Origin of the sequence: Nocardioides sp. WS12 (assembly GCF_014108865.1) — a bacterium.
In the GTDB taxonomy this organism is placed as follows: domain Bacteria; phylum Actinomycetota; class Actinomycetes; order Propionibacteriales; family Nocardioidaceae; genus Nocardioides.
Genome location: NZ_CP053928.1, coordinates 1,870,136 through 1,979,980, shown reverse-complemented (window position 1 = coordinate 1,979,980; position 109,845 = coordinate 1,870,136). Strand labels below are relative to the sequence as shown.

Genomic DNA, 109,845 nt, shown 5'->3' with positions numbered 1-109,845 from the left:
CCCAGTGCCGCCGTACCGAAACCGGCGAGGAGCAACGCGACCGCGACGCCGGCGTACGGCATCGGACGCGGCAGGAACCAGAGCACCAGCAGGCCGGCGGCGAGGATGACGAGTCCGCCGACGAGCACGTTGCGCGCACCCACGCGCGCAGCCAGGGCCGGCGCCAGCGGCGGACCGATCAGCCCACCGATGGCCATGGGGAGCAGTGCGACGCCGGCGAAGAGCGGCGTCCAGCCCTGCACGAGTTGCAGCCACTGCGCACCCACGAACAGCAGCGAGATCATCACGGTGCTGGTCACCAGCGCGACGAGCACGCCCGAACGGAAGACCGGGTTCGCGAACAGGCCGACGGCGAGCATGGGGTCGGGCTGGTGCAGGCAACGGCGAACGAACACGGCCACCAGCCCCACCCCGGCCAGCAGTACGACGACCGTGACCGGGTCGAGCCCGGACTTGCCGACGTGCTTGATGGCGTAGACCGTTGCGGCCATGCCACCGACGGACAGCAGGACTCCGGTGGCGTCGATCCGTCCCGGGCGATCCGAGCGGCTCTCGGGCAGCAGGACCCGGCCCGCGAGGAACGCGACGACCATCAGCGGGACGTTGACCAGGAACGCGGCCTGCCAGCTGTAGGCGTTGAGCAGCGCGCCCCCGATGATCGGACCAACCGCACTGCCGACGGCCGCCATCGACGCCCACAGGCCGAGCGCGAACGCGCGTTCGCGGGCGTCCGGGAACAGCGCACGGATCAGCGACAGCGTCGCGGGCATGATCATCGCGCCGCCGATACCGAGCAGCGCCCGCACTGCGATCACGTCACCCGGCGAGCGGGCAGCGAGGGCGGCCAGCGATGCCACGGCGAACACGACGAAGCCGGCCAGCAGCATCCGGCGGCGGCCCCAGCGGTCCGCGAGGGCGGCGACGGGGACGAGCAGACCGGCGAGCACGAGGGCGTAGACGTCGACGATCCAGAGCTGCGCGACGGCGCCGGCCTGGAGGTCGGCAGTCAGGTCCGGGAGGGCCACGTTGAGGACGGTCATGTCCATGACGACGACGAGGAGGCTTGCGGCGAGCACGGCCAGGCCGGCCCAGCGACGCGGGTCGGCGGTTGCCCGAACCTCGGGAAGGACGGCGGTCATCGCGCCACCCCGCCGTCGAGGAAGGTCGAGCGCACGAGCTCGATCGCGTCGCGGCGGGCGATGTCGCCGGCCACGAGCGCGTCGCGGACCGCGATCAGCAGGCCGTAGACGCTGTGCCCGAGCCAGCGCGCAGGCACGTCGGCGCGCAGGAGGCCCGCGCTCTGGGCCGCGGCGTAGACCGCGACCTCACGGGTGAAGAGAGCGTCGGCGCGCGCCTTGAGCGCCGGGTCGTTGACGACCGTGGAGTCGGTCAACGCGATGCCGAACTCCTCGCTGTCCGCGACGAACCGGCCGATCATGTCCTCCATGGCCGTGCGGATCCGGGCGGCGTCTCGGGATGCAACGGCGCCCTCGATGCCGACCTCGCCCAGGATCTCCTCCCATGCGTCGAGCGACCTGCTACCGATCTCGCGGAGCAGGTCCTCGCGGGTGGCGAAGTGCCGGTGGACGGTCGCGCGGCCGACGCCGGCTGCGGCGGCGATCTGGGCCATGGAGGCGGCGGGTTCGGTGGTGAGCAGGCGCTGGGCGGCAGCCAGCACGGTGTCGCGGGTCGACATGAGATCTCCTTGGGTGAGACATCACTGTCTCACATGAGACATCAATGTCTCAACTCGGAGAACCTCAGTTCAGCTCCGGGTCGATCGGACGCGTCGCGTGGAATGCCAGGTCGCCGGGCTGGCGGCGCAGGACCTGCCGCCACAGGTTCCGGGTCTCCTCGCCGAACACGTCGTCGACCTCGCCGGGGACGACGTACCAGGTGCCCTCGGCCACCTCCGCCTCGAGTTGGCCCACTCCCCAGCCGGAGTAGCCGGCGAAGATCCGGAGCCGGTCGACGGTGCCCGCGACGAGTTCGCGCGGGGTGTCGAGGTCGAGCAACCCGATCCGTCCGAAGCAAGGGCGGAAACCGGCGGCGCCCTCGCCACCGGGCACGGCAAGGGCCACGGCGATGGCGCCGTCCGTCGAGACGGGGCCGCCCTGGAAGAGCACCTCGGGCTCCTCGACGACGTCACCCCAGTCCCCCAGCACCTCGGAGACCGGCAGGGCCGTCGGGCGATTGAGGACGACACCGAGGGCGCCCTCCTCGTTCACGTCGAGCAACAGGACGACCGTGTCGACGAAGTTCGGATCCAGCAGGCCGGGAGTCGCGAGCAGCAGCCGACCCGCCGCCAGATCACTGGTGGGGGTGGGGTGTGACTCGCTCGCCATGTCCCCATCATTGCCCACCGGATTACCCACCGGGAACGATTCAGCCCCAGACCCGACGCGGCTGGGAGGGAGGGTGCGTCAGGTCCGGGGCCGAACTCAGGGGGTCGCGATCAGGCAGCGACCACGGCGCGCAGGCGCGCAATGAGCGTGCCGCGCGGCTCTTCGGGCTCCGCGTACTGAACGTCCGCGGAGATCATCGGGATACCGCGGTGCAGCAGGCGGGCCCGCTCCTCGATCTCCGAACCGACGCGACGGGCGGTCTCGTCCGCAATGGACGTCCGGCCCGCGTTGACGGCCAGGAGCTGCTGCTCCTTGAAGGCGGCCGAAGCCATGGCCGTGGCCATCGCGTCGTCGCTCGGGTTCGCGGAGTAGTGGTCGATGATCAACCGGACGCCGGCGAGCTCGTGGGCAGTGTTGCTCCACGCGATCGCGACGGCCTCGTCGAGGTCCATCGGCTGGTGGGCAAGCATCCGGTCGATCTGACCCGAGAGACGCGTGTGCCACTTGAGAGTGAGGGCGCCGAGCAGGTCGAGCTCGTCGCGGAAGCCCGTGGCGACGCCTTCGACGTCCATGGGCAACAGGCCGTCACGACGGACGGCCGAAGTCGCGATCACGGAGCGGAGGGTTTCGCCCCGTGAGTGAAAGGCCTTCCAGGTCATGGTCAGCTCCTTTGTCTTCTGTGCGGTTTCGAACACCGGAGGTACCCGACATACCGCTGGTACGTACTACGAGTATGGCCCAGACCGACGGTATGCCCAACGGCATGACACCGTGATCCCGAACACCCAGCCACGTGACCGCTGTCACCCCTGACCTGCGGTAATGCCTATGCTGGGCCCGTGGCGAAGTCGGTTTCCAAGTTGGTCCCCAAGGTCCCGGGCGGGTCCCTGCGGGCGTCGTACTCCGCCTCGACGAAGCGTGCGCTGGTCGACGTCGCCGAGAACCTCTTCGCCGAGAAGGGGTACGCCGGCACCTCGCTGGACGCCATCGTCAGCGGCGCGCGGGTGACCAAGGGCGCGCTCTACCACCACTTCTCCGGCAAGCAGGCGCTGTTCGAGTCGGTCTTCGAGCGCGTCGAGCAGGAGTCCGCCAAGCGGATCCAGAAGGCGCTGCGCAGTGAGCGCGACCCGTGGCTCAAGGCGCTGCTCGGCCTGCGTTCGTTCCTCGAGGTCGTGCAGGAGGGCACCTACCGCCGCATCGTGATCCAGGACGGTCCGGCCGTGCTGGGCTACGAGCGCTACCGCGAGCAGGAAGAACGCTCGACGTTCGCCAACATCGTGGAGATCCTGCGCGCCACCCTCGACGCCGGCAAGTGGGAGCTCGACGAGGAGATGGTGCAGACGTTCGCGCGGATCTTCTTCGGCGCGATGTCCTCGGCCGGGGAGACCGTCGCCACGGCCACCGACCCGGAGGCCGCCGCGGCGCGCGTGGAGACCGCGATCGGGTTCCTGCTGGCCGGCGTCCAGAGCCTCGTCGACCAGGGCATCGACATGCCCAGCGCGTTCTCCGGCGAGGACGAGCCCGAAAAATGACCAACGGCTGACCGGCAGTGCCGGCCAGCCGTCAGAGGGTCACTTGCCGAAGACGACCGATCCGCCGTTGGCGTCGGCCGGAACCAGCTCGATCCAGACCTTGCCCGCGGGCACGGTCAGCGGGCCGGCCGCCGTCTTGAGGGTGAGGGGCGCCCCGAGCTTGGCCTTGGCCCACTCGCCCTCGATCAGGTTGCCGCCGTGGAAGAGCTGCGCCGTGCCGCCGCCCTTGAACCTGCTCTCCGGCACGAAGTTGCCGGCCGGGTCGGTGTAGCCGGCGTCGACGACGTCGACCCGCAGCACCAGGACGGATGCGGGCTGGAACCGGTCGCCCTTCGCCGCGTTGGAGTTCTTGTTGACGTAGCGACCGTCGCGGAACACCCAGTTGGTGGTGTGGCTGCCGAAGTGAGCCGACAGCGTGCGGGCCGGGACGCCCACGGGCAGGTCCGCAGCCGTGCCCCACGGGAGGTAGTCGGCCGGACGCTCGTCCTTGCCGTCCTCCACCGCCTTGGCGACCTTCTTCAGGTTGGTGAAGAGGTTGTACGGCGCCGAGCGGCTGTTGTTCCGGTAGAAGCCGGGGCCGCCCTCCTGGAAGTACTTGATCTTGGCCTTGTTGATCCGGTCGATCGTGATCTGGGCCGCGCCGCTGGTGGTGATGACGCCGTCCACCGGGGACACGATGCCGATGTCGCTGGCGCGCATCGAGCGCACCGGACCGATGTCGGCAGGAAGCTGCGAGTAGTAGAACGCCGCCAGGCGGGTGATGCCGCCCTCGACCAGTTCCTCGACCACCAGGTCAGCCTTGCCGAGCCCGACCTGGGGCGCGCTGCTCGATGAGTTGTCGATCTTGGTGACGATGACCGGGTGGTCCAGCGCGACGCTCTCACCGGCCGGTGCCTCGATGCCGGTCAGCGGCCACGTCTCCGGGACCACGGGCTCCGGAGCGGCCGACGTCTCCTCATCGGGCGTCGACTCCTTCTTGGGGTCGTCACCGCCGCCACAGCCGGCAAGAACCAGGCTCAGGGCAATGAGGGAAGCGGGCAGGGCAGAACGAACCTTCGAGAAGCGCACGCTGCAAGTCTGGACCACGCCCCTCACGTACGACGGAGCCGCCCCCGCGTGTCGCGGGGACGGCTTCGTGATAGCTCGGACCCTCGGTGCCTGACGTGTCCGGTGCGTGCGATGGCAAGGCGGAGCCGCGCAGGCGACCTTCAAGCGGAGCGGGTCGTCAAGCGGCGACAACGCCGCCAGCGTGCGTGCCGGGCGCGTCAGGTGCCGAGGGAGATGCCGCCATCGACGTAAATGGTCTGGCCGGTGATGTACGACGACTCGTCGGCCGAGAGGAACGTGACGGCCGCGGCGATGTCCTCGGGGAAGCCGACGCGGCGGACCGGGTTGGCTTCGGCGTTGAGGCGGCGGAACTCGTCGACGTCCAGCTTCAGGCGGGCGGCGGTGGCGTCGGTCATCTCGGTGGCGATGAAGCCGGGAGCCACGGCGTTGGCGTTGATGCCAAACGGGCCGAGCTCGATGCCGAGGGTCCGGGTGAAGCCCTGGATGCCCATCTTCGCGGCGGAGTAGTTGGCCTGGCCGCGGTTGCCCAGCGCGGAGATGCTGGAGACGTTGACGACCTTGCCGTACTTCTGCGCGACGAAGTGCTTCTGGGCGGCCTTGGTCATCAGGAATGCGCCCTTGAGGTGCACACCCATGACGAGGTCCCAGTCCTCTTCGGTCATCTTGAAGAGCAGGTTGTCGCGGGTGATGCCCGCGTTGTTCACGAGGATGTGGATGCCACCGAGCTCGGTGACGATCCGCTCGACGCCGGCCTCGACGGATGCACCGTCGGAGACGTTGGCGCCGACGCCGATGGCCTTGGCGCCCTCGACGAGCGGCAACTTCGCGGCGGCCTCCGCAGCGGCGGCCTCGTCGAGGTCGACGATCGCAACTGAAGCGCCCTCCTCGGCGAACCGGGTGGCGGTGCCGAAGCCGATGCCGCGTGCTGCTCCGGTGATGACGGCTACGCGCCCGTCGAAACGACCCATGTGCTTACCTTTCAGCGGTTCCAGAAGACGATCGGCCGCAGCCTACGCGTCCAGTACGGCGCGCAGGCGTGCGGCCAGAGATGCGACGGGTTGACAGCGGTCGCGTGAACTTTGCGCAACGGTTCGCGGAGCCGGGCCGATGGCGCCCGTGGTGGTGGCAGCATGCGGAGGGCAGCCCACCCACCGTGCCCTCGGAGGCCCGCCATGAAGAAGCTCGCTCTTGCCCTGGTCGGAACCGTCGCCGCGGTCACCCTCGCCACCGGACCCGCGCCGGCCGCGCAGGCCGCCGGCGAGAGCTACTCCGCACCGTTGACGACGGCGATCGGGTCGCTCCCGGTCGCGACCGAGGTCCGCACCGGCTACGACCGGGCGAAGTTCGTCCATTGGATCGACGCCGACGGCGACGGATGCAGCACGCGCAACGAGGTGCTCGACGTCGAGTCCGAGAACAGCGTGACGTGCGGCAACCTCAGCGGCGGCCGCTGGTACTCCTACTACGACCGGGTGTCGTGGACGAACCCCTCCGATGTCGACATCGACCACATGGTGCCTCTCGCCGAAGCCTGGGACTCGGGCGCGCGAAGCTGGACCGCCGCGCAGCGCCAGGCCTATGCCAACGACCTCGGCGACAGCCGCTCCCTGGTCGGGGTGACCGACAACGTCAACCAGGCCAAGGGAGACCAGGACATCGCCGAGTGGTTGCCGACCTACGACAAGTGCCGCTACCTGCGCGAGTTCGTCGCCGTGAAGATTCGGTGGCGGCTCACGGTGAACTCGACCGAGAAGACCGCGATGCAGAACCTTGCTGCGGGATGCACCAACACCACCATCACGGTCACCCGCGCCATCTGACGTCAGCTCGAGGTCAGCGACGCCGCGATGCGCGCCGCGTAGTCACGCGGCTCCCCGTCGGCGTACTTGCGGCGGGGCCAGAAGAACCCGCGCAGCCCGTCGCCCTTGGTCCGCGGCACCACGTGCAGGTGCAGGTGCGGGACCGACTGGCTGACGGTGTTGTTGATGGCGACGAAGCTGCCCTGCGCGCCGAGGCCTTCGACCATGGCGGTCGCCAACCGTTGCGCGGCCGAAAGGAACCCGTCGCGTTGATCGGCCGGGAGGTCGGGCAACGTGACGACGTGTTCGCGGGGCACCAGCAGGACGTGCCCCTTGAAGACAGGCCGCCGGTCGAGGAACGCCAGGAAGTCGGGCTCCTCGAGCACGACGTCCGCCGGCAACTCCCTCGCGACGATGGAACAGAAGACGCAATCGGCCACTGCCCGAGACTAGTGCCGAACCCTAGTGACACACGGCGACACCGCAGCCGGGCACGACGATGACCCGGCCGTTGCGGGTGACGGCGTCGAAGTGCTGGCTGTCGGACGTGGCGTAGCTCCAGCGCAGTCCGTGGTTGGCCATGATGCGGACGACCGGATGGGTCCGCGAGCGCCATGCGACGCGGGGGTGGGAGCGGCTCGGCCACCACGCGTTCGGCACCCACCCGAGCCGGGACCGATAGGGGTTCTCCCAGGTGTTGAGGTCCAGGGAGCGTCCGTAGCTGTGCGGACTGCGGACGCCGGGGCGCCCGACCACCCAGCGGCAGTTGAAGGCCGACGTGTTGCCGGCAGCCATCGACTTGTAGTCGTCGGCGCCGTTGACCCGCTTGGACCAGCCGAAGCGGTCGACGCGGTACATCGCGCGGATGGGGAGCTTTGCCCGGTACATGTCCGACAGCGCCGCCGCCATCTGCCGGATCGCGGAAGCAGCGGCGACGATCTCCCCCCGGCGGCGGTAGCCCTGGTAGTCCCAGTAGTTGATGCGGAGGATCCGGAGGCCCGATCGGCCGACCGGGCACCCGCGGTGCCAACTCCGCCCGACCATGCTGCGCCAGACGGCGTCGGAGATCGTGGAGATGACCGGGTACGCCCCTGCGCCGGTGGCCCGGGGTTGGGCCGGAAGGACGATGCGGGGGCGCGGCGCGGACGCCGGCAGTGCGACCGGTACGCCCGACGGCAGGTTGTCGATCCGGTGCGACACGCTGGCCGACGGCGCCGCCCAGGGCAGTCCCAGGGTCACGGCACGCCACCGGGTGTCGACGCGCGGCGTCACGCGGACGTCGACGTACCCCGCGGCATTGGTGCCCACGGTGGTCACCCAGCGCCAGACGCCGCTGACGTACTGCTGCAGGTAGACGCGGCCCAGGACACCCGTGCCCTCCACCGTCTTCCAGGTGAGGCGCAGGGAGACGGTCTGTTCGTCGATCACGCTGGCCGGACCGGTGAGGGTGGTCGACGTCGGCAACGCGGTCAGGAGCAGCACGTACTCCACCGAGGTGGGTGCGTTCGCCTCGTCCCCCGCGTACGACGCCCGCAGCCGGTTGCGCTCCGGCGACCGGTCGACGGGGACGGCGAGGGTGGCGGTGCCCGTGACGTCGGTGGTCACCGGGCCCGAACCGACGGGCTGCCAGGCGGCGCCGTCCCATCTCTCGACGACGACCGGAGCGGCAGCCACGGGCACCCCCGAGGCGTCGAGCGAGATCGTCAGCGTGGTGTCGCGGTCGGCGTACGACGCCGGTGCGGACAGGCTCAACGCCGTGGGCGTCGCGGCTGCTGCCGAGCCCGCGACGGCAAGCGGCAGCAGTGCCGCGACCAGCAGCGCTGTCAGCAAGGTGACAAGAGCGGCACGATCGAAGGACGGGGGTGTGATGGCGCGGGATCCCGGACGCACCACTCCATCTTGACCCCCGTCCCCCAATCTCGCGGTTACCTCCCCCGCAAGTCGGCGATCAGTTCGCGACGACCGCCTGCTCGCTCACCCACGCGTCGCGAGCCGCGACCGCGATGTCGGGCTGGTCGGTGAACAGGGCGTCGACGTCGGCGTCGAAGAATGCACCGATCTCCCCCGTCAGGTTGCCGTGGGCGTTCGGGTCGGTGCCGATGCGGTAGTTCGTCGGCAGGAACTGGTTCTCCGCCCGCATCGTCCACGTGACCACCTTGAGGCCCGCAGCGTGCGCATCGGCAACGACCGGGCTGGGCGCACCGATGGCGCCGGCGGAGTCGCGCGGCAGGATCAGGTTCTTCGTCGGCGAGACCCAGTCGGCGTACGTCGCGATGTCGGCGAGCCCGGCGGGCGTCACCAGATCGCGGTACGTCGTCGGCAGGCCTGCGGCCTTGAGGTCGTACGGCGCCCCGCTGCCGTCGACGAGTTGGGCGATCGGCGCAGCGGAGAGTCGGTTGAGGTCGCGCAGGTTGCCGGTCTCGAAGGACTGGAGCACCACCTTGGCGTTGCGCCGGTCCAGGCCGTGGCGGCGCAGGCTCTTCACCAGCGGCTCCTCCATCGAGAGTCCGATCGTGTCGAAGTACGTCGGGTGCTTGGTCTCCGGTGCGATGCCGACGGTGCGGCCGAGGCGGCGCGACTCGGCCTGGACGAGCTTGATGACCTCGTCGAGCGTGGGGACCTCGAACTTGCCGTCGTACACGGTGTTGCCGGGGCGGACCGCGGGCAGCCGTTCCTTGGCGCGCAGCGTCTTGAGCTCCGCGAGGGTGAAGTCCTCGGTGAACCAGCCGGTGATCGAGGCGCCGTCGATCATCTTGGTCGTCTTGCGGGCCGCGAACTCGGGGTGCGTGGAGACGTCGGTGGTGCCGCCGATCTCGTTCTCGTGGCGGGCAACGAGGACGCCGTCCTTCGTGGAGACGAGGTCGGGCTCGACGTAGTCCGCGCCCATCTGGATCGCCAGGCGGTACGCCGCCAGGGTGTGCTCGGGGCGGTAACCGGAGGCGCCGCGGTGCGCGATGACCAGCGGCGCAGCGGTGCTCTGGCCGGGCCGGGCGTTGTCAGCGGCGCCGGAACCGCTGTCGGGATCCGCGTGAGCAGGAAGGGTCGTGGCGCCGACGGCAACGAGCGCGAGGGTGGTGGCTGCGAAGAAGGCACTTCCGAGCCGGGGCATGGTCCGAGTTCTCATGGCTGCAGCCGACCAGTCGGAGGTGGCGTGCGGCCGATGCGCAGGTGAAGGACCGGCGACCGGCGTGCGTAGGTTGGTGTCATGCGCATCGCCATCGTCGGAGGAAACGGCCAGATCTCGCGACTCCTTCACCCTCTCCTCGTGCAGGCGGGCCATCAGCCCATGGCGCTGGTGCGGAACCAGGATCATCGCGCGGGACTCGAAGCCCTCGGCGCCGAAGTGCGCCTGCTCGACATCGAGGGCCAGGACGTCGACGGCTTCGCGGACGCCTTCGAGGGTTGCGACGCCGTGGTGTTCAGCGCCGGCGGCGGGCCCGACGGCAACATCGAACGCAAGCGCACCGTCGACCTCGAAGGGGCGCTGAAGTCGGTGACGGCAGCCGAACAGGTCGGAATCCGCCGGTTCGTCCAGGTGTCGGCCATCAACGTCGACGAACCCGTGGCCGCGGACGCGGGCGAGGTCTGGACGGCGTACGTCGCCGCGAAGCGGGACGCCGACATCGCGCTCCGCGCCAGCGACCTCGACTGGACCATCCTCCGGCCGGGACTGCTGACCGACGAACCGCCAACCGGCCTGGTCGCGCTCGGCCCGGACATCCCCCGCGGATCCGTGACCCGCGCGGACGTGGCGGCGGTGCTCGCCGCCGTCATCGACCGCGACGACGCGATCGGGCACCAGTGGAACCTCGTCGGCGGCGACCTGTCCGTCAGCGCCGCGATCGACGAGGCGCTCGGCGCCTGATCAGTCCACGGAGCACGGGCGGCCACCAACCACCGGTCAGCTCGGGTCGAGCGACTCCATCGACCCCACCCGCAGCACCCTGACCTCGAGCTCGTCGATGACGAGCTTCTTGATCCGGCCCTCCCCCACACCGAGTTTTCCGATCGCCACGGCACCAATGGCGACGGCACCCAACGCGACCGCACCGAGCGCGAAGGCGCCGAGTGCGGCCGCCCCCACTGCGGAGGCGCCGTACGTCGACGCGCCCGTGGTGACGGCGCCACGCACCTGGTGGTTCAGGTCGACCTCGTGCTGCATGCCGAGATCGTGCCACAACGACGACAAGGCCCGCGCTGGGCGCGGGCCTTGTCTGCCTCAAAGAGGGCTGTGGAGCTGCGGGGAATCGAACCCCGGTCCTCGAGCGTCGAGCCAGGTCTTCTCCGGGTGCAGTCTGTGCTGGCGTTTTCTCGGTCCCGGCGCTCGCACAGACACGTCGCCGACAGACCCAGTCCGGTTTGAGTCCCGCGTCACCCTCCGGACTGGAGTGACGCAGCAAGTCTTCTAGATGACGTCTGGGTCCGGGACGAAGACGGGTGCCCGGTCAGACGCTTCGATCACTGCTCAGGCAGCGAGAGCGAAGGAACTGCGGTTTGAGTTGGCAGTTATAGGTTTCCAGCGATCGTTTACGAGATGACGCTGGCTTCTCGACCCGCTTCCCCTGGAACAAACGTCCCAAGTCGAAACCGATCAGCCCCTCTTGAGTTGTACTACAACACACAGTCTACGGGTGGGACCGACAAAGGGCGCATCGGTTGTCCGATGCGCCCCTCGTCGTCTGCGCAGAGGTCAGAGGCCGAAGCCGGCCAGCCACTCGGCAACCACCGGGATGTCGACGCGCTGGTAGCCGTCGATGTAGCGGCAGTTGGCGGTGTAGCCGTACGACGTGACGCCGACGACCTTGCCGTCGAGCCACAGCGAACCGCCGGAGTCACCGAAGCACGTACCACCGGTGCCGAAGATGTCCTTGTCGTTGCCGTTGGTCTGGATGATCTGGTGCGTGATCTTCTGACCGGGCATCTCGACGTAGCGACGGATCAGCGGGTAGCTCTGCGGCGTCGGCTTCTGCGGGCCGGTCGGCGCCTGGCGCACCTCGGTGCCGTAACCGACGGCGGTGAAGAGCGTCTTGCGCGGCTGCTTGATCGCGTCCGCAGCACCGAGGTCGGCGAGCGGCGCCGGGGTGATGCCCTCGACCGGCTCGTCGAGCACGATGACACCGACGTCGTTCCAGTTGTTGATGTCGGTGAAGTCGCTGTAGTCGGGGTGCGTGTTCGCCGTACCGGACAGGTAGCCGGCCGCGGCGAGCTCGGTCGACGTGTAACCGGCGGTGACGTCACCGGCCACGGGCAGCGGCGAGGGCGGGGCCTCGGCGACAACGCTGTCGAACGTCACCAGGGTCTTGCCGAGGGTGCCGTCGGTGCAGTGCGCAGCGGTGAGCAGGACGGTCGGGCTGACGAGTGTGGCCGAACAGCGGAACCGGCCGCCGGCGTCGTAGAACGCGATCATCGCGACATTGGGGTGGAGCTCGCCGTCAGCGGTGCCACCGGTGCTGGCGGTCGCGGGGGCGAGGAAACCGAGGCCGACAATGGTGGCGGCGGCCAGGGTCAGAAGACGTGCACGCATGGTTCTCCTCCGAGCGGGGTCAGGAGGGGTCAGTCCAGCACCCCCAACCCTCCCGAGGGAAGGGCGCGAAGGTCAAGAATTTGCGGCGGTCCGGCCGAGCAGCCGCAAGGAGTTGTGCCAACAGACGTCGCGAAGCCATTCGTCGCCGAGGTCGAGCTCGGCCAGCCAGCCCAGTTGCTCGGCATAGGCGAAGGGCAGGGTCGGGAAGTCCGACCCCCACACCACCCGCCCCTGGAGGTCCCGCAGACGCGGCACGAGGTCCGCGGGGAAACGGCCGTCGTGCGGCCCCTCGGCGAAGAAGTCGGTGAAGGCCATCGACGTGTCGAGGTGGACGCCGTCGTACTCCTCGGCGAGGGCCAGGAAGTCCGAACACTCCGGGGACCCCATGTGGGCGATCACCAGGCGCAGGCGCGGGAAGCGGGCCAGCACGCGGGCCGTCGAGGCCGGTCCCGTGTACGACGTCCCGACCGGCCCGGAGCCGGCATGCACCATGACTGGGGTACCGGCATCGGCCAGCGTCGCCCAGACGGGATCGAGCAACGGGTCGTCGAGATGGAACGAGCCGACCTGCAGGTGCAACTTGAAGATCTCCACCCCGTCGGCGACGAGTGCGGGGACGTAGCCAGCCGCCTCCGGCTCGGGGTAGAACGTCGCCGACCGGAGTGCCTCGGGCACCTCGGCCGCGAAGTCGCGGGACCAGTCGTTGAGGAAGCCCGCGACCCCGGGCTTGTGTGCATAGGGCAGCGTCGAGAAGCCGCGGATGCCGCACTCCTGCAGGAACGCGACCCGCTCGGCCGCCGTACCTCGATAGAGGATCGGCCACTCACGACCGATCAGCTCACCACCCTCGTCGAACACCTTCCACACCGCGCGCTCGATGGACGGCGGCAGGAAGTGGACGTGGAGGTCCATCAGGCCGGGCAGGCCGAGGTCCTTCCAGAAGGAGCGGACGTCAGCGACGTCAGTCACGCATGCCCTTGGCGCGGCGACCGATCTCGGCGACCTTCTCGCGGTCGGCCTCGCGTTCGGCGATGGCCTGCCGCTTGTCCCACGACTTCTTGCCCTTGGCGAGGCCGATCTCGACCTTGGCCCGACCCTTGACGAAGTAGATGGACAGCGGGATCACCGTCTGGCCCTTCTCACTGACCTTGCGCTCGATCTTGTCGATCTCGATGCGGTTCAGGAGGAGCTTCCGCTTGCGCTTGGCGGCGTGGTTGGTCCACGTGCCCTGGGCGTACTCGGGGATGTGCACGTTGTGCAACCAGGCCTCGCCACCGTCGATGTCGACGAAGCCGTCGACCAGGCTGGCACGGCCCAACCGCAGCGACTTCACCTCAGTGCCGACGAGCACCAGGCCGGCCTCGAAGGTCGACTCGATGTGATAGTCGTGGCGCGCCTTCTTGTTGGACGCGACGATCTTGTGATCGACAGCGCCTTCCTTCTTCGCACCCTGCTTGGCCATGGGTTGATTCTCTCAGGAGGGTGCAACGGAATTGACGGGGCGTCTCGATACGCCGCTCGTACCTCGCGGCTACTCGACGAGCCTGTGCGTCAGAGGTAACGCGCCGGGTCGACCGTTTCGCCGTTGCGGAGCACCGTGAAGTGCAGGTGGCAGCCGGTCGACCAGCCCGTGGAACCGGAGTAGCCGACGACCTGGCCGCGACCGACCTTGGCTCCCTGGCGAACGGCGTAGCTGCTCAGGTGGTTGTAGATCAACGTCATGGAGGCGCCGTTGACCCGTCCGATGGCCAGGTAGAGGCGGTTGCCGTAGACCTCGTCGTAGTACGTGTCGATCACGGTGCCCGACTCGCCGGCGACCAGCCGTGCGCCGCACCCGGTGCCGAAGTCGATGCCGTTGTGCAGGCCGTAGTACCCGTAGATCGGGTGGATCCGGTAGCCGTAGGCCGAGGTGACCGGGCCGGGGCCCGGCTTGGCGAGGAAGCCGCCGGTGTCGCCGTCGTAGCTGCCACCCTGCTGGCGGGACAGCCGGATGATCTTCGCCTTGATCGCCGCTTCGCGCTTCCTCAGTCGCGCCAGCGCGGCCTGGTCGGCAGCGCGAGCCCGGATCACGGCCTGGCGGGCACCGTTGGTCTTGCTGACCAGGGCAGCGACCTGCGACTCCGTCGTCTCGGCCTGTGCCACCAGGACACCGATGGTGACGACATTCGCGTCAGCGGACTTCTTGGCGGTGGCGACCCCGTTGCGTGCGGCCGCCACCTCGATCTTGCGTTGCTCCATCGCGGCCTCGGCCGCCTCCAGCGCGACCAGCGCTTGGTTCTGCCGGCCGGTGACCAGGTCGTACGCCGTCTGGCTGACCAGCACGTCCTCGATCGAACCGCTGTTCATGTAGGAGTTCAGCAGGGCCATCCGGGCGTCGTCGCCGGTCCCCATCACGATGATGGCGTCGCGGCTGGCGAGCCGCTGCACGGCCACTTCCGCCTGGGCCTGCTTGAGGTCGGCCTTGGCGAGGCGCAGCTTCTCCTCGGCCACCACGAGCTTGGCGGCCAGGTCGGCGGCCGCGGCACGCGCGGTCTGGAGGTCGGTACGGACCGCGCTCAGGCGCGACTGCGCCGCATCGAGCTGCTTCTGGGCTGCCTTGAGTTCCTTCGCGATCTTCGCGACCTTCTGGCTGGCCTCGTGGATGTCGCCCTTGACGTCCGAGATCTGGCCCCGGACCTGGTCCTGTTTGTCCTCGAGGTCGTCCCGGTCGTCGGCATGGGCAATCGGTACGGCGAGGCCAGCGACTGCCACGACGACGGCGAGCGCCGTCACCAGCCACTGGGGATGGGCCCACGCGGGAAGCCGATCGGTCACACGGCGAAACCCTGGGGCGCTGGGGAAGGAGCGCACAGGTAAACCTTTGGTTGTTCGGGGAAGTGAACGCTTCGACCGTAACCGCCCTGAATCAGACTTTTACGTATTTCCGGGTCAACAGGAGTGTCGGGATCAAGGTGAGCGCCGGACCGAGGAAGACGATGCCGAGCGGGAAACCACCGATCAGCGTCTGGGTGTAGTCGCCCCAATCGACCCAGGGCAGGAACTGGACGTGTTCGGCCAGGCCCTTCTCGATGCCCCAGTACTGGAAGGCGGCCAGCGCCCCTGCCGCGAGTCCGACACCGATGATGGCGGTGACCAGTGACTCGAGCAGGAAGGGCAAGGCGATGTAGAGGGTCGATGCGCCCACCAGGCGCATGATGCCGATCTCACGCCGTCGCGCGAGCGCGGCCAGACGGATGGTGTTGGTGACCTGGAGCAACGCAGCGAGGAGCAGGAAGCCCGAGCCGATCCACGATCCGTACTTGAGAACCTTCATGATCCCGAAGATCTGACCGAGCGCCTCGCGCTCGTCCTTGATCACCGAGACGCCATCGAGACCCTCGAGGGCGCTGATGATGCCGTCGGCCTTCTCCGGGTTCTTCAGGGTCACCCAGTAACCGGCCGGCCAACTCTCGACCGTCACGACCGGGTTCGGCCCGGTGTAGGCGGTCTCGGGGATCGCGCCGGACTCCTTGGCGTTCTCGAACCCCTCCTCCTTGGAGATGAACCGGAACGACCTGACCTCGTCGTTGGCCTTGACCTCGGTCTCGATCCGTTGCTGCTGCTCGGCGGTCACTTCGCCGCCGGCACAGTTCGGGTTGTTCGAGGGGTCGTCGTCGATGCAGAGGTTGACCAGGATCTTCAGTTCGTTGCCCAGGGACTTGTTCGCCAGGTCGGCCTCACGCTGGATGAGGATGCCGACGCCGGCGAGGGACAGCGAGACGAAGAGGGTCAGGATGACGGCCAAGTGCATCGAGAGGTTGCGCCGCAGGCCGGTACGGAGCTCGGTGAAGACATAGCGAAGCTGCATGTGGGGTGTGCTCCTTGACTCAGTGCTGGAAGCCGTAGCTACCGGCCGCCTCGTCGCGGATGACCTTTCCGTGCTCGAGTTCGATGACTCGCTTGGTGAACTGGTCGACGATGCCGTGGTCGTGGGTGGCCATGACCACCGTCGTACCGGTCTGGTTGATGTCGCCGAGCAGGTTCATGATGCCGACCGAGGTCTGCGGGTCCAGGTTGCCGGTGGGCTCGTCGGCGATGAGGATCATCGGCCGGTTCACGAACGCGCGGGCGATGGCCACCCGCTGCTGCTCGCCACCGGAGAGCTCGTCGGGCATCCGGTCGCCCTTGTCCTTGAGGCCGACCAGTTCGAGGGTCTCGGGCACGACCTTGTTGATCTCGCGCTGGGACTTGCCGATCACCTGCTGGGCGAACGCGACGTTCTCGGAGACCGTCTTGTTGGGGAGCAACCGGAAGTCCTGGAAGACGGTGCCGATCTGGCGGCGCAGACGGGGCACCTTCCAGCCGGCCATCCGGTTGATCTCCTTGCCAGCGACGTGGACGCGGCCCGTGGTCGGCCGCAGCTCGCGCAGGACGAGCCGCAGCGCGGTCGACTTGCCCGAACCGGAGGTGCCGACGAGGTAGACGAACTCGCCCTTGTCGATGTCAATACTGACCTGGTCCAGCGCAGGCTTGCCGGGGCCGGCGTAGCGCTTGGTGACCTTTTCGAAGCGAATCACTGACCTGACGGTACGCGACGGGCAAGGCGAGGCAGCGCCCACTAGTCTGGCGGGCGTGTCGACGGTCCTGCGCGCGCTGCTTCTCTCCGCGCTCCTCACCCTGGTGCCCGTCGGCATCGGTGTGGTCGTCGCCGACGACACGACGAACACTCCACTGCCACCTGCCTACAAGGGCACCGACCTCGCCGACTTCGACAGCAGCGCCGCGGTCGTCCAGCGGACGCCCTTCTGCGAATTACTGCCCGCCGAGGCCGTGAAGGCAGCCCTCGGCGCGGCAGGCGAGCTGACGTCGTACGGCAACGGTGAGGAGTCCGCTGCGCTCCCCGGCAGCGACGTGGCCCACGAGTACGGCTGCCTCTTCGCGCCAGCGGAGACAGCAGGCACCGAAGCCCGGGGCTGGGTCTTCGCTCCGCCGGTCAGCGCGGAGCGGGCATCGGGCCTGATCAGCGCCGCGACGACCAAGGTGTGCGTGCCACAGCCCACCGCCGCCGCGTACGGCACCCCCTCGGTGGCCGTGGTGTGCACCAACGGCGACACCCGTACGGCGTCCTTCCGTGGCCTGTTCGGCGATGCGTGGCTGGCCTGCAGCCTGACCCTCCCGGTCGGCGTCGCCGAGGCCGACCTGGTTGCCCGCACCGGACGCTGGTGCGTCGCGGTTGCCCAGGCGGCGTCCTTCACCACGACCTGACCTGACCTGGCCTGGCCGATCGGTTGGATCCTGCGGGACCTTCGTCCCGTTCCGTTGTACGACGCTCAGGCGGTCCCCGCGTCGGACGATGCGTCGCACATGGTTCAGGTTCTGCGCACGCTCGCCCTCGTGCTCGCCGCGCTCGCGTGTGCCGTGACCGGATGGGCGGTTCCCGCAGCGGCGGACGACACCGACCCGGCCGGAACTCCCCCCGCCGTCGAAGTGGTCGATGACCCGACCGTCGTCACCAGTCCCGACGGCGTGACCTTCGCCCGTGACGAGTGGGGCACCCCGCCACCGGTGCCCTCGGCGCGCGTCTCCACGGACGGCACCGCGCTGGCTGCGGCCGAGCCCGCTTCGTCGTACACGCTGGCGGAGACGTTCGCGCTCCACAGCCGGCCCGGCGCCACCCGCACGATCTACCTCGACTTCGACGGCGGCAGCCTGCTCAGCACCAACTCATGGCTGCTCAACGGGCTCACCTCGCTGCTCTTCCCCGGCTGGACCACGGACACATCGGCCGCGTTCTCGGACGCCGAGCGCACCCTGATCCAGGAGGTCTGGGCCCGGGTGGCAGAGGACTACGCGCCCTTCGACGTCGACGTGACGACCCAGGAGCCGGCGTTCGGTGGCCTGTTCCGCACCGCGCTGAGCGACCTGGCCTACGGTGCCCGGGTCGTGTTCACGTCCGGCAGCAGCGTCCAGAGCGTCCTCTGCGGCGGATGCGGCGGTCTGGGCTGGATCGGCACCTTCGACATCGTCACGCCCGCCGAGACGCGCAGCCCCGCGTGGGTGTTCCCCTCGTCCCTCGGCAACCGGGCCAAGAGCATGGCCGAGGCGGCCTCCCACGAAGTGGGGCACTCGTTGGGGCTCGCCCACGACGGCACGGCGACGAGCGGCTACTACGGCGGCTCCTCCCTGTGGGGCCCGCTGATGGGCAGCCCGTACTCCTCCGGCGTCACCCAGTGGTCGAAGGGCGACTACACGGCAGCGAGCAACCACCAGGACGACTTCGTCGTCGCGGCCACCAACGGCATCACGCTGCGACCCGACGAGGCCGGAAGTACGCCGACCACGGCGCTCCCCCTGTCCGCCCTCACCGGCGGCGCCGGCGTGATCAGCACCCCGAGCGACAGCGACTGGATCGGCGTCGCCCAGTGCTCCGGCACCGTCACCGCACGCGCCGATCCGGCGGCCGTCGGCCCCAACCTCGATCTCCTGGTCGAAGTCCGCAACGCGGCCGGCACCGTGCTCGCGTCCGCCGCACCGGCCACCACCCGTACCACCAGCGCCGTCACCGGACTGGGCGCTTCGGTCTCCCTGCCCCTGACGGGCGGTCCGTTCTATGTCGCGGTCTCCGGTGTGGGTTCCGGCGCGGGCGGCACGTCCGGCTGGACCACCGGTGGGTACGACGACTACGGCAGTCTCGGGACCTACCGACTCACGGTGACGGGTTGCTCGAGCACGCTCCCCGACCCGCCCACTGACCCGCCGACCGATCCGCCGACCGATCCGCCGACCGATCCCCCGGTGGACGAGCCGGTCGTGGTCGTCCCGCCCGTCGTACCGACGGTGACGCGGCCGGGCACGATGGCCGCACCGCGGGTGAACCCGGGTCCTCGCGGAGGCCGCCGCACGATCGGCGTCCGCTGGGTCGCACCGACCCGCACCGGTGGCGCGCCGATCACGGGCTACGTCGTGGCGGCGTACCGGCTGAACGCGTCGGGACGGGTGGTGGACAGCGTGACGTCGCGGGTCCAGAGCGCAGGCGCCCGGAGGGTCGAGATGCGGTTGCCGCGCGGCCGCTGGGTGGTCAAGGTGAAGGCGCGCAACCGCGTCGGCTGGGGTGCGCTGAGCAAGCGCTCGACGGTCGTCCGCCCGCGCTGATCAGTCAGGTCAGTTCGCTTCGGCGTTCTCGCCGCCGCGACGCCAGCGGATGCCGGCCTCGAGGAAGCCGTCGAGGTCGCCGTCGAACACCGAGGACGGGTTGCCGCTCTCGAAGCCCGTCCGCAGGTCCTTGACGATCTGGTACGGGTTCAGCACGTAGTTGCGCATCTGGTCGCCCCAGCTCGCCTGCACGTCGCCACGCAGTCCGTCGAGGTGCGCCTTCTCCTCGGCCTTCTTCAGGGCGAGGAGCTTGGCCTTGAGCACCACCATGGCGCTGGCCTTGTTCTGCAACTGCGACTTCTCGTTCTGGCAGCTGACGACGGTGCCGGTCGGGATGTGCGTCAGCCGGACCGCGGAGTCGGTCGTGTTGACCGACTGACCGCCCGGACCGCCGGAGCGGTAGACGTCGACGCGGATCTCCTCGTCGGGGACGTCGATCTCGTCGGTCTGCTCCAGGACGGGGACGACCTCGACGGCGGCGAACGACGTCTGGCGGCGGCCCTGGTTGTCGAACGGGCTGATCCGTACGAGGCGGTGCGTGCCGGCCTCGACGCTGAGCGTGCCGTAGGCGTAGGGAGCGTGGATGGCGAAGGTGGCGGACTTGAGGCCCGCCTCTTCGGCGTAGGAGGTCTCGTAGACCTCCACGGGGTACCCGTGCTGCTCGGCCCAGCGGGTGTACATCCGCATCAGGGTCTCGGTGAAGTCGGCCGCGTCGACGCCACCGGCGCCGGCCCGGAGGCTGACCAGGGCTTCGCGGGCGTCGTACTCACCGTTGAGCAGGGTGCGGACCTCGAGCCCCTCGACGGCCTTCTTGACCTTCTCGAGCTCGGCGTCGGCCTCGGCCAGCGTCTCGGCGTCGGCCTCCTCGGCAGCCAGCTCAGCGAGGACGGCGAGGTCGTCGATCCGGTCATGGAGCGCGCGGAACCGGTCGACCTGGCCCTGCAGTCCGGAGAGCTTGCCGGTGACCCGGGTCGCGTTGGCCTGGTCGTCCCACAGGTCCGGCGCAGCCACCTGCTCGCCGAGGTCGGCGATGTCGCGCTGCATCTGGTCGATGTCGAGCACCTGCTCGATGGTGCGCATCGTTGCCGTCAGCTGCTTGATCTCGGAGTCGTAATCGGTGCCTGCCACAACAGGCAAGGCTACGACCCCGCCGGGCAAGGCGGGTAAATGCCACCTCGCGTAAAGACTAGAACCGGTTTCACCAAAGTTGGTGTGGCCTCGATCACAACCTGCTTGACTCCCCGTGCTCCCTCCACCAGCAGGCTCCCCTGTCCCGCACGTCTCGGGTGGTGTCCCCCCAACACATGGGATGGATGACGCATGCCCCTTGCGCCGATGAACACCCGATTCCAGCACCGAGGCCGCCGCGCCGCCGACGCCTTCCGCAGGCGAATGGCCCGGCTGATCGTGCTCGCCACCCTGTCCGCCGGGCTCGTCGCCCTGGCCGGGACACCCGTCGCCACCGCCGTCCAGGCGACCGGTGACGACGTGGCCGCATGGAACACCGGCTGGTCGTGGACCTACCAGACCACGTTCCGCTACGTCGCGACCGGGACGGACGTGACGCTCAACGAGACCGTCACCTACACCGTCGGCGCGGTCGAGACGTTCCAGGGACAGAGCGCGTACCGGCTCGACATCACGGGCACCATCACCGGCGGCAGCGGAACAGCGGTGGTCGACGGTGTCGGCACCGCCAACCTGAGCAACTTCGCCGGCTCGGTGAGCGGCACCAAGTACGTGCGCCGCTCCGACCTGGCGCTGCTGCGGGAGACCCAGCAGCAGAACCTCACCGGCAAGGCGCAGGTCAGCATCATCACCCAGAACATCACGGCGGCGATCAACCTGGAGATGACGCCCCAGCGCGGCTGGCGCGCACTCGCCTTCCCGCTCGAGGCGGGCCAGTCCTGGAGCAACGACGTCGACGTCGACTACGACGGCGGGTTCAGCTACGCCGCCGGCTCCCTCGCGAGCGGCAACGACACCTTCGAAGGCGTCTTCTCCTTCGACGACCCGTCCGCGGTCACCAACGCGACCGTCGCGGTCCCCGCCGGCAGCATCAACGCCCGGCGCGTCCACGCCCAGAGCGCCGACGGCCAGACGATCAACACCCACTGGTGGTCCCCGACGCACCGCAACGACGCCCAGGAGATCCTGCGCCTGCCCGTCGACGACGGTTCGCTGTCGATCGACCGCAAACTGGCGTCCGCGTCGACCCCCACCGCTGCCACCACGCTCACCGGCACCGTCACCCCGTCCCTGAGCTGTGCAGGCGGTGACGTCACCGTCGCCGGCAAGCTGAGCTCGGGCGCTGTCGGCGTCCCGGTCTCGATCTCGCTCGACAAGTCGCCGGTCACGCCCGGCCAGACACAGAACGCGTCGACCACCACGACCAGCGGTGGCAACTACACCGCGACGCTCACCGCGCCCGCAGAGTCCGACGGGCTCGCCAAGGGCAACGCCCGGGCCAGCTGGGGTGTCCTCGTCAGCGCCGGCGGCGCCACCACGGCGGCCACCCTCGTCGTCACCACCACCAACTGCAGCACGCTCACCTACACCGGTGCGACGTCCGCAGCCCAGGGCAGCAACGCCACCGTCAAGGCCGTTCTCGTCGACCTGGCCGGCGGCCCCGTCGCCGGGCGCACGGTGACCTTCGCCCTCACGGGTGGCGCCACGGCCACCGCCACCACCTCGGCAGCGGGCATCGCCGAGACCGACATCGCCGTCGCCGGTCCGCCGCGCACGACGACCATCACGGCGTCGTACGCCGGTGGCAGTGGGCTGGCACCCGCGTCCGCCTCGTCGCCCTTCACCGTCGGCACGATCCCGACCAGCACCGTGGTGTCGGCCGACCCGTCGGTCGTCACGGTGGGCGACCCCGTTCGCTTCACCGCCACGGTGACGCCCGACCACGGCAGCACTCCCGGCGGCGCGGTCCAGTTCCGCGTGGACGGATCGGACTTCGGTGCAGCCATCCCGCTGACCGACGGCACCGCGACCAGCCCGGCACTCTCGACGCTCGGCCTCGGCAACCACACCGTGATCGCGGTGTACGCCGGCACCACCGACCACAGCAGCAGCACCTCCGCAGCCGTCACGTTCCGGGTGCGCGAGCCATTGCTGGCCACCACCACGACGTCCTCCGTCGACCCGAGCACGGCCGTCTACGGCCAGCCGGTGACGCTGGGCGCCACGGTCACCCCCGGTTCGGGCACCCCGACCGGTGAGGTGATCTTCACCGTCAGCGGCGACGAGGTCGGCCGCGACAGCATCGATGCCAACGGCGATGCCGAGGTGACCGTGAGCAACCTCGCGGTCGGCAGCAACCAGGTGGTTGCGACCTACACCGGCGACGACGTGTACGACGCCAGTTCGGCCTCGCCGCGCAACGTCACCGTCAACAAGGCAGCGGTCACCGTGACGCTGTCCGCGACGGACACCACGACCGTGACCGGCGAGGCCGTCGGCCACACCGCGACCGTCGCCGTGCAGGCACCGGGCGGCGGCAGCCCCAACGGCACCGTCCAGCTGCTCGTCGACGGCAACGCCGTCGGCGCCCCGGTTGACCTCACCAACGGGTCGGCGACGTTCCCGCCGCTCACCTCGCTGACGGCGGGCGAGCACACGGTCTCCGCGGCCTACTCCGGAAGCGGGCGCTACCTGGCCGGATCCGACCAGGTCGACCACGAGGTCGCCGCGGCGGACACCACCGTGTCGCTGCTGGCGAACCCCTCGCCCTCGGTGCAGGACCAGCCGGTCCTGCTGACGGCCAGCGTCGTTGCGGTCAGCCCCGGATCGGGCTCCCCCAGCGGCACCGTCACCTTCCTCGCCGATGGCGAGCCCGTGGGCTCGGCACCGGTGACGACCGACTCGTCGGGCAGTCGCGCGACGCTCGACCTCACCGACCTGGCCCCCGGCTCCTACCAGTTGACGGCGCGCTACGCCGGCAACGCCGACTACAACGCCAGCGAATCGGCCCCGGTCAGCCACACGGTGATCGAGGGCACGGCGGTCATCGAGACCACGACCGTCCTGACGTCGAGCGCCAACCCGTCGACGTACGGCGAACTGATCACGTTCCGTGCGCAGGTCACGGCCGCTGATGACAGCAGCCCCGCCGGCACCGTCCAGTTCTCGGTCGACGGCCAGAACATCGGTGGTCCGATCCTGGTCGGAAGCGACGGCGTGGCGGAGAGCCCGACGCTCGGTTCCCCGGACCCGGGCGACCACACGGTGATCGCCGCCTTCACCCCGGAGCCCGGCTTCTCGGGCAGCGGCGACATCCTGACCCAGACGGTCGCTGCGGCCGGAGTGGAGATCGACCTGCAGTCCTCCGCGGCTGAGGCAGAGGTCGGCGAAGAGGTCCGGTTCACTGCCGAGGTCTCCTCGCCCACGCCCGGCACGGGTACGCCGACCGGGTACGTCCAGTTCGCGATCGACGGTCGTCCGTTCGGTGACGCGGTCGAGCTCGAGGACGGCGCGGCCACCAGCCCCGCCATCGACGACCTGGCCCCCGGCAACCACACGGTGACGGCGCTCTACTCGGGCGACGTGCACTTCCGTTCCGACCTGGTCGACCTCACCCAGTCGGTCGCCCGCGTGGCGACCACGACCGGCCTGACGGTCTCGCCCGGCACCGCGACGTACGGCGACACCCTCACCCTGACGGCGCTGGTCACACCGGTGCACGGAGGCCAGGGCGTCCCGGCAGGCTCGGTGACGTTCTTCGCCGACGACGTCGAGATCGGCGCCGTGCCCGTCGGACCGACGACCGGAAACGCAGGCAGCGCGCAGCTGGCAACGGCCGCACTTCCTGCTGGGACCCACCACCTGAAGGCGGTGTACGGCGGCACGGACCTCCACGAGGCGAGTGACTCCGCAGTCGTCGATGTCACCGTCGCCAAGCGGGCCACGGTGGTCCAGGCGGCAGCAGCAGCGGTCTCGCTGACGCCGCTCGGCCTGCCGCTCGGGCAGCTGCGCGCAACGGTGACGGCGGGCGGACAGCCGCTCGCCGGAGTGCCGGTGCAGTTCAAGGTCGGGACCAAGTTGGTCTGCACGACCACGACCAACGGATCCGGCGTCGCCACCTGCAACGCCGCTGCCCAGCTCGTCGCGCTCGTCCTGAACGGCGGCTACACGGCCACCTTCGGCGGCGACGCGAACCACCTCTCCTCCACGGCGCGCGGCGCCATCATCAAGTGAGGTCGGCCATGTTGAAAGGAACCTCAGCTGTGCGCAGACTGATCGCGGCCCTCGCGGCCATCTCCCTGGCCATCGGCCTCTCCGTCCTGCTGGTGTCGTCGGCCTCGGCCGACATCACCGGTCCGGCCAACAACGCCGTCCTGCGCGGCAACGCCACCCTGTCGGCGAGCGGTGCCACGGACGGCACCCTCTGTGCCAACGCCAGTGGTCCGCAGACCACGCTGCAACTGGTCAACAGCGGCGGCGGTGTCGTGTTCGAGAGCGTGCAGGGCGGCACCGGTGCCAAGAGCGCCGGGTTCGACTCGCACTCCTACGCGAATGGCGCCTACACCGCCCGGGCGATCGAGCGGAACCGCTCGGGCTTCGTCTTCTGCTCCAACAACACCAAGACGACGAACCGCGCGGTGACGATCGACAACATCACCCAGATCGCCTACTCCGGGGCCACGGAGGGACCGCAGAACACGTCGGTCACCGCCCGGGCCACGCTCACCGACCCGAACCTGTCGTCCTCGGTGCTGCCGAACCGGACAGTCACCTTCTCCCTGTCGGGTGGCACATCGGTCAACGCCACGACCAATGCGAGCGGTGTGGCCACCGCGCTTCTGCCCGTCTCGGGCCCGCCGCGCAACGCAACCGTGACGGCGGCCTTCGCCCAGACCACGTTCTACAAGGGGTCTTCCGTCTCCACCCCGTTCACCGTGGAGAAGAACCCGTCGACGACGACGCTGGTCCAGCCCGCGCCCTCCGTGCACGGCGAAGCCGTCTCGTTCACCGCCCAGGTGGCGATCGTCAACGGCACCAGCGTCCCCTCGGGAACGGTGCAGTTCACCGTCGACGGTGACGACCTCGGCGCTCCGGCTCCCGTCGTCGGCGGCTCGGCCAGTTCACCGTCCGTCGACACCCTGACCACGGGCACGCACACCATCGGTGCCCGCTACAGCGGCGACAGCAACCTGGTCACCAGCACGGCGGATCCCCGGACCCTGACCGTCGGCAAGGCGCCCACCAGCACCGTGCTGACGAGCACCGGATCCCCCACCGTGTCCGGCGAAGCCGTCACGTTCAGCGCCACGGTCGACGTCGTCGCTCCGGGCGTCGGGAACCCCGGCGGCGGTGTGCAGTTCAACGTCGACGGGGACCCGTACGGCACCGCCGTACCGCTCTCTGGGGACACGGCCGAGCTGACCATCAGCAACCTGACGCCCGGCAACCACCTGGTGCAGGCGACGTACAACGGCAACGGTGACTTCGCGACCAGCACCTCGGCCGAGCTCAGCCACGGCGTGAACCGTGCTGACACGACCGTCACGCTGGCGACCTCCAACGCCGACGCCGTGGCCGGCGAACCGCTCACCTTCACCGCCGACGTCGATGTCGTGGCGCCCGGTGTCGGCGAGCCGACCGGCCTCGTGCAGTTCTCTGCCGACGGAGAACCGATCGGAGACCCGGTGGCCCTCAACGGCGGCACCGCGGTGTCCCCCGCGACCAGCCTCGATGCCGGTGACCACGTGATCACCGCCAACTACGAAGGCGACAGCCGGTTCGCCGGTGGTTCGACCAACCTCGACCAGGAGGTCGCGCCGGCCCACACCACGACGGTCGTCTCGTCCTCGCCGAACCCGTCAGTCGTCGGCCAGTCGGTGACGATCCGGGCGACGGTCACCCCCGTCAGCCCCGCGACCGGCACCCCCGAAGGCGTCGTCCAGTTCACCATCGACGGCACCCCGGGACCCTTCGCGGACCTGGTGGATGGCGCAGCGGAGATCAGCACGAGCACACTGACCCGCGGCAGCCACGACATCAAGGCCCGCTACCTCAGCTCCGACCCGAACTTCATCACCAGCACGTCGCCGGTCGGCACGCACACGGTCAACAAGGCGGCCACCAGGACCGTCGTGGAGAGCTCGGCTCCGGTTTCGGTCTTCGGCCAGCCGGTGACGTTCACGGCGACCGTCACCGTCACGGCTCCGGGTGCCGGATCGCCGTCGGGCACCGTCACCTTCACCAACGGCAGCACGGTCCTCGGCACCGCGCCCGTCAACTCCGGAACGGGCGGCGTCGCCTCCATCACCACCGACGAACTGTCGGTCGGGCAGCACGCCGTGGTGGCGACGTACGACGGCGATGACAGCTTCACGGGCAGCAATGGGTCGACGGCGCAGAAGGTGCAACGCGCCCAGACCTCGACGCTGCTGACGTCCTCGGCCAACCCGGCGCAGTCCGGCGAGAGCGTCCGGTTCACTGCGACGATCAGCCCGGTGGCGCCCGGCGCCGGAACGCCGTCGGGAACGGTCCGCTTCACGATCAACGGAGCCAACCTCGGCGGCCCGGTGACCCTCGTGAACGGTGTCGCGCTCAGCAACGCCTTCAGCTCGCTCTCCCCCGGTAGCTACCGGGTCGAAGCGGTCTACAGCGGTGACGGGCGATTCATCGCCAGCAACGGTGTGCTCGACCAGGGCACCGGCCAGGGCGTCGTCAAGGGCGCCACGTCGATGGGCCTCGTGTCCGACGACGCGGCGGCCGACCACGGCCAGACGGTCACCTTCACCGCGACGGTGCAGGCCGTGGCTCCCGCCACGGGCAAGCCGACCGGTGTGGTCCGGTTCTGGAACGGCAACACGCTGATCGGTGCGACCAGCCTGGTCCCCGGCACGACCGGATCCAGCACGGCCTCGTTCGCGACGTCGACCCTGACGCCGGGGGTGCACCAGATCCGCGCGGAGTACGTCGGCAACTTCAACTTCGAGGGCCAGAACGCCACGACCTCGCAGTCGATCGGTCGGGTCGCCACCGTCACCGGCGTCGAGTCGGACAACAACCCGGCCGGGTACGGCGACGCGGTCACCTTCACCGCGTTCGTCACCGACGCACTGCCCACGCCGGGCGCACCGACCGGCACCGTGACCTTCCGGTCCGCTGACGACGTGCTCGGCACGGCCGACCTGGAACTGGTCGACGGCCGCGTCCAGGCCACGCTGGAGGTCGAGGGCCTGGCCGCCGGCAACCACGAGGTGACCGCCACCTACTCCGGTGACGGGAGCCGTGCGGCGAGCACGTCGCCGTCGTACACGCAGGTGGTGGCGCGGGCGGCGAGCACGCTCGTGGCCGAGCCGGTCCTCACGCAGGTGATGGACAACTACTCACGGGTGGAGGCAAAACTGACCGGGCTCGGCGGCGCACCTCTCGCCGGCCAGCTGGTCGTCTTCTCGCTGCCCTCGGCGGTCTACCCCGGCGTGGTGCACACCTGCGAGGTCGTCACCGACTCTGCCGGCTACGCGCGGTGTGACGCGCCGTTCAAGGGACCGGAGTTGATCCTCAACAACGGGTTCGACGTGCGGTTCGACGGCAACGACAGCTACCTGCCGTCGTACGGCCACGGGGCGTACGAGGGCAACTGACCCCCACAAGCGAACAGCGGGCCCGGAGTCATCGACCCCGAGCCCGCTGTTCGTGTTTTGTCCGCGGGCGACCTGGCCGGACGTCAGGCGCTCTGGTCGCTCGAGCAGCCAATTCGCATGACGTCCCGGGGTTCCTCACTCCTCCGGATCGACCACCGCCGAGCCCGTGGAGCGGATGGTCGGGTTCTCCGGGCCGCCGGGAAGGCTGAGCGGCAAGTCGATCGGGGCTTCGAGCTCGACGACGATCCGGTCGTCCTGGACCCGCACCACCGCGCGGATACCGGGGTGGTCGGCCGCCGCGCCGACGTCGCGCAGGTAGGCCCGCACCGCTTGCTCGGCTTCCCGGCGCGCGATGGTCAGGTCGCCGGCGGCCAGCCCGTCGTCGTACGCATCGGAGCCCTGGGCGCCCTGGTCAGCGCCCTGGAGTGCGGCGCCGTCCGCGAGCGCATCGAGGCGCTGACGCGCGAGGTAGGCGGCGCTGGCATCGACCACGACGGCCACGAGCAACAGGATGATCGCGGTGAAGGCGAGGATCAGCGGGGTCGAACTCCCACGCTGGTCACGGGTGCGGGTCAACGGCTCTGCTCCTGGATCTCCTGGTACTGCCCGATCGGCACGGTGTGGTCCGCGCTCAGCCGGAAGGTCGGGGTACCGCTGCCGAGGACATCGGGCAGCAGCGGCAGGGTCACCGCCGACTCGATCCGCACGGTGATCACCGAGGTGCCGCTGTGGCAGTTCTTGGGGTACGGCCTGCACGTCACCGAGACGCTGACGGGGACGTCGTTCAGCCCTTGGTCGGCCAGCGCCTGGCGCGCGACCGCCACCGCACGCTTCTCGCCGACCACGTCGTTGGGCGCCAGCGCATAGGCACGGGCAGCGGCCCGGGCCGCGCCGCTCACGCCGAACGATCCCCGCTGGACCTCGAACACCGACAGCACGATCCACAGCAGCGGGAGCAGCAGGATGATGCTCATCCACACCATCTCGACCAGTCCACTCCCCCGCTGGTCGAGCCGCAGGCCGGCCCAGCGCCGCCTCATCGCTGACCTCACCGCGGGCTCTCCTCGACCGCCCGGCCGGACACCGAGAACTCCACGGCCGGCCCGCCGAGCCCGAGAGCCGGAACCTCCGCATGGACCGTGATCTCGACACCGGGCGCACCGTCGACCATGACCCGGCGCACCTCGACGTCCCGGGCGAACGAACCGGCCAGCGCATCATCGATCTGGGCGCGGGTGAGCTCGACGCCGTCGCCGGGACCACGGTCGGCGGTGGCCGCCAGCCGGGCACCTTCCGACGCCGCGGCAGCGAGCGTCGCGCGCACGTGCAGCACGAGGGCGACCTGGATCAGCCCGACCACGATCGGCAACAGGACCACCGTGACGAGAGTGAAGTCGACCAGCGCCGAACCTCGCTGGTCCCGACGCCGCTGCGGGCCGCTCACTTCACGGAGTTGAGCGCTGACTGGAGGATGCCCACCAACTGCGGCTGGGCCAGGCTCCACAGTGCGACGCCGATCGAGATCGTCATCACCGTGACGAGGACCCAGCCGGGTACGTCACCGCGTTCGTCGCGCTGATGCCAGCGGCGTCGCAGGAGGTTGAGGATTGGGGAGGTGCGCACGGTGGTTCCTTCCGAGAGTGCAGCGTGGATCAGCGCGAATCAGTACGTCAGGGAGAGGCCGATGAAGCCGGGCCAGAACGCGAACAGGACGGTCACCGGCAGGACCAGGAAGACGACCGGGACCATCATGAAGATCTCCTTGCGGGACGCCTGCTCGATGAGCGCACGGCGACCGGCCTCGCGAACGTCGGCCGCTTGCGCATGGAGTACGTCGGCCAGCGGGGTGCCGCGCTCGACGGCCACCGCGATGCCGTGCGCGAATCGCGCCACGACGCTCACACCGGTCGTGCCGGCCAGTCGGTCGAAGGCATCCGCGACCGGCTCGCCGGTACGGATGTGGGCCAGCACCTCGCCGAGTTCTCTCGAGAGCTCACCACCGCTTCGTCGTACGACGCGAGCCAGCGCAGCGACCGGGCCTTCACCGGCTGCCACTGCCAGGGCGAGGAGTTCGGCAATCGTGGGGAACTCGGCGACCATCGCGACTTCCCGTTGCTTGACCTGGGTGCTCAACCGGTTGTCGCGCAGGAGCACCCCGATGACGAACGCGCCGACGCACAACAGCAACAGGGGCAGCGGATTCGTGGGACGGGTCCAGGTGCGCAGGACGCCGTAGACCGCGGCGATGCCGAAGCCGGCCAGCCCCCACAGCACCTGCTGGACCCGGAAATCGTGCACGCTGATCTCGAGACCGGCCCGCGACAGGCGACGTCGCACGGACGGCGTGCCGCCGACGACGCGCTCGATGCCCTCGGCGGCCCGGCGCAGGAGCGGTCCGAAGACCGCGGCCACGGCGTTGCTCGGCTCGAGAGGAGCGACCGGTCGATCGGCCGACGCCAGATCCCGCACGTACGGCAGCACCCGGCTCTCCAGACGGGGTCGGCGCATGGCGATGACCCGGGTAGCTACGAGGGCAAGTCCGGTCGTCGTACCGAGGCCGAGGAGACTGCCCCACACCGTTGGATTCATTGGAGAATCCGCCTCTCGGTGGGGAGCCGCCCCATCCGCATCATCAGCCGGTACGCGACCACGCAGAGGCAGGCGCCCACGGCGAGGACGACCGCGCCGGCTGCTGACTGGTAGCGCTCGATCACGGTGCGCTGGGTCGACATCACCAGCAGGACGACCCACGGCGCCGCGACAGCGACGCGGGCGCCGTTGATGGCCCAGGCCTGTCGGGCCTCGAGTTCGGACCGGGTGCGGAGGTCGTCGCGAAGGAAGCCGGACAGGCTGCGCAGCAGGCGCCCGAGTTCACCGCCGCCGACCTCGCGGGCGATCCGCAGGCCCTCGACGACGCGATCACCGACCGGGTCCGCCAGCCGCTCCTTGAGCCGATCGAGGCAGTCACCGAACCGGCCGGACACCTGGTAGTCCAGGGCAAAGGCATGGAAGGCCGCCCGCAACGGCTCGGGCCCGCGGACAGCGAGAGCCGCCACGGCATCGGGCAACGACATGCCCGCACGTACGGCGGAGGCCAGGTCGTCCACGGCCTCGGGCCAGACTTCGGCGAACTCACGCTGCCGTCGTCGAGCGCGCCCCGCGACGATCGCCATCGGCAGGTAGCCCGCGAGCGCACCGAAGACCACCGCGATCGGAGCCGTCCGGGTGATTCCGAGGACGACGACGGCTCCCACGACGGCAGACCCCACGCAGAGCGCGATCAGCGAGCGCGGTGCCACCTCCCGCAGACCGGCCTCGGCGAGCCGTTGCTCGATCCGGCTCGACCCGCTCGCCGCTACCGGACGGACCTCACGGGGTCGGAAGGCAGCCCAGACCAACAGACAGCCGAGCCCGAAGGCGAAGCCGACCAGTGCACCCACCGCAGGTCACCCCGCCCCGTGGAGCAGCCGGGCGACGTCGATGCCGACCCGCTCGAACTGGTCGAGCCGTGGTGGCAGGCCGATCCCGCGCCGCAACTGGCCGTCGCGCCACTCGAAGACCGACTCGGTCTCGATGACGTCGCCCTCCATCCGCCCCGGGACCGCGACGATCTCCCGCACCTGACGGGCGCCGCGCGGGTCGAGCGCGAGGTGGACGACGAGGTCGATGGACGCCGCCACCGTGGGTACGACGAAGCGCGCCGAGATGTTCTCGCCTGCCAGCAACGGCAGGGTGCAGGCCTTGGTCAACGCTTCCCGCGCGCTGTTGGCGTGCAGGGTGCACATCCCGGGCAGCCCGGCGTTGAGCGCGAGCAACAGGTCAAGGCACTCCTCGGCCCGCACCTCGCCCACGATCAACCGGCTCGGCCGCATTCGGAGGGACTCCTTGACGAGCTCACGCAGCCGGATCTCGCCGGTCCCCTCGAGGCCTTCCTGCCGGGTCTGCATCGCGACCCAGTCGGGGTGCGGGAAGCGGATCTCGAAGACCTCCTCGGCCGAGATCACCCGCTCCCCGCCGGGGATTGCGGCAGCCAGGCAGTTGAGCATCGTGGTCTTGCCGGCCTGGGTTCCGCCCACCACGAGAATGTTCAGGCCCGCCCGCACGGATGCCTCGAGGAACTGGGCCGAGGCGGGCGTGAGCGTGCCGAGTTCGACGAGGTCCGCCAGACGGCTGGCCCGCACCACGAACTTGCGGATGTTGACCGCGGAGAAGCCCCGCGAGATGCCCTGGAGCACGACGTGGAGCCGGTGGCCGGCAGGGAGCATCGCATCCACGAACGGCGGGTTACGGGAAGATCAATCGCTTTCCGGATCAATTTCCGAGAACTCCATATCGCGCCTGACCTGCGAGAACGCGGGAAAGGTAGCACCGGCCCTCGCTGTTGTTCAGCGGGGGTCGTGCTGTTATCGGGGAATGAAATGTCATGACTGCGGCGAGGACATCGCCTTCATCGTTTACAGCAACAGCGTGCCCGTCTGCCGATTTTGCGTGCTGCGCTATCTGGGCTTCTGGGCGTTCCCCGACTCCCTGCCCCTTTGACCTGGAAGCATTCCAAAGCATTTTAGAAACCGCGCTGCACGCGTGTGGGGAACCGCAAACGCCCGTGCAGCGCGGTTCTTTCATTTCTCGTGCAGTAACGTAGTTCCTGTTCGGAGCGCCCCGGCTCTCCGGCGAAATGACGCAAGTGACTTGGTCACAAATCCCATTTCGCCAGAGAAAGATCCCATGAACACCGAACACGAAATCCTGACCGTCGCTGAGGCGGCGGACTACCTCCGGGTGAATCCCCGCACGGTCCTCACGCTGATCAGCACCGGCAAGATCCCGGCCTTGAAGGTCGGACGCCAGTACCGGATTCGCCTGAGCGACCTCCAGGCGGCGCTCTCATGACCGAGAAGATCACCGACGTACGAATCCGCGACGGCCACCCTTCCGTGCCCGTGAAGAAGGCTCCGGACAAGATCGCCAAGCGTCTCCAGAACAAGCACTCGGACAAGATCCTGTTCCGCATTACCCCCGAACGCGGGTGGTGGGAACTCGACGATCTGGCACGAGCTGTTCTCGACGGCGATTACCTGTCGTATCACGACTGGTGGCTGATCTCGAACGAGAACGCCGAGCGCCTTGTTGCCGCTTTCGATGCGGTGCAGAAGACCCATCGCATCGAGTTCATGCGCATCGCCGAAAAGGAGAACCCCTCAGGTGGAGAGGCCTGAGGGGTTTCACCAGCATGACAGATCACGACAAACACTAATGAGTAACAGCGATAACTATATCGCAGAAAGTTTCGACCAAATGAACGAGAACGTGCCCACCGATCCACCAATCGACCTTGGTGTCATCAACTGGGACAACATTCAGGCAATCCCGCTGCGGGAAGAACTAGAGCGCCTTCCGGTCGAGGTATTCGGTCCCCTCGGTCCGTGGCTGGACGAGGTCTCGTCATCGCTGCAATCACCGGCGGAACTGACCGCGCTGCCTCTGCTGTCGGCCATCGGCACAGTGGTGGGGAAGCGGGTCCGCATCTCGCTCGGAATGGGCTACTGGACCGAACCCCTCAACCTCTACACCTGCGTCGTGGCGGAACCCGGAGAGCGCAAGTCGCCAGCGATGGGTCCGGTGGCCAAGGGCATCAAGAGCCTGGAGGCATCACGGCAAGAAGGTTCACGTGAGGACATTCGTGCCGCGCGGATCAATCTGGAGATCCTCCGATCAAAGCTGAAAGGCGCAAAGGGGCGTCTCGAACGCGCCGTCACGGCGGACAAGCAGGCGGACGCAACCAGCGAGGTTGTCGATCTGATGAACCGGATCGCGGACTTGGAGCAGATCACCACTCCGCGCCTGCTCGTCGATGACGTAACGCCTGAGGCATTGGGTCAGGTCATGGCGCAGAACAAGGGCATGATCTCGATCCTGTCGTCGGAGGGTGGCCTCTTCGACACGTTGATGGGGCGCTACTCCCGTGGCGTGCCGAACCTCGACCTCGTGCTGAAAGCGTGGGACGGCGAGCGCGTCACGATTGACCGCGTGGGTCGTGAACTCCCACTCGTCATCGATAGCCCGTGGTTGTCCATGGCGCTCTCCGTGCAGCCGGAGGTGCTGCGTGCTCTCGGTGAATCGCCTGAGGCGAAGGGACGTGGCCTGACAGGTCGCTTCATCATGGCGATGCCGCGTTCCGAGGTCGGGTACCGGGCGTTCTCAACGCTGAGCCCTGACACTGCGGGGCAGTTCGCAGGTCTCGTCCACACCCTCGACCAACGGCTTGCACCCATCGGGGAATCCACGGCGACGGTCCCCATGACGCCTGGGGCAAGCGAGATGTTCGAACACGCCTCAGTGGACTGGGAGATCCGTCGCAGGAAGGGCGGAGACCTGTCCAGCATCCCCGAGTGGGCGAACAAGATCGAATCCCACGTGGTCAGGGTGGCGGGCGTCTTACACATGATCCGCGTCGGCATGTACGCCTCCAACGAGTTCACGCCGGATGAGCAGGACATGGCGAACGCCATTCGCTTCATCGAGTGGGTGATCCCTCACGTCGAGCGCTGCCACATCTTGATGGGCGCGAACCGCGTTCAGTCCGGCATGGAGGCGCTGCACGTCTACCTACGTGACGAGGGCATCACGGAGTTCACGGTGCGCGACCTTCACCAGAAGCTGCGCAAGCGGAAGTTGTTCGCCAAGGCGGAGGACGTTCGGAAGGCCGCTGAAGCCCTGAAGGAACGCGGCTGGCTAGTACTAAGCGGAATCTATGGCGGCGAGAGTAGTGCGTTCGTAGTAAATCCGCTTTTGGCCGCCTCTAGATAGAAAGTTGAGTCCATTGAGTCCACATCCCCTATATAGGGATTTTCTAAAGAAGTTTTGGCTCTTGAATTTACATCTATAGAGATCGTGGACTCAACGGACTCAACTTTGCAACACAAACAAACAACCAAGGAGAACAGCAGCAAATGGCACGACAAATCATTACAGCCCCAACAGGGCTTGTAGCACCATATGAAATCACCGACGAGAAGACAGGACGCGCGCATGTGTCCTGTCACCCAGTGCTCGCCATTTCGATTGACGTTGATGAGGACGGATCATGGTGGCATGCAAGCGCAATTATCGAAGGTGAGTTCGATGATTCTTCTGACATCGGCGCGATTCACCCAAAGCGAGAAGACTGCACTACCCACGGAAACTCTGATTGCCCACCATCCGACGACCATCGTGAATTTCTCGCATGGCGCAAGGCATACCACGCACGGAAGTTGGCAGCCAAGTGAAGATTCACGAATTAATCAGCGCTACAGGCGACTACAAGATCGAAGCGTTGGAACGGTTCGATGCGTGCGCGGATGAAGTGGTCCAGGGCATGTGGGAGTTCGACTGCTACGCCTTCAGCGAAGGTGAATGGATGTTGACAGACCGCAACCACTGGCGTGACCTCAGCAGGATCGATGCCTTGGAGAACTTCGCCAAGTATCTCGACTACCTCGATTCGGATGAGGACGACGAATGAAGGTCTGGCTCGTCGTCTGCGAAGTGTGCGGGAAGGAATTCCCCGCAGAGGGCATCGAGGACCTGAAGCACGCGAAGGAAACAGGCCATAAGGGTCAAAGATGAAAGAACGAAAGGGAGTCAATGCAACCAAAGAATGAGAAGAACAAGCTAATGCTGACCGTCACCATGAAGGACGGCCGCCAGTTGGAGTTCGACGTCAAGGGCATCACAGGCGAGCGAACCGCCGAGGGACACCTCAAGGTGACGGCGACTGACGCTGGCAGTAAGACCGTTCGCGTTGACGGTGAGTCGTTGCCATGGGACGAGTTAGTGGCCGGTAAGCAAACCACCGTTGCCACGGCGGCACATGAGCTCGCCGAGGCCTACCGCAAGTTCCAGCAACTTGAGGCGCTGCGTAACCGTGCCGACGACGACCTGCAGATGATCGGTTCGAAGTTGGACGAAGCCAGCGGGGAAGTACGGCGCGCCGAGAAGGCGCTTCGTCAGGCAGCACTGGATGCGGACAGTGATTGAGGCAGTGGTGTTCGCTGGTCTCAGCATCGGCGCATGGGCAGTGGGGTTCGACCTGCACGTATGGATCAGAGAGGCATTGGACAAGTGAGTGGCATGACTGAGGACGACGAGTCCATCTGCATGGACTGCGGAGTCAACACCGCACCGCTCGACGGCGACAACTGGGAGTACTACATGGTCCACGACGACCTGTGGCTCTCAGCCGTACCGGGCGACGAGGGCCAGCTCTGCATTGGCTGTATCGAAAGGCGCATCGGCCGGAGGTTGGTACCGGCCGACTTCACCGATGCACCAGTGAACGACCCTCACGATCCATGGGACTCGGAACGCATGCGGTCGCGCAAATGCGACCACTGCCCCGATCCGAACGGCGAAGGGTGAACGCCCCTGGCATTCGAATGACGTACGACAACGAAGTAGCCGCGCTGCTGCGCGATGGGTGGCAGCACGGGGAGCGCCCGGTAGGACTGCTCGTCGCGGTGGGCGCATGGGTAGGGGCACCAGAAAGGTCGGTTGGAGGCCGGTTCAAGCCGGGGTCGAGGTTGCCTTGGTCTGGTGAGGCGACGGGCTTCAGGATCGAGTTTGAACGCGACGTGCGGAGGTGGCACGCCGAGGCTTGCGATGAGGTGTTCGGGCATCCGGTCCGAGCTGGTGGCATCGCCCAGATGTTGGCCCACCTTGGGACGATCATCGAGAAGGTCGATCCGGCGTTGTGCAACGAAGTGCTGAAGCATTTGAAGAACTACCACCGCCGAGCGTTGGTGCTGCTGCAGGAGGCGCGCCCGCTGTGGCGCTTGCCTCTGTCATGTCCGGACTGTCACGCGGCAGACCGCCTGCACATGGTGATGGCGGAGCGATCAGACGTGGGCATCAAGCGGATCTGGTGCACCGGCTGTGAGGCCGAGTGGACCGTCAGTGACCTGAGGTACCTCGATATGTCGGCGTAACGTTTGACCCCACGGCTACAGCCGTTCGTAGATGTAGAACACCCCCTGACTCTCGCTCTCAGGGGGTGTTCGCATGTCCGGGGGTATCGATGCCAAGCGCAGCGTATGGGTACCAGTGGCAACGCCTCGTTGCTCAGGCCAAGGCGTACTACCCACCGACCTGCCACCTGTGTCACCAGCCCATCGACCTCAGCCTCTCGGGTAGGTCGAAGTGGGGCTGGTCCCTCGACCACCTGAACCCCGTGGCTGAGGCAGGCACCGTGGTACCTGACCTTTCACAGGTACGCCCCGCCCACCTGCGCTGCAACAGCAGCCGTGGTCGACGGAGTGAACACGTTGTGCGGCCTCAGTCACGGCTCTGGTGATCCCCAAACTGCTTCGGGTTTTTTAGGGACGCGTCGGTAGACCCCAGCCTCCGTCAACTTTTCTATCTACAGCAAGCACTCTGGGCGGCCTCATGATCACCGGCGCACCCGGCTCCGTCCTTGCAAAGGTGCAGGAATCCCTCGCGAACCTGCCCGAAACCGAGCGCAACTCCGTCGATGCGCTGCTGATCGAACGCCTCGCTGTGTTGGTCGACACCGACCCCACTGTGGCAGCGATCAAGGAACTCCGGTCCGCGATGCGTGAGGTCGCCGCACCAATCACAACCGAGACGTCCGACGCCCTGGACGAGATCCGCCAGCGGAGGCAGCGCAATGCAGCCACCGCGGATTCGTCACGTCCCGGAGTACTCCAAAAGCGCGGGCGATGACGCCACAGCGCTAGCAGCAGCCGCAGGTCTGCACCTCGACCCGTGGCAGCAGCTCGTACTGCGCGACGCCTTGGGCGAGCGCGAGAACGGCAAGTGGACGTCGCCACAGGTCGGCCTGCTCGTAGCGCGCCAGAACGGCAAGAGCGCCCTTTTAGAGGCGCGCGCGCTGGCAGGTCTGTTTCTCTTCGATGAGGCGCTGATCCTCTACTCAGCGCACCACTTCAAGACCGCCAAGCAGGTATTCCTCCGGCTCAAGAGCATGGTCGAGGGTTCGCCCACGCTGATGTCACGGGTCAAGAAGATCTACACCGGCGCGGGTGGCGAATCGATCGAGCTGAACAACGGCAATCGCCTGATGTTCATTGCGCGATCCCGCGCATCAGGTCGTGGCTTCTCCGTTGACACGCTGTTGCTGGACGAGGCACAGGAACTCACCGACTTGGAGTTGGCCTCCATGCTGCCAACGATGTCGGCTCGTCCGAACTCACAAGTTTGGTACACCGGCACCGTCCCCGGTCCCGAGGACATGAACTGCCAAGTCTGGACGAATGTTCGTGACAAGGGACGTTCCGGCGATGACGCCTACCTCGCGTGGTTGGAATGGTCTGCCGGTGAGGACATCGGTGACCTGAGCGATCGTGCCCGATGGGCAGAGGCGAACCCCGCTCTGGGACTTCGTGTCACGAACGAGTTCATCGAGTCGAACGAATACGGCGTACTGCCTGACGACTCGTTCGCACGTGAACGGCTGAGCATCTGGCCGTCTGGATCGAACGCCGGAATCTTCGGATCGGCGTGGGACGAGTGCCTACAGGCAGATTCCACGATCACCGGTCCTGTCTCGCTCGGCGTGGCCGTCTCCCTTCACCGTGAGTACGGCGCGATCTGCGCCGCCGGCCGAAACGCTGAGGGGCGAATCCACCTCGAGGTCGTCGAGTACCGGCGCGGTATGTCGTGGCTCGCTGATCGAGTCGCCGAACTCTCGCGCACACACAACGCCTCCGTCGTGATCGACGGTCGAGGACCCGCGTCCTCGCTGATCGCAACGCTGGACTCGATGGGCGTGCGCGTCACGACCGCTGCGACAAGCGACGCGGTCACCGCCGCAGCCAACATCTACGACCTCGTTCAGAACGAGGGCATCGCCCACCTTGGGCACCTCGACCTTGACGCCGCCGTTCTCGGTGCGCGCAAGCGCGATGTCGGTGACCGATGGGCGTTCGGTCGCAAGACCTCCATCGCTGACATCTCTCCCCTAGAAGCCGCGTCCCTCGCGGCCTGGGGCGCAAACACATCTGCGGACTACGACGTCCTGCAATCAATCTGGTGAGGCTTCATGGGCATCTTCTCCTCCTGGCGCGTGCCTGCCCAAGCGCAGGTCGAGGAACGTGCAATCGACGGGGTGCCGTGGAACTACGGCGGCAACTTGAGCGCAGCCGTTACCGAGACCAACGCGCTTCGCTTAGCGCCCGTCATCGGTGCTGTTCGACTCCTGTCGGGTTCGATCTCCACGCTGCCTTTGCAGGCGTACCGCAAGAACGGCGACCAGCGCGTCAAGGTCACTGACCCTGCGCTCATCCGGACCTTCGCGCGCGGCACGCTGGTCGATTGGTTGGAGCGCCTTGTCACGTCGCTTGCTCTACACGGCAACGCGTACGGGTTGGTGACTGGTCGCGACGGCATGGGGTTCGTGACGAACATCGAATGGCTCGACCCCAACAAGGTCAGCGTCGATGAGTCGAACCCTCTTCGCCCCATCTACTACCTAGACGGACGCCTCGTTGCGACCGAGGACATCGTCCACATCGCACACATGATCCTTCCCGGTCGTGTGTGCGGTCTCTCCCCCATCGATCAACTCCGCCGCTACACGCTCAGCACCGGCATCGGTGCCGCCGAGTACGGCAGTGATTGGTTCGCCAACGGCGGTGTTCCACCGGGAACCATGAGGAACGTCGCGAGGACGATCACCCAGGAAGAGTCGAACATCGCTCGCGAGCGGGTCGTCTCTCACATCAAGCGCCATCAGCCAATCGTGATGGGCAACGACTGGGAGTACACCCCCATCGCGATCCCGCCGAATCAGGCGCAGTTCGTTGAGACGCACCGCCTCACTGCAACGCAGATCGCTGTGGCGTTCGGTATCCCACCCGAGATGTTGGGCGGCGACAGCGCTGGGTCGATGACCTACTCCACAGTCGAGATGAACAACCTCCAGTTCCTCGTCCACACGCTGCGCCCGTGGCTGGCACGTATCGAAGAGGCGCTGTCGGCGTTGCTGCCGAACGCGACCTACCTCAAGTTCAACACCGAGGCGTTGCTGCGCACCGACGCCAAAACGCAGTTCGACATCTACAAGCTGCAACTCGACGCAGGGATCTTGTCGATCAACGAAGTCCGCGCGTTGATGGACCTGCCGCCTGTCGAAGGTGGCGACGAGCACGCGCAGACGAAGCCTGCGCCCACGCCGGTTCGCGTCGTTCCCAACGACGACGAAACGCCTGCCCCAGAGGTCTTAGAACCCGCCTCTGACGCGCGCGCCCTACCTGCCGCGTCGATTCCCTCGCAAGACCTCAGGAGTACCTCCTAATGAACGAAGTCGAGCGTCGCTACACGCGACAGATCGTTGAACTTCGTGCGGACTCGGAGTCCCGCCAGATCGGCGGTTACGCCGCAAAGTTCGGTCGCCTGTCGGAGGACCTTGGTGGCTTCCGCGAGCAGATCGATCCGTCCTTCTTCAACAAGTCCAAGGGCGACGGTTGGCCCGGTGTCGTGGCTCGGTATCAGCACGACGACAACTACCTGCTCGGCACATCCGGTGCAGGGACGTTGCGCCTGAGCGTCGATAGCACCGGCCTTGCGTACGACGTCGATGTTCCTCACGCCCGTGAGGACGTGTTCGAACTCGTCCAACGTGGCGACGTCCGTGCATCGTCGTTCGCCTTCGTCGCATTCGAAGACGACTTTGAGCGCAACAACGAGGGCGTTCTGATCAGGACGCTCTACACAGGCAAGTTGTTCGATGTCGCACCCGTCGTGACACCGGCATACCCCGACGCCACGGTTGGCCTCCGTTCGCTCGCTCGGCAGTTCGATGCCGAGTTCGAAGAGGTCCGCGCACTCGCGAGGGCGAACGAGCTCGACCGTCTCTTCGTCCGCACCGATCGACCCTCCGTTCCTCCAACGGACACCCGCTCTACCAAGAGCATCACCGAACTTCGCCGGGAACTCCTGGCCAAGAACGCGTCTTTCTGACGCACTCCGCACCTGCTGGGGCAGGCCGAGTCCACCCCACCTGATGCGCCTTCATCTGCCGTCTCTCGACGGCTGCGGGCAGGCCGAGTCCACCCGCGCTGACCCAACTCCAAACCGCTACCCACAAAGGGGATTCCTCACATGAGTGAGACAGCAAAGCGGTTGCTGGAACAGCGCGCCAACACCTGGCATCAGGCGATGGAACTGCTCGACCGTGCAGCCGCAGAGAACCGCGATCTAAACGCGGAAGAGAACACGGCGTTTGACGCCATGAACAAGGACGTTGACGCGCTTGATGCTCGTGCAAAGTCCATCCTCGAAGCCGAACAGCGCTCCGCTGATATGGCGGCTTCGTTCGACAAGATCTACGACCGTCCTCGGACAGCAGGCATTTCGACTCCTTCTGAGGACCGCAACGCCGACCGACTTCGGTCATTCGCTCGCGGCGAGGTTCGTGACTTCACGATCACTCCTGAGTACCGCGACATCTTGAAGTCCGGCTCCGGTGCCAACGTCGTTCCGACGGGCTTCTACGGACAGCTCTGGGAGTACGCCGTTGAAGAGGCCGCGATCCTCACACCGGGCTACGTGACGCAACTCAACACCAATGGTGGCGAAGCAATCACGGTTCCGAAGCTCACGGTGCACCCGACCTCCTCGGCAGCAACCGAAGGCTCGCCAATCACAGAGTCTGACCCGACATTCGCCAACGGTTCCCTCACGGTTGCCAAGGCTGGATTCGTAACGCAGATCTCGCGCGAAATGATCGATGACGCAGGCGTTGACCTTCTTGGTTACCTCGCCCGTGCTGCCGGTCGCGAACTCGGTAACACCATCGGCGCCAACGCTGTGTCCGTCCTGCTTGCAGGTACGACCGCAGCCGTCACCGGTCCAACCGGTGTCTCCGGTGCGTTCGGTGTTCAGTCCACAGCAGGTGTCGGTTTCGACAAGCTCATCGACCTGTACCACTCGGTCATCGAGCCGTACCGCCGCCGTTCTGGCTGCGCATGGGTGATGTCCGACCCGACCGCTGCCGCCGTCCGCAAGATCAAGTCCGCAGACGGTGTCTACGTCTGGCAGCCGAGTGTCATCCCTGGCGCTCCGGACACGATCCTCAGCAAGCCAGTCCTCATCGACACGAACGTGCCCGACGTTGCTCTCAACGCCGAGTCCATCGTGTTCGGTGACCTCGGATCGCTCTACGTCCGCATCGCGGGTGGAGTTCGTTTCGAGCGCTCCGACGAGTTCGCCTTCACCAGCGACCTCGTGACCTTCCGTGCCGTGGTTCGCCACGGTGCTCTCCACGTAGACCCGAACGCCACCAAGTCGTTCGTCGGCGCTGCGTCCTGAGTGATCGAGCAGGGACCGCCGCTACAGGCGGTCCCTGCTCCCTCAGACCCCAATCCTTCAACCCTCTGGGGGTTCGTCATGCGTGTTCGCATGAACCAGTCCGTCGTCGGACTCATCGACGGCAACCGTTCGCCTTCCGTTGGCGACGAGATCGAAGTCTCCGACGAGATCGGCGCATCGATGGTGCGCAAGGGACAGGCCGAGCCTGTCGCCGTCATCGAGACACGCACCGAGACCCGTCCGTCAACGCGCCGCTCCAAGGCCGAGAAGCGAGGCTGACATGTCGGCGGTTTCTCTCGCCGACGTCAAGACCTACCTCAACATCACCGTTCCTGACTACGACACCGAACTCCAAGGGTTCGTTGACGCAGCAGAGGCGGTGATCGGTGAAAAGTGCGGGTCTCTCACGTCGGTCTCTCGCACAGACCGTGTCACTGGTGGCTACGACTCGCTCGTCCTTCCAGTTTCGCCGGTTGTCTCACTGACCTCCGTCATCCCGGTCAACGGCAGCGCGCTCACCCTGGGTGATCTGTACCTCAGCGCCTCGGCCGGCGTCGTCACCTACAACTCGGGCAGCGCGTTCTCGTCCGCTGCATATGACGTCACCTTCCAGTACGGCAGGTCATCGCTTCCTAGCGATCTGGCGCTCGCCGTCAAGGAGCTGGTGCGCCACCTGTGGATGACCCAGCGCGGTCCCACCGGATCACCCAGCACAGGTGGTGGCGACACCCCCGCTCCCCCGGCATTCCTCCTTCCATGGCGCGTCCTTGAACTGATCGCGCCCCATCTCCAAGCAGGTATCGCGTGAGTACGTCCGTGATCCCGGCCGTGATCGATGCGCTGGTTGCACAGGCGACCGCCGCACTTCCCGGCGTGAACGTCTTCGACGGCTACGGCGTCGTCAACGACTTCGGTGACTACCTGATGGTCGGAACCGACGACCCCTCGCAAGCCGTGCGTTCTATCGCGGCTCAGGCCTCGCAGACGACCGGTCCGATGGGGACTTCGCGTCCTCGCGACGAGTCCGGCTCCGTCATCTGCGCCGCACTCGCGTGGAACGGCAACGGCAGCGCCAAGGACGCACGTGATGCGGCCTTCGCCGTCGTCGCAGCAGTCGAAGCGCTACTCCGCGCTGACCCGCAACTCGGCCTCACGGGTGGGCCGTACCTCGTCGCCGAAATGGGCGACGGCTTCCAACTCGAACAAACCCAATCCGACCAAGGCGCAGAAGCGCTTGTCGGCTTCTCCGTCCGTTTCCGGGCACGCATCTAAGGAACAACAGAAGTGGCTACTGCACAGGACCACAGCCTCGGATTGGTCGCCGAGGGCACATACAAGACTTTCGTCGCGCCGACACGATTCCTTGAGTTCAAGGACGTCTCGATCGACTGGAACAAGGAAGTCGCACAGGGCGAAGGGCTGCGCGTTGGCTCGCGCGTTGCGCGCGCTGCTCGTCGCGTTGTCCCCGCCGCAAGCGGTGGAGGCGACTTCACCGTTGAGGCAATCAGCAAGGGACTCGGACTCGTCTGGCAAGCATGCCTGGGCACCGGAGCCTCAACGCTGGTCTCCGGTTCGACCTACCAGCAGGTGTTCACCCTTGGTGACACTCCCCCGTCCCTGACGGTGCAAGAGGGTGTTGTCCAGGCCGGTGGAACGGTGGACGCCTACTCCTTCACCGGCTGCATGGTGACGGACTGGGAACTCTCCATCGCTCAGAACGAAATCGCCGAGCTGAAGGTCAGCATCGACGCCGGTGACCTCTCCACTGCGCAGGCGTACGCCACACCGTCCTACCCATCAGGTCCCAACCTGTTCCACTTCGGTAGCGCAACGCTCACCACCGGAACGCTGACTGCGCCCACCACGACCGCGCTTGCTTCATCGATCACCAGCACAGCGAACGTACGTGGCTTCTCCGTCTCGGTGAACAACAACCTCACGCTCGACCGGTTCAACGTCGGTGGCGCTGGCCGTAAGTCGAAGCCAACCGTTGGCCTCCGCGAGATCAGCGGATCGATGGACATCGAGTACGACTCGACCACCTACCGCGACCTCGTGATCAACGACAACACCCTTACCGGTGTCGTCATCACCCTCACCGGTGGCGCGCTCTCGACCGGCGTCGAAACACTCCAGGTCGTCCTCCCAGCAATCAAGCTCGACGGCGAACTTCCCAAGCCTGACGGCACGGATCTTGTTGTCGCATCGGTCTCGTTCACGGGATATGACGACGGCGTCAACCAGCCGATCTGGGTTGTCACCCGCACGGCTGACGCGACTCTGTGATCGGACCTGTCATGCCAAAGATCAAGAACAAGTCCGGTCAGGACCTACTCGTGTTCGGTCGCCTCGTCCTCAACGGACAGGTCATCGAAGTATCCGATGCCCAACTCCCAGGACTGGCGTGCCAGTCGATCTGGGAAGAGGTCAACACCAAGGAGTCCTGATGGACCTCGAGGTGCAAGGCGCTCAACAGCTTGAAGCCGTCGCTAAGCGCCTCAAGGCAGCAGGGCGAGGAGACCTCCGGAAGGAACTCCTGCAACAGGTCAGGGCGGCTGCCAAGCCCACCGTGACCGACATCAAGCGGAACGCCGCGACAGACCTTCCGCAACGTGGAGGTCTCGCGCAGGCGGTCGCCAAGTCCCGCATTGGCACGCGTACCCGCATGTCCGGCAAGCGCGTCGGTGTGCGCATCGAAGCCAAGAACGGCATGGACATCAAGCGCCTCGACCAAGGCCGACTCCGACACCCGGTGTTCGGCAACCGCAAGGCGTGGGTCGAGCAAACAGTCAAACCGGGTTGGTTCTCCGAACCGATCAAGCGCCGACTCCCTGAGGTCAGGGACGGCGTCCTGAAGGCGATGAACGACATCATCAAGAAAGTGGAGGGGTAACCCATGGCGCAAGCCGAAAAGATCGAGATGCGATTCAAGTTCGTCTGGTCACCAGACGGAGTTGAGCCGAAGACGTGGAACGTCAACGCGACTCGTCTGCCGTCGCCCGAGTGCGAGGAAATCGAACGTCGCACTGACTGGGCATTCGCGACTGAGTTCCTCCCGCAACTCGGCAAGGTGTCCCACCGTGCGATTCACGCACTGCTCTACGTGCTGCTTCGCCGCGAGACGCCAGGACTCGACTACGACGCGGTCACGTTCGATCTGGCAGACATCAGCCTCGAAGACGTCGATGACCCAAAAGCAGAAGCCCTCTCGAAGAGCGGCGACTGAAGTACACCGGCGCATTCATGGTCCGCCTCGGCATTCGGCCATGGGAAATCGACCTCCTCACCCATGAGGATTTCGAGCTCTGCTGCTCCGTGATTGACGAACAGGTCAAGCACGAGCGCGAACAAGAACGACAACTCAACAGCGGATAGCAACTCGGAGGTCGGACGTGACTACGTCTATCTCGTTCGACATCTTCGCCCGTGACCACGCGTCTGACACGTTCAGCAAGGTCGGCAAGTCCGCTGACGGGCTGGGCGCGAAGTTCAAGAAGTTCGGTGCGCTCGCGGCAGCCGGAACGGCAATCGCTGGCGCAGCCGTCATCAAGCTTGGTTTCGACTCGCTCAATGCCGCGTCCGACATGAACGAGACGCTGAACAAGTCGAACACAATCTTCGGCAAGAACGCCAAGCAGATCGAGACCTGGGCGAACAGCGCAGCCACATCGATGGGTCTGTCTAAGCAGGCCGCACTTGAAGCTGCTGCCGGGTTCGGTGACATGTTCTCGCAGATCGGCTTCTCCGGAGACCAAGCAGCAGGCATGAGCAAGAAGGTCGTGCAGATGTCTGCCGACCTCGGGTCGTTCAACAACCTCCCGACAGCAGACGTGGCGGACCGTCTGTCTGCTGCGTTCCGTGGTGAGTACGACTCGCTACAGGCACTCATCCCCAACATCAACGCAGCACGCGTCGAGCAGGTTGCCCTTGCCAAGACGGGCAAGGCATCCGCGAAGGAGCTCACGGCGCAGGAGAAGGCCGCAGCGGTTCTGGCCATCGTCAACAAGGACGGTGCCCGTGCGATGGGCGACTTCTCAAAGACCTCGGGTGGATTCGCCAACCAGCAGAAGATCCTCAAGGCGCGCCTCCAAGACATGCAGGCGCAGCTAGGTCAGAAGCTTCTGCCGGTCGCCGTGAAGGTCATGTCCTTCTTCCTCAACACGGCAGTCCCTGCCCTTCAGCAGTTCGGTGCCTACCTCGGCGAGAAGCTGGGTCCGGTCATCGAGCGCGTGCGCGGACTCTTCCAGCGCGACCTCGGCGGAATCAGCTCCGACGCCACCAGCAAGTTCGCACAGATCAAGAGCATCGTGCAGGACTTCGTCACCATCGTGACATCGCTGTGGGACCGGTTCGGCGGAATCCTCACCACCTCGTTAATGAACAACCTCAAGAACATCTGGACCGTCGTCAGCGGTGCACTCACCGTCATCCAAGGCGTCTTCAAGGTCTTCGCGTCGCTCCTCAAGGGCGACTGGAAGGGAGCCTGGGACGGCATCAAGATGATCCTGCGCGGCGCATTCCAAGTCATCCGTGGCTTCATCATGCAGGCGGTCAATCTCTGGACGACCGCGTTCCGATCCGTGTGGGCAGCCGTGCGCGGAATCTTCTCCGGCGCATGGAGCGGACTCAAGTCCCTTGTGTCAAAGGGCGTCAGCAGCGTCGTCGGTCTCGTCAAGGGAATTGGCAGCCGCGTCGCCGGTGCCGCCAAGGGCGCGTTCAACGGTGTCAAGAACGCCTTCAAGGACGCGATCAACTGGATCATCGGCAAGTGGAACGGGCTGAACTTCTCCCTTCCCTCCGTTGACACCCACATCCCCGGTGTCGGCAAGGTCGGTGGCTTCTCCATCGGGACGCCGAACATTCCCGAACTCGCACGAGGCGGAATCGTCTCGCGCCCAACCCTCGCCGTTCTCGGTGAGGCAGGACCCGAGGCCGTCGTCCCGTTGAGCGCAGGTCGCTCGCGTGGTGGCTTCGGTGGCTCCCCCATCTACATCACAGTCAACGGCGCGCTCGATCCAACCGAGACGGCACGTCGAATCGAACAAATGCTGACTCGTCTCAAGAGGACGAATGGCGGCAAGTCCCTGGGGTTCCAGTAATGCCCGGTCATCCAACCGTGACGGTCCTGCTCGATGACGGCACAGGGACCTTCCCGTACGACGTGTCGTCCTACGTGAGCCTCAGCGGCATCACCATGACGCACGGTCGCGCCGACGAGCAGGGCGACGTGCAGCCGTCCACGATGTCGCTCACCTTCGACAACATCGATGGTCGATTCACTCTCGGCAGCACGATCATTGCTTCCCCTTCGCCGATCCAGATCAACAACAGGATTCGGGTTCGCCTGACCGTCTCGGCGACAACCGTGACCCGGTTCACCGGATACGTGCAGGAATGGCCGGTCGAGTGGCCGTCAGGTGGTCAAGAGTTCTCGACGGTCACGATCACTGCGACGGACGCACTCGCTCGGCTTGGTCGCATTCCAACACGCCTGCCCGTCACTGAGAGGCAGTTGTGGTGTGGCGCAACGGTGGTGTGGCCCCTCACGGAACCGGCACCAAAGTCCACACCCGGCATGGTTGCGCCAGTGGCGTGGCCGGTCGGCCCCAACGCCGCAACAGTCGGTCCACTTCGAATGGTGGGCAAGGCGTCGGGCGGTGACGCGCAGTACCCGGAGTTCGCGTCCGAGGCTTGCCCGAATGACAACGGTTCGGTCATCAAGTTTGTCGAGGCGCTCAGCAACCCGTATCAACTAGGCAAGATCTTCGGCGGCGATACCTCAACCGCGACCGGCCTAGGGCACCCCTGGTCCACGAACTTTCAGATCGAGATGGCCTTCAAGGGCACCCCCGGTAGCGGGGGCAACTTCATGCAAGTCGGCGATGCGCTCCAGCCGTCCACACAGGCGGTCTGGTTCGGCAGCTTCAACAACGACCAGTTGGCCGTGTACCACCTCGTTGGCGGTGTCACCACCAGCATCGTCAGCGCCCAGTCCGTGATGGACAACGAGTGGCACCTGTGCACCGTCATTGTTGACGACAGCGGAATCAGCACAGAACTGTGGCTGGACGGCGAACTGGTCGGCACGGCGATGAACCCCAACATTCCGACCGGAACGCTGGATGCCGTCAAGTCATCCAACGCAATCGTCGGTGAAGTGGCGATCGGGCATTTCGCGTTCTATCCGCATTCTGCCAACACGAACCCGTCGGTCTGGCAGTCGTTCGGCAGCGCCCAGGGCCGGGCAACAAGCGCCACCATCCCGACCTACGCACAGTCGGCAGGAGTTACGTCGAGCAGCACGGGCGTGCCAACACGGTTCATCCCGGTATTCAACGCGTCCGACTACGCCACGTTGATGACCGAGGTCGTGAAAGCTGACAACGGTCGCCTCTACGTGAACGGCTCGGGAACCGTCATCCACGAGGGCAACACCGCGAAGCTCACGAAGGTCTACGCCGGAACACCAGACATCACCGTGACAGTGGACGCGCTGAACTCAGATGCGTCGTTTTCTGTGGACACGCAGCGCATGGCAAACCGCGTAGAGGTGACCCGCGCCGGCGGAGGTTCAGTAGTCGCCGAGGACGCGTCGTCCATCGCCCAGCACGGGGTCTACGGCACGTCAGAGACCGTCCAGGTCCTGTCGGACGACGACGCAGCGAACCTCGCCGCGTACTACCTGTGGCTGAACAAGGACCCGTCTACGCGCCTTGCAGGCGTGAAGGTCGACCTGCTCACGCAGACCACCGCGATCCAACAGTCATTCCTCATCAACCTGATGGGCGCGTGGCTGCGCTTCACCGGTCTGCCGTCTCAGGCACCGACCGGCGCAACAGCAGACCTCTACATCGAGGGCTGGACCGAGGTCATCACCAAGACCGGCTGGTCCCTCGACCTCAACACCTCACCGAAGCGCGAAACCGCGACGACGTGGTGGCGACTCAACGACGCGAACTTTCCGCTGGGCACAAACACTGCCCTGTACTACTGAGGAATCACCGTGGGCTTAAACACCACCCCGGCGTCGTGGACAACCAGCGAGGTTGTCACAGCCAGCAAGATGACCGTTGAGGTCAAGGACGCCTTCACAGGTATCCAGTCCGCGTGGACGTCGTACTCGCCAGCGTGGACGGGCGCGACGACGAACCCCGTGATCGGTAACGGCACCATCGTGGGGCGCTACCGGCAGATCGGGAAGTCGGTCGACTTCCGGGTTGTCATCACCATGGGGTCTACGACCACCTACGGATCGGGCCAGTACGCGATCAGCCTGCCGGTCACGTTGCACGCCACAGGCTTGCAGCTCGCCCTGGGCGAGGCGCTTATCGGTGGCGCGGCGTACAGGCTTCACGTGCGCGTCTCGCCGACGTCCGCCACGGCACTGTTGTACTGCGACCCCACCACGGCGGGTAACTCAGTCCGTGCGGTCACCAACCTCGTACCCGGAACGTTCGCGAACACGCACTCCATCATCGTTGAAGGTCGCTACGAGGCAGCCTGACCTATGCCGCCTCGACTCCGTGGCGCACTGATCGTTGTCGTCACAGGAGTGTGGGCCGCGAACTTCGCTGCGCCCATCTTCATAAAGGACTACCTGCCTCCGGCCGAGGTGCACGTCATCTTCATGGCCGTCCTCGGTGTCCTGCTCGGTGCCAAGAAGCCAGAAGACCCACCCACTGACATTTGACCCCTCGCCTTCGGGCGGGGGGTCTTTTGTCGTCTGGTGGGCGCGCGTCAGTCCGCCGTGCCAAGTTCGGCACGGACGGCATCGACGTACTGATCAAGGAACTTCTGCAAGGAGGCATGTCGTTCCTTGATCACAGCGGCGAGTTCGGCGCGCTTGTCCACAGCCTTGGCGTCGTCACCGTCCCAGAGCGCCGTGAGCTCCCAGACGCGTGTGTCCAACTCAGACATCTGCGCGACGGCATTCAGCGCCGCCTCCCTTGACGCCTGCGAACCCACGATTTCGACACGAGCCGCCGCCTCACGGAGCGCCTCTGCGTCATCCGCGCTGATCAGTTCCACGACATCCTGATGCGCATTGCGGAAGATTCCGTCTTTGCCCAACATCATCAGTTTCGATCTGATCGTTCGTTGTCCCTGCCTGATGAGTGCCACCAGCTCACCGTGCACCTCGCGGCGCTCCGCACGCCAGGCATCGGATCGAGCATCGGCTCGCGCCTGATCCGCAATCCGCTCCTGATGTTGTCGGTCGCGCTCACGTTCTAGACCGTCGTCATTGCGACGCTGGTTTTCGCGGCGGTTGTTCAGGAGGTTCTGCCCTGTGAGGAACAGACCGGTCACGAGCGCAGCCCATGCGGCCCCGGGTATGTCCTTCAGAGAATCAAGCACGGCGAACGCTCTATTCGTTCTTGAGGAAGGGCAGGATGTCGGTGATCGTCACTTCCAAAATCGCGCCGACCACAACCAGTACCAGTGGCACGAGAATCGCCGCCACCCATGGGTTGTGCAACGGCGACTTCTTCTCGGGCGCTGAAGGAGTCGGCATCACCACGTGCACCTCAGCCGGGGCTGCAGGCAGAGCCGGGGCTGCAGGCAGAGCCGGAGGCGGAGGCGGCAGAACCACCGGCGACGCGAGAGCACGCTCAATCTCCGCCTTGATCGTCCCCACCCAGCCGATAGCGAAAGCCATGTCGTCGGACTTGACCTCGCAGAAGAACACCTTCTGACCCTTGCGGTACCAAACGTTGATCGTGTGCCGCGTCTTCCAGCTGCCGACTTCGAGGTTCATCGAGGTGATGGACTCCGGATCTAGGACCGCTGCCGCGTCGCGCATCGCAGCAACGCTGTCGTCGAACGCATTGCCGTGTTGGCTGAAGAGACCGGTACGGACGGACCAGGTGTCGTCGCTCATGACCCGCTCGCGCAGCAGCGCCTCCAAACGCGAGAAGACAGGCCACACCGCATCGGGGTTGAGGTCAGCGGACAGGGTCTCACTGCGGTTGTGAATCATCGGCACCCTTCAACGCTAGCGGTCTAGTCCGTCTAGAAGGCGACAGTTCCGTGGATCGTGGTCAGGGTGTCGCCGCCGACCCAGATCGCACCGAAGGTCGCGAGCGCCCTGACAGCACGGAAGTAAAAGTCTTGTGAATCGAGCGACTTAGGTGTACACGAGTCATCGCTCGTATTACGTTCGTCTTATTCAACCAACCGATTGATAACGACGAACGAAGGACAGACCGATGAACGACGACTTCCAGAACATCGCGGCGGCGAACCGGTGGGACGAGCAGGACGTCCTCGAGGTCCTCTCCGACTTCATCACCAGTCAGGGCCTCGACGCCGCGCTCGCTGCGTTCGCCTCGGCGAAGTAACCCACAACCCAAACGACGAAAAGGACAAGCACATGACCACCAGCACCAAGAACACCGTGATCCACACCGTGACCGCTCGCGAGACCGGCGCGAAGATCGAGATCATCCAGTTGGGCAAGCCCGAGGGCGAGAACAAGTGGGCGGCATCCTGCGAGCACGGAGCACGCACCGGCACCAAGACCCGTCGCGCCGCACACGAAGCGGGGCGTACGCCGTCCGTGTGGTGCGCGACGTGCAAGACGGGCAACTCCCCCGCGCCCGTCGTCCCGGCCAAGAAGACGGCGGCGAAGAAGGCTGCGCCTGCCCCGGCGAAGCGTGCTGCCGCGAAGAAGGTCACCCCGGCCAAGCCTGCCGCCAAGCGCACCCCCGCGAAGAAGACGGCGGTCAAGGCGTGACGCCTGACGAACTCCGAGGCCACGACTGGTTCCCCGCTCAGGACATCCTGGGCGGGGTTCCCGCTTTGTACGCCACGGAGAACACGAAGCCCGAGGACACGATCATCCACCTCCACTACTTCGTGGGTGCGTGCGATTGGTGGATCGCAGAGCTGGACGCAGACCGGCGCATCGCGTTCGGCTACGCCAACCTCGGAGACCCGAACGGAGCCGAGTGGGGGTACACCGACCTGCACGAGCTTCGGGCGCTTCTGGTCCGGCCTCAGGGCATCGCGAGGTGGGTCGAACGCGACCTGTCGTGGACGCCGCGCCCGTTCGCTCAGGTGGTGGCGCGATGACCTACAGCGACGACGACAGTCCCCTGTTCAGCGACAAGATCGAGTCCGACCTGAACCACATCCTCATGCCGAACATGGCCTGGGCATGTGGCGGCAACATCGTCACGAAGGGCGGTCACATCAAGTTCCTGAACAAGTGGGACGAGGTGACGTGCCCCGAGTGCATCGCTGAGGGGCGCGACGCGATCAGCGCCCGAACGCGTCGCCAGCAGGGGCAGGAGTCGTGATGGTTCGAGTTCAGTGGGAGACGATTTCATCATGAAGAAGCACGCGATTCTCTACCTTCGCCAATCGAAGGCGAAGGACGATTCGATCTCGCTGGAAATCCAAGAGCGGGAGGGTCGTGCCCACTGCACGCGGCACGGCTACATCGTCTCGGGCACGGTGATCGATGAGGACGTCTCGGGTACCGGCAAATGGCAGAAGCGACCCAACTTCCCGCTGATCCTCGACATGGCTGTGGACGTTGTTGTCGTCTACCGGTGGTCGCGTCTGTCGCGTCGGCGCGCGGATCAGTTCGCCCTGATCGAACTACTGGAAGAGGCTGGCAAGACGGTGGAGTCCGCCGTCGAGCCGTTCGACATCACGACGGCGGGAGGGCGCTTCGCCCGTGACCAGATGCTCGGCATGGCCGCGTTTGAGGCCGACCTCAAATCCGAGCAGTGGAAGGAGGCGCTGAACCGCCGCGCTGCGAACGGCCTACCCAAGAACGGCCTGCCCCGATTCGGGTACATGAAGGACGGAAAGTCCTACGTGCAGGACCCAAACACCGCGCCAGTGCTGCGCGAGATGTTCATCAGGTACACCAAGGGGGCAGGGTTTCAAGCTCTCGTGAAGGACCTCAACGAGCGTGGCGTCGTCACCACGAGGGGCGCGGCCTGGGGCATCCACTCGCTGATCCGAACCCTCGACTCGGGGTGGGGCGCGGGGCTGATCTCGGAGAAGTCGAAGGGCACCTTCTACGACGGCGTTCACGAACCGGTGATCACGAACGCCGAGTGGAAGGCCTACGTCCGCGCACGTGAGGTCCGGAAGAAGGGACCCCACAAGACCGCGTCGCCAAAGTGGTTCCTCAGCGGCTTGGTGAAGTGCGGCCTGTGCGGTGGCGTGATGTTCGTGAACTCCTACACCGAGACGAAATCTCAGGTCATCTGCTCGGCGTACAAGAACCAGCGCTCGTGCTCAGGGATGTGGATCAACCGCACCGTTGTCGAGAAGAAGGTGGCGTTCTGGATCGGTGCCCACATCGATGAGGTCGCCGCTTTGGCGTACGACGACGAGACGCGCTCGGACGAACGGGCGAAGATCGAGGCTCGCGTGTCAGTCGCCGAAGGGTCGGTGGCCAACATCGACAAGCGCCTAGCGAAACTCATGACGGCGTGGTCCGGCGACATGCTTGATCAGGTTGCGTTCAACATTGCCCGTGACGAAGCGCGCGCCGAGCGTGAGGCGTGGATGAAGGACCTGTCGGAGGCGCTGGACGAACTGGCGCTCCTCGCGCCCGTCGATCAGGACGTGTACGAACGCCTCCAGGCCGGTTCTACGGGCATGACGCCCGGCGAGTGGGGATTCCTGCTCGGACGGGTGATTCGACGCGTGGAGGTCCACAAGGCGTTCCTGCTGATCGTCCCCGTGGTGGGCGACGCCGTGCAGATCCCCCGTAGGTGAAGCGTTGATCTTCCGGTAACTCGACGAAGGGACGGCTGAGGTCGATCCGGCGGCCTGTCGACTTCAGCATCCGCTCGACCAGCTCGGTCACCTGGGCCTCGGTCAGCACCAGGTTGGTGAGCTCGTGCCGCCCGTGCCGAGCCACGAAGACCCGGTCCGGACTGTTGATCCAGATCTCTTCCACGGTCGGGTCATCGAGGAACGGCTGGAGCGGTCCGAATCCGGCAACGCGCGCGACGAGTTCCGCGACGAGTGCCTCGGGATGCGCGACCGGAGCGACGACGCCCGTCAGGCTGAGCTCGTCGTGGACGCGCACGAGGTCAGTGGCGTGGCGTCGTACGGCGGCTATCTCGCGCTGCGGATCGATCCCGTCGCGTCGTACGACGGCGCGCAACTCCTCATCGAGGCGTGCGACCACGTCGTCGGACGCTGGCGCCGACACGACCGGTGGCTGAAGCAGGGCCATGGCGGCTCCCCGAGATGAGATGACGTGGCTGGCAGCAGAGTAGGTCAGCGACACCCCGGTGAACAGGGCAGGTCCACGAACCTGTGGACAGCCCGGCCCAAAAAAGACCGAGGACGACTCCGGGCCGGGTGGGGGCCGGCTCGGAGTCGTCCGCGGCGTCAGGACAGCGTCAGCGCTGCATCATCGATGACGAACGAGGTCTTCAGCGAGTAGTCCTCGGTGCCGGTGAAGGCGATCGTCACGGTCTGCCCGGCGAACACCGAGAGGTTGTAGGACCGCCGCGCGTAGCCCGTTGCCGCATCGACGTTGGAGAAGCCGGCCACCTTCGTCGTACCGACCCTCAGCTCCAGCTTGTCGTACTGGTTCTGGGTCGCACCCTCCTTGGTGTCGATGTGCAGGTAGAAGGACAGGTTCGCCTTGCAGCCGGCAGGGATCGTCACGGTCTGGCTCAGCTTGTCGGTGTGGGTCTGGCCGTAGCCGTTGAGCCATGCCTTCCAGGAACCCGTGCGGGCGGCTTGGGCGGAGGTGTTGTCGATGACACCGCTGCTAGCGGTCCACGGTGCGGCCGTCCCGGTCTCGAAGCCGGGGTTGCCGAGCTTCTGTCCGGAGCAGGCCGACGTGGCCGGGCTGATGGTCCAGCTGAACGTCGTGGTGCCGCTCGCGTTGGTGGTGTCCTTCACCGTGACGGTGGTGGAGGAGGTGGCCGCAGCGGTGGGCGTACCGGAGATCAGGCCGGTGCTGCTGTTGATCGACATGCCCGCGGGAAGGCCCGTCGCGCTGTAGGTCAGGGTCTGGCCGGCAGCCGAGTCACTCGCCTGGATCTGCAGGGACTTCGCGGTGCCCACCGTGCCGGTTTGTGCGCCGGGGTTGGTCACGGTCACCGTGTTGGTGGCCACCGTCCCGGTGGTCAGGGCGAGCTGGAAGTTCCCGAGCGAACCGTAATCGCTGTACTTGCCAGCGGTGAGCGGGTTGCCGGTGCCGACGCCGTCGACCAGGACGGTGTACGTCGCACCACCGGCCGGCAGATCGCCGGTCCAGGTGGCATCCAGTCCGCTCGCCACGGCCGAGGACACCCTGGCGGAGGCCGGGTCGACGGTGGCCACCGTGGCGCCCGAAGCGTTCAGGATGGTCAGCTTCGCGTCCAGGTTGGGAACTCCCGCGGCACCCTTCAGGGTCACGGTGGTCGGGCCGGAACCCGTGATCTTGAAGGCATCGACGTCGGCACGGTTGCCGATGATCCCGTTGACGCTGCCGCCAGCCGGGAGGCTGGTGGCTCCCGCGGCGTTGTTGGCGTGGTCGTCGGCCCGGAAAGGAGCGCCCTGCGCGATGATCGAGAGGTCGTCCTCCTTGTTGTTCGCGTCCGGGTACTCACCCACCGACCACTGGACGACCGGCTGGCTGTAACCCACACCCATGATCGGGGCCCACGGGTCGGCGCCGGTGTAGTAGCCCCGGGTCGAGGTCCCGTCGTGGTCGAGCCCGAAGTTGTGACCGACCTCGTGCGAGGCGGCCTCGGCCATGCTCTTGCCGCTGGTGCCGGTGCCGTTCGCGAAGACCCAGGCCGGCTGGTAGTAGGAGTGGCTGCTGCCCGAAGCGCTGAACACGCCCACGTAGGCGACGCCGCCACACCCGCAGCCGTCGTAGATCGAGCCCCCGTTGGTCATGTAGACGTGTGAGCCGAAGGTCTGGTCGTTGCTGTCGGTGCGGTCGATCGCGGCCAACCCCAGGTCCCGGGTCGTGACATTGATGTCGAACGGTGCGTAGTCCTCGGCGACGACCTGCCAGGCCGCCTGGATCTGCGTCAGTTCGGCATCGGAGAAGTTCGTGGAGACCGTGGAGTCCATGGAGTACGGCGTCACGACGATGTCCGTGTCGCCGTCGTTCCACCCCGTGTCACTGACGGTGCCACCGTTGAAGTCGAGGTAGATGGTGCGGTTCGAGCCGGGCTTCGACTGCAACGTGAAGGTGTCGGCCAACGGCACTCCCGTGTTGGGCTGTGCTTCGGCGCGACTGGCCGCCACGGGTGCGGCGGCTCGCGGCTCGACGAAGAACTGCTTGCCGCACTCGTCCAGCCACAGCGTGGCGTCGGCAGCGGCCTCAGTCAGGCCACGTACGGACAGACCGTTGCGCTGCGCTGCCTTCTTGAACGCTGCAGGCTTCGACCTGGCCACCTTTCCTGCCCGCTCCGGCGCCGTGAGCACCTCGGTGACGCAACCGTCGTTGGCCCCGGCCGTCGCCGTGGCGCTGCTGCCCGGCATTGCGGACCAGGCCGTCGCTGACACCGCCAACGTGACGCCGGCGACCCAGACCCTTCGAGTCCTGCTCGTCGATTCGAACATGATGGTTCCTCCCAATCCCCTGACCCGTAGGCCACTCCCCAATGGCGTCCCGTGGCTGACCCGGCCACCAACAGCCGCCTCCACAAGGATCTGGCTGATCTTCACCGGTACCGAGCCGTTGAGGTCACAGCATCGAGTGCCAGAGGGCACTCAACGCGTGCCAGATTGCGAGTGACGTTCAGACAGCGACGGCCAGCGTGGCCCGGTACTCCGCGGGACTCATCGAGACGAGCTCGCGGAAGGCCCGGTGGAACTGACCCTCCGTCAAGCCGCACCGTGCGCCCACGTCGACCACCGACCGTCCCGGGTGCGAGATGAGCAACTGCTTGGCCCGTTCGATGCGCAACTGCCGAAGCACGGACATGACGCTGTCGGTGCCCTCGAACAGTCGATAGAGGCTGCGGCGCGAGACATTGACAGCTCGCGCCACGACGTCGGGCGACAGGGACGGGTCCTCGAGGTTGCGCCGCAGGTACGACAGCACCTGCTCGCGCAGCAGGTCATCGCCGGCCGCTGTGTCCTCGGCACCGGCGGCAAGGATCGCCATCGCCGACGTGAGGAGACCGGCGCCCTGGTTCGCGAGCAGACGGGTGCCCTCCGGGTCGACGACGGAACCGTCGGACAGCCGGAGGAAGAAGTCGGTGAACAGCCCCAGGGCACCGCCTCGAGATCCGGCCCGGGCCGTGTGTCTGTGCAACGGCGCGATCGCGCTGAACAGGGCCGCCCGCTCGTGGGAGATCCGCAGCAGCAGCACATCCTGATCGCCGTCGAAGTGCCACGCCATGGGCCGGCTGGTGTCCCAATAGGTCACCGTCCCGGGCCGGAGCGCGGCAACGCGACCCGACTGCTCGAGCCGCCCGTAGCCGCCGACCACGATGGCGACGAGGAAGTATCCGCGTCCGCCGTCCGCGATGTTGCTCTCGGTGCGTCGACAGAGATGCCCGTCGGCACGCACCCGCGCCATCGCGAAACCCTCGAACGCGTGCAACCACATCTTGGCGCGGAACGGTCGATCGACGCGCGCGCTCTCGAACGAGGTCCCGAACTTGTCGCGCGCCAAGGCACGCCAGTAGGCGAGCCGCTCCAGCTCCCCGACATCATCGGTCGAAAAGACCGCCGAATTCCCCATCCCTGACCCCCAGGCCCCCAACTGTCCCCGCCCGGGAGTGTAGCGCGCGTCACAGTCGGTGTGCGCATCCTCTTTCACTCCCCGGTCGGCAGGCATACGATCGATGGGTTGCGATCTCGGCGCGACGACCGGGTAACCCGTCCAGTGCCGAGGGGTCCGACATGGCACCTTCACATCGCCGCCTCCGCGCAGGGTCCATGGTGGCTGCTGCGCTCGTCCTCGGTGCCGCCCTCGCCGTGCCGCCCTCGATGGCCGGCGACTCCGGCCGCAGCAAGCCCCCGCCCGGGGACACCGAACTGGCAGCCGCGATCGACGCACACATCGCTTCGGTGAATGAGGGGCTCGAAGCGCGGGGCGCGTCGATCCGGCTGCACTCGGCCGAGGCGTTCCTGCTCGGCTACGGCCTCCTCCGCGTCGGCAACCGCTTCAAGAAGTACTACGGCCAGCGCTGGGTGCCGGGCGACGAACGCCGCGAGGCCGACGGCGATCGCCTCACCTATCTCGTCGACCAGAGCGACGGTGCCACGTCCAGTGGCCTCACGAACGCCCAGACCGAAGCGGCCATCGACCGCGCGGCGCAGACCTGGGCAGCAGAGCCGTGCCTGGCCGCGGCCCCGCTGGTGAAGCGCGCGGACACCGGCGCCGATCCGGACATCGTCGACAGTGGAGTCCTTCCCCTCGAGTACGAGGAAGGAAATCCGTTCCTGGCCGACATCACCTTCGCCGGCTGGTATCCCGTCAGCCTCTTCCTCGCCTGGGCCCCGAGCTTCGAGGGCCGGGTCCTCGCCTTCTCGGAAACCTACGTCTTCTCCGACGAGGTGACCTTCGAGCCCACCGATGTGAACGGCGACCAGTACCTCGACACGGCCCTGAACGAGGTCTACTTCAATGACATGCTCGGCGACCCGAACGGCCCGTTCCCTGATCGTCCGTGGGCCATCGACCCACCCCTGGGGGGTCCGGAGTTCGACGTCGAGACGATTGCCCTGCACGAGATGGGGCACTCGCTGGGGCTCGGCCACTTCGGGCCCGCGCCGCTGGCGATCATGAATCCGGCACCACCCCGCAGCGCCGAACCGCCGCACACCTATCCGTCCGACAGTTCGGCGATCTGCTCGCTCTACTCAAGTTGGCCGCGACCCTAGATACGAGGAGATGGAGCGGGCCCACGGCCGCGACAGGATCTCGTTACTCACGAACGGACGCAATCGGACACCGCTGAGCAGGTTGATTGATATCAATCAACCTGCAGACAAGGGCCTCACAACCGCTTGCGTACGACGTCGCGCAACGCCTGTTCGGGATCAACACCCGCCGCGCGCGACTCGGCCACCAGCGCCAGGAGTCGTTCCCCGATGTCTTCGGCGGCGGGATCGACATCGGCCGGTTCGCCCTCGCGGGCCAGGCGCTCGAGCACCTTGTCGGCGTACAACAGGGCGGGGAGGGCGGACGGGAGCCCCGCGTCGATCCCCCGGCCGTCGAGCTTGTCGAGACGCTCGGTCGCCTTGACGTGCTGCCAGATCTCGTTGACCGCGTCGGCATCCAGCGCGGTCTCACCGCTGGTCGAGTCGGCCGCGAACACGTGCGGGTTGCGCCGCCGCATCTTCGCGGTGATCCCCTCGGCCACGTCGGCAAGGTCGAAGTCGCCACGCTCCTCGGCGATCACCGCGTGGAAGACCACCTGGAGCAACACGTCGCCGAGTTCCTCAGCCAGGTGCGACCAGTCCCCCGACACCTCACCGGCGTCGATCGCGTCGACGGTCTCGTAGGTCTCCTCGAGGAGGTAGCGGACCAGCGAGCGATGGGTCTGCGCCTGCTTCCACGGGCACTCGGCGCGCAGCCGGCGCATCACGGCCACGAACTCGGCAACCGCCGAGACGGCGTCCGGGCCGGCGTCCGGGCCGACCGTCACGATCAGACTCCCGGCACCGGGGGCGCCGGCGGGGTCTCCGGCCCGCAGCGCTGGTCGGCCGGAAGGGCGTTGACCTGTTCGGCCGTGAGCTTGCTGGTGTCGACGACCGATCCGGCCTCGCGGCTCACGGGGATCGAGAGCGCGTCGCCGTCGAAGTAGCCGGTCTCGGGGTTGTACTCGCCGAACACCGGGTTGAGCTCAGGCTCGTTCTCGGCCAGCCAGTCGTCGGCGAGGGAGACGCCGACGTTGATGGCCTGCTCGCCGGACACGGTCTGGCCGGTCTCCTTGAGCACGGTCGCGGCACCGAGCTGCTCGGCGGTCGTCGACAGGCGCAGTTGCACCCAGGTCAGCCACTCGAACGAGTCGTAGTTGTCGTCGTCGACCTCGCCGAGCTCCATCCACAAGTCCTCGACCGTGGTGCGGTCGATGACCTCGGGCGGCAACGGGACGTCCAGTTCCTCGGCGAGGTTGTCGATGGCAACGGCCCGGGTCCAGCCCTGCGCGAACTGGCCACGCACCAGCGCCGTCGGCACAGCGGAGAACTTCTTGTTGGCCGTGAGCAGGCCGCAGTAGTCCTCAACGGCCTGGTCGACCCGGGTCAGCTCGAGGGTCTGGCCGTCCACCTCGGCGGCCACGCCCGGCTGGGCACCGCTGTCGGTGAGGCCACAGCCGGCCGCCATCAACGCCACGGCGGCGAGGGCCACCGTGGTCCGGACGTTCAACGGGCTGCGAGGACGCACGCTCTACTCCTTGTTCATTCGGCCGGATCGATGACCGAGTCGATGACCAGTCGAGCCCATTCAAGCAGGGCGATCCCCTCGAGCGGACGTCCCGTCTGCCCGGGAGTGCCGGGGCGCGGCACGAGGATCGTTTCGAGCTGGCTCTTCACGATCGACTTCGGGAACAGCCGGTTCAGGCGGATGGTCCGTGACTCCGGGAGGACGACGGGTGCGAACCGCACGTTCTTGCCGACCGTCGAGATCTCGCGGATACAGGCAGCACGCACGCGCGCCCGGAACCGGGCCACCAACAGCAGCGCCGAGACCTGCTCCGGCGGCTCGCCGTAGCGGTCGGTCAGCTCGGCGATGATCTCGTCCACATCGGCGTCGGTGCGGACCTCGGCCAGCCGCTTGTACATCTCCAGGCGCAACCGTTCGCTGGGGATGTAGTCGTGCGGCAGGTGGGCCTCGACCGGCAACTCGATGCGCACCTCCTCCAGCACCTCGGGGGCGCCGCCGTCGTCGCGGAAGTCGCGGACCGCCTCGCCGACCAGCCGGACGTACAGGTCGAAACCGACGTCGGCGATGTGGCCGGACTGCTCGCCGCCGAGCAGGTTGCCCGCGCCACGGATCTCGAGGTCCTTCATCGCGATCGCCATGCCGCCGCCGAGGTCGGAGTGCTGGGCCAGGGTGGCGAGCCGCTCGTGCGCGGTCTCGGTGAGCGGCTTCTCGGTCGGGTAGAGGAAGTACGCGTAGGCCCGCTCGCGGGAGCGCCCGACGCGGCCACGCAACTGGTGCAGCTGGCTCAGGCCGAGCGTGTCGGCGCGCTCGATGATCATCGTGTTGGCGTTGGAGACATCGAGGCCCGACTCGACGATCGTCGTACAGACCAGGACGTCGAAGCGCTTCTCCCAGAAGTCGAGCATCACCTGCTCGAGCTGGTGCTCGCCCATCTGGCCGTGGGCCGTCGCGACGCGCGCGTCAGGGATCAACTCGCGCAGCTTGGCGGCAGCCTTCTCGATGGAGTTCACCCGGTTGTGGATGTAGAAGACCTGGCCGTCGCGCAACAGTTCGCGACGTACGGCGGCGACGACCTGGCGGTCCTCGTAGCCGCCGACATAGGTCAGCACCGGGTGCCGCTCCTCGGGGGGCGTCGTGATCGTCGACATCTCGCGGATGCCGGTGATCGCCATCTCGAGCGTGCGCGGGATCGGCGTCGCACTCATCGACAGCACGTCGACCGACGTGCGCAGCCGCTTCATCGCTTCCTTGTGCTCGACACCGAAGCGCTGCTCCTCGTCGACGATGATCAGGCCGAGGTCCTTGAACCGGATGTCAGCGTTGAACAGGCGGTGCGTGCCCACCACGACGTCGACGGTGCCGTCGGTCAGACCGGCCATCACCGCGGCGGCTTCCTTGTCGGTCTGGAACCGGCTGAGCGGCTTAAGGTTGATCGGGAACCCGCTCATCCGTTCGCTGAACGTCGCGAGGTGCTGGCTGACCAGCAGCGTCGTCGGCACCAGGACGGCGACCTGCTTGCCGTCCTGGACCGCCTTGAACGCAGCTCGTACGGCGATCTCGGTCTTGCCGTAGCCGACGTCACCACAGACCAGCCGGTCCATCGGGACGGTGCGCTGCATGTCGGCCTTGACCTCGTCGACGGTGGTCAACTGGTCCGGCGTCTCGTGGAACGGGAAGGCGTCCTCGAGTTCGCGCTGCCACGGGGTGTCCGGCCCGAACGCGTGGCCCTTGGTGGCCTGCCGGGCGGCGTACAACTTGATCAACTCGGCGGCGATCTCGCGGACCGCCTTGCGGGCCTTGTTCTTCCGCTTGGTCCAGTCGCCGCCACCGAGCCGGTCGAGGCTCGGTTGCTCGCCGCCGACGTACCGGGTGATCTGGTCGAGGGTGTCGGCCGGGACGTAGAGCCGGTCGGGCGGGCCGCCCCGCTTCGAGGGGCCGTACTCGAGCAGCAGGTACTCACGGACCGCCCCGTGCACCTCGCGCTGCTTCATCTCGACGAAGCGACCAACACCGTGCTGTTCGTGGACGACGTAGTCGCCGGCCTTCAACTCGAGCGGATCGATCTGCTTCTTCCGGCGAACCGGCATCGCGCCCTTGTCGCGCATCGACGCCTTGCTGCCAACGATGTCCTCGCCGGTCAGGACGACCAGACGACGACCGTCGTCGACGAGGCCGTGGCCGAGCGCGCCACACGTGACCGTCACGACGGCGGCATCGAGCACGCCGCCGGCACCGATGTCCTCGACGAAACGAGCCGGGACGTCGCGCTCCCCCAGTGCCTCGACCATGCGGTGGGCCGGGCCGTGGCCGGCGTGGACCACCACGACGGCCTGGCCCTCGCCGTGCCAGCGCGTGATGTCGGCGAACGCCTTCTCCACGTCGCCGCGGTACGACGGCGCGGACTGCGCTCCGAGCGGCGCCAAGGTGGTCGAGTAGTCCTCGCGAGGAACGAGCGAGGTCGTATCGAGACCCCCATCGAGCCCGAACGGACTGAACGTCCACCAACTCTGGCCGAGCCCCCGCGCGTGGGTGCGAACATCCCCCAGGGACTGGTACGACGCCGCCTGCAGGTCGATCGGTGCCTGACCGCCAACGGCGGCCGTCGCCCACGAGGCTGCGAGGAACTCCTCGCTGGTGGCGACGAGGTCGTGCGCACGGGCCCGGGCGCGTTCGGGGTCCAGCACGAGGATCTGGGTGTTGGCGGGCAGCAGGTCGACCAGCAACTCGAGCTCGTCGACGAGCACCGGGATCAGGGCCTCCATGCCCTCCACCGCCATGCCCTGCGCGATCTTGTCGGTGATCTCCAGCAGCTGCGGGTGCTTGCGACCGAGCTCAGCGGCGCGGGCGCGGACGTCGTCGGTGAGCAGCAGTTCGCGACACGGCGGAGCCCAGAGGCGCTCGACGGCGGCAATGGTGCGCTGGTCGGCGACGGCGAAGGAACGGATCTCCTCGATCTCCTCGCCCCAGAACTCCACGCGCAGCGGGTGCTCCTCGGTCGGCGGGAAGACGTCGACGATGCCGCCCCGAACCGCGAACTCGCCACGCTTCTCGACCAGGTCCACCCGGGAGTAGGCAGCGCCGATCAGACCGGCCACGACCGCATCGAGGTCAGCGGTGCCGCCGACCTCGAGCTCGACCGGCGTCAGGTCGCCGAGACCCTTGACCTGCGGCTGGAGCACCGAGCGGACCGGTGCGACGATCACGTTGACCGGACCAGTCGCGGCGTCGGTGCCCGGGTGGCAGAGCCGACGGAGCACGGCGAGCCGACGACCAACGGTGTCGCTGCGCGGGCTCAGTCGCTCGTGCGGCAGCGTCTCCCAGCTCGGGTAGTACGCCACTCCGGTCGGGTCGAGGAAGTCACCCAACTCGGCGACGAGCTGCTCGGCCTCACGGGTGGTCGCCGTGACCACCAGCAGCGGCCGACCCGCGCGGGCCAGTCCGGCGGTCAGGAACGGACGCAGAGCCTCCGGTCCGGTCAGTTCGCCGGTGGGCGAGCTCGCCCCGGCAGCCTCGGCAAGGGCCGAAGCCAGGGGCGGATCGGCAAGGACGGCGTCGGCGAGGCCGGCGAGACGCATGGAGGCACGCTTTCGTGGAAGGCAACACGAGCGCCCCCGGTCAGGATCGACAGGGGGTGAGGGGTGTCAGCCTACGGCCCTGCACCGACAGCCCCGGGCCGACAGCCCTACGCCGACGGATCGACGACCCGCCCCACGAACAGCGGCGCGTTGTGGTCCAGGTCGTGGATGACGAACAGGAACGGCCGGTCGACCGTGAACGTCTCGGCGACCACGGCCGACTCGGTACGCATCACGACGGCCGTCGCGGCCGCCGCCTCGGTACCGTCCTCGTCGACGGCAATGAAGCCCTGGTGCAGGACGGCTGCGATGTGCAGCGGCAGGTCCTCGTCGGTCATCGGGGTGAAGTCGGCCTGCCCGTCGATGAACGCGGTCGGCATCCCGATCTCCTTGAGCAGGTCGCCCAGCGGAGCCTCCGTCCGGAAGGTCCACTTCGGCAGGGTCAGGTTGATCGCGGCCGGCGCTCCGCCGGGCGTCAGCACGCCGAGACCGTCCTGGACGACACTCGCCTCGACCGCAGCGAACTTTCCCTGGTCCGGCAGCACGACGGTCATCGCCAGGCGCGACCCGGCGTACGGCAGGATCACGCCGCGCCAACCGGCCGCGGACACGATGCCGCCGGACAGGTCGGGCTTGTTCATCATGTCGACGTCGACGGTGGAGCCGTCGTCCTTCGTGAACTTCCCCTTCGTGGTGGCGGCCTTCTCGAACGGCTGCTCCCACGGCGCCTTGAGGTAGATCGCGTTGACCAGCACGAGCCGGGTCAGGTCGTCGAGAACTCCCTCCGGGATCAGGTCCACGATCCGGTCGCGGGTCTGGTCCTCGACCCAGGCGTTGATCAGCACACGGGCCTCCTCGGACGCGGTCTTGAAGTCCACCGCGCGCAGCCCGGCGCCGTACTCCTTCGCGATCAGGTCGAGGAACTCCGCCTCCCAGCCGACGTCCTTCTGCCCGAACAACTGGTTGGCCGTGGCGAGGGCCAGTTCGGCGTCCGAGCCGTCCATCCGCTGCTGCTTGCCGGCCAGTCCGTCGACGTACGACGTCAGCGCGTTCACGCCCTTGTGCCAGCGGTCGCCGAGGTCACCCACGCCGAGGACGTCGCGCATCTCGTCGGCCGTCTTCCCGGCTGCACCCACGAGGGTCATGCCGAGGGCGACCAGGACCGAGTAGGGCGAGAAGACCAGGTTGCCCGGCTTTGCGGCGATGCCGCCGTACAGGTCACCGGCAAGGGCCTGGAGCCCGACGACCACGTCCTCGAGGACGGTGGGGTCCCCGGACACCCGCTTCACGTCGGAGGAGACAAGTTCGATCCCGTCGGTTCCCGGACCCAACACGCCGGGCTCGACATCGGGCTCACCGGAGCAGGCGGTCAGGGCAGTGGCGCCGCTGAGCGCAGCGAGTCCGAGCAGGCCGAAGCGGAAGGTGTCGCGGCGCGCAATGCTCAACAGGCTCATGGTGGTACGACGCTAGCGCCGCACGACCGGTTCCGTCAGGAACCCGGCGGGCCCACCATCAGCGCGACACCGGTCAGTGCCGCGACGGCAACGAGGCCGACGGCCGCACCGCGGAGCGGGTTGCGCAGCAGCCAGGCGACCACGCGGTCGGGCAGCGAAGCGCCCGCACCGGCCGGAAGCCGCCACGTGTCACCGAGCCAACCCTTGCGGATGGCCCACCACTCCAGCGGCAGCGTCGCCAGCGGCGGAATCGCGGCCGCGAGGGCCAGCAGTCCGCGCCCGGCCGACCAGCGGCGGTCGACCCACACGACCAGCGTCCCGACGCCGTACGCGATGAAGACAACACCGTGGAGCATCCCGAAGATGCGCACGCCAGTCTCGTTGTCAGCGGGGCCGTACTTGAGGAACATGCCGAACAGCAGGCCGGTCCAGGTGATCGCCTCGGCGATCGCAACGGTGCGGAACAAGCGGGTGGGGTTCATGCCTGACTCTCCTCGGCGCGCGCGAGCGCGGCCTTCCAGTCGCGGAAGGACTCCTCAGTGCGGCCCTGGCGCCAATAGCCGGAGATGGAGACGTCGGCGCGCGGCACCGCGCGCTCCTTGAACAGGTACGGCCGGATCTCGTGCATCACGGCCTGGGCCTCACCGTGCACGAACGCGTGGACGCGGCCTTCGCGCCACGGCAGGGCGCGGACGGCGTCGGCCAGGCCGGGGTGCGCGTCGTCGGTGCGGTGCAGCCAGGTCAGTTCGATGCCCGCGGGCGTCGCCACCTCCTGCTGGTACGGCGGCCCGTCGACCTGCAACACGACGTACCCCTGAGCATCGGCCGCCAGGGCCGCCAGCGACTGCCGGATCGCGGGGATCGCTGCCTCGTCGCCGGCGAACAGGTGCCAGTCGGCGTCGGGGTCCGGGGCGTAGGCGCCGTTCGGTCCCTTGACGTTGATGGTGTCGCCCGGCTTCGCTGCGGTCGCCCACGGACCGGCGACGCCCTCGTCGCCGTGGACCACGAAGTCGACCGCGAGCGTGCCGGCGGCCACGTCGGGCGCGATCACGCTGTAGGTGCGCATGGTCGGGCGCTCCCCCTGCGCGAGGAGCGCGGGGTCGCCGAAGATGAACTTCATGTAGCGGTCGGTCCAGTCGACACCCTCGAAGGCCGCGAGGTCGCCGCTGAAGCGGATCCGCACCATGCCGGGGCTGAGCTGTTCCTTGCCCTCGACGGTCAGCAGCGTGACCGGTTGCGGTGCTTTGGCCGGCTTCACCGGTGGCGCGGGGGGCGTGGTGCTCACGGCCTCGAGCCTAACGAGCGTCTGGTCGGCCCGACCGGGAGGTCGAGCCGCGGCCTCAGGTGCCGTGGCGCCGATCACGCAGGGCGTAGGCCCGGATCGCGCGGAGGAAGTCGACGCGACGGAAGTCGGGCCAGTACGCCTCGCAGAAGTAGAACTCCGACTTCGCGCTCTGCCAGAGCAGGAAGCCACCGAGTCGCTGCTCACCGGAGGTGCGGATCACGAGGTCCGGGTCCGGCTGGCCCTTCGTGTAGAGGTGTTCCTCGATGTGCTCGATGTCGATCATCTGCGCGAGTTCGTCGAGCGGCGTGCCCTTGGCGGCGTGCTCGGTCAGCAGGGAGCGGACCGCGTCGGCGATCTCGCGGCGCCCGCCGTACGCCACGGCGACGTTGACGATCATTCCGTCGACATCGGCGGTCGCGGCCGCCGCAGCCTTGAGCCGCTCGGCGGTCGAGGCGGGCAGCAGGTCGAGGGCGCCGACCGGGTGGAGGCGCCAGCGGCGCTGGTCGGCGAGCGAGTCGACGGCGTCGGAGATGATCTCCAGGAGCGGCTCGAGCTCGCGCGCCGGACGGTTGAGATTGTCGGTGGAGAGCAGCCACAACGTGACCACCTCGATGCCGACTTCGTCGCACCAGGTCAGGAGCGGCTCGATGTTGGCGGCGCCGACCCGATGCCCGTGCGCGGTGTCCTGGCCCACGGCCTTGGCCCAGCGCCGGTTGCCGTCGAGCATCACGCCGACGTGTTTGGGCAGGTTTCCGGGCATCCGGCGAAGCATGCGTGCCTCGTAAGCGGGGTAGAGCACCCTGCGCACGCCACGCTTCCAATCCGCCACAACCCGATCGTAGGCCACCCCGGCCCTCACTCGGGAGCACCGGATCGCGTGGCCGGGCCTTTCGGGTCAACCCACTGGCTGACACGATGGGCACGATGGGGTGGGAGCAACTCGGCTCCACGCCAGCACTTCGAGAGGGCTCGCGCCCTGGAACTTCAAGAGAGGGACGACGACGATGACCGCAGCTGCCTGGCATCCGGACCCCACCGGTCGCCACGAGCTCCGCTACTGGGACGGCTCCCAGTGGACTGACCACGTGTCTGACCAGGGAGTGCAGTCGACCTCACCGGTCAACGCCCCCGCCGACGCCGGAGCCGCCCAGGGCGACTCCTCCGACAGCGGTTCCGTCTCGTCCGAGTCAATGGGCGAGTCGATGGGCGAGTCGACGGGTGACTCGATGTCCGCCGAGCCCGTGGCCGAGCAGCCCGCCGCCGACCAGTGGGCGGCGCAGTCCGCCGAGCCCGTGGCCGAGCAGCCGATGGCGACCCAGCAGATGGCCGCCCAGCCCGACCCCGCCCAGCAGTGGGCGGCCCAGCAGGCCCAACCCGTGCAGGCCCAGCCGGTCGGCCAGCCGATGGGCGGCCAGCCGGTCGGCCAGCCGATGAACGGCCAGCCGTACGGCGACGCCTTCGCCGGCATCACCGGCGAGCTGATCGACGGCCGGTTCAGCGAGAAGGACGGCGTCGGCGCCAGCCTGCAGAACAAGCGGATGCTCCGCGTCCGTGTGGTCGAACCCTTCATGGCCAAGCAGGGCGCGATGGTCGCCTACCAGGGCAATGTCGGCTTCAACTACCAGGGCGGCGGCGCGGCCAAGTTCCTGAAGAAGGCGTTCACCGGTGAGGGCCTGTCCCTCATGCGGGTCGAGGGCCAGGGCGACGTGTTCCTCGCCGACGGCGGCCACGAGGTGCACATCCTGCACCTCAACAACAGCGGCCTGTCCGTCAGCGGCACCAACGTGCTGGCGTTCTCTGCCACCCTCGACTGGAACGTCGAGCGGGTCAAGGGCGGCAGCATCGCCGCGGGCGGCCTGTTCAACACGACACTGCGCGGGACCGGCTGGGTGGCCATCACGACCGACGGTCAGCCGGTCGTGTTGAACGCCGCCGAGGCGCCGACGTTCGCCGACGCCCAGGCCCTCGTGGCCTGGTCGGTGCACCTGCAGACGTCGATCAAGTCCTCGTTCACCGCCGGCGCCCTGATCGGCCGCGGTTCGGGCGAGGCGTTCCAGGTCGCGTTCAGCGGCCAGGGCTTCGTGATCGTGCAGCCGTCGGAAGGCGGCGTCGTACCACCGCACACGCACTGAGGTACATCCTCCGATCGGAGGATTCGCGGCGGCCGGATGAGCGTGAAGTCACGTCCATCCGGCCGCCGCCTGTTTCACCAAGGGCCAGTAGGCTCGACCCCATGAGCCAGGCCTTCCATGATTCGAGCGAAAAGGCCCTGGCACGCCTCGACGCCATCACGGAGACCATCAGCGAGACCCTCGCGGACGTCAAACCGAAGCTGCGCGGGTGGATCCACCTCGCCTCGACGCCCCTGGTCCTCGCCGCCGGCATCGTGCTGATCTGCCTGTCACCGACCGCCTCGACGCGCGTGGGGTCGATCTTCTTCGTGTCGTCGGCGATGCTGCTGTTCGGCTGCTCGGCGCTCTACCACCGCGGCACCTGGTCGCCAAAGGTGTGGAGGATCCTCAACCGGATCGACCACTCGAACATCTTCTTGTTCATCGCCGGCTCCTACACGCCGTTTGCGCTCATCCTTCTCGACGGATCCGCCCAGGTCATCCTGCTCACCACCGCGTGGACCAGCGCCCTGCTCGGGATCGCGTTCAAGGTGCTCTGGCCGTCGGCGCCGCGTTGGCTGTCGGCGCCGATCTACATCGCGATGGGCTGGGCCGCACTGTTCTTCCTGCCCGCGTTCTACGACGGCGCGACCGCCCTCGGCCTCGGCGTCGGCATCGCGATCTTCGTCCTCATCGCGACCGGCGGCGCGCTCTACACCGTGGGCGGCCTGGTCTACGGCTTCCAGTGGCCGAACCCCTCGCCCCGCGTGTTCGGCTTCCACGAGGTGTTCCACGGCTTCACGATCGCCGCGTTCGTGACGCACTACGTCGGCATCTCGTTGGCGACGTACTCGTTGCGCTGAAGCAGGACCAGCACTTCGGACAGCGGCGTCTGCGGGAACATGTCGAGCAGCCGCCCCCTCACGAGCCGGTACGACGTCAGGTCGGCCAGGTCGCGCGCCAGGGTCTCCGGGTTGCAACTGGAGTAGAGGACGTGGCGCGCACCGGACTCCTCGAGTCGACGGGCCAGGTCGGTGCCGAGGCCGCGGCGCGGTGGGTTCACCACGACCAGATCGGCTGCGGCGAGCAGGGCCTCGTGCTGGGGCGCGGTGGCGTCGCCCACCTCGAAGCGCAGTTCGCCGGGCAGGCCGGCCTCGTCGCGTGAGCGCTCCGCGCTGGCGATCGCGTCGGCGCTGATCTCGATCCCGGTCACTTCCCGACCCTCAGCCGCCAGGTGCAGCGCGAAGCCGCCGACACCGCAGTACAGGTCGACGACGCGGGTCGGCGCCAGAGCAGCCACCCACGACCGCGCCTCCTGGTAGAGCGCCGACGCGACATCGGTGTTGGTCTGGAAGAAGCTGCGCGGACGCAGGTGCAGGGTCACGTCGTTGAGACGCATCGGCAACGTGTCAGCGTCGGTCAGCACGACCTCGCGCTCGCCCTCGAGAACTGCCCGGTGGTCCGGCTGGACATTGAGCGTCGCCACCCGCAGGTGCGGCAACTGCTCCTGCAGCCAGGGCAGGTGCTTGCGGATCCGCGCCTCGGTACTCGTGGAGCGTGCGACGAAGCGCACCATCAGTTCACCGTCGGGCGACTCGGTCACCAGCAGGTGCTTGAGCTCCCCGCGCTGCGCCACCGGCAGGTCCGAGGCCACGTCGTACGGTGCCAGTTCGGCGCGCGTCACGAACGCCGCGAGGTGCGGCAGCGCCGCCATGATTCCGGGCGTGTGCAGGGCGCAGTCGCGCAGGTCGACGCCCTTCCCGGTCGGGTCGAGAATGCCGAGTGTCGGCGCCTCTGCGGTGCCGGCGACGACCATCTTCGCCTTGTTGCGGAAGCCGTCCGGGCGGCTGGCCACGGGCGGGTCCCAGACGAGTCCGTCGGCTCCGTGTGCCGCACCCAGCAGCGACTGGACTGCGGTGTCCTTCGTGGCCAGCTGGTCGTCGTACGCACGACCGAGCCATGTGCACGACCGGCACTCCCCCGCCGTGAAATGTGCGCAGTCGAGCACGGCGAGAACCATGGCGTCATCGTAGGCTGCGGCGCGTGGAGTACTCCTACGACAGGGTCAACCCGGAAGCGGTGCTCGACACCGTTCAGCAACTGGAGCGCCGCATCGACGCGCGGTTCAGGAATCGCGGGCTGCGCAAGGTCGTCGGCGAGCTCGCCGGGGTGGTCGACGAGGTCAAGGAGTCGACCAGGGCGGTCCGGGGCCGGCGGGCCTGGCTGGCCAGCCTGTCCCGCTTCGGCATCATCCTGGTCATCCTCGTCGCCTTCAGCGTGATGGTGCTCGCCGTGCGCTCAGCGGCCATGGACGCACCCGACTCCGGGCTCGAGTGGCTTCCCGTCCTGGAGAGCGGCGTCAACGACCTGGTCTTCGCGGCGATCGCGATCTGGTTCCTCTACTCGGTGCCCGAGCGCCTCCAGCGCCAACGCCTGCTCACCTTGTTGCACCGGCTCCGTTCGCTCGCGCACATCGTCGACATGCACCAGTTGACCAAGGATCCCGAGCGGCTGCGCGAGACGTTCCGCAGCACCACCGAGAGCATCGACATGGAGCTGACCACAAAGGAACAGCTGGAGCACTACCTCGACTACTGCTCGGAACTGCTGAGCCTGATCGGCAAGACTGCGGCGCTGTGTGCGGAGGAGTCGCGCGACCCGATCGTGCTCGACACGGTCAGCACCATCGAAACGCTCACCGTGTCACTGGAGCGAAAGATCTGGCAGAAGATCGCGGTGCTGAACGCCGACCGCGGCAACGACCCGGCCGCTTAGGACCCCTGCGCAGCCAGCATCCGCGCGATCGTCCTCACCGCATCCGGATAGCCGGCCGGGTCCGGTCCGATGAACGTCAACCGCAGGTGCGGACCCGACGGCTCGGCCGGGAACCACTCGTCCCCCGAGGAGATCCAGACCCCTTCGTTGGCACAGTCACGGACCAGCCGATCGACGTCGGTACCGTCCGGGAGCCGGCACCACAGGTGGAGGCCGCCGGGTGGCACCAGGTCGAGTTGCAGCTCGGGTGCGTGGGCGCGGAGGCTGTCGACCAGCAGGCCGCGGCGGTCACGGAGTTGCTCGCGCAACCGGCGCAGGTGGGTCCGCCAGCCGGGGTCGGACACGACATCGAGCGCGGCCTGCTGGAGCAGGCCGCTGACGTACATCGACTCCGCCGCCCGGTCGGCCAGGATCCGGTCCCGCGCCGGTCCACGCGCGATCACGGCGGCGACGCGGATGCTCGGCGACATGCTCTTGGTGAGCGAGCGCAGGTAGACCACGTGGCCACCGTCGTCGAGGGCGGCGAGCGGGCGCGGGTCCGTGTCGATGCCGAAGTCGTGCGCCCAGTCGTCGTCGACCACGAAGGCTCCGTGGGCGCGGACCACGTCGAGGATCTCCTCGGCCCGGGCGAGGCTCCATTGGGCGCCCGTCGGGTTGGCGTAGTTGGGCTGGGCGTAGAACGCCCGGGCGCCGGTCTCACGGAAGGACCGATCGAGCTCCTCGGGGTCGGGGCCGGTGCCGTCGCTGGCCACCGGCACCGGTACGGGCTCGACGCCGGCCTGATGGGCCGCCTGGATCGCGCCCCAGTAGGTCGGTGACTCGACCAGCAGCGCCTGTCCCGGGGCGACCAGAGCGCGGAAGATCGAGGAGAGCGCGCTCTGACTACCGGGCGCGATCACCACGTCATTGGCGGTCACGGGCGCGAGGTCCTGCCGGGTCGACGTGGCCAGCTCGGCCGCGAACCAGGCACGCAGTTCCTGCAGGCCTGCCGAGGGCGGCCGCGAGGTCGCCGCGGCGCCCCGAGCGGCCCGACCCAGCGCGGCGCGCACCAGCCGCTCGGGCAGCAGGTCCGGACCGGGATAGCCCGCGTGCAGGGCCTGCGCTCCGGGTGGCGCGGTCTGCAGCGGTCCGGCGATGCGCGGGATCACGGACCGGGGGGTGCGCAGTGCGGCGCTCTGCCAGCCGAAGTCTGGTCCGCGACTGGGACGCACCGTGCGGACGAACGTGCCGACGCCGGGACGCGTCTCGAGCAGCCCCTCGGCCGCCAGGCGGCGCAGTGCCTTCTGGACGGTGACCGGGCTGGCGGCGTACTCAGCGACGAGTTGACGGGTCGAGGGCAGCTGGGCGCCGGCAGGCGCGTCGCGGATCCACGCTCGGATGCCCGCGACCAGACGGGAGGTGCTATCGTCATTCATGTCAGTACAGAGTAGCGCTATCGTCTCGCAGCGCAAGGTGCTATCGGCATCTCCGGCCGGTCTCGGTTGGGGATTCCTGGGCGTCCTCGCCTTCTCCTTCACGCTTCCGCTCACGCGGATCGCCCTCGAAGGCCTCTCGCCGCTGTTCATCGGCGCCGGCCGCGCAGTGGTCGCCGCACTCCTGGCTGCCACCGTCCTCACCGTCACGCGGCAGGCGCTCCCCCGCGGACGCCAGTGGCTCCAACTGCTCGTCGTCGCGGGTGGCGTCGTCGCGGGCTTCCCGCTGCTGACGTCCTACGCCCTGACCGAGGTGCCGGCCGCGCACGGTGCGGTGGTCATCGCCCTGCTGCCTGCCGCAACCGCCGTGATCGCCGTGCTCCGGACCGGAGAACGCCCCGTGCGCGCGTTCTGGATCTTCTCTGCGCTCGGTGCCGCCGCGGCGATCGCCTTCGCGGTCGCTCAGGGCGGTGGAATCAGCCACCTCCAGCGCGCCGACGTCCTGCTCTTCATCGGCGTCTTCGTCTGCGCCGCGGGGTACGCCGAGGGCGCCCTGCTCACCAAGGAACTCGGCCCGTGGCAGACCATCTCGTGGGGCCTGGTGGTCGCGCTCCCCGCGATGGCCGTGCTGACCGGGGTCAGCGTCGCCCAACAGCCGCCGAGCGGATCGATCGGCGTGTGGGCGTGCTTCGCCTACCTGTCGGTGATCAGCATGTATCTCGGCTTCTTCGCCTGGTACCACGGCCTGGCCATCGGCCCGATGGCACAGGTCAGCCAGGTCCAGTTGATCCAGCCGGTGCTGAGCATCGCGTGGGCGGGACTCCTGCTCGCCGAGCAGATCACCTGGCTCACCTTCGTCGGTGGCCTCGCGGTGATCCTGCTCGCGCGGGGCGCTACTTCTTCCCGCGCCCGTAGAGCCCCTTGATCACCTTGACCAACTGCTGCTCCGCCTTGTCGGTACGACGGAACGACGTCAACTCGATCGCCGGGCGGAACCGCTGACGCGCGATCGCGTGCGGATAGGTGAACTCGCGCAGCCCGTCGGCGCCGTGAATGCGGCCGAAGCCCGACTGGCCGACGCCGCCGAACGGCAGGGTCGGGATGCCGGCGAAGGAGATCACGCTGTTGATGGCGGTCATGCCGGCGCGGAGCTGCTCGGCGATCTCCATGCCCTTGTCCTTGGCGAACACGGTCGACCCGAGAGCGAACGGGGTGCCGTTGGCCAGCCGGATCGCCTCGTCCATGTTCTTGACCCGCGTGACCGTCACGGTCGGGCCGAACGTCTCCTCCTGGATGGCCGCGGAGTCCTCGGGGACGTCGACGAGAACGGTCGGCTGCACGTAGCGGGCACCCTCGGGCACCGGTCCGCCGACGACAGCCCGGCCACCGCGCGCGATGGCGTCGTCGATGTGGCGCCGGATGATCTCGACCTGGGACGGCATCGTGATCGGCCCGAGCTGGCCGCCCGGCTCCGCCTTGACCTTCTCGGCGGCCGTGACCAGCTGCTCGAGGAAGGTGTCGTAGACGCGGTCGTGGACGTAGACCCGCTCGACGCCGGCGCAGGTCTGGCCCGCGTTGCCGCATGCACCCCACAGGGCGGAGTCGACGGCCTCGGCGATGTCGGCGTCCGCGTCGACGATCATGGCGTCCTTGCCGCCGGCCTCGATCACGACGGGCGTCAGGGTCGCGGCCGCGGCGGCCATCACCCGCTTGCCCGTGGCGGTCGATCCGGTGAAGGCCACCTTGTCGACGCCGGACGTCGTCAGCGCAGCACCCGTTTCGCCGTACCCGGTCACGACCTGGAAGACGCCGTGGCCGACGGCCTCCTTGAAGGTCGCGGCGAGCCATTCGCCGATCCCGGGAGTGAACTCGGAGGGCTTGAAGACCACCCCGTTGCCTGCGGCGAGCGCGTAGGCGATGGAACCCATCGGGGTGAAGACGGGGTAGTTCCACGGACCGATGACGCCGATGACGCCCAGGGGGCGGTACTCGATCGTGGCGGCCTGATTGACCATCAGCAGGCCCGGCGACACCATCCGGCGCTTGAGCACCTTCTCGGCATGACTGCCGGCCCACGCGAGGTGGTCGATCGCGAGCGACGCCTCGAGGAGCGCGTCACCGTGCGGCTTGCCATTTTCACGGGACATCAGGGACGCGAGCTCGTCGAGGCGGTGGGCGATCACCTTGCGCCAGGCGGCGAGGGCCTTCTTGCGACCGTCGAATCCCAGCGCACGCCACCGCTCGGCTTCCTTGCGGACACTCGCCACGGTTGCCTGCACGTGCGCGGCGTCGTGGATGGGGTGGGTACCGACGACCTCACCGTTGGCGGGGTTGAGCGACGTGAAGGTCGCCGCGGAGGTCTCTGCGGGAGCGGTTTCGATGCTGGTCACCCTGTGAATCTACTGCCGTTCCGGAAGCGAAGGAACGTTCACAGGAACAAAAGCACCAGCACCAGGTGGGCTGCGATCACAACCCCGGCGAGCACGATCATCGCGACCGGTTTGCGGCGCGCGACCCACTCCGCGCCGAGGTAGGCGACGCTGATCAGTCCGAGCAGCACGGTGACGTGCAGGAGGACCGCCAGCGCGACACAACTGACCACCCCGGCGACGGCGAATCGCCCCCAGGTCAGCCCCAACAGGAGCGGTACGACGACCGCCCCCGCCAGTCCGCCGACCAACTCGACAGCGAACGACCGCCCCTCCCCCATCCAGGGGAGCCAGGCCACGACGTCGAACAGGTCGAGCGTGGCGATCACGCCGAGTGCGACGACGACGAGGATCGAGGCGAGGGCGGCGATCCGGTAGCGCCAGTGGCGGGTCGTGCTCCACGCGGTCGATCCACCCCAGATGGTGCCGAGGGTGACGGCCGACCACACGAGCCACTGGCGAATCGGGCCGATCATGCTGTCGCGCATGGCGCGGCGGAAGATCGCGTCCGCTGCGACCCGGTCGATCGGATCCTGTCCCGGCGGATAGCCGGTGGCGACGTAGTCGTGCGCGCCGACCATGCCGTCGTGGATCAGCGCCGCGGGCAGGTGCGCGCCGGTCTTCGGGACCAGCCAGGTGAACAGCGTCGGCACCGACGTGAAGTCGGTCTCGAAGGTGGCGGGGTCGGCCGGCACCAGGATCTCGCCGTACACGTCATCGCGGTACGCGATCCGGCGCAGCAGCAGGAAGGACTCCCGCTGCTTGCGCCCCGACGGCTTCTCGATCCGCTCGAGCATCACCTTCACCGGCAGGTCAGGGCGCGGCTCGCCCGGGGGCAGGCCCCCGTCGTAGAACTTCGACGGTTGCGGCTTCTCCGGCTCGAGGTCCATGGCCTGATTCTGCTCCCACCGGCCGACGAAATCCCCGACCCTCGTCAGCTGCAGCGGCCCTCGCCGAGCCGGACCAGTCCGTTGAGGTCACCGCGACCGAAGTCGCGCTGGCCGATGTTGTCCGCGAACATCAACTCCGCCGGGGAGTCGACGTGGTCCAGGCCGACCAGGTGGCCGAGCTCGTGCAACAGGATCGCGCGCTGGAACTCTTCGCCGTCGCGCTCGTCCTCGAGGTCGTCGAACGATGCGCTGTCGAGCGTGACACCGCCCGTGATGAAACGCAGCCGACCGTCGACACCTTCGCGGGCAGCGGCCCCGCCGAGTCCGGCGACGTTGCCCTTGAGTTCATCGACCTCCGACGCCGTGGCCCAGGAGATGAGGACCGGCTCACGTCGGCCGCCGAGGGGCACGAACGCGCCGTCCCACTTCGGTCGGCGATCGGTGGTGCCGTCGTACACGAAACGGAGGCCGGTGACCTCGGCGACGACCGCAACCGCTTCGCGCACGAAGTCGACCGTGTCCTCAGCGCCGTCGGGCGCACCGTCGGTGTTGACCTCGAAGTGGATCTCCTTGCACGGATCCCACGCAACCGGGTCGTCCGGGTTGCCGCGCTGGTGCTCCAGGAACGCGTACACCCCACCCGCGGGGACGTCGGCGGGCGTACCGAGTGGGTCGTCGCCGATTCCGATCAACCGGCGGAAGGCGCTGTTCTCACTGCCGGGTGCGAACAGGACGATGCCGGCCAGCAGGACGGCGCTGAGGAGCAGGACCAGTCCCGATCGCCAGCGCTCTCGCATGCGTCCAGCCTGTCACCCAGCCCCCAGTCACGCGCGAGGTGCGTGGGTTTCTCACACGAAGTGCGTGGGTTTCTTCATCGAGGTGCGTGGGTTTCTTCATCGAGGTGCGTGGGTTTCTTCATCGAGGTGCGCCTGGACCAGAGGCGTAGGCTCACTGACAGACGAATGAGGGAGTGCTCGTGAGTACTGCAAACCATTTGCTGGAGGCCCTGGAGCCGGTCGTTGCGGAGAATCTCGACCGCCACCTCGGTATGGCGCAGGAGTGGCACCCCCACGACTACGTCCCGTGGAGCCAGGGCCGCGACTTCGCATTCCTGGGTGGCGAGGACTGGTCGCCCGAACAGTCACGGCTCTCCGAAACCGCCAAGGCAGCGATGATCACCAACCTGCTGACCGAGGACAACCTGCCGTCGTACCACCGTGAGATCGCCACCCGGTTCGGTCGCGACGGCGCCTGGGGCACCTGGGTCGGCCGCTGGACCGCCGAAGAGAATCGCCACGGCATTGCCATGCGCGACTACCTGGTCGTGACCCGCGGGGTGGACCCGGTCGAGCTCGAGCGCGCCCGGATCGACTACATGACGTCCGGCTACGACTCAGGGGACAAGACGCCGCTGGAAGCGGTCACCTACGTGTCCTTCCAGGAGCTCGCCACCCGCGTCTCGCACCGCAACACCGGCAAGGTCACCAACGACCCCGTTGCGGACCGGATGCTCGCCCGGATCTCCAAGGACGAGAACCTGCACATGGTCTTCTACCGCAACATCGTGGGGGCCGCGTTGGAGCTCGCCCCCGACGAAACCATGCGTGCGATCGCCGACGAGGTCATCGGATTCGAGATGCCGGGCGCCACCATGGCCGGTTTTCGCCGCAACTCGATGATCATCGCCAAGGCCGGCATCTACGACTTGAGATTGCACCACGACGACGTGATCATGCCGATCCTGCGGCACTGGGACATCTTCGACCGCACCAACTTCAGCGCGGTCGGCGAACAGGCCCGCATTGAACTCGCGACGTTCCTCGAAGGCCTCGACGCCCAGGCGTCCCGCTTCGTGGAGCGCCGCGCAGAGAATCGCGCCCGGATCGCGGCCCGTTCGGACAGCGACACCACGCCGGACATCGCCTCCTGAGCCACCGCCGCCGGTGTCCCGACGGTTGCATCAACATTCCGCGTTCGTCAGCGGCCGGTCCACCGCGGCTCGCGCCGCTCGAAGAAGGCAGCAACGCCCTCCGCCACGTCGTTCGACGCCAGCAGCCGCGCCAGCGCGGCATGGCTGGCCTCCCAGGCCGCCGCTTCGTCCCCGTGGATCTCCCGGCGGGCCAACGTCAGTGCTTCCCGAGCGGCCAGCGGTGCGTTGCCGCAGATCGTCGCGGCGAGTCCCAGCGCAATGTCGAACGCCAACCCCGGTTCGACCAGCCGGTTCACGAACCCCAGCCGCTCGGCGCGCTCGGCGTCGAGGGACTCCCCCGTGAGCAGCATCTCGAGCGCGACGTTCGGCGGCAGCAACCGCGGCGCGCGGAAGACGCCACCGAAGTCGGCCAGCAGTCCGCGCTTGACCTCGGGGAACCCGAACGTCGCCGTACGCGAGGCCACGACGAGGTCGCAGCTCAACACCAGTTCGAACCCGCCACCCAGGGCGTACCCCTCGACGGCAGCGATCAGCGGCTTGGTGCGCTCCCGCGAGGTGAGTCCGGCGTAGCCACCACGATCGGTCGGCTCCCCCGGACCCTCCGCCAGGTCAGCACCGGCGCAGAAGACCGCCGGTCCTCCGGTGAGGACGCCGCACCACAAGTCGTCGTCGTCATCGAGCAGGTTGAGCGCCTCGTCGAGGCCCTGCGTCAGTTCAGCGTTGATCGCATTGCGCTTGTCGGGCCGGTTCAGGCCGATCACGAGGGTCCGCTCGACGCGGAGCGTCTGGACGGCCAGTGCGTTGTCCGACTCGGTCACCCCGTCAACCTAGACGGTTGATCCCCAGCATCGGCACCAGGAATCGGCGGGCGATGTCACCGAGCTGCCGATCGTCCTCGAGGTCGACCAACGCACTCGGCGTCATCAGGAACGATGTCGTGAGCCGCACCATGACCTCGGCCACCAAGTCGACGTCGACATCCGCGCCGATCTGGCCGGCTCCCTGCTCCCGGCGCAACTGGCCCGCGACGAACTGCGCAACCGTCGCGAGAGTGCGTCCCGTGGTCTCCAGCAGAGGTACGAGGGCCTGAGGTTCGGCCACCATCAATCCACCGATCAGGGCATTGCTCCTGATCGAACGCAGCGAGCTGATGAAGCCGAGCACGACGCGGTCCTCGACCGTATCGGCGGAAGCGATGTCGACGCGGAACTGGTCGAGGTAGCGGCGGAACTCGCGCAGCACGACCTGTTCGACCAGCGCCTCCTTGGAGCTGATCCGGCGGTAGACGGTGATCCGCGAGAGCCCGGCACGGCGCGCGACGTCGTCCATCGTGGTCCGCTGGATGCCGTGGCGGGAGAAGAGATCGGACGCCGCGTCCAGCAGGTCGGCGTTCGCTTCGTCGGCGGCCAGCGATGCGGCCATGTCGGCGAAGGCACGTTCGAGCAGTGATCCGACCGCATCAGCCACTGGTTCAGCTCCCTTGATCCGTGATACATAGATACTCAACGCGTATCACCGTACCAATGCCGACCAAGGAGTGTCCGATGCAGGGATTCAGCAGGCGGAGTCTGTTGCGCGGCAGCAGCGCGCTCGGAGCCGCAGGGGCCTTCGGAATCGTGATGCCGGCTGCGGCGTGGACATGGTCACCGACGTCGTCGGTCATCGGCACCGGGACCGGCCTGGATCCGCGCCAGGTCTGGGACGACGAAGCCGACTCCCTCGTCGCCGCGCTCTTCGAGCGGGGAGAGGTCGACCTGGTCAACGAACTCCTGGCCGCATGGACCCACAACGGTCAGGCACTCCCCGCAGGCCTGCCCGCCGACGTACGGATCTTCCTCGAGAAGGCCCGCCAACTGCCCGCTTGGACCGACCAGGCCAAGTTGTCGCGCGCGTTCTCGTTCTACGAGAAGCGCGGCCTCTACCTCGGCGTGCTGTACGGGCTCGGCAGCGGAATGATGAGCTGCGTCATCCCTCGCGAGGCCAAGGCGGTCTACTACTCCGCCGGCGGTGCCGAGATGAAGGACCGCATCGACAAGACCGCCAAGCTCGGCTACGACATCGGCGTCCGCGACGCCTTCGGCCCTGGCGGCCAGATGGTGGTCACATGCTTGAAGACCCGGCTCACCCACGCCGCTGTGCGCCACCTGCTTCCGAAGTCGAGCCACTGGCACGCGTCAGCCGATGAGGCCAAGCCGATCAGCCAGGCCGACATCATGGTGACCTGGCACAGCCTGGCCACCTTCTCGTTCAACAAGCTCACCGCGTGGGGTGTGCCCATGCCCTCCGGGGACTCTGCGGCATTCCTGCACCTGTGGCAGATCACCGCGCACCTGCTGGGTGTGGCCGACGAGTACATCCCGGCCAACTGGAGTGGGGCCAACGCCCAGTCCCGTCAGGTCCTCGACCCGATCCTCGCACCGACCACCGAGGGTGTGGCCCTCGCGAAGATCCTGCTCAACCTGGCCGCGAAGTACGACGGCGGCCTGACCAAGCCCATGCTGCACTCCTTCACGCGCTTCTGCCTCGGCGAGCAGATTGCCGACTGGCTCGAGGTTCCCAAGGAGCCGGTGACCGACCCCCTCGTGAAGGCCGGGTGGCCTCCGTTCATCGCGTTCCGCGAGGCGACGATGTGGTTCCCGTTCGCTCCGCAGGGCTACTGGCTGTTCGACGAGTTCCTCCGCCTCGGCGTGCGGTTCTTCCTCGGCGAGGGCAAGGTCACGAACATCACGATGCCGACGGGCAACAACCCGAACTACACCTGAGGCTCACGACCGGGACGCGCCGGGGCGGTCGACCAGGTCGACCAGTCGCTGCGGTGCCTGCAGGCAGTAGGAGTCGGTGAGAAGTTCCTCGAGCTCCTCCCAGTCGGAGCTGTCGTCGAGGAGCAGGCCGACGACATTGGCGCCCCATTCGCCCTTGAAGTACGGCGCCCCGAGGTGCTGGAACGCCATCACCTCCTCGGGTTCGGCGCGAAACACGATCCGGAACAACTGGTCCTCGCCGCCGAAGACGTGCGCGACCGTGGTCGTCGTACCCGCGACGCGCCAGCGGACTCCGGTCCACGCCTCCTCCTCGTGGCACTCCGGCAACGCCGCAAAGGTCTGGCGCAATCGGGCGAGGTAGGCCTCGGGGACATCGGGACGGGCGGGCACGGAAGAAATTTCCCACACCGCACCGACAGCCACCTCCCCAGGGACAACCGCCAGCAACGCCGGGGCGTCTTCTCTTCACCCGAACCGAGGAGTGCGCCATGAGAGCTCGTCTCGCCATCGCCCTGGCCGCCGTCCTTGCGTGCGCGGCCTGCGGCAACAAGGTCGAGGACGTCGCAGCCGAGCCGACGACGGCCGCCTCCAGCCCGAGCGCCACCGAGAGCTTCCCCGCGAGCACCCCCACCCCGGCGTCGTACGACGACAAAGCCCTCCTCCAGTCACTGGTGGCCCTGGCGACCGACCCGAGTGCCGACATGGCTGCGGCACTCCCCTTCGCCGCGCACGTCGACCTCGGACTCGGCACCCGCCTCGTCGCGACCCGCGCCCGCGCCGAGCTCGCCTCGATCGGGGCGTGGGACGTCGACCTCGCCGCCTTCCGCGGCCACGTCGGACCGTTCAACGCACTGGGCCTGATCGCCCGGCATGTCGAATCTGACGGCGACGACGGCTCCCTCGCCGGCTTCATGACCTCGATCGGCGAGCACCCGCACTGCGCCAATCCGCCGAACCCCGCTCCGGACGGCCTCGCCGGCCACCGACGCGTCTCCCTGCAGCCGACGGACGCCACGATCGACGGTTGCCTCGAGTGGTTCACCGTTGACCTGTTCCTCGACGACACGGGGACCATCGACACGGTCACCCTCGACATCTGGGAGCCCTGACCACGGCATACTCGCGTCGTGCCCACCCGCAGCCGTGCCGCGACGTACGCCAAGCGCCGCCAACGGCGGATGGCCAAGGTGGACCACGACCTGACCGACGACCAGTGGTTCGCGCTCATGGAGGTCTGGGGCGGCTGCGCCTACTGCGGAGCCGTGGATGCCGCGCTCCAGAAGGACTGCATCCTGCCGATCTCGCGGGGCGGTCGCTACACGTTGACGAATGTCGTGCCGGCCTGTCGGTCCTGCAACGCCAGCAAGTGCAACCTCGAGGTCACGGCGTGGATGCGCCGCAAGAAGCTCGACGAGCGCACGTTCCTGGTCCGGCAGGCCGAGACCCTGCAAACGCTCGCCTGAGACCCGCTGCACGGCACCAACCCTGATCACGTCGCGGCGTGCGTCCTGTCATTCCTGACGCAGGAGGGTGATGATCGGGAGGTGAGCGCGACCGAACCAGGGATCGGGTGGGGCAAGGTACTCACCCTGCTCACGATCCTCGCGATCGCGAACGTCTGGTTCAAGCCGTTCGAGAAGGACGAGCCGAGTCGTCACCTGGCAGCCCCGGTCAGCAGCGTCACGGAACAACTGGTGCGCCGTACGCCGGGATGGACACCGTTCGGCAAGGCGACCGTCACTCCGGGCATCCAGACCCTCACCGGCCGGGCGCAGTGCACGACCAACTTCGTCTTCACCGATGCGGCCGGCAACGTCTACCTCGGCCAGGCCGCGCACTGCGCGTCGGCGAGCGGCGACGAGATCAACGGCTGCAAGGCGCGGTCCAGGCCGCTCGGCACCAAGGTGACGTTCAACCTGCACGGCACGAAGTACGACGCCGGCCAGCAACTCGCGAAGGGGCGGCTCGCCTACAGCAGTTGGCACACGATGCGGAAGGTTGGCGAGAAGGACCCGAACGCCTGTCGCTTCAACGACTTCGCGCTGATCAAGGTGAACCCTCGCTACCGCAAGCTGATCAATCCGAGCATGCCGCACTGGGGCGGGCCGGACGGCCTCTCCGAGGGCGGTCTCTTCATCCTCGACCGCGCCTACGGCTTCGGTCGCTCCTCGCTGCGCCGCGACAACAGCCCCGCCTCCCGCCAGGCCGCCCAGACCATGGCCGACCAACCCGAGACCGAGGGTTGGGCCCACGTCATCATCGCCCCGTCGCCGGGCATCCCCGGCGACAGCGGGAGCGGGTACGTCGACGAGCACGGCCAGGCGCTCGGCACCCTGTCGACGCTGAGCGTCGGCAGCGTCCTCTACAACGTGCTCGGCGACCTGCTGCGGGAACTGGAGTACGCCCGCGAGCACTCCGGCATCCGCGACCTCCGACTGGAGCTCGGCACGGTGCCGTTCGACCAGGAGCGAGCAGAGGATGCCCGGGTCCTGGCTCAGTGAGCCGTCGCTCCTAGCCGTCTCGGCGGTGCGGTGAGATCAACGCCGTACGCACCGAGATGCCGATCTCACGGTTCCGCAGCGTGGTGATCCGCCGCCCCGGTTGGACCGCATCCTTGACCGGCCCGGTGCGCTCGCCGAGGAATACGGCCGCGGCGTCGATGTCGTCAACGGTGTACGTCAGACCCCACAGACTCGAGGACCCTTCCCCTGCTGAGTCCGGCGCACCGATGACCTCCAGGATCACGTCACCGAGCCGGAAGAAGGCCTGCCGCACCGGCGCTCCACCGAGCTCACCGTCGCGGACCCGACGCGCCTCCAGCCCGATGTCGCCGAGGGCAGCCAGCGTTCGCGGCAGATTCGGCGAGAGCAGCACGACGTGGTCGATGTGCGTCACCCCGTTGGCGTGCTGCGCCGGCTCCGCGAGCGGTGTGTCCGAAACCGTGGTCACGATCCCGTCCAGCTCCGTGAGCCCGGCCGGTACGTCGCGCAGTGACCAGCTGACGATGCCCTTGCCGTGCCCGGCCCCCGCCAACCGGAGCCGCACGGTTCCGACGCGACAGACCTCGTCATCGTCGACGGTGAATCCCGCTGCCACCCACGCCTCCGCGGCATCCGCGATGACGAGTTCGTCGATGCTCACATGCACGGTGGGACCCTACTCGCCCGTGTGGTGACGCTGTCCCGCGCTCAGCACGCACCAGGTGCGTGCTCAGCGCGGGCAAGACGACGGTTGAGTTCGTCGACGTCAGACGTTGAAGCGGAACTCCACCACGTCGCCATCAGCCATGACGTAGTCCTTGCCCTCCATGCGGACCTTGCCGGCTTCCTTGGCCTTGGCCATCGAGCCCAGCGCAGTCAGGTCGTCGAACGAGACGACCTCGGCCTTGATGAAGCCCTTCTGGAAGTCGGTGTGGATCACGCCGGCGGCCTCGGGGGCGGTGTCGCCCTTGCGGATCGTCCAGGCACGCGTTTCCTTGGGCCCAGCCGTCAGGTAGGTCTGCAGGCCGAGGGTTTCGAAGCCGACGCGGGCCAGGGTCTCGAGGCCGGGTTCGGTGACGCCGGCCTCGGCAAGGAACTCGGCGGCTTCTTCGTCGTCGAGCTCGACGAGCTCGGACTCGAACTTCGCGTCGAGGAAGATCGCCTCGGCGGGCGCGACGATCTCGCGCATCTTCGCCTTGAGGGCCTCGTCGGCGAGTTCGTCGGCGTCGCAGTTGAAGACGAAGATGAACGGCTTGGCGGTGAGCAGCGACAGCTCGCGGAGCAGTTCGCGGTCGATCTTGGTCGCGATGATCGGCGTACCGGACTCGAGCGCTTCCTTGGCTTCCTTGACGGCCTCCAGGTTCGCGACCAGGTCCTTGACCTTCCGCGACTCCTTCTCCAGCCGGACGATCGACTTCTCGACCGTCTCGAGGTCGGCGAAGATCAGCTCGGTCTGGATGGTGGAGATGTCGTTGGCGGGGTTGACCTCGCCGTCGACGTGGGTGACGTCCTCGTCGCGGAACACCCGGGTCACCTGGCAGATGGCTGCGGACTCGCGGATGTGCGACAGGAACTTGTTGCCCAGGCCCTCGCCCTGCGAGGCGCCGCGGACGATGCCGGCGATGTCGACGAACTCCACCGTCGCGGGAAGGATCCGCTCGGAGCCGTAGATCTCGGCGAGCTTCGGCAGGCGGGCGTCGGGTACGCCGACCACGCCCACATTGGGCTCGATGGTGGCGAACGGGTAGTTCGCCGCGAGGACGTCGTTCTTGGTCAGCGCGTTGAAGAGCGTTGACTTGCCTGCGTTCGGGAGACCGACGATGCCGATGGTGAGTGCCACGGGCGCTGAGTCTATGGCCGTACGACGGAGCGACCCGAATCAGCGAGGAGACACAGCGACGGCCCTCCCTGGGAGGCAGGGAGGGCCGTCGTCAGTGGAGCAGCTGTCAGGAGCCGTAGAGGGCCCTCACACCAGCGGCGTCGGACGCTTGGAACTCCAGGTCGCTCGAACTGCCGTTGCACTGCGGGTAGTGCATGATCGACGCCGCGTCGTACGGCGTCAGCGGACGCCAGTTGTTGTCCTCGAAGCAGGTGCCGGCCTCGGGGCGGGTGTGCTCGTGACGGAACCCGAGGGTGTGGCCGAGCTCGTGAGCCAGGATGTCGATCGGCTCCCAGTTGCCCGAGCTCCAGATCGAGTCGTCGATCAGCACGTTGCGCGACCGCTTGGCCGTGCTCGGGAAGAACGCACGGGCGATGTACTGCGAGGTGCTGACCGGCTCGACCGAGAACAGGACGTTGTTGTTGCGCGTGTTGCAGCTGCTGTTCTGCGCGGGGACGTAGACGAAGTTGACCTTCGACGACGCCGCCTCCCACAGCCCGGCGCCACCGGCCATCGCGGCAACGACGTCGGCGTGACGGGTGCCGAACTTGGTGCTCACGCAGTACGTGAGGTTCAGGGCCTGCGAGGCACTCCACTTGTCGTCGCGACCGCTCACGGTGTTGACGATGAGACCGTCGATCGGGACGTCGTCGGAGCCGACCATCCCCTCGTAGAACTTCTTCAGCCCACCCTTGGTGGATTCGACCTCGTCACCGTTGACGACGTAGGCACCGTCCACGTCGACGTAGGTCGAGGACTCGAACTCCTTGAAGGTCGGTACGGCGGAGCCGTCCTCGGCGGACGCCGACGTCGTGACGCCGGCAACGGCAGCCACCAGACATGTGGCTCCTACGGCGACCCTGCGGATTCGTGCTGACACTGTGCCACGACCTTTCATCCCATGATTGGCCTCCATTGTGGGGGCGCGGAGCCGTCCCGGATAGCCTCCTGAGGTGCGTATCGCAACCTGGAACGTGAATTCTCTTCGCTCGCGAATCGACCGGGTCGAGGCCTTCCTCGAGCGCCACGACATCGACGTGCTCGCGTTGCAGGAGATCAAGGCGCGCGAGGACCAGGTGCCGCTGATGGGCCTGCAGGCCCGCGGGTACGACGTCGCGGCCCATGGGCTGGACCAGTGGAACGGCGTGGCCCTGATCAGCCGGGTCGGCCTGGACGACGTGACGATCGGCTTCCCGGGTCAGCCGGGTTGGGGCGAGCCGCCGGTCGTGGAGGCGCGGGCGATCGGCGCAACCTGCGGCGGCGTACGGATCTGGAGTCTCTACATCCCCAACGGCCGCAAGCCGGAGGACCCGCACTACGCCTACAAGCTCGACTGGCTGGCGGGCCTGCACACCGCGGCGAACGACTGGCTCGGTACGCCGACTGCCCTCGTCGGGGACTGGAACATCTGCCCGACCGACGACGACGTCTTCGACGTCGCCCAGTTCCGCAACTCGACCCACGTGACGCCCGCCGAGCGTGCGGCGTTCCAGGGCTTCCTCGACAGCGGCTGGGCCGAGGTCACCCGCGAGCACGCGCCCGGCTACACGTACTGGGACTACTACCGCCAGCGGTTCGAGCGCGACCGCGGCCTGAAGATCGACTTCGTGGTCGGCTCCCCCGGCTTCGCCGAGCGCGTCACCGGCGCATTCATCGACCGCGACGAGCGGGACCCCGCCCAGAACACCGGCTCCCCGAGCGACCACGCACCCGTCATCGTCGACCTGGCCGACTGACGCTGCGGCGCGGGTCCGGACGACGGCCGTCCAGACGAACTAGCGTGAAGGTGTGAACTCGGCGCTGTCACCGCGACCTCCCACGCTCTGGGAAGAGGGTCGCCAGCCTGCGCGTGAACTCATCGCCCTCGCGATGGCGCTGCTGCTGACCGCGACCGTCCTCGACCTCGTCCTCAGTGACGGACTCGGCCTGTTCTACGACCTGGCGTTCGTGACGATCTGCGTCGGCGTCGCACTGCTGGTCAAGCCGTCCGACTTCTTCCCGGTCGGTGTCCTGCCGCCGCTGGCCATGCTGTTCGTGGCCTTGCTGCTCGGGATCAGCGAGCCGGGCTCGATCGCCCGCAGCGATGACGGCTTCGTCCAGGCCACCGTTTCCGGGCTGTCAGGACATGCCCTCGCCCTGGTCTTCGGGTACGCCGCCTGCCTGGCTCTGCTCGCCGTACGACGGTCGTTCCTGCTCCGCCACCCGCGCTGACCTGATCGACGGATCAGGCGAAGCGGTCAGGGTCGCCGGCCCCGCGGCGGATGATCTCGGGCGCGCCTTCCGACCAGTCCACGACCGTGGTCGGCTCGGCGGGGGTCTCCCCCGCTTCGACCACGATGTCGACCGCGTGGTCGAGGTCTTCCTTGATCTCCCAGCCCATGGTGCGCGGCTCGGTCTCGCCCGGCAGGATCAGCGAACTCGACAGCAACGGCTCATCGAGCAGGTCGAGGATGGCCTGGACGACGGTGTGGTCAGGGATGCGCACGCCCACGGTCTTCTTCTTGGGGTGCAGCAGTCGCCGCGGCACCTCGGGGGTGCCGGGCAGGATGAACGTGTAGGGCCCGGGCGTCACGGCACGGATCGCGCGGAACGCCGCGTTGTCGACGTGGACCAGTTGACCGAGCTGGCTGAAGTCGCGGCACACCAGGGTGAAGTGGTGGCGGTCGTCGAGCCCGCGAATCTTGAGGATCCGGTCGCGGCCGTCACGGTTGCCGACCCGGCAGCCCAGGGCGTAACCCGAGTCCGTCGGGTACGCGATCAGCGCGTCGTCGTGGAGTGCGTCGACGATCTGCTGAATCGATCGCGGCTGCGGGTTGTCCGGGTGGACGTCGAGATAGCGAGCCATCAGAGCCGTACGGCGGTCTTGGTGCTGCGTCCTGCGGCCTTGAGGTCGCGATGCAGCTCCTTGGGCAGCGAGAAGGCCAACGTCTCCTCTGCGGTCTGGACCGCCCGGGCGTCGGGGTAGCCGCGCTCGGCAAGGTAGGCCAGGACCTCGGTCACGAGGTGATCGGGCACTGAGGCACCGGAGGTGACGCTCACCGTGGCGGCACCGTCGAGCCAGGTCTCGTCCAGCTCTGACACGTCGTCGATGCGGTACGACGCCTTGGCGCCGACCTCGAGGGCCACCTCGACCAGGCGCACCGAGTTGGACGAGTTGGCGGAGCCGACCACGATCACCAGGTCAGCAGCGGCACCGATCTCCTTGACCGCCACCTGGCGGTTCTGGGTGGCGTAGCAGATGTCGTCGCTCGGCGGATCCTCGAGTTGCGGGAACTTCGCGCGCAAACGCCGGACCGTCTCCATCGTCTCGTCGACGCTCAGCGTCGTCTGGGAGAGCCAGGCGAGCTTGGCATCGGCGGGGAACTCCAGGTGGTCCACGTCATCAGGGTGCTCAACGAGGACGGTCTGGTCAGGGGCCTCCCCGGCGGTGCCCTCGACCTCTTCGTGTCCGGCGTGCCCGATGAGCAGGATGGTGTAGCCATCGGCCGCGAATCGAACGGCCTCCCGGTGCACCTTCGTGACCAGCGGACATGTCGCGTCGATGGTCTTCAGGTCCCGCTCGGCCGCCTCGTTGACAACGGCGGGCGAGACACCGTGGGCCGAGAAGACAACGGTGGCGCCCGCAGGGACCTCGTCGAGCTCCTCGACGAAGATCGCGCCCCGCGCCTCGAGGTTGGCCACGACGTGCTTGTTGTGGACGATCTGCTTGCGCACGTAGACGGGCGAGCCATAGAGGTCGAGCGCCTGCTCGACGGTCACGACCGCGCGGTCGACACCCGCGCAGTAACCGCGGGGTGCCGCCAGCAGCACCTCGCGCTGGCCTTCCTCGATCAGGCGAGGGGTCCCCAGGTCGATGCTCATGGCTCCAGTCTATCGGCGCGCGAGCGGGCACCCGAATCGGTAAAAACGAACCGACCCGGTTCGCAGGAGCGAACCGGGTCGGTGTGTTGCAATGCTGCAGATCAGGCCTTGTCGGCGTCCTCGTCGGACTCCTCGGCAGCGACCTCGTCGGTGGCCTCCTCGACGGGAGCCTCCTCGGTGGCCTCGACCTCGGCGACCTCGGTCTCGACGACCTCGGCCTCAGGGGTCTCCTCGACCGGAGCAGCCTCGACGGCGGGCTCGGCCTTGGGTGCCTTCGGAGCGGACGGGGCGAACGCCTCGGTCACGAGCTCGATCACGGCCATGGGGGCGTTGTCGCCCTGGCGCGGACCGATCTTCGTGATCCGGGTGTAGCCACCCGGACGCTCGGCGAACGTCGGCGCGATGTCCGCGAACAACGTGTGCACGACACCCTTGTCGCGGATGGTCTTGAGGACCTCGCGACGCTGGTGCAGCGGGTTCTCGCCAGCGTGAGCCTTCTTCGCCTTGGTGATCAGCTTCTCGGCGTAGGGCCGCAGCGTGCGGGCCTTGGCCTCGGTCGTCGTGATCTTGCCGTGCTCGAAGAGAGCGGTGGCGAGGTTCGCGAGGATGAGGCGCTGGTGCGCCGAGCTACCGCCGAGGCGGGGGCCCTTCTTGGGCTTGGGCATTGCTTTTCTCGATTCTCCCCGGCCGTGTCAGGTACCGGGATAGTGGATGTCCCAGAGGGACGGATTCAGAGGCCGGCAGCGTGTCGGGAGGCGTCGGCGGCAGCTTGCTGCCCCCTCTGCGCCGAAGACACGCTCGGCCCGTTCAACTCAGAACTCTTCGGACTCGATGAACGACTCGTCGTCCTCGTCGTCCGAGTAGTTGGCGAGAGCAGCCGACGGGTCGAAGCCCGGGGCGCTGTCCTTGAGGGACAGACCCATCTCGTGCAGCTTGGCCTTGACCTCGTCGATGGACTTCGCACCGAAGTTGCGGATGTCCAGCAGGTCCTGCTCCGAGCGGCTGATGAGCTCGCCCACGGTGTGGACGCCCTCGCGCTTGAGGCAGTTGTAGGACCGAACGGTGAGCTGCAGGTCCTCGACCGGGAGGGCGAGGTCAGCGGCGAGCTGCTCGTCCACGGGCGAGGGGCCGATGTCGATGCCCTCGGCCTCGACGTTGAGCTCACGGGCCAGGCCGAAGAGCTCGACCAGCGTCTTGCCGGCCGACGCGATGGCGTCGCGGGGCAGGATCGACGGCTTGGTCTCGACGTCGATGACGAGCTTGTCGAAGTCGGTGCGCTGCTCGACGCGGGTGGCCTCGACCTTGTAGGTCACCTTCAGCACGGGGCTGTAGATCGAGTCGACCGGGATGCGGCCGATCTCGTTGTCGGCGCCCTTGTTCTGGACGGCGGAGACGTAGCCGCGGCCACGCTCGACGACGAGCTCGAGCTCGAGCTTGCCGTTGTCGCCCAGGGTCGCGAGCTTCAGCTCCGGGTTGTGGACCTCGACACCGGCCGGGGGCGCGATGTCGGCACCGGTGACGTCACCGGCACCCGACTTGCGGAGGTACATGGTGACGGGCTCGTCGTGCTCCGAGGAGACGACCAGACCCTTCAGGTTGAGGATGATCTCGGTGAGGTCTTCCTTGACGCCCTCGATGGTCGAGAACTCGTGGAGGACCCCGTCGACCTTGATGCTCGTGACCGAGGCACCGGGGATCGAGGAAAGGAGAGTACGACGCAGCGAGTTGCCGAGCGTGTAGCCGAAGCCAGGCTCGAGGGGCTCGATGACGAAGCGCGACCGGAACTGGTCGACAGTCTCCTCCGACAGGGTGGGGCGCTGTGCGATAAGCACTTGTTTCGTTCCTTTCCGGATCGACCGCTATATGAGGATCCAGATGTGGTGCGGATGGAGAAGAGGGACGTTCAACGCATGTTGCCCCGACCCGCGCTTGCGGAGAAGCGACGGGCCGGAGCAGACATGATCACTTCTTGGAGTAGTACTCCACGATGAGCTGTTCCTGAACGGGCAGGTCGATCTGCTCACGGACCGGCACCGAGTGCACCAGGATCCGCATGCGGGTCGGAACGGCCTCGAGCCATGCGGGAACGATGCGCTCGCCGTGGGTCTCGCGGGCCACGATGAACGGCGTCATCTCGAGCGACTTCTCGCGCACGTCGATGATGTCGTACTGGGTGACCTGGAAGGACGGGATGTCGACCTTCTTGCCGTTGACCGTGAAGTGGCCGTGGTTGACCAGCTGGCGGGCGTGACGACGCGTGCGGGCGAAGCCGGCACGGTAGATCACGTTGTCCAGGCGGCACTCGAGCAGCGTGATGAGGTTGTCGCCGGTCTTGCCCTGGCGACGAGCTGCCTCGACGTAGTACTTGTGGAACTGCTTCTCGAGGATGCCGTACGTGTAACGCGCCTTCTGCTTCTCCTGCAGCTGGTTGCGGTACTCGCTCTCCTTGATCCGCGCGCGGCCGTGCTGGCCGGGAGGGTAAGGACGCTTCTCGAATGCGGCGTCGCCGCCGACGAGGTCCACGCCGAGGCGGCGGGACTTCTTGGTCAGGGGTCCGGTGTAACGGGCCATGTCTCTACGCTCCTAATCTCAGACGCGGCGGCGCTTGGGCGGGCGGCAGCCGTTGTGGGGGGCGGGGGTCACGTCCTGGATGGTGCCGACCTCGAGGCCGATCGCACCCAGCGAACGAATCGCCGTCTCGCGACCCGAACCCGGGCCCTTGACGAAGACGTCGATCTTCTTCATGCCGTGCTCCATCGCCCGACGGCCAGCGGCTTCAGCAGCCATCTGAGCGGCGTACGGGGTGGACTTGCGTGAGCCCTTGAAGCCGACGGTGCCGGCAGAGGCCCACGAGATGACCGCACCCGTGGGGTCGGTGATCGTGACGATCGTGTTGTTGAACGTGCTCTTGATGTGGGCTTCGCCCTGAGCAACGTTCTTCTTTTCCTTGCGGCGCACCTTCTTGGCGCCCGCGCGAGCCTTGGGAGGCATCTATTTTCTCCTTGTCGAAGCTGGTCTGAGGCAGTGAGATCGCACGAGGCGATCGATCACTTGGCCTTCTTCTTGCCGGCAACCGTGCGCTTCGGGCCCTTGCGGGTACGAGCGTTGGTCTTGGTGCGCTGTCCGCGGACCGGAAGGCCCATGCGGTGACGACGACCCTGGTAGCTGCCGATCTCGATCTTCCGACGGATGTCGGCCTGGACCTCACGACGGAGGTCACCTTCGATCTTGATGCCCGCGGCGTCAATGGCGTCGCGGAGCTTGACCAGCTCTTCATCTCCCAGTTCGTGCACGCGGAGGTTGGGGCTGACCCCGGTGACCTCGAGCAGCTGCTGGGAGCGGGTACGGCCGATGCCGTAGATGTAGGTGAGTGCGATCTCGATGCGCTTGTCGCGCGGGAGGTCGACTCCGACGAGGCGTGCCATGAAAGGCGTTCTCCTTGGATTCACGGTGGTGTGGTCGTGATGCGTCTGGGGGTTCTTTCCCAGCTCCGGCCATCCGCTCCGGAGGTGATTCGGTCTCAGCCCGTTGGCGGGGCTTGCGAGACCTAAGCGATCACGTTGATAGATGTGTATTCAGTTGTGGTCACGCAGGGACTTGTTCAGCCCTGGCGCTGCTTGTGACGCGGGTTCTCGCAGATGACCATGACGCGGCCGTGGCGACGAATCACCTTGCACTTGTCACACATCGGCTTGACGCTCGGGTTGACCTTCATGTCAGCCCTTTCTAGCTAGTGGCGGTAACGGTGAGCCGGTGGCTCACTTGTAGCGGTAGACGATCCGCCCACGGGAGAGGTCGTACGGTGAGAGCTCCACCACCACACGGTCCTCAGGGAGGATCCGGATGTAGTGCTGGCGCATCTTTCCGCTGATGTGAGCGAGGACCTTGTGGCCGTTGCTCAACTCCACGCGGAACATGGCGTTCGGAAGGGCCTCCACGACGGAGCCCTCCATCTCGATGACGCCTTCCTTCTTGGCCATGTCTCACAATCTTGTTGGGAACGTTGTCTACCGGTGGTCCGGGAACCTCTCCCCGCACGCCTGAGAAACAGGTGTTGCGCGAAGTGGACCTCGCAAGTTGTGCACCACACACGAACCCACGTTGGACCGACACGCCAGTTTATGCATTCCGACCCGTGAACACCCAATCTGCGAGCGTGCAGGGGTCAGCCGGCGAGCAGGGTCAGGGTCTGTTCCCGGGCCGCAGCAGAGCGCGGATCGCCCCCGGCGAACGCGCCGGCGACCGGATTGACCATCACTTCGTCGACGTCGTACGTCGCCGCGAGCGACTCGAGCGCGGCGCGGGCCGACGAGGGGTCGCCGATCACCCAGCGACTCCGCATGGCGTCGATCAGCTCCTGGTGGCCGTCCGGCAGGCCGGCCTCCACGATCAGTTCGGCGTCCTCGACGACCCGCTGGGCCGCCAGCGGGCGCCCCGTCCGCAGGGCGGCCATCTGGAGCAGCTGGGGCAGCGCGAGGCGCTCGGCCTCCTCGGTCGTGGGCGCGACCGAGGCGTTCACGGTGAGGAAGGTGCGCGGCTCGGCCAGCGCCGCCGACGGCTGGAACGTGGAGCGGTACAGCTCCAGAGCCTCCTTGGTCCCCGAGCCACTGAAGTGGTGGGCGAAGACGTAGGGCCGCCCCTTGGCGGCAGCGAGCTGGGCGGAGTAGTCGGAGGACCCCAGCAACCAGATCTGCGGCACCGAGGTCGCGGCGGGGGTCGCCTTCAGGATGTGCTCGCGGCCACGCAGGGCCAGGCCCACGCCGGCCGGCTCCATCATCGCGAGCACGTTGTCGACGTACTCGGGGAAGCGGGAGACCGCCTCGTCCGTGACGCCGCCGGCGCCGTGGCGCAGCGCCCAACTGGTCACCGGGTCGGTGCCGGGCGCGCGCCCGATGCCCAGGTCGATCCGGTCGGGAAAGGTCGCTTCGAGCAGCGCGAACTGTTCGGCAACGACCAGCGGGGCGTGGTTCGGGAGCATCACTCCCCCGGAGCCGACCCGGATCCGGTCGGTCACCGACGCGATCAGGCCGATCAGCACCGCCGGGTTGGTCGCGGCCACAGCCGGCATGTTGTGGTGCTCGGCGATCCAGAAACGGCGGTAGCCGAGGGCATCGGCCGTGCGCGCCAGAGCCAGGGTCGCGGCGACCGCGTCACCGGTGGACTGGTCGCTGCGGACCGGCACGAGGTCCAGGACGGAGAGGTGGGGTCCGGAGGTTGTCATCCCTGACCCAAGGCGAAATCGCGCCCCGGCATTCCCCGACCGGTCGGCCAGTCGGCAGCGCGGCGGGAGACGTCGGCGGCAGCTTGCTGCCCGTCCTGCGTCGGAGACGCGCTCGACAAGTCAATCAGTCGTCGGAGGTGGCGCTGCGCTTGGCCAGGAGCAGCCCGGCGCCGAGCGCGAGGAGGCACAACAACCCGAGCACCATCAGGTCCATCAGGTAGTGACCGCCACCGCCGAGGGCGATCCAGTCCTCCTTGTCGGTGCCTTCGGTCTCGCGGGTGAAGTCCATCGCGGAGGCCGCGGCGGCGTACCCCCAACGCGACGGCGACAGCCACGCGATCGGCTCGAGCAGGACGCGGCCGGCGATCTCGAACAACGCGCCCGAGAGCACCAACTGGACCATCACCATGCCGACCAGCGCGGGCATCGTCTGCTCCGTGCTGGTGACCAGCGCGGACAGTGCGAGACCGATGACCACCATCGTGAAGGTCAGCGACGCGATGGCGATACCGACCCGAAGGGTGCCCACGTCGCCGTCGGCACCCGGCAGTCCGACCGTGGCGAGGAACGTGACCAGCAGGCCCTGGACGAAGCCGGCCGTACCGAGGACCAGCACCTTGCTGATGAAGTAGACGCCGGGCGAGAGGCCGACGGCGTACTCGCGCTTGAAGATCGGCCGCTCCCCCACGAGTTCGCGAATCGCGAGCGCCGTGCCCATCAGGCAGGCGGCGACGATCAGCACGATCAGCCGTTGGGAGGCCTCACCGGTTGCGAACGACTCGACCACCGACCCGTCGGGAAGGGTCCGTTCCCTTGCCGTCGCGTCGAGGGACAGGCCATTGCTGCCGGGAACGAGACGACTGAGCCCACCGAGGATCAGGGGCAACAGGATCAACATGCCCAGCAGGAGCTTGTCGGCGAACACGACCGCCAGGTTGCGCTTGATCAGGGTCGACAACTGACGCGACACGGACTGGCGCGGCGGGGCGGGCACCGAGCCCGCGTGCGACTGCCGCGGGACCGACGACGTGTCGACCGCGTGCTGCGGCACCGGGATCCGGCTCCACAGGTCGGGGTCGTCGAGGAGGTCGAACACCTCGGGATAGTTCGTCTTCCCGAAGTGGGCGAGTACGCCGTCCGGTGGGCCGAAGTACGCGATCCGGCCGCCGGGCGCGAGGACCAGGACGTTGTCGCACACGTCGAGGGCGAGCACCGAGTGCGTCACCACCATCACGACGCGACCGTCGTCGGCGAGGCTGCGCAGCTGCCGCATGACCTCGAGGTCCAGCCCCGGATCCAGGCCCGACGTCGGCTCGTCGAGGAACAGGAGCGGCGGTGCGGTGAGCAGTTCGGTCGCGATCGAGACCCGCTTGCGCTGGCCACCCGAGAGCTGGGTGCCGATCCGGTTCTCCATCCGCTGCACCAGCTGGAGCTGGTTCGCGACGTGGTTGACCCGCGCGTCCCACTCCTGCGCCGTGGTGTCCGGCGGGAGCCGCAGCTGGGCCGCGTACCGCAGCCCCTGTCGGACCTTGAGTTGCGGATGCAGGATGTCCTGTTGCGGCACCAGACCGATCTGGAAGCGCAGCTGGTCGTAGTGCTGGTAGAGGTCGTGCCCCTGCCAGATGACGCGACCGTGGCTGGCCGGCTTGAGACCGGTCAGCGCGCCCAGCAGGGTGGACTTGCCGGCACCCGACGGCCCGATGACGGCGGTCAGGCTGCGTGGCTCGAGCTTGAACGAGATGTTCTCGATCAGGCGCTTGCCGCCGGCCACGACCTGGGTGAGGCCGTCGGCGTACAGCGTGAACTCGTGGGCGGTCGCCGAGGCGACCAGTTGGTGGCCGTCCCAACGGAAGGTCTGGTTGCCGACGATGACCTCGGAACCGACCGGGAGCTGGACGGCGCCCTGCAAGCGATGACCGTTGACGAAGGTGCCGTTGAACGAGCCCAGGTCGTGCAGCACCGCCAGGCTCGTCGCCGTCGGCGGGTCGAGTCGCGCATGCCGCCGGCTGACCAGCGCGTCGTCGAGCACGATGTCGTTGGCGTGGTCGCGCCCGATGCTCAGCGACCGCCCGGCCTGGACCTGGGCGGGCAGGACGACGGAGTGTCCGTGCGGGAGCTGTCCCGGAGGCAGCACGCCCACGGGTCGCCAAGCATCCACCGGCGCACCACTCGCAGGCACCTGCGGCGGCGGGAGGTTCTTCCAGAACTCGCCGCCGAGCTGCGCCGGCTGCGGGTTGGGCTGCGGGGTTGGCTGCGGGGTCGGCACGGGCCGGGAGGACTGCACCGGCGGTTGGTACGGCGGCGGCGCCTGCACCCGCGGCTGTTGGTACGCCGGGGGCACGGGGCCCTGCTGGGCCAACACCGTGACGACGACGGCCTCACCCGCTGGGCCACCCACGTTCAGGCTGACCGGGGCGCCTTGCAGCGGAAGTCGGTTGATCCGCTGCCCGGAGACGAAGGTTCCGTTGCTGCTGGAGTCGACGACCACCCACACGCCGTCCTCGACCTGGATGATGGCGTGGTGTCGCGAGGCGCGCCCGTCCGTGACCGGTACGTCGCAGTCGAGCTCACGCCCGATGACGACGCGGGGGCCTTCGAAGGTCCGGGTGGTACCGGACCACTGCACCTGGAGTCGGTCCACGGAGTCCTCGTCGATCGGTTCGGGAGCAGGCTGACGTCACGAAACCCTAATGGATGCCGTGACGCCAGACTGCGTATCCCTAGCGCCAGTCGGGACCCGGGGTGTCGTCGACGTCGTTGACCGCGGCGGGAACAGCAGGCGCGGCCTTCTCGTCGCGGTTCGCGCGCCACAGGCTGGCGACCCCGGTGACGATGAGCGTCACGATGATCACGCCGAGGCTGAACAGCGACGAGATCTCGGGCGCACCGTGCACGCCGTGCCCGTCGTTGATGAAGGACAGCTCGTTCTCGTGCAGGGCGTGCAGGACCAGCTTCACGCCGATGAAGGCGAGGATGAACGCCAGGCCCAGCGACAGGTAGACGAGCTTCTGCAGCAGGCCACCGAGCAGGAAGTACAACTGGCGCAGGCCCATCAGCGCGAACACGTTGGCCGTGAACACGAGGTACGGCTCCTGGGTGATGCCGAAGATCGCGGGAATCGAGTCCAGCGCGAACAGGATGTCGGTGACACCGAGCGCAATGATGACGATCAGGATCGGGGACACGAAGCGCACGCCGTTCTCGGTATACCAGAGGCGCAGGCCGCGGTACTCCTCGCCGACGTTCAGGTGCTTGCGGGCGAAGGAGACGACCGCGTTGTCCTCGGGGTGCTCGTCCTCGTGGCTGCCGTAGGACTTCACGAGCTTGAAGGCCGTGTAGACCAGGAACGCGCCGAAGATGTAGAAGACCCAGCTGAAGTTCTCGATGAGCGTGTAGCCGAGCGCGATGAAGATGCCGCGGAAGATCAGGGCCAGCACGATGCCGACGAGCAACGCCTCCTGCTGGTACTTCCTGGGCACCTTGAGCGCCGCCATCAAGATGATGAAGACGAACAGGTTGTCGATCGACAGGGAGTACTCGGTCAACCAGCCGGTGTAGAACTCGATGCCGTAGTCGTGGCCGTGGTGCAGCCAGATGAACAGGCCGAAGGCGAGCGCCGCGCCGATGTAGAACGAGAGCGCGACCGCGCACTCCTTCATCGTCGGCTCGTGGGGATCGCGCGCGATCACGATGATGTCGAAGAGCAGGACACCGATCGTGGCGACGATCGTGATCGTCCACTCGAGGGTGGTCACATCCATGGAAGCAGTCCTCTTTCAGGGGCTGGAGCGGTCAACAAGATCGCCCGAGGTCTCTTCCGCTGCCCCGTCCAGTCGAGCTGGCCGGGCAACCCACGGGTCCGGATCGAACGGCGACGTTCGATCGTGATGACGAGCCCGCAGCGAAGGAATACTCCCCTCAAGTGGACCGATCCTCCCATGAGCGCCGGGCGCAGCACTAATCCACCGCGAGACCGCTGACCCGCGCCATGGTGGCGAGCTTGGCACCGGTCTCACGCACCTCGGAAGCGGGGTCTGACCCCGTCACGATGCCCGCCCCGGCGAACAGGCGCAACCGATCGCCGTCGATCACGGCGGCGCGGATCGTCACAGCGAACTCGCCGTCACCGTTGCCATCGACCCAGCCGACGCATCCGGCGAACCAGTCGCGCAGGTCGCCTTCGAGGTCCGCGATCACGGCGTTGGCGGCAGCAGTGGGTACGCCGCCCACGGCGGGCGTCGGATGCAGGAGCTGGGCCAGGCGCAGTGCGCTGGGGCCCTCCGCGCCGGCCGCGAGGCGGGCACGGATCGGGGTGGCGAGGTGCCAGACAGTGTCGGTCGAGAGCAGCTCCGGGGTGGCGGGGTACTCGATCTCGACGCACACCTCCTTGAGTGCGTGCACGATCGCCTCGACGACGAACGCGTGCTCGGCGAGGTCCTTGGCCGACTCCCGCAGACCCGCGGCACGCGCCGCGTCCTCGGCTGCGTCGGCGGAGCGCGGCACGGAACCGGCCAGCGGAGTGCAAGAGATGTCGAGGCCGTCGCGGCGCACCAGCAGTTCGGGACTCGCGCCGACCAGGATCGGGCCGTCGGCAGGGGCCGCATCGTCGCTCACCAGCGGGACACTGAAGACATAGCGTCCCGGGCGCGTCTGCAGCAGGCGGTCGATGATCTCGGCAGGCACCAACGGCGGCGAACTGACCACATCGAGGCAGCGGCCGAGCACCACCTTGTGGAGCCAGCCGTCAGCGATCTTGACCAGCGCCTTCTCGACCATGGCCGCATACTCATCGGCCGTCGGGAACTCGGTGACCTGGTAGGTCCGGTCCACCGCCAGCGGAACCGTCGGCCGTTGCAACGCGTGCTCGGCGCCCACCACCTGGTGCGCAAGACCCGGAGCGCCCGCGGCGAAGGACAGCGCGCACAGCGCCCGCTCCCCCGGCGCCAGGGCCGCAACCACGTCGTCGGCCCAACCGACATCAGCCCCGTCAGGCGTGGTCCACGTGTGCAACACCCGGCTGGCGACGTACGCCTCCTCGCCGGAGGCGAAGAGGAAGGGCCGGGCGGCGAGGGCCGCAGGTGTGATCGGGTCCCGCGCCATGACGCCCAGCCTAGTCCGCCCGTTCCAGCGAAACCCCGCGGAGGCTCCGGATGATGCGATAGGAACAGCCTGCGTCGTCGCCTGCAACCGCGGGGCAGCGCGAACAAGGGGGATGTGTCGATGGTTTCTCAGTTCTGCGGCACCTGCGGTGCACCCAACAGCGGTACGCCGTTCTGTCCGGGCTGCGGCACCCGGCACGACGTCGAGGCCAGCACGGCCACGGTTCTGCGGTCTGCGCTGAAGGTCGCTGTCGCCCCTCCGCCCCCTCCCCCGCCGCCCGCGGCCGCCTTCGCGCCAGCGTCGCCCGCATACTCACCGTCATTGCCACACGCGGTCGATGCCACGCCGGTCGTGGGCGCCATCGCACTGATCGCCCTCGCGACGCTCGGTGTTTTCTCCGCCGTGGTGCCTGATTTGGCCCTCCCCGGCAACAACATCGCCATCAGCACCACGTTTGAACTGATCTCCTTCGGATGCGCCGCCGCCCTGTTGGGCGTCCTCGCGCGCCGAGATCGCCCAGCGGTATTGCTCGTCCTGCTCGTGGCGGCCGGATACGTCCTGGCACTTCTCCTGTGGTTCGGTCTGTTCGGACGAACCTGGCTGGCAGACGGCATCGCCTTCTGGGCGTCGGGGCCAATCGGTAACCGCCTACCCCGTGCACTGATCGTGGTCCTCCTGATTCTCGGAACGTCAGTCGTCGGCTACCTCGCCGCGCGGATGACTCGACGTGCTCCCCGCGGAGCAGCCGCAATCCTTGCCGGAATCCTCGCCACCGTCGTGGTCGGACTGGCCATCGCCTTTGACGTTCTCTTCCAGAACGTCAACTCCATCATTGCGACGGTCGTTCCTGTTGCGGCTTGCACGATCACCGGACTCCTCGGGGCCCTGGTGGCCGTCCTCTTGCCGGCAACGACACAACGAGCCCCGATGCAGGCATGGCCCTCAGCCGTCGGTTCGGTAGCCGTGCCGACAGGACCAACGGCCCTGCGCACCAACACGTTCGCCATCCTCGCCCTGGTGTTCGGACTCCTGGGCGGCCTCCTGGCCATCCCGCTCGGCCACATCGCGCGCTCGCAGATCCGCCGGACGGGCGAGGGCGGCGCCGGGATGGCGACGGCCGGACTCGTACTCGGCTACCTGGCCCTCGTGCTCTGGGCGGCGCTGGTGACGTTCCTCGTGATCGCCTACAACTCCATCTGAGGCGACGCGGGACTGCGCGGGGACTGTCAGTCCTCGCCGCCGTAGGGCACGCCGAGCGCCTCGAGGCGGGCCTTGCCACCGTCCTCGGCGGTCAGCACCCACACGCCCGAGTCGGTGAGGGCGAAGGTGTGTTCGTAGTGGGCGGCCCACCGGCCGTCCGAAGTGACCACGGTCCACTCGTCGTCAGCGATGTCGGTGTCGTCGGAGCCGAGGGTGATCATCGGCTCGACCGCCAGCGCGGTGCCCTGCTTGAGACGTGGTCCACGGCCCGCGCGGCCACGGTTCGGAACGTCCGGCTCCATGTGCATCTCGGTGCCGATGCCGTGACCGGTGTAGCCATCGACGATGCCGTAGTTGCCCCGGCTCAGGACGTAGGCCTCGACCGCGGCGGAGATGTCTCCCACCCGGCCACCGACGCGGGCTGCCGCGAGACCACGCCACAGGGATTCCTCGGTCACGTCCATCAGGGTCGCGACCTCGGGCCTGACGTCGCCCACGGCCACCGTGATCGCCGCGTCGCCGTGCCAGCCCTGGACGATCGCGCCGCAGTCGATGGAGATGGCGTCGCCGTCGACCAGGACCCGGCCGCCCGGGATCCCGTGGACGACTTCGTCGTTCACGGAGGCGCAGATGCTCGCGGGGAAGGGCGGGACGCCGTACCCGAGGAACGACGGAATGCCGCCCTGCTCGCGGATGCTCTGCTCCGCGAGCGCATCCAGTTCACCCGTCGTGACGCCCGGACGTACGGCGTCGCGCAGCAGGCTCAGGGTGCGGCCGACCACGAGGCCGGCCACACGCATCGCCCGGACCTGATCGGGGCTCTTGATCTCGATCCGGTGGTCGAACAGCACGCGGCGTGGTTCAGCTCTGGTCGATGTCGTCCAGCGCGGCAAAGATCCGCTGCTGGACCTCTTCGACATCGCCCATGCCGTCGACGGAGACGACCAGGCCACGCTCGCTGTAGGACGCGATGAGAGGCTCGGTCTCCTCGCCGTAGACCTCGAGGCGGCGTCGAATGACGTCCTCGTTGTCGTCGGCGCGACCTTCGATCTCGGCGCGCTTGAGCAGGCGACCGATGACGGCCTCCTGGTCAACGGTCAGCACGAGGACGGCGTCGAGCTTGTGGCCCGTCTCCTCGATCATGCCGTCGAGCTCGGTGACCTGGGCCAGGGTGCGCGGGTAGCCGTCCAGCAGGAAGCCGGCGTCGGCGTCCGGGTCGGCGATCCGGTTGCGCACCATGTTGTTGGTGACTTCGTCGGGCACGTACTCCCCGGCGTCCATGTACCGCTTCGCCTCGACACCCAGCGGGGTGCCCTGCGCAACGTTGGCGCGGAAGATGTCACCGGTCGAGATCGCCGGAACACCGAAGTGCTCCGCCACCGCCGTGGCCTGTGTGCCCTTGCCGGCCCCGGGGGGACCCATGATCAGAAGCCTCAACGCAGGAATCCTTCATAGTTGCGCTGCTGGAGCTGGCTCTCGATCTGCTTCACCGTATCGAGGGCGACACCGACCATGATCAGAATGGAGGTACCACCGAACGGGAAGTTCTGGTTGGCGTCAATCAGCACGAACGCGATCAGCGGTACGAGCGAGATCAGACCCAGGTAGAGAGCGCCCGGCAGCGTGATGCGGGACAGAACGTAGGACAGGTAGTCCTGCGTCGGCTTGCCCGCCCGGATCCCGGGGATGAAGCCGCCGTACTTCTTCATGTTGTCGGCCACCTCTTGAGGGTTGAAGGTGATCGACACGTAGAAGTAGGTGAAGAAGATGATCAGCAGGAAGTACGCCGCCATGTGCACCGGGTGACCCTGGTCAACGAGGTATTCGTTGACGTACCGGATGACCTGATTCGGGTTCTCCTGGTTGAACTGGACCGCCATCGCCGGCAGGTAGAGCAGCGAGGAGGCGAAGATGACCGGGATGATGCCGGCCTGGTTCACCTTGAGCGGGATGTAGGTGGAACTGCCGCCGAACATCTTGCGGCCGACCATTCGTCGGGCGTACTGCACCGGAATCCGGCGCTGGGCCTGTTCGATGAAGATGACCGCGGCCACGATCACCAGACCAATGACGATCACGATGCCGAACGTCCACCAACCCTGGCTGATCTTCACGGCCCAGAGTCCGGCCGGGAAGGTCGCCACGACCTGGGTGAAGATCAGGATCGACATGCCGTTGCCGACACCCCGTTCGGTGATCAGCTCACCGAGCCACATGATCACTGCGGTGCCCGCGGTCATGGTGACGACCAGGACGAGGAAGGTCTTGGTGTTGTCGCTGTGCAGCAGTGGATACAACGTGCTGTCGCACCCTTGGAGAAGGTTGCCGGTGCGCGCGAGCGCGACGATGCCCGTCGCCTGCAGCACCGCAAGACCGAGCGTCAGGTAGCGCGTGTACTGCGTGATCTTCGTCTGACCGGCCTGACCCTCCTTCTTGAGGGCCTCGAGGCGCGGGATCACGACGACGAGCAACTGCAAGATGATGCTCGCGGTGATGTAGGGCATGATGCCCAGCGCGAAAATGGTGAGCTGGAGCAGGGCCCCGCCGGAGAAGAGGTTCACCAGGCTGTACAGGCTGGCGTTGCTGCCCTCCTGAACGACGTCGATGCACTTCTCGACGTTGGCCACATTGACGCCGGGGGCGGGGATCTGCGAGCCGGCCCGGAAGATCACGATGATCAACAGGACGAACAGCAGTTTGCGCCGAAGGTCCGGGGTCCGGAAGGCGTTCACGAACGCGCTGAGCACTCGGGTCCTCTTCTCTTGCTCCTGGCCTTGTGGCCAGCGGGAAGCCTAACAGGGGGGCCTGCACCCCCTGAGGGGGTGCTGGAAGTTCCGGGGAAGTGCAGGAGAAAGCGCAAAGGGCGCGGAGACCTCGGGAGGTCACCGCGCCCCTTGCAGCGTCATCACAGAACCGTGACGGTCCCGCCGGCGCTCTCGATCTTGTCCTTGGCCGAGGTGGAGAACGCCTCAGCGCTCACCGAAACCTTGACAGTGAGCTCGCCCTGGCCGAGCACCTTGACGGGCAGGCCCTTGCGGACCGCGCCCCGAGCAACGAGCGTCTCCGGGGTGACGTCGCCACCCTCGGGGAACAGTGCGCTGATCTTGTCGAGGTTGACGACCTGGAAGGTCACCTTGAACGGGTTCCGGAAGCCGCGAAGCTTCGGGAGCCGCATGTGGATGGGCATCTGCCCACCCTCGAACGCGACCGGGACCTGGTAACGGGCCTTGGTGCCCTTGGTACCACGACCCGAGGTCTTGCCCTTGGATCCTTCACCACGACCAACACGGGTCTTGGCAGTCTTCGCACCCGGCGCGGGGCGCAGGTGGTGCAACTTGAGCGGGGTCATTGTCACTCGCCTCCGACGACCTCGACCGTCACCATGTGACGGACGGTGTGGACCATGCCCCGGATCTCGGGACGGTCCTCCTTGATCACGACGTCGCCGATCCGCTTGAGGCCAAGGCTCCGCAGCGTTTCACGCTGGTTGAACTTGGCGCCGATCTTCGACTTGGTCTGCTGGACCTTCAGCTGTGCCATCAGGCCGTCACCGCCTCAGGTGCAGCCTTGGACGCGGCCGCAGTGGCCTCGCCCTCAGCCTGGGCCTTGAGCAGTGCCGCCGGGGCGACGTGCTCAACAGGCAGACCACGACGTGCGGCAACGGTCTCGGGCATCTCCAGGAGCTGGAGCGCCGCAACCGTGGCGTGCACGATGTTGATCTGGTTCGACGATCCCAGCGACTTGCTGAGGACGTCGTGGATGCCGGCGCACTCGAGAACGGCGCGCACCGGACCACCGGCGATGACACCGGTACCGGGAGCGGCCGGGCGCAGGAACACCACGCCGGCAGCCTTCTCACCCTGTACCGGGTGCGGGATCGTGCCCTGGATGCGGGGGACGCGGAAGAAGTTCTTCTTCGCCTCCTCGACACCCTTGGCGATCGCCGCGGGAACTTCCTTGGCCTTGCCGTAGCCGACGCCGACCAGGCCGTCGCCGTCACCGACGACCACGAGGGCGGTGAAGCTGAAGCGACGACCACCCTTCACGACCTTGGCAACACGGTTGATTGCAACGACGCGCTCGACGTACTGGCTCTTGTCGGCGCCGCCACGGCCGCCGTCGCGACCGCCACGGCCGCCACGGTCGCCGCCCGAACGCTGTCCGCGCTGGGGTCCGCTCATGATTTCTCCTCAGTCCTGTTCGCGGTCAGAAGGTCAGGCCGCCCTCGCGGGCGCCATCAGCCAGGGCCGCAATGCGGCCGTGATACTTGTTGCCGGACCGGTCGAAGACGACCGACTCAACGCCGAGTTCCTTGGCGCGGGCGGCGACAAGCTCGCCGACCTTCTTGGCCTTGGCCGTCTTGTCGCCCGCGAGGGAACGCAGGTCGCCCTCGAGAGTCGAGGCAGAGACCAGGGTCTTTCCGACCAGGTCGTCGACGACCTGGGCGGTGATGTGCTTCGTCGACCGGGTGACCACCAGGCGCGGACGCGCGGCAGTGCCGGAAATCTTCTTGCGGCCCCGGATCTGGCGACGCAACCGTGAGGATGCGCGCGCAGAGAGGTTCCGCTGGTGCTTCAGAGTGATCGCCATGTCACTTACCAGCCTTTCCGACCTTGCGGCGGACGTGTTCGCCGGAGTACCGGACACCCTTGCCCTTGTACGGCTCGGGCTTGCGAAGCTTGCGGATGTTGGCGGCAACCTCGCCGACCAACTGCTTGTCGATTCCGACCACACCGAGCTTCGTGGGGCTTTCCACCACGAAGGTGATGCCTTCCGGAGCGTCGAAGATGATCACGTGGGAGTAACCGAGCTGGAACTCCAGCTGGGTCGGGCCCTTCGAGATGACGCGGTAACCCACGCCGACGATCTCGAGCTTCTTCTCGTAACCCTCGGTGACGCCGACCACCATGTTGTTGATCAGCGTGCGGGACAGACCGTGGTAGGCCTTGGACAACCGCTCGTCGTCGGGGCGGATGACGTCGAGGACGCCCTCACCCTGCTGGACAGTGATCGGGGCGATCACCGTGTGGCTCAGGCTGCCCTTGGGGCCCTGGACGTTCACGGTGGCGCCGTCGATCTGGACATTGACGCCCGCGGGGACCGGGACGGGGAGCTTGCCGATGCGCGACATAGTTTCTCTCTCCTAACTTTCCCTGGTCACCAGACGTAGGCGAGGACTTCCCCACCCACGCCCTTCTGGTTGGCCTGACGGTCAGTCAGCAGGCCCTGGCTGGTCGAAATGATCGCGACGCCGAGGCCACCGAGGACCTTCGGAAGGCCGGTGTGCTTGGCGTACACCCGGAGGCCGGGCTTGCTGATCCGGCGGACGCCGGCGATCGAGCGCTCGCGGTTGCGGCCGTACTTGAGGTTGACGGTCAGCAGCTTGCCGACGCCGTTCTCGTTGTCGGCAACGGCGAAGGAGGTGATGTACCCCTCCTGGCGAAGGATCTCCGCGACGCCTTCCTTGAGCTTGCTGTACGGCATGGTCACCGCATCGTGGTACGCCTGGTTGGCGTTACGCAGACGCGTGAGCATGTCTGCGATCGGGTCAGTCATCGTCATGATGTGTGTTCTTTCTGCTGTGGTTTCCACCCGCACGCGGCAGGTGGACCTTCAACGGTTGGGTATTACCAGCTCGACTTGGTGACGCCGGGCAGTTCGCCGCGGTGGGCCATCTCCCGCAGGCAGATCCGGCACAGGCCGAACTTGCGGTAGACGGACTTCGGGCGGCCGCAGCGCTGGCAGCGGGTGTAACCCCGAACCGCGAACTTGGGCTTCCGAGCGGCCTTGACCTTCAGAGCAGTCTTCGCCATGTCAGTTCTCCTTGAACGGGAAGCCGAGCTGCTTCAGAAGCGCCCGTCCCTGCTCGTCGTTGGTCGCCGTGGTCACGATGGTGATGTCCATGCCCCGCTGACGGTCGACCTTGTCCTGGTCGATCTCGTGGAACATGACCTGCTCGGTCAGACCGAACGTGTAGTTGCCGCGGCCGTCGAACTGCTTGGGCGAGAGGCCCCGGAAGTCGCGGATACGCGGGAGAGCAAGCGAGAGCAGGCGGTCGAGGAACTCCCACATGCGGTCGCCACGCAGCGTGACGTGCGTGCCGATCGGCATGCCCTCACGCAACTTGAACTGGGCGATCGACTTGCGAGCCTTCGTGACCGACGGCTTCTGGCCGGTGATCGCGGTGAGGTCGCGGATCGCGCCCTCGATCAGCTTCGAGTCGCGAGCAGCCTCGCCGACACCCATGTTGACCACGATCTTGGTCAGGCCGGGCACCTGCATGACGTTGGCGATCTCGAACTCGGTCCGCAGGGCGGGGAGGATCTCCTCGCGGTACCTGGTCTTGAGGCGCGGGTAAACCTTGTCGGCAACCGCGACGTCGGTGGACTCAGTGGTGGAGTCAGACATCAGATTTCCTTCCCGGTCTTGCGGGAGATACGGACGCTACGCGTCGACGCGTACTCCGAACCGTCCGGGCGACGCTTGGTGACCTCGACCCGCTTGCTGCCGGTGCGGGTGACGCCGTCACCCTCGACCAGCATCACGTTGGAGACGTGGATGGGGGCCTCGGTGGTGATGATGCCGCCGGTGTTGCCCGAACGCCCACCCTGGTCAACGACCTTGGTGTGCTTCTTGATCCGGTTGACACCCTCGACGATCACACGGTGGTCCTCGCGGATCACCTTGATGATCTTGCCTTCGGCGCCCTTGTCCTTGCCGGCGATGACCTTGACGGTGTCGCCCTTCTTGACATGCAAGTTGGGCTTCTTGCGGTCCTGCTCAGCCTTCTTACGGGCACCCATCACAGCACCTCCGGCGCGAGCGAGATGATCTTCATGAACTTCTTCTCTCGCAGCTCACGGCCCACGGGGCCGAAGATGCGGGTTCCACGGGGTTCGCCGTCGTTCTTGAGGATCACCGCGGCGTTCTCGTCAAACTTGATGTAGGAACCGTCGGCACGACGGCGTTCCTTGACGGTGCGCACGATGACCGCCTTGACGACGTCACCCTTCTTCACGTTGCCGCCGGGAATGGCGTCCTTGACGGTGGCGACAATGACGTCACCGATCCCGGCGTAGCGACGACCGGAGCCGCCAAGCACCCGGATGCAAAGGATTTCCTTCGCACCCGTGTTGTCGGCGACCTTGAGTCGCGACTCCTGCTGAATCATCGATTTCTCCTGGTTGTCGTGCCGGTTCTCGATCGCTCACTGGCGAGCGAGCCTGGCCGAACGGATTTACTTCGCGCGCTCGAGGATCTCCACCACGCGCCAGCGCTTGGTGGCAGACAGCGGGCGGGTTTCCATGATGAGGACGCGGTCGCCGATGCCGGCTTCGTTGTTCTCGTCGTGCGCCTTCAGACGGCTGGTACGACGCATGACCTTGCCGTAGAGCGCGTGCTTCACGCGGTCCTCGACGGTCACGACGACGGTCTTGTCCATCTTGTCGCTGACCACGAGGCCCTCGCGGGTCTTGCGCGCGTTGCGGGCGGTCTCGGTCTCAGTCTGCTCAGCCATCAGTTCTCCTCCTCGGCACCCGGAGCGGTACGAATCCCGAGCTCGCGCTCGCGCACCACGGTGTAGATCCGGGCAATGTCCTTCTTGACCGTACGGAGCCGTCCGTGGCTCTCCAGCTGGCCGGTGGCCGCCTGGAATCGCAGGTTGAACAGCTCCTCCTTGGCCTCGCGCAGCTTGGCCTCGAGGTCGACGTCGTTGAGCTCGTCCAGTTCGTGAGCGGCAGTGGCGTTGATAGCCATCAGAACTCACCAGCCTCTCGCGTGATGAAGCGGCACTTCATGGGCAGCTTGTGGATGGCCCGGCGCATCGCCTCACGGGCGACATCCTCCGAAACACCAGACAGCTCGAACATGACACGGCCGGGCTTGACGTTGGCGACCCACCACTCGGGCGAGCCCTTACCGGAACCCATGCGGGTCTCAGCCGGCTTCTTGGTCAGCGGGCGGTCGGGGTAGATGTTGATCCACACCTTTCCACCACGCTTGATGTGACGGGTCATCGCAATACGCGCGGACTCGATCTGACGGTTGGTCACGTAGTGACCTTCAATCGCCTGGATACCGAAGTCACCGAACGCGAGCGACGTGCCACCCTTGGCAGCACCGCGACGCTTCGGGTGGTGCTGCTTGCGGTGCTTGACGCGACGGGGCATCAACATGGCTCAGGACTCCGATCCGGTGGTCGGCTCCGCAGCAGCCGCCTCAGGAGCAGCGGCCGGGGCGGCAGCGGCGTCAGAGGGCGCGTCGGAGCGAGTCGGGCGGTCGGCGCGCGACCCGCGGGTCGGACGCTCACCACCACGGGTGGGACGGCCAGCGCCGCGACCGGGAACACCGGCGCGAGCAGCAGCCTGGGCCTGGCGCTCGGCACGGGTGCCGGCAACCTCGCCCTTGTAGATCCAGACCTTCACGCCGATGCGGCCGAAGGTGGTCTTGGCCTCGTAGAAGCCGTAGTCGATGTCGGCACGCAGCGTGTGCAGCGGAACGCGACCCTCGCGGTAGAACTCGGTGCGCGACATCTCGGCGCCGTTGAGACGACCCGAGCACTGGATCCGGATGCCCTTGGCACCCGAACGCATCGAGGTCTGCATGGCCTTGCGCATCGCACGACGGAACTGCACGCGACCGGAGAGCTGCTCAGCAACACCCTGGGCAACGAGCTGCGCGTCGATCTCGGGGTTCTTGACCTCGAGGATGTTCAGCTGGACCTGCTTGCCGGTGAGCTTCTCGAGCTCGCCACGGATCCGGTCGGCCTCGGCGCCGCGGCGACCGATGACGATGCCGGGACGCGCGGTGTGGATGTCGACGCGAACCCGG

126 protein-coding genes and 1 other RNA gene (2 of these 127 only partly in view) are annotated in these 109,845 nt (G+C 67.4%); 50 read left to right on the top strand and 77 right to left on the bottom strand.

The features are described 5' to 3' along the window. The 4 genes from HRC28_RS09525 to HRC28_RS09510 all read right to left on the bottom strand — a co-directional run. Positions 1-1,139: the 5' portion of an MFS transporter gene (locus tag HRC28_RS09525; RefSeq protein ID WP_182379865.1), read on the bottom strand. It extends 343 nt beyond the left edge of the window; 1,139 of the gene's 1,482 nt are visible here — the first part of the coding sequence; it begins with the start codon at positions 1,137-1,139; the stop codon falls past the left edge of the window. After that, the gene (locus HRC28_RS09520; protein ID WP_182379864.1) at positions 1,136-1,696 is read right to left on the bottom strand and encodes a TetR/AcrR family transcriptional regulator; all 561 of its coding nucleotides are present in this window, start codon (positions 1,694-1,696) and stop codon (positions 1,136-1,138) included. Before HRC28_RS09520 ends, HRC28_RS09525 begins: the two co-directional genes overlap by 4 nt. 64 nt (positions 1,697-1,760) lie before the next feature. Beyond that, positions 1,761-2,345 (bottom strand): YqgE/AlgH family protein, encoded by a 585-nt coding sequence (locus tag HRC28_RS09515; protein WP_182379863.1) that lies wholly within the window; start codon positions 2,343-2,345, stop codon positions 1,761-1,763. A gap of 110 nt (positions 2,346-2,455) precedes the next feature. Then, complete coding sequence (locus tag HRC28_RS09510) at positions 2,456-3,004, bottom strand: hypothetical protein (protein WP_182379862.1); 549 nt, start codon at positions 3,002-3,004, stop codon at positions 2,456-2,458. Positions 3,005-3,184: 180 nt separating this feature from the next. On the opposite strand from HRC28_RS09510, the gene HRC28_RS09505 reads away from it, so the two are divergent. Continuing rightward, positions 3,185-3,877 (top strand): TetR/AcrR family transcriptional regulator, encoded by a 693-nt coding sequence (locus HRC28_RS09505; RefSeq protein WP_182379861.1) that lies wholly within the window; start codon positions 3,185-3,187, stop codon positions 3,875-3,877. A gap of 39 nt (positions 3,878-3,916) precedes the next feature. Here HRC28_RS09505 and HRC28_RS09500 read toward each other — a convergent pair whose 3' ends face one another. Both HRC28_RS09500 and fabG read right to left on the bottom strand, forming a co-directional pair. Further along, positions 3,917-4,945, bottom strand: a complete 1,029-nt coding sequence (locus tag HRC28_RS09500) for a DUF3048 domain-containing protein (protein ID WP_182379860.1) — start codon at positions 4,943-4,945, stop codon at positions 3,917-3,919. A 197-nt stretch (positions 4,946-5,142) separates the two neighbouring features. Then, positions 5,143-5,913 (bottom strand): 3-oxoacyl-ACP reductase FabG, encoded by a 771-nt coding sequence (gene fabG / locus HRC28_RS09495; protein ID WP_182379859.1) that lies wholly within the window; start codon positions 5,911-5,913, stop codon positions 5,143-5,145. Positions 5,914-6,117: 204 nt separating this feature from the next. Between fabG and HRC28_RS09490 the strand changes: the two genes are divergently transcribed. Beyond that, positions 6,118-6,765 carry an HNH endonuclease family protein gene (locus HRC28_RS09490; RefSeq protein ID WP_182379858.1) on the top strand — a complete coding sequence of 216 codons (648 nt, stop codon included), beginning with the start codon at positions 6,118-6,120 and terminating at the stop codon, positions 6,763-6,765. Positions 6,766-6,767: 2 nt separating this feature from the next. Here the strand turns inward: HRC28_RS09490 and HRC28_RS09485 are convergent, their stop codons facing one another. Genes HRC28_RS09485 through HRC28_RS09475 form a run of 3 tightly spaced genes read right to left on the bottom strand, consistent with a single transcriptional unit; the run spans position 6,768 to position 9,868 of the window. Beyond that, complete coding sequence (locus HRC28_RS09485; protein ID WP_182379857.1) at positions 6,768-7,184, bottom strand: HIT family protein; 417 nt, start codon at positions 7,182-7,184, stop codon at positions 6,768-6,770. 22 nt (positions 7,185-7,206) lie between these two features. Next, complete coding sequence (locus tag HRC28_RS09480; protein ID WP_182379856.1) at positions 7,207-8,634, bottom strand: M15 family metallopeptidase; 1,428 nt, start codon at positions 8,632-8,634, stop codon at positions 7,207-7,209. Between the two features lie 58 nt (positions 8,635-8,692). Beyond that, complete coding sequence (locus tag HRC28_RS09475; RefSeq protein WP_237111768.1) at positions 8,693-9,868, bottom strand: glycerophosphodiester phosphodiesterase; 1,176 nt, start codon at positions 9,866-9,868, stop codon at positions 8,693-8,695. 81 nt (positions 9,869-9,949) lie between these two features. Here HRC28_RS09475 and HRC28_RS09470 point away from each other — a divergent pair, with 81 nt between their 5' ends. Beyond that, positions 9,950-10,609: an SDR family oxidoreductase gene (locus tag HRC28_RS09470; RefSeq protein WP_182379855.1), complete on the top strand. Its 660-nt coding sequence runs from the start codon at positions 9,950-9,952 to the stop codon at positions 10,607-10,609. Between the two features lie 36 nt (positions 10,610-10,645). Here the strand turns inward: HRC28_RS09470 and HRC28_RS09465 are convergent, their stop codons facing one another. The 8 genes from HRC28_RS09465 to ftsE form a co-directional block, all read right to left on the bottom strand. Then, positions 10,646-10,906: a hypothetical protein gene (locus HRC28_RS09465; protein WP_182379854.1), complete on the bottom strand. Its 261-nt coding sequence runs from the start codon at positions 10,904-10,906 to the stop codon at positions 10,646-10,648. Between the two features lie 67 nt (positions 10,907-10,973). Further along, positions 10,974-11,343: a transfer-messenger RNA gene (ssrA, locus tag HRC28_RS09460) on the bottom strand. A gap of 91 nt (positions 11,344-11,434) precedes the next feature. Then, positions 11,435-12,268, bottom strand: coding sequence for a S1 family peptidase (locus tag HRC28_RS09455; protein WP_182379853.1), 834 nt, complete (start codon positions 12,266-12,268; stop codon positions 11,435-11,437). A 72-nt stretch (positions 12,269-12,340) separates the two neighbouring features. Continuing rightward, entirely contained in the window at positions 12,341-13,237 is an 897-nt protein-coding gene (locus HRC28_RS09450; protein WP_237111767.1) for an amidohydrolase family protein, read from the bottom strand. Continuing rightward, complete coding sequence (smpB, locus tag HRC28_RS09445) at positions 13,230-13,730, bottom strand: SsrA-binding protein SmpB (protein WP_182379852.1); 501 nt, start codon at positions 13,728-13,730, stop codon at positions 13,230-13,232. The genes HRC28_RS09450 and smpB overlap by 8 nt, the downstream gene beginning before the upstream one ends. Before the next feature lie 89 nt (positions 13,731-13,819). Continuing rightward, entirely contained in the window at positions 13,820-15,082 is a 1,263-nt protein-coding gene (locus HRC28_RS09440) for a M23 family metallopeptidase (RefSeq protein WP_182379851.1), read from the bottom strand. Positions 15,083-15,173: 91 nt separating this feature from the next. Beyond that, the gene (gene ftsX / locus HRC28_RS09435; protein ID WP_182379850.1) at positions 15,174-16,115 is read right to left on the bottom strand and encodes a permease-like cell division protein FtsX; all 942 of its coding nucleotides are present in this window, start codon (positions 16,113-16,115) and stop codon (positions 15,174-15,176) included. A gap of 19 nt (positions 16,116-16,134) precedes the next feature. Continuing rightward, the gene (gene ftsE / locus HRC28_RS09430) at positions 16,135-16,824 is read right to left on the bottom strand and encodes a cell division ATP-binding protein FtsE (protein ID WP_056707784.1); all 690 of its coding nucleotides are present in this window, start codon (positions 16,822-16,824) and stop codon (positions 16,135-16,137) included. Between the two features lie 55 nt (positions 16,825-16,879). On the opposite strand from ftsE, the gene HRC28_RS09425 reads away from it, so the two are divergent. Then, complete coding sequence (locus HRC28_RS09425) at positions 16,880-17,512, top strand: hypothetical protein (protein WP_182379849.1); 633 nt, start codon at positions 16,880-16,882, stop codon at positions 17,510-17,512. A 99-nt stretch (positions 17,513-17,611) separates the two neighbouring features. Further along, the gene (locus tag HRC28_RS09420) at positions 17,612-19,399 is read left to right on the top strand and encodes a hypothetical protein (RefSeq protein WP_182379848.1); all 1,788 of its coding nucleotides are present in this window, start codon (positions 17,612-17,614) and stop codon (positions 19,397-19,399) included. A 9-nt stretch (positions 19,400-19,408) separates the two neighbouring features. Here HRC28_RS09420 and prfB read toward each other — a convergent pair whose 3' ends face one another. Further along, positions 19,409-20,527: a peptide chain release factor 2 gene (gene prfB / locus HRC28_RS09415; protein WP_182379847.1), complete on the bottom strand. Its 1,119-nt coding sequence runs from the start codon at positions 20,525-20,527 to the stop codon at positions 19,409-19,411. A gap of 192 nt (positions 20,528-20,719) precedes the next feature. Between prfB and HRC28_RS09410 the strand changes: the two genes are divergently transcribed. Both HRC28_RS09410 and HRC28_RS09405 read left to right on the top strand, forming a co-directional pair. Continuing rightward, a complete protein-coding gene (locus tag HRC28_RS09410) occupies positions 20,720-24,601 on the top strand; it encodes an Ig-like domain-containing protein (protein WP_182379846.1) in 3,882 nt (1,293 codons plus the stop codon). 29 nt (positions 24,602-24,630) lie between these two features. After that, on the top strand, positions 24,631-28,002 hold the full coding sequence (locus tag HRC28_RS09405) for an Ig-like domain-containing protein (RefSeq protein WP_182379845.1): 3,372 nt from the start codon (positions 24,631-24,633) through the stop codon (positions 28,000-28,002). A gap of 135 nt (positions 28,003-28,137) precedes the next feature. Here HRC28_RS09405 and HRC28_RS09400 read toward each other — a convergent pair whose 3' ends face one another. From HRC28_RS09400 to HRC28_RS09370, 7 genes are read right to left on the bottom strand one after another with little or no spacing between them, the layout of a single operon-like run. Then, positions 28,138-28,578 carry a pilus assembly protein TadG-related protein gene (locus HRC28_RS09400; protein WP_182379844.1) on the bottom strand — a complete coding sequence of 147 codons (441 nt, stop codon included), beginning with the start codon at positions 28,576-28,578 and terminating at the stop codon, positions 28,138-28,140. Further along, positions 28,575-29,042, bottom strand: coding sequence for a hypothetical protein (locus HRC28_RS09395; protein ID WP_182379843.1), 468 nt, complete (start codon positions 29,040-29,042; stop codon positions 28,575-28,577). The genes HRC28_RS09400 and HRC28_RS09395 overlap by 4 nt, the downstream gene beginning before the upstream one ends. A gap of 8 nt (positions 29,043-29,050) precedes the next feature. Continuing rightward, positions 29,051-29,446, bottom strand: coding sequence for a TadE family protein (locus HRC28_RS09390; RefSeq protein ID WP_182379842.1), 396 nt, complete (start codon positions 29,444-29,446; stop codon positions 29,051-29,053). Then, the gene (locus tag HRC28_RS09385; protein ID WP_182379841.1) at positions 29,443-29,625 is read right to left on the bottom strand and encodes a hypothetical protein; all 183 of its coding nucleotides are present in this window, start codon (positions 29,623-29,625) and stop codon (positions 29,443-29,445) included. The genes HRC28_RS09390 and HRC28_RS09385 overlap by 4 nt, the downstream gene beginning before the upstream one ends. A 39-nt stretch (positions 29,626-29,664) precedes the next feature. Beyond that, positions 29,665-30,591: a type II secretion system F family protein gene (locus tag HRC28_RS09380; RefSeq protein WP_182379840.1), complete on the bottom strand. Its 927-nt coding sequence runs from the start codon at positions 30,589-30,591 to the stop codon at positions 29,665-29,667. Then, positions 30,588-31,442, bottom strand: coding sequence for a type II secretion system F family protein (locus tag HRC28_RS09375; protein WP_182379839.1), 855 nt, complete (start codon positions 31,440-31,442; stop codon positions 30,588-30,590). Before HRC28_RS09375 ends, HRC28_RS09380 begins: the two co-directional genes overlap by 4 nt. Positions 31,443-31,448: 6 nt before the next feature. Then, a complete protein-coding gene (locus tag HRC28_RS09370) occupies positions 31,449-32,276 on the bottom strand; it encodes an ATPase, T2SS/T4P/T4SS family (protein WP_272902674.1) in 828 nt (275 codons plus the stop codon). 451 nt (positions 32,277-32,727) lie between these two features. Here HRC28_RS09370 and HRC28_RS09365 point away from each other — a divergent pair, with 451 nt between their 5' ends. The 24 genes from HRC28_RS09365 (at position 32,728) to HRC28_RS09250 (ending at position 50,017) form a co-directional block, all read left to right on the top strand. Next, positions 32,728-32,892, top strand: coding sequence for a helix-turn-helix domain-containing protein (locus HRC28_RS09365; protein WP_182379838.1), 165 nt, complete (start codon positions 32,728-32,730; stop codon positions 32,890-32,892). Beyond that, positions 32,889-33,218 (top strand): hypothetical protein, encoded by a 330-nt coding sequence (locus HRC28_RS09360; RefSeq protein ID WP_182379837.1) that lies wholly within the window; start codon positions 32,889-32,891, stop codon positions 33,216-33,218. Before HRC28_RS09365 ends, HRC28_RS09360 begins: the two co-directional genes overlap by 4 nt. Positions 33,219-33,297: 79 nt before the next feature. After that, the gene (locus tag HRC28_RS09355) at positions 33,298-34,809 is read left to right on the top strand and encodes a YfjI family protein (RefSeq protein ID WP_182379836.1); all 1,512 of its coding nucleotides are present in this window, start codon (positions 33,298-33,300) and stop codon (positions 34,807-34,809) included. Between the two features lie 143 nt (positions 34,810-34,952). Next, positions 34,953-35,270 (top strand): hypothetical protein, encoded by a 318-nt coding sequence (locus HRC28_RS09350; RefSeq protein ID WP_182379835.1) that lies wholly within the window; start codon positions 34,953-34,955, stop codon positions 35,268-35,270. Beyond that, complete coding sequence (locus tag HRC28_RS09345; RefSeq protein WP_182379834.1) at positions 35,267-35,506, top strand: hypothetical protein; 240 nt, start codon at positions 35,267-35,269, stop codon at positions 35,504-35,506. Before HRC28_RS09350 ends, HRC28_RS09345 begins: the two co-directional genes overlap by 4 nt. A 152-nt stretch (positions 35,507-35,658) precedes the next feature. Further along, positions 35,659-36,021 carry a hypothetical protein gene (locus HRC28_RS09340; RefSeq protein WP_182379833.1) on the top strand — a complete coding sequence of 121 codons (363 nt, stop codon included), beginning with the start codon at positions 35,659-35,661 and terminating at the stop codon, positions 36,019-36,021. 93 nt (positions 36,022-36,114) lie between these two features. Then, complete coding sequence (locus HRC28_RS09335) at positions 36,115-36,402, top strand: hypothetical protein (protein WP_202033282.1); 288 nt, start codon at positions 36,115-36,117, stop codon at positions 36,400-36,402. A 17-nt stretch (positions 36,403-36,419) separates the two neighbouring features. Then, positions 36,420-36,968: a hypothetical protein gene (locus HRC28_RS09330; protein WP_182379832.1), complete on the top strand. Its 549-nt coding sequence runs from the start codon at positions 36,420-36,422 to the stop codon at positions 36,966-36,968. 457 nt (positions 36,969-37,425) lie between these two features. After that, on the top strand, positions 37,426-37,722 hold the full coding sequence (locus HRC28_RS09325) for a hypothetical protein (protein WP_182379831.1): 297 nt from the start codon (positions 37,426-37,428) through the stop codon (positions 37,720-37,722). Further along, positions 37,667-39,052, top strand: a complete 1,386-nt coding sequence (locus HRC28_RS09320; protein ID WP_182379830.1) for a terminase large subunit — start codon at positions 37,667-37,669, stop codon at positions 39,050-39,052. The genes HRC28_RS09325 and HRC28_RS09320 overlap by 56 nt, the downstream gene beginning before the upstream one ends. A gap of 6 nt (positions 39,053-39,058) precedes the next feature. Next, entirely contained in the window at positions 39,059-40,312 is a 1,254-nt protein-coding gene (locus HRC28_RS09315) for a phage portal protein (RefSeq protein WP_182379829.1), read from the top strand. After that, a complete protein-coding gene (locus tag HRC28_RS09310) occupies positions 40,312-40,977 on the top strand; it encodes an HK97 family phage prohead protease (protein ID WP_182379828.1) in 666 nt (221 codons plus the stop codon). Before HRC28_RS09315 ends, HRC28_RS09310 begins: the two co-directional genes overlap by 1 nt. A gap of 141 nt (positions 40,978-41,118) precedes the next feature. Further along, positions 41,119-42,327, top strand: a complete 1,209-nt coding sequence (locus tag HRC28_RS09305; RefSeq protein ID WP_182379827.1) for a phage major capsid protein — start codon at positions 41,119-41,121, stop codon at positions 42,325-42,327. A 90-nt stretch (positions 42,328-42,417) separates the two neighbouring features. Further along, entirely contained in the window at positions 42,418-42,606 is a 189-nt protein-coding gene (locus HRC28_RS09300; protein WP_182379826.1) for a hypothetical protein, read from the top strand. 1 nt (position 42,607) lies between these two features. Further along, on the top strand, positions 42,608-43,135 hold the full coding sequence (locus HRC28_RS09295; protein ID WP_182379825.1) for a hypothetical protein: 528 nt from the start codon (positions 42,608-42,610) through the stop codon (positions 43,133-43,135). Further along, on the top strand, positions 43,132-43,599 hold the full coding sequence (locus HRC28_RS09290; RefSeq protein ID WP_182379824.1) for a hypothetical protein: 468 nt from the start codon (positions 43,132-43,134) through the stop codon (positions 43,597-43,599). Before HRC28_RS09295 ends, HRC28_RS09290 begins: the two co-directional genes overlap by 4 nt. Before the next feature lie 12 nt (positions 43,600-43,611). Beyond that, complete coding sequence (locus HRC28_RS09285; RefSeq protein ID WP_182379823.1) at positions 43,612-44,613, top strand: phage tail tube protein; 1,002 nt, start codon at positions 43,612-43,614, stop codon at positions 44,611-44,613. An 11-nt stretch (positions 44,614-44,624) separates the two neighbouring features. Further along, positions 44,625-44,774: a hypothetical protein gene (locus tag HRC28_RS09280; RefSeq protein WP_182379822.1), complete on the top strand. Its 150-nt coding sequence runs from the start codon at positions 44,625-44,627 to the stop codon at positions 44,772-44,774. After that, positions 44,774-45,220 (top strand): hypothetical protein, encoded by a 447-nt coding sequence (locus tag HRC28_RS09275; protein WP_182379821.1) that lies wholly within the window; start codon positions 44,774-44,776, stop codon positions 45,218-45,220. The genes HRC28_RS09280 and HRC28_RS09275 overlap by 1 nt, the downstream gene beginning before the upstream one ends. Before the next feature lie 3 nt (positions 45,221-45,223). Then, positions 45,224-45,553, top strand: coding sequence for a hypothetical protein (locus HRC28_RS09270; protein ID WP_182379820.1), 330 nt, complete (start codon positions 45,224-45,226; stop codon positions 45,551-45,553). A 166-nt stretch (positions 45,554-45,719) separates the two neighbouring features. Further along, positions 45,720-47,426 carry a hypothetical protein gene (locus tag HRC28_RS09265; RefSeq protein ID WP_182379819.1) on the top strand — a complete coding sequence of 569 codons (1,707 nt, stop codon included), beginning with the start codon at positions 45,720-45,722 and terminating at the stop codon, positions 47,424-47,426. A 17-nt stretch (positions 47,427-47,443) separates the two neighbouring features. Beyond that, complete coding sequence (locus tag HRC28_RS09260; protein WP_182379818.1) at positions 47,444-49,321, top strand: hypothetical protein; 1,878 nt, start codon at positions 47,444-47,446, stop codon at positions 49,319-49,321. A 69-nt stretch (positions 49,322-49,390) separates the two neighbouring features. After that, complete coding sequence (locus HRC28_RS09255) at positions 49,391-49,831, top strand: hypothetical protein (protein WP_182379817.1); 441 nt, start codon at positions 49,391-49,393, stop codon at positions 49,829-49,831. 3 nt (positions 49,832-49,834) lie between these two features. Beyond that, entirely contained in the window at positions 49,835-50,017 is a 183-nt protein-coding gene (locus tag HRC28_RS09250; RefSeq protein WP_182379816.1) for a hypothetical protein, read from the top strand. Between the two features lie 47 nt (positions 50,018-50,064). On the opposite strand, the gene HRC28_RS09245 is transcribed toward HRC28_RS09250, so the two are convergent. Further along, a complete protein-coding gene (locus HRC28_RS09245; RefSeq protein ID WP_182379815.1) occupies positions 50,065-50,634 on the bottom strand; it encodes a hypothetical protein in 570 nt (189 codons plus the stop codon). A gap of 58 nt (positions 50,635-50,692) precedes the next feature. Further along, a complete protein-coding gene (locus tag HRC28_RS09240) occupies positions 50,693-51,310 on the bottom strand; it encodes a hypothetical protein (RefSeq protein WP_182379814.1) in 618 nt (205 codons plus the stop codon). Between the two features lie 223 nt (positions 51,311-51,533). On the opposite strand from HRC28_RS09240, the gene HRC28_RS25610 reads away from it, so the two are divergent. The 6 genes from HRC28_RS25610 (at position 51,534) to HRC28_RS09215 (ending at position 54,550) form a co-directional block, all read left to right on the top strand. Further along, positions 51,534-51,665, top strand: a complete 132-nt coding sequence (locus HRC28_RS25610; RefSeq protein WP_272902673.1) for a hypothetical protein — start codon at positions 51,534-51,536, stop codon at positions 51,663-51,665. 32 nt (positions 51,666-51,697) lie between these two features. Beyond that, on the top strand, positions 51,698-52,060 hold the full coding sequence (locus tag HRC28_RS09235; protein ID WP_182379813.1) for a hypothetical protein: 363 nt from the start codon (positions 51,698-51,700) through the stop codon (positions 52,058-52,060). After that, positions 52,057-52,398: a DUF2958 domain-containing protein gene (locus tag HRC28_RS09230; RefSeq protein WP_182379812.1), complete on the top strand. Its 342-nt coding sequence runs from the start codon at positions 52,057-52,059 to the stop codon at positions 52,396-52,398. The genes HRC28_RS09235 and HRC28_RS09230 overlap by 4 nt, the downstream gene beginning before the upstream one ends. Further along, positions 52,395-52,625 carry a hypothetical protein gene (locus HRC28_RS09225; RefSeq protein ID WP_182379811.1) on the top strand — a complete coding sequence of 77 codons (231 nt, stop codon included), beginning with the start codon at positions 52,395-52,397 and terminating at the stop codon, positions 52,623-52,625. The genes HRC28_RS09230 and HRC28_RS09225 overlap by 4 nt, the downstream gene beginning before the upstream one ends. Before the next feature lie 31 nt (positions 52,626-52,656). Beyond that, positions 52,657-54,066 carry a recombinase family protein gene (locus HRC28_RS09220; RefSeq protein ID WP_182379810.1) on the top strand — a complete coding sequence of 470 codons (1,410 nt, stop codon included), beginning with the start codon at positions 52,657-52,659 and terminating at the stop codon, positions 54,064-54,066. Positions 54,067-54,190: 124 nt separating this feature from the next. Beyond that, positions 54,191-54,550 (top strand): hypothetical protein, encoded by a 360-nt coding sequence (locus tag HRC28_RS09215; protein WP_182379809.1) that lies wholly within the window; start codon positions 54,191-54,193, stop codon positions 54,548-54,550. 140 nt (positions 54,551-54,690) lie between these two features. Here the strand turns inward: HRC28_RS09215 and HRC28_RS25135 are convergent, their stop codons facing one another. Both HRC28_RS25135 and HRC28_RS09205 read right to left on the bottom strand, forming a co-directional pair. Next, on the bottom strand, positions 54,691-56,871 hold the full coding sequence (locus HRC28_RS25135) for a putative Ig domain-containing protein (protein ID WP_202033281.1): 2,181 nt from the start codon (positions 56,869-56,871) through the stop codon (positions 54,691-54,693). 178 nt (positions 56,872-57,049) lie between these two features. Further along, complete coding sequence (locus tag HRC28_RS09205; RefSeq protein ID WP_182379808.1) at positions 57,050-58,000, bottom strand: helix-turn-helix domain-containing protein; 951 nt, start codon at positions 57,998-58,000, stop codon at positions 57,050-57,052. Between the two features lie 161 nt (positions 58,001-58,161). Here HRC28_RS09205 and HRC28_RS09200 point away from each other — a divergent pair, with 161 nt between their 5' ends. Continuing rightward, positions 58,162-59,145, top strand: a complete 984-nt coding sequence (locus HRC28_RS09200; RefSeq protein ID WP_182379807.1) for a matrixin family metalloprotease — start codon at positions 58,162-58,164, stop codon at positions 59,143-59,145. 116 nt (positions 59,146-59,261) lie between these two features. On the opposite strand, the gene HRC28_RS09195 is transcribed toward HRC28_RS09200, so the two are convergent. The 7 genes from HRC28_RS09195 to HRC28_RS09165 form a co-directional block, all read right to left on the bottom strand. Further along, positions 59,262-59,912 carry a MazG nucleotide pyrophosphohydrolase domain-containing protein gene (locus HRC28_RS09195; protein ID WP_237111766.1) on the bottom strand — a complete coding sequence of 217 codons (651 nt, stop codon included), beginning with the start codon at positions 59,910-59,912 and terminating at the stop codon, positions 59,262-59,264. Positions 59,913-59,914: 2 nt separating this feature from the next. Next, positions 59,915-60,652 (bottom strand): hypothetical protein, encoded by a 738-nt coding sequence (locus HRC28_RS09190; RefSeq protein WP_182379806.1) that lies wholly within the window; start codon positions 60,650-60,652, stop codon positions 59,915-59,917. Positions 60,653-60,666: 14 nt separating this feature from the next. Next, positions 60,667-64,227: a transcription-repair coupling factor gene (gene mfd, locus HRC28_RS09185; protein WP_182379805.1), complete on the bottom strand. Its 3,561-nt coding sequence runs from the start codon at positions 64,225-64,227 to the stop codon at positions 60,667-60,669. Between the two features lie 107 nt (positions 64,228-64,334). Beyond that, positions 64,335-65,681 carry a serpin family protein gene (locus tag HRC28_RS09180; protein WP_202033280.1) on the bottom strand — a complete coding sequence of 449 codons (1,347 nt, stop codon included), beginning with the start codon at positions 65,679-65,681 and terminating at the stop codon, positions 64,335-64,337. Positions 65,682-65,716: 35 nt separating this feature from the next. Further along, positions 65,717-66,163 carry a DUF3817 domain-containing protein gene (locus tag HRC28_RS09175; protein WP_182379804.1) on the bottom strand — a complete coding sequence of 149 codons (447 nt, stop codon included), beginning with the start codon at positions 66,161-66,163 and terminating at the stop codon, positions 65,717-65,719. After that, positions 66,160-66,966, bottom strand: a complete 807-nt coding sequence (locus tag HRC28_RS09170; protein WP_237111765.1) for a siderophore-interacting protein — start codon at positions 66,964-66,966, stop codon at positions 66,160-66,162. Before HRC28_RS09170 ends, HRC28_RS09175 begins: the two co-directional genes overlap by 4 nt. 55 nt (positions 66,967-67,021) lie before the next feature. Next, positions 67,022-67,795 carry an isoprenyl transferase gene (locus tag HRC28_RS09165; RefSeq protein ID WP_182379803.1) on the bottom strand — a complete coding sequence of 258 codons (774 nt, stop codon included), beginning with the start codon at positions 67,793-67,795 and terminating at the stop codon, positions 67,022-67,024. Positions 67,796-67,970: 175 nt separating this feature from the next. On the opposite strand from HRC28_RS09165, the gene HRC28_RS09160 reads away from it, so the two are divergent. Further along, positions 67,971-69,098 carry an AIM24 family protein gene (locus tag HRC28_RS09160; RefSeq protein WP_182379802.1) on the top strand — a complete coding sequence of 376 codons (1,128 nt, stop codon included), beginning with the start codon at positions 67,971-67,973 and terminating at the stop codon, positions 69,096-69,098. Between the two features lie 101 nt (positions 69,099-69,199). Further along, positions 69,200-69,940, top strand: a complete 741-nt coding sequence (locus tag HRC28_RS09155; RefSeq protein WP_182379801.1) for a hemolysin III family protein — start codon at positions 69,200-69,202, stop codon at positions 69,938-69,940. On the opposite strand, the gene rlmC is transcribed toward HRC28_RS09155, so the two are convergent. Then, the gene (gene rlmC / locus HRC28_RS09150) at positions 69,901-71,097 is read right to left on the bottom strand and encodes a 23S rRNA (uracil(747)-C(5))-methyltransferase RlmC (protein WP_182379800.1); all 1,197 of its coding nucleotides are present in this window, start codon (positions 71,095-71,097) and stop codon (positions 69,901-69,903) included. The two genes, HRC28_RS09155 and rlmC, sit on opposite strands and share 40 nt — an antisense overlap. A 23-nt stretch (positions 71,098-71,120) precedes the next feature. On the opposite strand from rlmC, the gene HRC28_RS09145 reads away from it, so the two are divergent. Continuing rightward, positions 71,121-71,852: a hypothetical protein gene (locus tag HRC28_RS09145; RefSeq protein WP_182379799.1), complete on the top strand. Its 732-nt coding sequence runs from the start codon at positions 71,121-71,123 to the stop codon at positions 71,850-71,852. On the opposite strand, the gene HRC28_RS09140 is transcribed toward HRC28_RS09145, so the two are convergent. Further along, a complete protein-coding gene (locus HRC28_RS09140; protein WP_182379797.1) occupies positions 71,849-73,267 on the bottom strand; it encodes a PLP-dependent aminotransferase family protein in 1,419 nt (472 codons plus the stop codon). The two genes, HRC28_RS09145 and HRC28_RS09140, sit on opposite strands and share 4 nt — an antisense overlap. A 37-nt stretch (positions 73,268-73,304) precedes the next feature. Between HRC28_RS09140 and HRC28_RS09135 the strand changes: the two genes are divergently transcribed. Next, complete coding sequence (locus HRC28_RS09135; RefSeq protein ID WP_237111764.1) at positions 73,305-74,189, top strand: DMT family transporter; 885 nt, start codon at positions 73,305-73,307, stop codon at positions 74,187-74,189. Here HRC28_RS09135 and HRC28_RS09130 read toward each other — a convergent pair. The 3 genes from HRC28_RS09130 to HRC28_RS09120 are packed head-to-tail and all read right to left on the bottom strand — an operon-like array spanning position 74,158 to position 77,380. Next, positions 74,158-75,654, bottom strand: coding sequence for an aldehyde dehydrogenase family protein (locus HRC28_RS09130; RefSeq protein WP_182379793.1), 1,497 nt, complete (start codon positions 75,652-75,654; stop codon positions 74,158-74,160). The genes HRC28_RS09135 and HRC28_RS09130 overlap by 32 nt on opposite strands. Before the next feature lie 38 nt (positions 75,655-75,692). Further along, positions 75,693-76,583, bottom strand: coding sequence for a DUF1353 domain-containing protein (locus HRC28_RS09125; protein ID WP_182379791.1), 891 nt, complete (start codon positions 76,581-76,583; stop codon positions 75,693-75,695). 44 nt (positions 76,584-76,627) lie between these two features. After that, positions 76,628-77,380, bottom strand: a complete 753-nt coding sequence (locus HRC28_RS09120) for a matrixin family metalloprotease (RefSeq protein WP_182379789.1) — start codon at positions 77,378-77,380, stop codon at positions 76,628-76,630. 179 nt (positions 77,381-77,559) lie between these two features. Between HRC28_RS09120 and HRC28_RS09115 the strand changes: the two genes are divergently transcribed. After that, entirely contained in the window at positions 77,560-78,513 is a 954-nt protein-coding gene (locus tag HRC28_RS09115) for an acyl-ACP desaturase (protein WP_237111763.1), read from the top strand. 47 nt (positions 78,514-78,560) lie between these two features. Here the strand turns inward: HRC28_RS09115 and HRC28_RS09110 are convergent, their stop codons facing one another. Both HRC28_RS09110 and HRC28_RS09105 read right to left on the bottom strand, forming a co-directional pair. After that, positions 78,561-79,331, bottom strand: coding sequence for an enoyl-CoA hydratase-related protein (locus tag HRC28_RS09110; protein WP_202033279.1), 771 nt, complete (start codon positions 79,329-79,331; stop codon positions 78,561-78,563). A 4-nt stretch (positions 79,332-79,335) separates the two neighbouring features. Continuing rightward, a complete protein-coding gene (locus tag HRC28_RS09105; RefSeq protein WP_237111762.1) occupies positions 79,336-79,980 on the bottom strand; it encodes a TetR/AcrR family transcriptional regulator in 645 nt (214 codons plus the stop codon). A gap of 77 nt (positions 79,981-80,057) precedes the next feature. On the opposite strand from HRC28_RS09105, the gene HRC28_RS09100 reads away from it, so the two are divergent. Continuing rightward, positions 80,058-81,275 (top strand): oxygenase MpaB family protein, encoded by a 1,218-nt coding sequence (locus HRC28_RS09100; protein ID WP_182379787.1) that lies wholly within the window; start codon positions 80,058-80,060, stop codon positions 81,273-81,275. 3 nt (positions 81,276-81,278) lie between these two features. On the opposite strand, the gene HRC28_RS09095 is transcribed toward HRC28_RS09100, so the two are convergent. After that, entirely contained in the window at positions 81,279-81,665 is a 387-nt protein-coding gene (locus tag HRC28_RS09095; RefSeq protein WP_182379786.1) for an MmcQ/YjbR family DNA-binding protein, read from the bottom strand. Positions 81,666-81,763: 98 nt separating this feature from the next. On the opposite strand from HRC28_RS09095, the gene HRC28_RS09090 reads away from it, so the two are divergent. The 3 genes from HRC28_RS09090 to HRC28_RS09080 all read left to right on the top strand — a co-directional run bounded on the left by HRC28_RS09090 (position 81,764) and on the right by HRC28_RS09080 (position 83,776). Further along, positions 81,764-82,384: a hypothetical protein gene (locus tag HRC28_RS09090; protein WP_182379785.1), complete on the top strand. Its 621-nt coding sequence runs from the start codon at positions 81,764-81,766 to the stop codon at positions 82,382-82,384. 18 nt (positions 82,385-82,402) lie between these two features. After that, positions 82,403-82,738 (top strand): HNH endonuclease, encoded by a 336-nt coding sequence (locus HRC28_RS09085; protein WP_182379784.1) that lies wholly within the window; start codon positions 82,403-82,405, stop codon positions 82,736-82,738. An 81-nt stretch (positions 82,739-82,819) separates the two neighbouring features. Further along, positions 82,820-83,776 carry a hypothetical protein gene (locus HRC28_RS09080; RefSeq protein WP_182379782.1) on the top strand — a complete coding sequence of 319 codons (957 nt, stop codon included), beginning with the start codon at positions 82,820-82,822 and terminating at the stop codon, positions 83,774-83,776. Positions 83,777-83,786: 10 nt separating this feature from the next. Here HRC28_RS09080 and HRC28_RS09075 read toward each other — a convergent pair whose 3' ends face one another. The 3 genes from HRC28_RS09075 to HRC28_RS09065 form a co-directional block, all read right to left on the bottom strand. Further along, on the bottom strand, positions 83,787-84,422 hold the full coding sequence (locus HRC28_RS09075) for a glyoxalase (protein WP_182379781.1): 636 nt from the start codon (positions 84,420-84,422) through the stop codon (positions 83,787-83,789). 99 nt (positions 84,423-84,521) lie between these two features. Beyond that, complete coding sequence (gene ychF, locus HRC28_RS09070; RefSeq protein WP_182379780.1) at positions 84,522-85,595, bottom strand: redox-regulated ATPase YchF; 1,074 nt, start codon at positions 85,593-85,595, stop codon at positions 84,522-84,524. A 106-nt stretch (positions 85,596-85,701) separates the two neighbouring features. Further along, a complete protein-coding gene (locus HRC28_RS09065) occupies positions 85,702-86,469 on the bottom strand; it encodes a M57 family metalloprotease (RefSeq protein WP_202033278.1) in 768 nt (255 codons plus the stop codon). A 118-nt stretch (positions 86,470-86,587) separates the two neighbouring features. Here HRC28_RS09065 and HRC28_RS09060 point away from each other — a divergent pair, with 118 nt between their 5' ends. Both HRC28_RS09060 and HRC28_RS09055 read left to right on the top strand, forming a co-directional pair. Next, complete coding sequence (locus HRC28_RS09060; RefSeq protein ID WP_182379776.1) at positions 86,588-87,370, top strand: exodeoxyribonuclease III; 783 nt, start codon at positions 86,588-86,590, stop codon at positions 87,368-87,370. Positions 87,371-87,422: 52 nt separating this feature from the next. After that, on the top strand, positions 87,423-87,845 hold the full coding sequence (locus HRC28_RS09055; protein WP_182379775.1) for a DUF6542 domain-containing protein: 423 nt from the start codon (positions 87,423-87,425) through the stop codon (positions 87,843-87,845). A 13-nt stretch (positions 87,846-87,858) separates the two neighbouring features. Here HRC28_RS09055 and HRC28_RS09050 read toward each other — a convergent pair whose 3' ends face one another. The 13 genes from HRC28_RS09050 to HRC28_RS08990 all read right to left on the bottom strand — a co-directional run bounded on the left by HRC28_RS09050 (position 87,859) and on the right by HRC28_RS08990 (position 99,816). Then, a complete protein-coding gene (locus HRC28_RS09050; protein ID WP_182379774.1) occupies positions 87,859-88,479 on the bottom strand; it encodes an L-threonylcarbamoyladenylate synthase in 621 nt (206 codons plus the stop codon). After that, positions 88,479-89,495 carry a 4-hydroxy-3-methylbut-2-enyl diphosphate reductase gene (locus tag HRC28_RS09045; protein WP_182379772.1) on the bottom strand — a complete coding sequence of 339 codons (1,017 nt, stop codon included), beginning with the start codon at positions 89,493-89,495 and terminating at the stop codon, positions 88,479-88,481. The genes HRC28_RS09050 and HRC28_RS09045 overlap by 1 nt, the downstream gene beginning before the upstream one ends. Before the next feature lie 101 nt (positions 89,496-89,596). Next, complete coding sequence (gene rplQ, locus HRC28_RS09040) at positions 89,597-90,160, bottom strand: 50S ribosomal protein L17 (RefSeq protein ID WP_182379771.1); 564 nt, start codon at positions 90,158-90,160, stop codon at positions 89,597-89,599. A gap of 147 nt (positions 90,161-90,307) precedes the next feature. Continuing rightward, positions 90,308-91,327 carry a DNA-directed RNA polymerase subunit alpha gene (locus tag HRC28_RS09035; RefSeq protein WP_056707949.1) on the bottom strand — a complete coding sequence of 340 codons (1,020 nt, stop codon included), beginning with the start codon at positions 91,325-91,327 and terminating at the stop codon, positions 90,308-90,310. A gap of 130 nt (positions 91,328-91,457) precedes the next feature. Then, entirely contained in the window at positions 91,458-92,066 is a 609-nt protein-coding gene (gene rpsD, locus HRC28_RS09030) for a 30S ribosomal protein S4 (protein ID WP_182379770.1), read from the bottom strand. Positions 92,067-92,084: 18 nt separating this feature from the next. Then, positions 92,085-92,486, bottom strand: coding sequence for a 30S ribosomal protein S11 (rpsK, locus tag HRC28_RS09025; RefSeq protein WP_038681087.1), 402 nt, complete (start codon positions 92,484-92,486; stop codon positions 92,085-92,087). Positions 92,487-92,542: 56 nt separating this feature from the next. Then, positions 92,543-92,920 carry a 30S ribosomal protein S13 gene (rpsM, locus tag HRC28_RS09020; RefSeq protein WP_056707962.1) on the bottom strand — a complete coding sequence of 126 codons (378 nt, stop codon included), beginning with the start codon at positions 92,918-92,920 and terminating at the stop codon, positions 92,543-92,545. 176 nt (positions 92,921-93,096) lie between these two features. Further along, positions 93,097-93,210: a 50S ribosomal protein L36 gene (rpmJ, locus tag HRC28_RS09015; protein WP_056707964.1), complete on the bottom strand. Its 114-nt coding sequence runs from the start codon at positions 93,208-93,210 to the stop codon at positions 93,097-93,099. Between the two features lie 43 nt (positions 93,211-93,253). After that, positions 93,254-93,475, bottom strand: coding sequence for a translation initiation factor IF-1 (gene infA / locus HRC28_RS09010; RefSeq protein WP_028656368.1), 222 nt, complete (start codon positions 93,473-93,475; stop codon positions 93,254-93,256). A gap of 185 nt (positions 93,476-93,660) precedes the next feature. Then, positions 93,661-94,716, bottom strand: coding sequence for an LLM class flavin-dependent oxidoreductase (locus HRC28_RS09005; RefSeq protein ID WP_182379768.1), 1,056 nt, complete (start codon positions 94,714-94,716; stop codon positions 93,661-93,663). 124 nt (positions 94,717-94,840) lie between these two features. Beyond that, positions 94,841-97,357, bottom strand: a complete 2,517-nt coding sequence (locus tag HRC28_RS09000; protein ID WP_182379767.1) for an FHA domain-containing protein — start codon at positions 97,355-97,357, stop codon at positions 94,841-94,843. Positions 97,358-97,436: 79 nt separating this feature from the next. Beyond that, on the bottom strand, positions 97,437-98,477 hold the full coding sequence (locus HRC28_RS08995) for a TerC family protein (RefSeq protein ID WP_182379765.1): 1,041 nt from the start codon (positions 98,475-98,477) through the stop codon (positions 97,437-97,439). A gap of 196 nt (positions 98,478-98,673) precedes the next feature. Next, positions 98,674-99,816 (bottom strand): isochorismate synthase, encoded by a 1,143-nt coding sequence (locus HRC28_RS08990; RefSeq protein WP_182379764.1) that lies wholly within the window; start codon positions 99,814-99,816, stop codon positions 98,674-98,676. 120 nt (positions 99,817-99,936) lie between these two features. Here HRC28_RS08990 and HRC28_RS25345 point away from each other — a divergent pair, with 120 nt between their 5' ends. Next, complete coding sequence (locus HRC28_RS25345) at positions 99,937-101,016, top strand: DUF4190 domain-containing protein (RefSeq protein ID WP_237111761.1); 1,080 nt, start codon at positions 99,937-99,939, stop codon at positions 101,014-101,016. A gap of 26 nt (positions 101,017-101,042) precedes the next feature. On the opposite strand, the gene map is transcribed toward HRC28_RS25345, so the two are convergent. From map to rpsC, 17 genes are all read right to left on the bottom strand, one after another. Continuing rightward, entirely contained in the window at positions 101,043-101,867 is an 825-nt protein-coding gene (gene map, locus HRC28_RS08980) for a type I methionyl aminopeptidase (protein ID WP_202033277.1), read from the bottom strand. Positions 101,868-101,877: 10 nt separating this feature from the next. Beyond that, entirely contained in the window at positions 101,878-102,453 is a 576-nt protein-coding gene (locus HRC28_RS08975; RefSeq protein WP_182379760.1) for an adenylate kinase, read from the bottom strand. After that, a complete protein-coding gene (secY, locus tag HRC28_RS08970; protein WP_182379759.1) occupies positions 102,450-103,763 on the bottom strand; it encodes a preprotein translocase subunit SecY in 1,314 nt (437 codons plus the stop codon). Before secY ends, HRC28_RS08975 begins: the two co-directional genes overlap by 4 nt. 158 nt (positions 103,764-103,921) lie before the next feature. Further along, positions 103,922-104,365: a 50S ribosomal protein L15 gene (gene rplO / locus HRC28_RS08965; protein WP_182379758.1), complete on the bottom strand. Its 444-nt coding sequence runs from the start codon at positions 104,363-104,365 to the stop codon at positions 103,922-103,924. 2 nt (positions 104,366-104,367) lie between these two features. Beyond that, a complete protein-coding gene (gene rpmD, locus HRC28_RS08960; protein ID WP_056707984.1) occupies positions 104,368-104,556 on the bottom strand; it encodes a 50S ribosomal protein L30 in 189 nt (62 codons plus the stop codon). Further along, positions 104,556-105,197 (bottom strand): 30S ribosomal protein S5, encoded by a 642-nt coding sequence (gene rpsE / locus HRC28_RS08955; protein WP_182379756.1) that lies wholly within the window; start codon positions 105,195-105,197, stop codon positions 104,556-104,558. Before rpsE ends, rpmD begins: the two co-directional genes overlap by 1 nt. Positions 105,198-105,222: 25 nt before the next feature. Continuing rightward, complete coding sequence (rplR, locus tag HRC28_RS08950; RefSeq protein ID WP_182379755.1) at positions 105,223-105,606, bottom strand: 50S ribosomal protein L18; 384 nt, start codon at positions 105,604-105,606, stop codon at positions 105,223-105,225. Position 105,607: 1 nt separating this feature from the next. After that, positions 105,608-106,147, bottom strand: a complete 540-nt coding sequence (gene rplF / locus HRC28_RS08945; RefSeq protein WP_182379753.1) for a 50S ribosomal protein L6 — start codon at positions 106,145-106,147, stop codon at positions 105,608-105,610. Positions 106,148-106,173: 26 nt separating this feature from the next. After that, positions 106,174-106,578, bottom strand: coding sequence for a 30S ribosomal protein S8 (gene rpsH / locus HRC28_RS08940; RefSeq protein ID WP_182379751.1), 405 nt, complete (start codon positions 106,576-106,578; stop codon positions 106,174-106,176). Between the two features lie 65 nt (positions 106,579-106,643). After that, positions 106,644-106,829 (bottom strand): type Z 30S ribosomal protein S14, encoded by a 186-nt coding sequence (locus HRC28_RS08935; RefSeq protein WP_056151931.1) that lies wholly within the window; start codon positions 106,827-106,829, stop codon positions 106,644-106,646. A gap of 1 nt (position 106,830) precedes the next feature. Further along, on the bottom strand, positions 106,831-107,424 hold the full coding sequence (gene rplE, locus HRC28_RS08930; protein ID WP_182379750.1) for a 50S ribosomal protein L5: 594 nt from the start codon (positions 107,422-107,424) through the stop codon (positions 106,831-106,833). Further along, positions 107,424-107,819, bottom strand: coding sequence for a 50S ribosomal protein L24 (gene rplX, locus HRC28_RS08925; RefSeq protein ID WP_237111760.1), 396 nt, complete (start codon positions 107,817-107,819; stop codon positions 107,424-107,426). Before rplX ends, rplE begins: the two co-directional genes overlap by 1 nt. Beyond that, entirely contained in the window at positions 107,819-108,187 is a 369-nt protein-coding gene (gene rplN / locus HRC28_RS08920; RefSeq protein ID WP_182379749.1) for a 50S ribosomal protein L14, read from the bottom strand. The genes rplX and rplN overlap by 1 nt, the downstream gene beginning before the upstream one ends. 66 nt (positions 108,188-108,253) lie before the next feature. Further along, positions 108,254-108,532 carry a 30S ribosomal protein S17 gene (gene rpsQ / locus HRC28_RS08915; protein WP_182379748.1) on the bottom strand — a complete coding sequence of 93 codons (279 nt, stop codon included), beginning with the start codon at positions 108,530-108,532 and terminating at the stop codon, positions 108,254-108,256. Next, positions 108,532-108,771: a 50S ribosomal protein L29 gene (gene rpmC / locus HRC28_RS08910; protein ID WP_056708009.1), complete on the bottom strand. Its 240-nt coding sequence runs from the start codon at positions 108,769-108,771 to the stop codon at positions 108,532-108,534. Before rpmC ends, rpsQ begins: the two co-directional genes overlap by 1 nt. Beyond that, the gene (rplP, locus tag HRC28_RS08905; RefSeq protein WP_056708012.1) at positions 108,771-109,190 is read right to left on the bottom strand and encodes a 50S ribosomal protein L16; all 420 of its coding nucleotides are present in this window, start codon (positions 109,188-109,190) and stop codon (positions 108,771-108,773) included. The genes rpmC and rplP overlap by 1 nt, the downstream gene beginning before the upstream one ends. A 3-nt stretch (positions 109,191-109,193) precedes the next feature. Continuing rightward, positions 109,194-109,845 carry the 3' portion of a 30S ribosomal protein S3 gene (gene rpsC / locus HRC28_RS08900; RefSeq protein WP_056708015.1) on the bottom strand. Its footprint extends 182 nt past the window's final position, so 652 of the gene's 834 nt are visible here — the last part of the coding sequence; its start codon lies beyond the right edge, outside the window; its stop codon occupies positions 109,194-109,196.

What these genes read in the sequence shown, in the direction of transcription:
- HRC28_RS09520 (WP_182379864.1), bottom strand. Translation starts at nt 1,696, where the DNA reads ATGTCGACCCGCGACACCGTGCTGGCTGCCGCCCAGCGCCTGCTCACC.
- HRC28_RS09515 (WP_182379863.1), bottom strand. Translation starts at nt 2,345, where the DNA reads ATGGCGAGCGAGTCACACCCCACCCCCACCAGTGATCTGGCGGCGGGT.
- HRC28_RS09510 (WP_182379862.1), bottom strand. Translation starts at nt 3,004, where the DNA reads ATGACCTGGAAGGCCTTTCACTCACGGGGCGAAACCCTCCGCTCCGTG.
- fabG (WP_182379859.1), bottom strand. Translation starts at nt 5,913, where the DNA reads ATGGGTCGTTTCGACGGGCGCGTAGCCGTCATCACCGGAGCAGCACGC.
- HRC28_RS09490 (WP_182379858.1), top strand. Translation starts at nt 6,118, where the DNA reads ATGAAGAAGCTCGCTCTTGCCCTGGTCGGAACCGTCGCCGCGGTCACC.
- HRC28_RS09475 (WP_237111768.1), bottom strand. Translation starts at nt 9,868, where the DNA reads ATGAGAACTCGGACCATGCCCCGGCTCGGAAGTGCCTTCTTCGCAGCC.
- HRC28_RS09470 (WP_182379855.1), top strand. Translation starts at nt 9,950, where the DNA reads ATGCGCATCGCCATCGTCGGAGGAAACGGCCAGATCTCGCGACTCCTT.
- HRC28_RS09465 (WP_182379854.1), bottom strand. Translation starts at nt 10,906, where the DNA reads ATGCAGCACGAGGTCGACCTGAACCACCAGGTGCGTGGCGCCGTCACC.
- HRC28_RS09455 (WP_182379853.1), bottom strand. Translation starts at nt 12,268, where the DNA reads ATGCGTGCACGTCTTCTGACCCTGGCCGCCGCCACCATTGTCGGCCTC.
- smpB (WP_182379852.1), bottom strand. Translation starts at nt 13,730, where the DNA reads ATGGCCAAGCAGGGTGCGAAGAAGGAAGGCGCTGTCGATCACAAGATC.
- ftsX (WP_182379850.1), bottom strand. Translation starts at nt 16,115, where the DNA reads ATGCAGCTTCGCTATGTCTTCACCGAGCTCCGTACCGGCCTGCGGCGC.
- HRC28_RS09420 (WP_182379848.1), top strand. Translation starts at nt 17,612, where the DNA reads ATGGTTCAGGTTCTGCGCACGCTCGCCCTCGTGCTCGCCGCGCTCGCG.
- HRC28_RS09410 (WP_182379846.1), top strand. Translation starts at nt 20,720, where the DNA reads ATGCCCCTTGCGCCGATGAACACCCGATTCCAGCACCGAGGCCGCCGC.
- HRC28_RS09395 (WP_182379843.1), bottom strand. Translation starts at nt 29,042, where the DNA reads ATGAGGCGGCGCTGGGCCGGCCTGCGGCTCGACCAGCGGGGGAGTGGA.
- HRC28_RS09380 (WP_182379840.1), bottom strand. Translation starts at nt 30,591, where the DNA reads ATGAATCCAACGGTGTGGGGCAGTCTCCTCGGCCTCGGTACGACGACC.
- HRC28_RS09365 (WP_182379838.1), top strand. Translation starts at nt 32,728, where the DNA reads ATGAACACCGAACACGAAATCCTGACCGTCGCTGAGGCGGCGGACTAC.
- HRC28_RS09360 (WP_182379837.1), top strand. Translation starts at nt 32,889, where the DNA reads ATGACCGAGAAGATCACCGACGTACGAATCCGCGACGGCCACCCTTCC.
- HRC28_RS09355 (WP_182379836.1), top strand. Translation starts at nt 33,298, where the DNA reads ATGAACGAGAACGTGCCCACCGATCCACCAATCGACCTTGGTGTCATC.
- HRC28_RS09350 (WP_182379835.1), top strand. Translation starts at nt 34,953, where the DNA reads ATGGCACGACAAATCATTACAGCCCCAACAGGGCTTGTAGCACCATAT.
- HRC28_RS09340 (WP_182379833.1), top strand. Translation starts at nt 35,659, where the DNA reads ATGCTGACCGTCACCATGAAGGACGGCCGCCAGTTGGAGTTCGACGTC.
- HRC28_RS09335 (WP_202033282.1), top strand. Translation starts at nt 36,115, where the DNA reads ATGACTGAGGACGACGAGTCCATCTGCATGGACTGCGGAGTCAACACC.
- HRC28_RS09330 (WP_182379832.1), top strand. Translation starts at nt 36,420, where the DNA reads ATGACGTACGACAACGAAGTAGCCGCGCTGCTGCGCGATGGGTGGCAG.
- HRC28_RS09325 (WP_182379831.1), top strand. Translation starts at nt 37,426, where the DNA reads ATGATCACCGGCGCACCCGGCTCCGTCCTTGCAAAGGTGCAGGAATCC.
- HRC28_RS09320 (WP_182379830.1), top strand. Translation starts at nt 37,667, where the DNA reads ATGCAGCCACCGCGGATTCGTCACGTCCCGGAGTACTCCAAAAGCGCG.
- HRC28_RS09315 (WP_182379829.1), top strand. Translation starts at nt 39,059, where the DNA reads ATGGGCATCTTCTCCTCCTGGCGCGTGCCTGCCCAAGCGCAGGTCGAG.
- HRC28_RS09310 (WP_182379828.1), top strand. Translation starts at nt 40,312, where the DNA reads ATGAACGAAGTCGAGCGTCGCTACACGCGACAGATCGTTGAACTTCGT.
- HRC28_RS09305 (WP_182379827.1), top strand. Translation starts at nt 41,119, where the DNA reads ATGAGTGAGACAGCAAAGCGGTTGCTGGAACAGCGCGCCAACACCTGG.
- HRC28_RS09300 (WP_182379826.1), top strand. Translation starts at nt 42,418, where the DNA reads ATGAACCAGTCCGTCGTCGGACTCATCGACGGCAACCGTTCGCCTTCC.
- HRC28_RS09295 (WP_182379825.1), top strand. Translation starts at nt 42,608, where the DNA reads ATGTCGGCGGTTTCTCTCGCCGACGTCAAGACCTACCTCAACATCACC.
- HRC28_RS09280 (WP_182379822.1), top strand. Translation starts at nt 44,625, where the DNA reads ATGCCAAAGATCAAGAACAAGTCCGGTCAGGACCTACTCGTGTTCGGT.
- HRC28_RS09275 (WP_182379821.1), top strand. Translation starts at nt 44,774, where the DNA reads ATGGACCTCGAGGTGCAAGGCGCTCAACAGCTTGAAGCCGTCGCTAAG.
- HRC28_RS09270 (WP_182379820.1), top strand. Translation starts at nt 45,224, where the DNA reads ATGGCGCAAGCCGAAAAGATCGAGATGCGATTCAAGTTCGTCTGGTCA.
- HRC28_RS09255 (WP_182379817.1), top strand. Translation starts at nt 49,391, where the DNA reads ATGACCGTTGAGGTCAAGGACGCCTTCACAGGTATCCAGTCCGCGTGG.
- HRC28_RS09250 (WP_182379816.1), top strand. Translation starts at nt 49,835, where the DNA reads ATGCCGCCTCGACTCCGTGGCGCACTGATCGTTGTCGTCACAGGAGTG.
- HRC28_RS25610 (WP_272902673.1), top strand. Translation starts at nt 51,534, where the DNA reads ATGAACGACGACTTCCAGAACATCGCGGCGGCGAACCGGTGGGACGAG.
- HRC28_RS09235 (WP_182379813.1), top strand. Translation starts at nt 51,698, where the DNA reads ATGACCACCAGCACCAAGAACACCGTGATCCACACCGTGACCGCTCGC.
- HRC28_RS09225 (WP_182379811.1), top strand. Translation starts at nt 52,395, where the DNA reads ATGACCTACAGCGACGACGACAGTCCCCTGTTCAGCGACAAGATCGAG.
- HRC28_RS09220 (WP_182379810.1), top strand. Translation starts at nt 52,657, where the DNA reads ATGAAGAAGCACGCGATTCTCTACCTTCGCCAATCGAAGGCGAAGGAC.
- HRC28_RS25135 (WP_202033281.1), bottom strand. Translation starts at nt 56,871, where the DNA reads ATGTTCGAATCGACGAGCAGGACTCGAAGGGTCTGGGTCGCCGGCGTC.
- HRC28_RS09205 (WP_182379808.1), bottom strand. Translation starts at nt 58,000, where the DNA reads ATGGGGAATTCGGCGGTCTTTTCGACCGATGATGTCGGGGAGCTGGAG.
- HRC28_RS09200 (WP_182379807.1), top strand. Translation starts at nt 58,162, where the DNA reads ATGGCACCTTCACATCGCCGCCTCCGCGCAGGGTCCATGGTGGCTGCT.
- mfd (WP_182379805.1), bottom strand. Translation starts at nt 64,227, where the DNA reads ATGCGTCTCGCCGGCCTCGCCGACGCCGTCCTTGCCGATCCGCCCCTG.
- HRC28_RS09180 (WP_202033280.1), bottom strand. Translation starts at nt 65,681, where the DNA reads ATGAGCCTGTTGAGCATTGCGCGCCGCGACACCTTCCGCTTCGGCCTG.
- HRC28_RS09175 (WP_182379804.1), bottom strand. Translation starts at nt 66,163, where the DNA reads ATGAACCCCACCCGCTTGTTCCGCACCGTTGCGATCGCCGAGGCGATC.
- HRC28_RS09160 (WP_182379802.1), top strand. Translation starts at nt 67,971, where the DNA reads ATGACCGCAGCTGCCTGGCATCCGGACCCCACCGGTCGCCACGAGCTC.
- HRC28_RS09155 (WP_182379801.1), top strand. Translation starts at nt 69,200, where the DNA reads ATGAGCCAGGCCTTCCATGATTCGAGCGAAAAGGCCCTGGCACGCCTC.
- rlmC (WP_182379800.1), bottom strand. Translation starts at nt 71,097, where the DNA reads ATGGTTCTCGCCGTGCTCGACTGCGCACATTTCACGGCGGGGGAGTGC.
- HRC28_RS09140 (WP_182379797.1), bottom strand. Translation starts at nt 73,267, where the DNA reads ATGAATGACGATAGCACCTCCCGTCTGGTCGCGGGCATCCGAGCGTGG.
- HRC28_RS09125 (WP_182379791.1), bottom strand. Translation starts at nt 76,583, where the DNA reads ATGGACCTCGAGCCGGAGAAGCCGCAACCGTCGAAGTTCTACGACGGG.
- HRC28_RS09120 (WP_182379789.1), bottom strand. Translation starts at nt 77,380, where the DNA reads ATGCGAGAGCGCTGGCGATCGGGACTGGTCCTGCTCCTCAGCGCCGTC.
- HRC28_RS09100 (WP_182379787.1), top strand. Translation starts at nt 80,058, where the DNA reads ATGCAGGGATTCAGCAGGCGGAGTCTGTTGCGCGGCAGCAGCGCGCTC.
- HRC28_RS09090 (WP_182379785.1), top strand. Translation starts at nt 81,764, where the DNA reads ATGAGAGCTCGTCTCGCCATCGCCCTGGCCGCCGTCCTTGCGTGCGCG.
- HRC28_RS09050 (WP_182379774.1), bottom strand. Translation starts at nt 88,479, where the DNA reads ATGGCTCGCTATCTCGACGTCCACCCGGACAACCCGCAGCCGCGATCG.
- HRC28_RS09045 (WP_182379772.1), bottom strand. Translation starts at nt 89,495, where the DNA reads ATGAGCATCGACCTGGGGACCCCTCGCCTGATCGAGGAAGGCCAGCGC.
- rplQ (WP_182379771.1), bottom strand. Translation starts at nt 90,160, where the DNA reads ATGCCCAAGCCCAAGAAGGGCCCCCGCCTCGGCGGTAGCTCGGCGCAC.
- rpsD (WP_182379770.1), bottom strand. Translation starts at nt 92,066, where the DNA reads ATGGCCCGTTACACCGGACCCCTGACCAAGAAGTCCCGCCGCCTCGGC.
- rpsK (WP_038681087.1), bottom strand. Translation starts at nt 92,486, where the DNA reads ATGCCTCCCAAGGCTCGCGCGGGCGCCAAGAAGGTGCGCCGCAAGGAA.
- rpsM (WP_056707962.1), bottom strand. Translation starts at nt 92,920, where the DNA reads ATGGCACGCCTCGTCGGAGTCGACCTCCCGCGCGACAAGCGCATCGAG.
- rpmJ (WP_056707964.1), bottom strand. Translation starts at nt 93,210, where the DNA reads ATGAAGGTCAACCCGAGCGTCAAGCCGATGTGTGACAAGTGCAAGGTG.
- infA (WP_028656368.1), bottom strand. Translation starts at nt 93,475, where the DNA reads ATGGCCAAGAAGGAAGGCGTCATCGAGATGGAGGGCTCCGTCGTGGAG.
- HRC28_RS09005 (WP_182379768.1), bottom strand. Translation starts at nt 94,716, where the DNA reads ATGACAACCTCCGGACCCCACCTCTCCGTCCTGGACCTCGTGCCGGTC.
- HRC28_RS08995 (WP_182379765.1), bottom strand. Translation starts at nt 98,477, where the DNA reads ATGGATGTGACCACCCTCGAGTGGACGATCACGATCGTCGCCACGATC.
- HRC28_RS08990 (WP_182379764.1), bottom strand. Translation starts at nt 99,816, where the DNA reads ATGGCGCGGGACCCGATCACACCTGCGGCCCTCGCCGCCCGGCCCTTC.
- HRC28_RS25345 (WP_237111761.1), top strand. Translation starts at nt 99,937, where the DNA reads ATGGTTTCTCAGTTCTGCGGCACCTGCGGTGCACCCAACAGCGGTACG.
- rplO (WP_182379758.1), bottom strand. Translation starts at nt 104,365, where the DNA reads ATGACCCCGCTCAAGTTGCACCACCTGCGCCCCGCGCCGGGTGCGAAG.
- rpmD (WP_056707984.1), bottom strand. Translation starts at nt 104,556, where the DNA reads ATGGCACAGCTGAAGGTCCAGCAGACCAAGTCGAAGATCGGCGCCAAG.
- rpsE (WP_182379756.1), bottom strand. Translation starts at nt 105,197, where the DNA reads ATGAGCGGACCCCAGCGCGGACAGCGTTCGGGCGGCGACCGTGGCGGC.
- rplR (WP_182379755.1), bottom strand. Translation starts at nt 105,606, where the DNA reads ATGGCGATCACTCTGAAGCACCAGCGGAACCTCTCTGCGCGCGCATCC.
- rplF (WP_182379753.1), bottom strand. Translation starts at nt 106,147, where the DNA reads ATGTCGCGCATCGGCAAGCTCCCCGTCCCGGTCCCCGCGGGCGTCAAT.
- rpsH (WP_182379751.1), bottom strand. Translation starts at nt 106,578, where the DNA reads ATGACGATGACTGACCCGATCGCAGACATGCTCACGCGTCTGCGTAAC.
- HRC28_RS08935 (WP_056151931.1), bottom strand. Translation starts at nt 106,829, where the DNA reads ATGGCGAAGACTGCTCTGAAGGTCAAGGCCGCTCGGAAGCCCAAGTTC.
- rplE (WP_182379750.1), bottom strand. Translation starts at nt 107,424, where the DNA reads ATGTCTGACTCCACCACTGAGTCCACCGACGTCGCGGTTGCCGACAAG.
- rplX (WP_237111760.1), bottom strand. Translation starts at nt 107,819, where the DNA reads ATGGGTGCCCGTAAGAAGGCTGAGCAGGACCGCAAGAAGCCCAACTTG.
- rplN (WP_182379749.1), bottom strand. Translation starts at nt 108,187, where the DNA reads ATGATTCAGCAGGAGTCGCGACTCAAGGTCGCCGACAACACGGGTGCG.
- rpsQ (WP_182379748.1), bottom strand. Translation starts at nt 108,532, where the DNA reads ATGGCTGAGCAGACTGAGACCGAGACCGCCCGCAACGCGCGCAAGACC.
- rpmC (WP_056708009.1), bottom strand. Translation starts at nt 108,771, where the DNA reads ATGGCTATCAACGCCACTGCCGCTCACGAACTGGACGAGCTCAACGAC.
- rplP (WP_056708012.1), bottom strand. Translation starts at nt 109,190, where the DNA reads ATGTTGATGCCCCGTCGCGTCAAGCACCGCAAGCAGCACCACCCGAAG.